This is a genomic window from Flavobacterium branchiarum, from assembly GCF_030409845.1.
Classification (GTDB): Bacteria; Bacteroidota; Bacteroidia; order Flavobacteriales; family Flavobacteriaceae; genus Flavobacterium; species Flavobacterium branchiarum.
The window spans coordinates 978,309-1,093,651 of the sequence record NZ_JAUFQQ010000003.1; the positions used below are offsets into that span (position 1 = coordinate 978,309).

A 115,343-nucleotide genomic window follows, 5' to 3' on the forward strand; every position below is an offset into this window, starting at 1 on the left:
CGGAGCGTCTACAACACGTTCAGAATCTAGTTTTTCAGACATTGACGGAGACGGTAATTTAGATTATATACTATCTACAAACGAAGACAATCTAACCGTTCGCCTTTCTAACATAAAAAGAACCAACAAACTTAAAGGCGTTACAAACGGAGCAGGAAACAGTTATGTGGTCGATTATGAGTTAGTAAAACCTACTTATGAAAATCCTTCTGCCAAATGGGTTTTACAATCGGTTGATGTATTTGACGGACATATTGGCGACGGAATAGATCATTCTATTGCGAAATTCAGATACGAAGATGGATTTTATGACCGCCGTGAAAGAGAATTTTATGGTTTCGGAAAAATAATTCAGGAACAAATTGACGCAACCGATAATTCTGTTTTCATGACTTCGGTACAGGAGTTTTATAATCAGGATTATTTCCGTAAAAATTTATTGAAACGCAGTTACGCACTAGATAAAAATGGTAAAATACGTCAGGAATCTGAAAACAAATACAGTTTTACAGATGTAGCAACGCAGGCAAGTGTTCCAGTATCGCAACTGAATTTACCTACATGGGATGCTAAACGTATTTTTGTTGGACTCGTTCAAGCCAACCAAAAAATGTATGAAGGAGGAAGTGATTATTTAGAGACTAATACTTTTAATACGTATGATGCCAACGGTAATATTACGCAATATGAGAATTTAGGTAATGGGACTGCAGCCGATAAAATAACTGCAAAAATAAGTTATTACGAGAGTTCAACTCCTTATTACGGAGGAATTCATAAACAGTTAGAAGTTTTTACAACCGAAGGATTGCGTCGTAAAAGAACCACGACTATTAATACTACAACGGCCGAAGTAACGCAGATTAAAAACTATGTAGCTGCAGATAAAATTGCGGTTACCGATCTTGCGTATGATACATATGGAAACTTACAGAAACTTACGGGACCAGCCAATGATAAAGCGCAACGCATGACAATGGAGTATGTTTTTGATGCCGAAAATCATCAATTCATGACCGAAATAAAAGATGCGTTTGGTTATCAGAGCAAAATGGAATTTGATTATCGTTTTGGAACTCCATTAAAAACCACTGATAGAAATGGGCAAAGTATAGAATATACTATTGATGCTGTTGGTCGTCCTGTAACAATAAGAGCACCGCATGAGATCGCATCAGGCAAACCCTATACGATCGCTTACGAATATTTTCCAGAAGCGAAAGTTCCGTATGCGAAAACTAGAAATTACGATCCAGAATTGGACAAAGACATTGAAACCTTTACCTATACCGATGGATTAGGACGTGCTTTGCAGGTTAAAAAAACCGCCAGCTTATTTACGCAAGCAGGAAGCCCAGACCAAGAAGCGCAGATTATTTCGGGGAAAGTAATTTATGATGGATTAGGTAGACCAACGACTAGTTATTATCCGACGACAACCACTACAGTCGATAATAATTTTAGCACAGCATTAGCAACAGTTACTCCAACTAAAACTGAATATGATGAAGTAGGACGTGCTATAAAAGTAACTTTGCCTGATGGAAGTACCAATTCGACTACTTTCAAAATAGATAATTTTGAAGGAGTCCCAACAATGTTGACTACGCAAACAGATGCTTTAAATAAAACCGTTCAATCGCAAACGGATGTAAGGGGCAAGAATCTGGCGAGTATCCAGAATGATTTGGTAACTAAATTTGAAATTAATGCCTTGGGCGAAACCATTAAGGTTACCGATGCTATGGACCATATAACCAAAAGCAGTTATGACTGGCTAGGCAGACGTATTGAATTTACTCATCCTGATGCAGGAACATCCACAATGGAATACGATATGGCAGGAAACCTTATCAAGCGTATTACCCAAGATATTAAAAACACCGTTCCTAATGAGGGGGCAATCGAATACGTTTACAATTTCAACCGTTTAGAGAGCATTAAATACCCTAAAAATCCGCAAAACAATGTGCAATACAATTACGGTAAAGCCGATGGAACCGCATCGCGCCGTGGTAGAGTATGGTTTGTACAAGATGCGAGTGGAGGACAAGAGTTTTTCTACGGAAAACTTGGCGAGATCGAAAAAGAAATTCGTACGCTTCGTATAACTCCAACAGATGTACAAACGTATATTTCGCAATACGAATACGATACTTGGAACCGTATTCAGAAAATGACGTATCCAGATGGAGAAGTGCTTGATTATACCTATAACCGAGCAGGAAATCTGCAAAGTATACAAGGTAAAAAAGAGACGCATACCTACGATTATATCAAGCAATTGAGCTATGATGAATTTGAGCAACGCAAATATTTGAAATACGGAAACAATACCGAAACCAATTATTCTTATGATGCTGTCATGCGAAGATTGCAGCAATTGCAAGTAAAAAGCGGCGCAAGGCAAGTTATGGACAATAGCTATAGTTATGATTTGGTAGGAAACGTTTTGGGCATAAAAAACACGGCACCAATTGTAAACAATACGCTAGGCGGAACATCAAATCATGAATACCAGTATGATGATTTTTATCGATTAAAATCGGCAAAAGGGACCTATCAAGGGGAGTTTACCAAAGCCAATTATGAGCTCAATATGAGTTATAATAAAATGCATAATATCACTAAGAAAGATTTATTGCATACGGTAAACAATGAACAAAAAGGATATGTTCTAGATTATGATTACGGTAACGAAATGCATCCCAATGCACCCAACAAAATTGTAGAAGCTGGAAAAGTGATTCCGAGAGAATACACCTACGATGGAAACGGAAACCCAACGGGTTATACTGAGGATAAAAACTTCAGAAAAATGACTTGGGACGAAGAGAATCGTTTGTCTGGCATTAACGATAACGGGCGCATTCATCAATATACGTATGATGCAGGAGGCGAGAGAGTCATTAAAAGTTCAGGAGATTCTCAAAATGTTGCCATTAACGGACAAACTGCTGCAACGATTGTACATTCTGATGATTATACAGGATATGTAAGTCCGTATTTTGTAATTAATAAAGGAAAATTTACCAAACATTATTTTGAAGGCGCTGGGCGTATTGTGAGTAAGTTAGGTAACGGAACATTTGCACAACCTTTGGGTATCACTGCTGGTGGTGTGAATTATACCAAACTAACCGCTGAGCAACAAAAAGCAATGGATGCTTATGTAAAAGGCTTAGGAGTACCTCCGGGACCACCAACCCAACAAGGTATTTATGCTACGCCAGAATTTACAGGAGATCCCTATCCAAGTGAAGTATTAAAACCAGTAGAAGAAAACCAAGAACCACCGGAAGGCTGGCCAAGGAATCCTATTTTTAATGCACCTGGCGATGTACCGGGACCACCTGTACAATATGGCCCACCAATAGAACCTGAAAAAGTAAAAGCAGGCGAAGGATTTACAGGAATTGGCCTGCCGGAAAATGATATTTTTTATTTTCACCCCGATCATTTAGGTAGTACTTCGTATATTACAACGCGTAACGGAAGTATTAGCCAATTCGTGGCTTACATTGCCTATGGTGAAGTTCTGTTTGAGGAGCATAGTTCCTCGTTTTCTAGTCCTAATCTTTTCAACGGCAAGGAACTCGACAGAGAAACGAATATGACCTATTTTGGGGCTAGATACTTAGATATGAAAACGAGTCTGTGGTTGAATGTGGATCCGTTGGCAGATCACCCTAATCAAATTGATAAGTCTTCATATAGCGCATTTTGGGGAAATCCTATTACTTATACAGATCCTGATGGTAGATGCCCCAAATGCGAGGATGAAATTTATTTAGAATTAGCAAATCATGCTTATGATGCAAAGAGAGGAGATATATCTCCAAATGGATGGCAAGCTATTAGAATTGATGAAAATAAAAAAACGGGATATAAAGGTGTTCTTTATCGAGGATTTAACGAAACAAATGAAAAACAATATATTTATGCTACTCAGGGTACAAATCCTGGTTCTGGAGATGATTGGGAGAATAATATTCAGCAAGCTGTTAGTGGTAACTCACAGCAGTATGCACAATCTGTTGGTATTGCAAGAGAATTAGAATCTAATTATAAAGGTATTTCTTTTACAGGTCATTCTTTAGGTGGAGGTTTAGCAAGTGCAAATGCTTTGGCAATTGAGGGAAAAGCAGTAACATTTAATGCTGCTGGATTATCTAAAGCAACTAAATCTAATAATAATCTTTTAGGAAATGTAGCTAAGATTACTGCTTATGTGGTACAAGGTGAAATTGTTAGTCATCTACAAGGAAAGATTGGATTAAAGGCAGAAGGTAGAATTATAGTACTTCCCGCATCATATATTATACAGGTTCCATACATCACTGCAGATGATAAAATAAGGACAATGCAACGAATTAGTAATCATTTGATGGGACCAGTAAAAGATAAATTTAAAGAAAATAAAAGATAAAAATATGAAAACTACATTAAAATTATTAGTTATTATTTTATTTTTAGTTAGTTGTAAACAAGAGGATAGAAATGTCACTTTTTTTAAACTCACAGATGCTTATGATTTAGCTCTAGCTGTTGAAAAAGAAGATTTAGTTAAAATTGAAAATTTAGTTAATCAAGATAAAAAAATGTTAGAAATAGTTGATCCTATTTCATTTTCCAACGTTTTAAGTTTGGCATTAACACTTGAGAATTTTGACTCATTCAAGAAGTTGTTAGAATTAGGAGCAAATCCTAATTTTATAAATCCTCTAACTAAGCGAAGTGTTTTAATTGATGCATGTAAATTTTATAATAAGCCAAAACCTTATGCTATTGATTTAAGATATATAAAGCTATTGTTAAAAAAAGGAGCAAATCCAAATTATACAATAGATAATGATTTTACAGATAAAGAAGGAAATTATCATACAGCAACTTCTCCACTACATGAAGCAAGTTCATTAGATTTATCTATGGTTAAAATTTTGATAAAAGCGGGAGCGGATCCGTACAAAAAGTTAAATCAGAATAAAAAATCTCCTTTTTCATATTCGTTACAAGGTGATTCTAGTAATAAATTCGAAGTCGCAAATTATTTTATAGATAGTTTAAACGTTAATTTAAAAGAGCCAATTTCAATAAATACGCAACAACCTTTTAATCAAGAGGTTGTTGTTTTTGTTCAGGATGAAGTAATAAATAGGTTCTTATTAGCAAAAATAAAAGGGAATATTAAAGAGTTGGATAGTTTAAAAAAAGAAAACAAAGATATTGAATCAGCTAATTTTGAGAGATGGAAGTTTATTAAAAAGCTTGAAAGCAAAGGAGTAAATTTCAAAGATTATAACTACAAGATGTAATAGTGAAAGGTTGAGTTATTACCTCCCGATCATTTAGGATGTACTTAGTATATTACAACCCGAAACGGAAGTATTAGCCAATTCGTGGCGTACCTTCCCTTTGGTGAAGTTCTGTTTGAAGAGCATAGTTCATCTTTTTCGAGTCCCAATCTTTTTAACGGAAAAGAACTCGACAGAGAAACCAATATGACCTATTACAGTGCTAGGTATTTGGATATGAAAACGAGTCTGTGGTTGAGTGTTGATCCGTTGGCTGAGAAGTTTTTTAATCAATCTCCGTATAATTATGTGCTTAATAATCCTGTGAGATTTATAGATCCTGACGGACGATCTCCTAAAGATCCTATTCAAGGATTTGCTGTTAATGTAATACAAGTTAAGTCTTATATACCGGGTACCAAGACCCCTTCTACATATCAATTTACTCCGTCAGCTACTCATTTACTTTCTTTAGTTTCTGGGGTAAGTGAAAAGTCTATACAAAGTACAACTTTATCATTTAAGAAATTTGGAGGAGGAGCAATGACAACTGGAGATGATTCTAAAAATGGAAACATTACTTACTATAATGCTAGAGCAAATTCCTTAGGTTTTATGGAGTTAAGTTCTCACGAAGTTGGGCATTTACCCCAATTAGATGACTATGGTGGAGTAAAGCATATTGCTAGATCAATTGGAGCATATATAGTTGAAGCTATTATTAATATAAATGCAATAAATGATAATGATTATGGAGATATAATACATAATAATTCTCCTTTAGAACAACAAGCAGAAGTTGGCTCTGGAATTTTTAGAGATTTTTCAAAATTTGTAGACGAAAATTATGGTAATGGAAAAAAGAATATGATACAAAAAACATTTAATAATAAAGCAAACAAAGAAAGTGATATAAATAGTAGAATTGATAAATGGTGGAAAGCCTATAAAACAGAAAGATATGAAAAAATTGATTACTCAGATGTTCCCGACAATTAAAGTGTCATTGCTATTTTTATTATTTTCATCTTGTCAATCAACAGACATTTATTTTGATATTAAAACTCAATCTATTGTAAGTTGTAATGGAAGACCTTTGAAAAGAATAATGATAGAGTGCGATAGCCTAAATGATAAAGACAAAGATTGTTTTTTTGATTTATTTATAAATAGAAGTATAAAAGCACCTAATAGCATTAATATAAAAAATTTAATTCAAGTTTATGATGTGAAAAAAACGGATACTATATTATATCCTAATAATTGTTATAAAATAACATTTGTTGGTGGAGGGGATGATGGATATACTGACTTGAAAATTTGGATTGATAAGTATGGAAAAGTATATAAAACTAATAAGCCAACATGTGATTAAATCCTTGATGATTTGTGAAATACCAGAAAGAATTGTTAAAACATTTAAAGAATGATAAAGTTATCTAGACAAGCTAATCGATCAGCTTTATATTGTATTGTATTAGTATTTATTGTGATATTTATATTAGGCTCATTAGATTCATGGGGAATTAAGAATAACGAAGAAGTAATTAAAAATATTAAGACGATATTTCTATTTTCTTTGCCGTTTCTTGGATATTGGGCAGCGATAAAATTGCCTAATCCAAAAGATGTAAAAAATGTGAAGCTATTGCCGAATACAAAAAACATAAGAATTAGATTTTATGTAGCTAAAGGTTTTATAGATAGGAACAATCAAATATCTTTTGTTCGTTTTTTCTTTGATAAATCTGTTATATACATGTATTTTAGTAACTACATTAGGATTTATGAAGGCCCTTTTTATATTAAGAATAGGGAAGAAGTAGAGGCAGGAATGTTTTATATAAAGTCAATAAGTAATTATGTAAATGGTGAATTAACATTAGAAATTAATTCTAAAGACATTTTAGATCCACATTACAAAATAACATTAAGGAATTTAAGTAAGGAAGATTATAATTTAATGGAATCATTTATAAATAAAATAAAATAAAATGAAAAATATATTTATAGTAATTGCAATTTTGATAAGCCAGTTGTCATATACTCAAGTGCAATCAGATGAAATGATAAAAAACTTTTTTATCGAATATTCCAAAAATCCAGCAAAAGCCGTGGAAAATATTTATAAGTCCAGTATTTGGACTTCTAGATTAAAAGATGGTATTGAAGATATGAAAAATGAAGTTCAGAAGTATAATATTGATTATATGGGGAAATATTATGGAAGCGAATTGATTGTCAAAAAGCAACTTTCTAATAGTTTTATATTATATTCTTATTTAGTCAAGTATGATAGACAACCAATTAGATTTATTTTTAAATTATATAAGCCAAACGATAAATGGGTTTTATTCTCATTAAAAATTGATGGTGCATTGGACGAAGAAATTGAAGAAGCTGCAAAAATATATAATTTAAACTTAGATAATTAGTAGAAATAAACCCAGTTTTACGAATTTTTTACTCATTGCGAACCATCCTGTCATTTAGGTAGTACTTCGTATATTACAACTCGAAACGGAAGTATTAGCCAATTCGTGGCTTACATGCCCTTTGGTGAAGTTTTGTTTGAGGAGCATTCTAGTTCGTTTTCTAGTCCTAATCTTTTCAATGGAAAAGAACTCGACAGAGAAACGAATATGACCTATTATAGTGCTCGGTATTTGGATATGAAAACGAGTCTGTGGTTAAATGTTGACCCATTGGCGGAGAAGATGCCTAATTATGGAGCGTATGCTTTTTGTTTTAATAATCCAATACGATTTGTAGACCCTGATGGTAGAGAAGGTGATGATTGGGTTGCAAGAGCAGATAATAGTGTATATTGGGATGATAATGCTACTTCACAAAGAACAACTAAAGACGGAGAGACTTACTTAGGTAAAGAAGTAAGCTATACATCGGAACGTGGTACTACTGTAAATTTACATTCAAATAAAACATGGAGTGAACAACTTGTATTTGCAAATATCAATACTGATAACAATATCAATTCTGATAATAATGCAGTACAAAATGAAACCACAAGTTCAAGCGCAATTGATTTAGGAGGAGTAGCGAATGCAGTTTTAGTAACAAATATTTACACAGAAGCATTAGCAAGCCTTTCTAATAGTAATGCTAAATTAGTTATGAAATACGGTTCGGGTGAATTTAGTGCAGCGCAATTGACTATTCAAAATAGCACTAGGATGACTAAAATAGCTGGAGCAGCAGGTCTGTCTGGTAAAGTTTTAGGAGGATTAAGTTTAGGTATAACGGCTTATCAGTATGGTTCTGGACAAATTAGTGGAAGAGAAGCTTCTATTGATGGAGTTATGGGCGTTGTTGGATTTTTAGGTCCAATTGGAGCGGCAACAAGTTTAACCTATTTTACAGGAAAAGCTATATATGAATATTCTTCTGGAGAAACAGTATTTGAAAAACCCAAAAATTAATTATGAAAGCATATCAGTATTTATTATTTAGGATATATATGTTCTATAAAGACACAATAAAAGAAAAAAGTAATTTTACTCTTTCCGCTTCTTTTGTAACAACAGTTTTAATTTTTGTAAATCTAATGACTTTATATTTTTTATTGGATTATTTAAATCTAGCTATCGAAATTACAAATAAATTTTACATTGTAATTTTTATGGTATTAGTTTGGTTTTTAAATTATTTTTATATCATTAAGAAGGAAGATTTTTTAAAATATGATTTTCAAAAAGATAAAAGAGGTGGGTTTATTATTGTTGTCTTTATAGCTTTAACAGTTCTTTTATTTGTTTTAGTTGCAAACCTTAATAGGGATAAAATTTTTAATGAAAGAAAAAAGGAAGCTTCAGAAGTGACCTTACAAACGAGGTCTAGCTCTTTGAAGTTTATATCTCTCGAATAAATTAGGTAGTACTTCGTATATTACAACCCGAAACGGAAGTATTAGCCAATTCGTGGCTTACCTTCCCTTTGGTGAAGTTCTCTTTGAGGAGCATAGTTCCTCGTTTTCTAGTCCTAATCTTTTTAACGGAAAAGAACTCGACAGAGAAACGAATATGACCTATTATAGTGCTCGGTATTTGGATATGAAAACGAGTCTTTGGTTGAATGTTGATCCGTTGGCGGAGAAGATGTCAAATTATGGTGCTTATGTTTTTAGTTTTAATAATCCTATTGGGTTTATTGATCCAGATGGCAATGAGCCAAAACCAGTATTTAATGGCTTGTCGAATGTTTTAAACGTTCTATCAGGGAAAAAATGGATACCATATATGTCTAAGACAATCAAAGAAAGCGAATGGAATTTTAGCTGGGGTAGAGGATTTTATAAACAAACGTCTTGTAGAACTGGAGAATGTGCTGATTACAGTCGATTACAAGTAAACGAAGGCTCATCAGGAAAATACACTGCTGTTGGATCTAAGAATAGAATGGACATGTATGTGAAAAAAGGTGGAGATACATCGAAATTAAATCTACAAAAAGGTATTAATACAATTATTGAAAATCTTAAAGAAGGAAAAGCAGTAATGGGCGGAGTGATGTATGATTCTAATAAAAATACTGGAAATCCAAATAGTGCCACCAATCACTACATTACAATTGTTGGAATGGGTAGAGATAAAGATGGCGCATATTTTTCTTATTATGATAATTATGCAGGAGAAGGACATAAAGAACAGACAAAAGAAAATGTTGGTACAGATATAGTGCTTAATAAATTTAGATTAAGTCAAACAAAAGATGGAACATATTATTTTTCTGACGGCGCAGATGGAACTATTCCCTATAATCAAAATAAGAAAGTTGAAATAGGTAATCAAAATAAACAACCTGCTAGATATATTTTAACAGAAATAAGAGACAATAAATAATGGAAAATAAAATTAAAATTTTAATTATACTAGTAATGATTTCATCTTTTTTAGGATGTAATAATATTTCAAAAAGTGAGATATTAGGTGTATATGTTGTAGATAAGCAACCAATAGAATTGGTTAATAACAATATGTATTATTATCTTATTTTAGATAAGAATAATAAGTACTATCTTAAATCTAATGATGACAATAAAGAAAATATTGTTAGTTCTTGGAAAACACTAAATTTTAAAAATGATACTTTAAATATTGAATTTAAGTACATGAATAAAATTGTTATAGGAAAACTAAAAGGAAATACTTTTTTGTTTGAAAAAACAAATGTTTTTGATCAACGTCTTCCCGCTTCATTGTATGTAAAAACAAATTTAGAAAGTGGAAAAATTATAAGCTCCAAGTAAATTTGATGGTCAATATAATGGAGGGGTTTATTGGAGAATTACACCTTTAAATAACATGAGTGTCCAAGAATTTAATAATAAAATAGAATCAACAGCTCCACTATGGAAGCCAGTAAAAGAAATGTGGAACCCTTTCAAATAGAAGAAATAAAAGAAAAATTAGTTTTTAAATTATCTTATGAAAATTTAAAATTGATGAATAGCGAACAATTTAAATTATTTGGAATTGAACTTTTTAAATGGTTAGATGAATTGCGTACAAATGGATTGAGGAAAAATGACTTAGAACAATGTGTAAATGAAATATATTATATTCAGTCTGATTACTTTGATAAAGATCCTTTATTTGAAGAAAGGATTTATGTAATTACGAATGAAATTATTTCTTTTTGTGCTTCCCCTTTTTTCTGGGATATTAGTTTGGAAGAATATTTGGGGAAATGGAATAGTTTTTTTGAATTTAATAAGGAATTATAAGGCTTTCCTAGTTTTTCTAAGTTTGTGCACTGTACGAAGGTCTCTGACTTCGTACCCGCAACGAGAATTTGATAAAACTGAGAAACCCGAGCAATTTTAATTTACTCGAAACGGTTCTATTTCACAACACGTGGCTTACCTTCCATTTGGGAGCGTACTCTTTGAGGAGCATAGTTCATCTTTTTCTAGTCCGTATTTGTTTAATGGAAAAGAATTGGACAGAGAAACTGGGCTAAGTTACTACGGTGCTAGGTATTATGACAATAAATATGATATTTGGTTAAATGTTGATCCGTTGGCGGAGAAGATGCCTAATTATGGAGCATATGTTTACACGGCTAATAATCCTATAAATCTGATTGATCCAGATGGTAGAGATATAATTGGAGCTTTTAACAAAACTACTGGTAGATTGACACTTATAGATCGAGATCAATATAAATCTGGACTTCCAATTTTATATGTTAGTGCAAAAAATTATAAACTTAAAGGTGTAAGAGATAAAAAAGGAAATTTGACTCATAATCAAGTTCTTGTTGTTGAAAATGTCTTCACTGGTGGACATTCAGATCAAGGAAAAATTATACTTAATGATCCTGAAAGGCCCAACGAAAAACCTATTTCAAAAGGAGAGTACAATATTTTAGAAAACAAGGGAAATACTAATCCAGATCATGATTCTTTTTTTGTGTTAGATCCGAAAGACAGTAGCCCATATGATAAAAAAGATGATAGACCAGGAGAAATTAATGTACAAGGGAAAAAGCGAAATGGATATAATTTACATCCAGGGAGAGTAAGTTGGGGTTGTGTTACAATTAATAAAGATGATTCTAAAATGACAGTAGAACAAAGGTCAGAAGAATGGAGTATTATTAATACTATGATTAAGAATACCTCTTCGGAGGAAGTTAAGGACAATAGAGGTAAACAAAAATACGTACCATTTACTACACAAACAAAATATGGAACAATAACGGTTACTGAATAAATATATTATAAAATAATTTATAGTTACGAATGAGAAAAATTATACTATTAATAATTTGTTTTTCCTTTTATGGTTGTAAAGAACAATCTCGAATACCAATTTCAAATACACTAGAATTGGCTTTAGGAAAAAATTATAACGATTATGTGAGAATCCTGAATGAGGCTTATGAAAAAGATAATAATGCTATGTTAAAAATGTTGAAAATTAATTGTATATATGATTCAGCAGGGTATGATCATGGACATATACTATATCAATTAACAATACGATATAATGACAAAGAATTTTCAAATGTTTTGCATAAGTTATCGAAAAAAGATTTATCTAACGTTGTTCAATATTTAGAAGTTGGGCTTGATGCAAATGATATGGAACGATTACAGTTTAAACGAAATTATCCTATTTGTTCGAATATTTTAAAAATAAGATAGATAGTATTATGAATAAATAAAAGGATTCGTTCTAAAGTGGCAATTCTAGATGTGTTTAGTTAAATGTGAATTTCTTATATTTTAACTATTTGATTGCTCTGATATAAAGACAGCACTAGTGTGGAAATTGTTTACGTTCCCATAAGGCGAATTCACAAATAAAAATTGAAGACTGAGAAACGTGTTTCATGTTAGGTTTTTTGTTATTAAGAAATCCCAAGTCTATAGATATTTAATCATTTAGGAAGTACTTCGTATATTACAACCCGAAACGGAAGTATTAGTCAACATGTCGAGTACCTTCCATTTGGAAATGTACTCTTTGAGGAGCATAGTTCATCTTTTTCTAATCCGTATTTGTTTAATGGAAAAGAATTGGACAGAGAAACAGATATGTCCTATTACGGTGCTAGGTTTTTGGATATGAAGACGAGTCTGTGGTTGAGTGTTGATCCGTTGGCTGAGAAGATGCCAAATCATGGTGCTTATGTTTTTAGTTTTAATAATCCTATTGGGTTTATTGATCCAGATGGTAAAGAGCCAATAGATCCTCCAAACATTAAAGGAATTTCTTCCGTATTTAATGTCATGAGTAATCGGAAATGGATTAATTATAATAATAATATTACAAGAACAAGAACGTTCTTAGGTTTTGAAATAAGTAGAACTTCAAAACATGAGCAATGTGCAGATTATAGCAGATTACAAGTAGAACAAGGAGCAAATGGGAATTACACAGCAGAAGGTTCAAAAAACAGAATCGATATGTACTTGAAGAATGGTGGAGATAATTCTAAACTTGATTTGCAGAAAGGTATAAATGTTATTGTTAAAAATCTTAAAGAAGGTAAAGCTGTTATGGCTGGAATTATGTATGACTCTAAAAAAGAAACAGGAAATCCAAATACGGCAACAAATCATTACGTCACAATAGTAGGTATGGGGACAGATGATAAAGGAGTATATTTTTCTTATTATGATAATTACAGTAGTGGAAAAGGAGAGAGAGTAGGTACAGATTTAACAAAAAATAAGTTCAGACTAGTGAAAGGTAGTAACAATAGTTATTATTTTGGAGATATTGATAACAATATTCCGTTAAATGGAAATGAAAATAGACCGGTAGATAATAAAGAAGGTAAACCTGCGAGATATATATTAACAGAAGTTAGAGATAACAATTAAAATAGATGAAAAATTTATATAACATTATTGCATTATCAATTACAGCTATTATAATAAGCTGTTCTTCTAAAATTGATGAAAGTCAAATTGTAGGGAAATATGAAATTGATAAATTTGTTTTAAGAGATTCATTAATTAAAGTAGAAGAATTTCGCTTACTATTATTGAATTCAGATAAAACTTTTGAGTTAAATAATTATCATAATAAATTGAATTCTAAAGGAATATGGAGAGTTAAAAAGACTAGAAATAATGATGAAATTATTATAGAGTTTAGTTTTTCAGGGCGAAAAATAGAAGGATTGTTAAACGGTAATATTATCAGCTTTGTCTATCCAAACGATTTTTATTTTGGAAAATATAATAATTTACTTTATGTAAAGTTGAGAAAGTGATGATAATGATCTGGCTGTCTCAAATTCGTGTTCTGTGTGAAGGTGTCTGACTTCACACCTGCAATGAGTATTTGATAAAACACAAAAAAACTAGCAATTTTGATTTATTCTAAAGGGTTCTATTTCACAACACGTGGCTTACCTGCCCTTTGGTGAAGTTCTGTTTGAGGAGCGTAGTTCCTCGTTTTCGAGTCCTAATCTTTTCAATGGAAAAGAACTCGACAGAGAAACCAATATGACCTATTATAGTGCTAGGTATTTGGATATGAAGACGAGTCTTTGGTTAAATGTCGATCCATTGGCACTTTATAATCCTGTTTTTGAACATGAATTTTATTTTGATGGACAACATAATGGTGGAGTTTATAATTCTGGGAAAAATTTAAACGTTTATGGATATTGTTATCAAAATCCAGTTCTATTTGTTGATCCAAATGGGAAACAGAATGTTGCAGGTGCTTTAACTGGTGCTTTAATTGGAGGTGTCATCGGCGGAGGTCTTGATTATGGAAAACAAGTTTATAATAACTATCAAAAAGGTTTAAGTTTTAAGGCTTCTTTAACGACAAATATTAATACGAGAAGTATTGTTGCTTCTGCTACCGAAGGAGCTATCAATGGAGCCGTAGCAGGATTTACTTCTGGAGGTTCATTGCTTCTCTCAACCGGAAAAGTTGCAGTTTCTCAAGCCGTAGGAGGTGTCGTAGGAGGTGTGGCTAAAAGAAAAATTAATAAGGAAGAGGTTTTTAATACAGAGAAAATGTTAACTGATGGTATAGCTGGATTAGTTAGTGGCGGTATTTCAAATCAATTAGAAAAGAAGGTAGCGTCTAGGGTTGTTGCTGAAAACATTGGTAATAAGGTGGTTCGAGAAGTTGTTGTAAAAGCAGTAAAATCTACTGTTGTATCAGGTAGTAGGGCATTATCTAAAATTGCAGTAAAAAATGCTGAACAAAAAATAGTTCATCCAAGTAATTAAAATAATAAATCAGAATCGTGGAAAATTTCAAACAGATAGTAGTTTTGCAGTTTAGTCAAAAACATAAAATTATTAATTTTACATTAGGATTATTACTCTTTTGTTTTTTTGTTTTTTGCTATATTAATCTTGAAAAGGAGAGCAGTATTGTTTATAAAACAATAGATATATTCTTAATTATATATACTGTCTATTTTTTGATTAATTCATTTGTTAAAAAAATCATCATCACTGAAGTATGCATAAAAGAGAAGAATTTGTTTTATAGTAAGAGTATTTTTTTTGATAAAATTGTAGGTTTAACTAAATATAATAATTACGGGTTAATAGTTAAAAAGAGATTTAATAATATCAAAATTTCTCATGAATATGATTTTGATAAAAGAGTCATTGCTATTGATTACGTTTTATCTAAAACAAGTGTAGAGCATTCTTAAAGAATCATAATGCCAGTCACTTAGGTAATTATAATCCGAAATGGAAGTATTAGCCAATTCGTGGCGTACCTTCCATTTGGAAATGTACTCTTTGAGGAGCATAGTTCATCTTTTTCTAGTCCGTATTTGTTTAATGGCAAAGAATTGGACAGAGAAACTGGGCTAAGCTATTTTCATGCAAGATACTATGATAATAAATATAATATTTGGTTAAATGTTGATAAAAAAGCAGAGAGATTCCAGAATTATGGAAGTTATATATATGCTTTTAATAATCCTGTTCGTTTTGTTGACCCTGATGGTAATGCGCCAATAGATCCTCCAGGGACGTGGGGTAAAATCAAAGCTTATGCGGATTATCAATGGAATACAAAAATCCCTAATGATTTAAAAAATATAAGAAATGAACTTGATAATGGATGGCGTTTTGAAAAAGGTTTGAAAGGCGGAAAAGCAGGCGGTTATGATTTTAGAAGCAGTTTTAGAAATACTGATGATTCAAGAGGGAAAGTTCAGAAAAGAAGAGGGAATAACAATACGCAAGTTGTTGATATATCAGGTATTGATGCCTTGTCCACTTTTTTAAGTTTTAGTGCGGGAACAAAAACAATATCAAAAAGCGGAAAGATTGTTGGTGTTCTTACTGATTATGCAAAAGCCGTTCAGGCGACACCTAATGCTTGGTTTATTAGTCAGAATACAGGTGATGCGGTTAATCAAGAAATAATTGAGATTACCAATAAGTTCTACACTGATAATGTAAATCACAATTCAGGTGAGAAAAAGGTTGTAGAAAGAGTTAGTGTGACAAAGGATACAATGATCAATACAAAAGATAAAGCTAAAGTGATATTAAATCAAAGAAGAAAAAATGAAGCAAGAAGACAAGAAGAGCAAAGAAAATTGGATTAAAGTAATTAATTGTAAATACTATTTAGGTTTAATTGTTTTATTATTTATTTCATGTAAAAATGAGATAAAAGATATTCCTGAAAATATTCCTAAAAATAATACTGTCCTCTTTGGTAAAATAGAAATTAATTTTCCAGATACTATAATTATTAACAAGGAATATAAAGGGTCTGTTATATATAGCTCTTTATTTGATACTTTAAATTTAGAAAAAGGGAAATATCGTTTTGTTAGTTTATACTTAAAAGATTCTGAAAAAAAAACAAAATATTCTGATGTGAAAAAAGTTGCATATGATACTTTTGGGATGTATGAAGATAAAATACGATTTAAGGTTGATTTTAAACAAATTGGTAATAACTATTTAAATGGATTTATTGAAGATGAAGTTTTTATTGAAGATGGAAAACCAAACGGTAAAACAAGAATTATAAATAAAGTGAGTGAATTTCATAAACTAGTTTTTGTTAAAGAAAGGTAAGTTATAAAAGAAAATTTCTCAAGTGGTGTAGCAGTTTTAAGTAAACCTGTTCTATGAATTTTGTTTTCAGTGCGAAGTTCTCTGACTTCGCACCTGAAAGGAGCATTTGATTAAAAAAAACCGAGCAATTTAAATTTTCCCGAAACGGAAGTATTAGTCAACATGTCGAGTATCTGCCCTTTGGTGAAGTTTTGTTTGAGGAGCATTCTAGCTCGTTTTCTAGTCCTAATCTCTTCAACGGAAAAGAACTCGACAGAGAAACCAATATGACCTATTATAGTGCTCGGTATTTGGATATGAAAACAAATAATAAATGAACTGTAAATGAATAATTTTAATTTTTTTATTGGTGTAATACTTTTTTCTTTTTTTTCTTGTAGAGAAAACGAAAAAAATAATAACAACCAAATGGATTTAACTCCTACTTTAATGGACTCCACTTTAATTGTTAAAAAGAATTTGAGCACGAAAATAGCTAAAGTAGAAAAACAAATTTTTCCTGATACAACAGTGAATAGTAAAATAATGCTATCTAATGATAAAAGCCTTAAAGAGTTTTATTCTAATGAAGTTAGTACATTAGAACGAATTAGAGAAAGTCCTGTTGTTGTTTTTACAAATAAAGATAATAGTGAATACTTAATTGCCTATCAATATGAAGGTGGTATAAAAAACTCATTTGATTGTTTTGAATTCGGCTACCTTAAAGACGATGAAAGTTTAGTTGAAATTTCTAAATTTGAAACTCCTGAAATTAAATTTACAACAGAGTCTAAAATTAGCTTAGGGCTAAATCTTCAAGAGATAGTTAATACAAAAGGTTTAAATTTTAAAACGGAAATAAATGAAAATTTAAAAACCGTTATTTATAGAGATAACGATTATGATAATTCTTTGTTTTTGAAAAAATATAATATGCCAGGTTATTTTATGGAATTTACATTAAAGGATGACAAACTTATCAAGGTTAAATATGGATTTGATTATCCTTAGATAGGGGGTAGGTTAAGACTTTAACCGTTCCTAAATCAATAAAATTTTAAAATTATGAAAGAAAAAATATTATGTTTAATACTTGTGTTAGCAATTCCTCTGTTTGTAAGTTGCGATAGTAAAAATAAAATAAAAAGTGTAAAAATAAAAAATTGTGATGATTGTCTGGTTACACAAGAAGAAACTGCAATAAAGATTGCTGAAGCAATTTTATTTGAAAGGTTTAGTGAAAAAAAAATTAAAGAACAAAAACCATACATTGTGACTGTAAAAAACGATAGTATATGGGTACTAGATGGGACTTTTAATAAAATTGGATACGGAGGAACTTTTCATATTGAAATTTCATCAAAAAACGGTAAAATTATTGATGTATTTCATTATAAATAGTCCATGTTGGTGTGAGGATTCTGCTCGCGAAAACAAATAAAATCCATGAATGTTAATATATCTAGGAATTTAAAACAGGGTTATAAAACAAGAATCTAAAATGTTAAAAACCTTTGTACCTAAAGTAAATTATCAATTTCAAAAAGTACTTTCAGTGCTGATGCCAAAACAAAAAACAAAAAATTTAAGGAAGATACAAATGAATAAAAATAAAGTTTACAATTATATATCTAGATTTTTTATTATTTCCATCGTTGTTTATTTATTTGCGTCAATTTTTAAATGGTTTTTTATTGATTTTGTTTTGCAAAAACAAGCTTCTATAAAAAAAGGAGTAATTATAAATGAAGAAAATATTTATCCAAACCAAAATATTAGCCCTAGAAATTTTTCTTACTCATATAGTTTTCATGTAAATAATAAAGAATATAAAGGAGATTCTCAAAGTAGCAAATTTTCAGTAGGAGATTCAATAGAAGTTTTTTATTTAGAATATTGTCCTTCTATAAACAGGCCTGCATATTATTTAAGAGATGATGAAGAGAGTCTGAAATTGAGAAACTAAACCCAATTTTACGAATTTTTTGCGCTTTGCGAACACCCCTATCATTTAGGTAGTACTTCGTATATTACAATCCAAGAGGTCAATAGGCAAAGGATTGTCACAGTTATAAAAATGCAATATTACAAGATGCTGATTTACATAAACTAGAATATAAACATAGTGGATACAAATAAAAAAATAGAAAATATACTTAAGCTATCTAAAAAAGATAAATATGATTACTTTATTAGAAAGGTTGTTGATTTTCAATTAATATGGGGGCTTAATAATGATGGATGGGCATTATTGGGAGATGATCTTGATAACCAAATATTCCCATTTTGGCCAGAAAAAGAATTAGCAGAATTATGTGCCGTTGATAAATGGTCTGGATATAATGCGGAATCAATTGATTTAAATTTGTTTTTAGAAAAATGGATTCCTGGAATGGAGAAGGATAATATATTTGTAAGTATTTTTTATACACCTCAATCTAAAGGTTTAACAGTCTCTTCTGAAAAATTGGGGAATGATATAAACGAAGAATTAGAAGAGTATGAATAAATTTTTAACCTTATATTTGGTTGGTTCTGTAATTATGTTTTTGATATCTTTTTTATCTGGTTTTGAGGATGATATTTATTTAAACAAACATCATGAAGGAACATGGTATAAAGATGTATTAAATTACTTTGAATATTATACTTTATGGGTACTTCCATACTGGTGGTTGATAATAATTTTGGGAGGTTTAATCTTAGCACTTATTATATTTTTATCAAATTTATTTTTACGAGCTGCTTATCGCTATATAAAAAAGGACTAGTATTTCTTTCAGTCGGATACACAACTATAGGGCTTCTTCTTCTATTCTTTTGAATCTGATATCTTAGCAGGAGCAGTATATTGAATTTAAAAAAAATAATAATAAAAAGAAGTAATGAAATATAATATTAAACTTTAAATTATGCTTATAAATTTTTTTTACACAATTTTTGTATTATGCCTTAATTATATAATTTATAAAAAAATAAATGATGGTAAACTCAATAAAAAACATTTATTGGCTCTAATTACATATGGGTTGTCTGTAGTTATTTTTAATTACGTATTTGGTGTTTTATCTAATAAGCTGATATTATTTTTATTACTTTTTTCTTTTTCAATTATACTTTTTTCTTTTTTAAAATCTTTCATTAATGTATATGAAAAAAGCAATTTAATAGATGAGAAAAAAGTAGCTAAAGTTAAGTTTATTATGCTTAATGTAATTATGCCTATAATGATAACAGTTTATCAGATTTTGATTATTTGGTCAGAAGGCTTATTTGATAAAATGATTAATAAATAATTTTTATCAGCTAGTCTAAGTCTTAAATAATATTGTGTTAGTGTAATGTTTCAATCTCGCATCAAGGAAGTTGTACAATTTCTGCTTTTGCAATTTTTTTTAAATGTACATTCCCTAATAGCGCGGATATGAAGACGATGCTAGCGCAGAAATTCTTTTCCGTGGTCATAAGCTAATAAAAGAATTAAACATAAAAAACCTCGCCAAGTGTGAGGTTTTTTGTCATTAAGAAATTACAAGGTCATAGAGATCTAATCATTTAGGTAGTACTTCGTATATTACAACCCGAAACGGGAGTATTAGTCAATTCGTGGCGTACATTGCCTTTGGTGAAGTTCTCTTTGAAGAGCATAGTTCCTCGTTTTCTAGTCCTAATCTTTTCAACGGAAAAGAGTTAGACAGAGAAACGAATATGATCTATTACAACGCTAGGTATCTGGATGTAAGGGTATTAAATTAGGTGTAGATTCAGATAGACATGTTCGACATCCAATCCAAGATATGTTTGCTCACAACTTGCCTGGTACTCAATAACCTGGGTTTACCACTTTAAGTAATTCAATAAAACCATTTGTACAATACGGTAATAGTTCTAATAAATTCACACATTATTAATCATGAAAAAAATATTATTTTATAGTTGCATTATATGTTCATTTATTTCTTGTAGAATGAATACATATGAATTAAAAAACAACTTAACAAAAGTTCCTTACGACAAAAGTGTTTATAAAAATAAGATCAATTTTGATAAAGAGTTACTTAAAGTAGTTGATACGTCAGTAGTTTATGAAGAGTTTAGTGTTAAATATAATATTTTGAAAAGGTTGGATAGTCATATTGAAAATAGATTTTATGGAGTTTATAGATTTTATTCAAATGGATATTTAAATTTATTTTATCTAGATAGACAATTAAGCCAAAGTGTTAATGATTTTAATCCTGACTATAATGGTTATCGAGGGGTTTATTACAAAGAAGAAGGTAAAATTAAATCAGATTTATTTTCAATTATAAATGATTGGGGTTGGGCTGGGAGAATAAAAGAAACTTATAGTTTTGTTGGAGATACTTTAATTGTAAAGAATGATAAGCCTAGAAGTAATACATATAAATATGTGAAGCGTAAATTACCGATTGAATATCTAAAATATAAAGCAGATTGGTAATCAGGAAAATAAAGTTGAATCTCATTGGTCGGATTTCATCCCGATCATTTAGGTAGTACTTAGTATATTACAACCCGAAACGGAAGTATTAGCCAATTCGTGGCATACCTTCCCTTTGTTGAAGTTTTGTTTGAAGAGTATAGTTTATTATTTCTAGTTCTAATTCATTTAAGAGAAAGGAGTTATATGGAAAAACGAATATGTTATATTCTAATAAAGCTACTATTTATTAAAGTGAGGGCGATGTTGTAAAAGTAGTATAGGAAATAGAATAACAGATAAAATTAAATATTTTTTTGGAATAGGAAAAGATTAAAATATGAACAAAAGATATATTGGTAAGACAAATATTGATTTAAAAAAAGAGAAAGAAGTTAAAAGTATCAAAGAAATTAAAATAAGCGAATGGTTTAAATTATTTCTTATTATAGCTGGGATTGTGTTAGTTTTTGCTTTATTTATTGATAGAATGGATAAAAAACGTGAATACGAACATCATTTAATAAAAGAAAATAATGAAATTACTCGTGGAATAATTACAAAGATTAGTTTATATAAAGGTCATTCTGTTAGAGTTAAGTTTAAAGTAAATAATATTTTTTATTATGGGAGTGATGGATTTGATAGTATGCAAGGTAAAGTTGTTGGAGATTCATTATTTGTAAAATATTATATAAAAAATCCTGATATTTTTATAACTGAATTAAGCGATGACTTTTAGCTAGCTTTCGAAACGTTTCGATGTTACAACACACTTCTTACAGCATTTCTGGAGAAGCTTTGCCTCAGAAAAACAGAATAAATTGCTTTGTAAAGTTAGAAAGTGATGATAATATATAGCCGATTTATCGGATATTTTGAATACTATAAAAAGTGCTAAAGTAAATAATACAAAACAGTTATGAATTGGTTATCTTTTTTAAAAAGCTTGCTATGTTTTATTGGAGTTTTTGGACTTTATAGATATGATATATGGTGGAAAAAAAATAAAATGGAAAAGAGAAAAGAACTTTTAAGTGATTATGATAAAACAATACGACTAGTTAAGAATTTTGGATTAAAAATTACGCTATTGATATTAGGATTACTTTTCTTAGCCGGATCGCTCGGAATGTAGTAATTGTTAACACCCAAATTCTTTCCGTTCCCTAAACAACTAATCGGAAAATAGCTAAAAGACAAAAACCACGCATCGCCGTGGTTTTGAGTGTTAAGCCGCTATTAGTTTGTTTTTTTACAGATTATTTTTCATTATAATTTCTTTTACGCCTCCTTTTGTTAAAATTATAGAATTGTACATTCCCGATTTATTCAGTACAAATTCTACAGTTCTGTCATTATTATCTGCTCTAAAAAATTTTGTTTTAGATTCAGGTAAAAGTTCAATTTCGGAGTTGTTATAATATAATTTTTCTCCGTTTTTGATTATTTCAATTTCGCCATATTTACCCGTATACTTGTCATATTGGGTAATGTCTGCTTTTATTTGATGGTGTTTGTACGGAAGTTCTACTTCTTTTTGAAAAGCAATTGCAGCAAGACTATACGCAATGATATGCGAAGGAGATTCGTTATTAGATAGCACCGCAATAAAAATTCCATCATCGGTAAATCGGTTAAAAGAGGTCATTGTACCAAAGAAACCGCCATCATGTGCAATCAGTTGATGCCCCTGATTGTAAAATGGATTAATCATAAGTCCGTAACCATATGTTTGATTGTTATAAGAAGTAAACATTTTCTTTTTCATTTCTGCAGATAAGATAGTTGTACCATAAAGCGCTTTATCCCACAAAGCCAAATCGTCTAGGGTAGAATAAACTCCATCATGCCCGATGTTAAACGTCCAATTGATGTATGGATTCTGAACATATCCTTTTTCGGTTTTATGATAAACCCTTGCTTTTTTTGAAATTATCGAATCATTATTACTGACTCCTGTATTCTTCATTCCTACTTTATCAAAGATGTTTTTCTTTAAATAAACGGCGTATTTTTCACCAGATACTTTTTCAATAATCTTACCTAACAAATAATATCCAATATTACTGTATTCGCTTTTAGTTCCTGGCTCAAACTCATAAGGCATTTTTTTTATTTCATTATATGCTTCATCTGCCGAAACAGTACTTATTGCCAATTCTTTAAAACCCATACCCAGTCCAGAAGAATGACATAAAAGCATGTGAATAGTAACTTTATCGGCTTTTGGGTAATCAGGAAAAAATTTGCTTAGCTTATCGTCAAGAGATAATTTTCCGTTTTCTACCAATAGCAGAATAGCTGTTGCAGTAAATTGTTTGGTTACCGAAGCCAATTGAAATTTGGTATCTACTGTGTTTTTAATATCCCATTCGTAGTCCGCTAATCCGTAAGCTTTTTTTAGTAAAACTGAACCGTTTTTTGTGACAATAACAGTACCGCTAAAATTGTTAATATCGACTTGAGCTTGCATATACTTAGCCAGATTAGTAGCTATGTCTTTTTGTCCAAAAAATAGTGTTGGAAAAAGAATGAAAATTAAAAGCAATCTCGATTTGGTTATTTGGTGCGTCTTTTTCATTTTATTTTTTGCAGTTTAAAATTATCTTGGTTAGTATTTTGTCTAGTAATTCAATTTCATCTTCCGACAATCCTTCAAGGGCAGTTTGTCTGTTTTTAAGAATAGCTGGATTTAATAATTCAATTGTTTTTTTGCCTTTTTCGGTGATTTCTAGGTTGAATTTTCTTCTGTCAGATTCGTTTGTTTTTCGTGTTAGATAATCTTTTTTAACCATTAACTCAATAATTCTAGTAATCGAAGCATTGTCTTTAAAAATTAATTCGGCTATTTCTTTCTGAGAATAATTGGAGTTTTTATCAATAATGATAAGTACTAAAGCTTGGTCAACTGTAATATCATTTACGATTTGGCTAATGTTTTTCTGTGAAATTTTTCGATACTCTTTTATTGTTTGCTCAATTGTATAAAGGACAGTTCCTGTTGGATTATTTTTTTTCATACGAAATTATTTAGAAGCTAATAGTTGATACAAATATAATTGATATATCAATTATATAAAAATGTTTTTTTGATTTTTTAAATTAAGTGTTTCTTTCAAGCTTTTTTATATGATTTAAAGGAAATTATGTATGAGAGAGATTAAACAACGATTTTTAAATTATTTGGTTGTATTCTCATCTTTTTAATAAAACAGGTGTAAATACCTAGTGCCTCATTTTTATTTAGTAGTATTCTTGTAAGAAATAAATTTTATTTGATTGTGGTTTTCCGTAATGTAGCTAATTCTTAAAGGGGCAACTTTGGCTAGTGTTAAATATTATTCTTACTTAAAGATTAAATGTTCGTTAATTAAGATAAATTAGGTATAGTTGGTAATGTTATTTACTTAAAAAAAAATAATTAATTTAGAGAATAGCATAAGAAGCCACATGATTTGAGTATTAGAGATATTAGATGCGGTTAATAGGTAATCTTTTTATAATTTTACATAAAAATTAAATAGCTTGAAAACTTCATATAAAATTAATCAACTACGAGATTATTCGACTTTATTTTCTAGGTCAGAGGTGAATAGGTGGATGAAAAATGATTTCGACTCAATAAATTTAAAAATTCAGAGATACGACTCAAATATTTTAAATAAAAAAGTTAATTATTTAAAATATTTGAAGGATGTATACAAGATTTTACGAAAATTTTATGCAAATGAATATATTTATAAAAATGAGTTCTTAAATAAATGGTTGATAAAGGAGCTTGGTACCTCAGAATCTATAATTTATAATGAATTTAGATTAGGGAAAGCAATTGCAGATTTAGTAATGTTTAATGGTTGTTCAAAAGTGTTTGAAATTAAAACATTGTTAGATAAAGAATCTAGATTAAACTCGCAGCTGCAAGAGTATAAAAAAATATTTAATGAGGTTTATGTTATTGTTCCTATTTCAAAAATAGAAAAGTACAGCTTATACGATGATAGTGTTGGAATTATTTCTTATGACCAAGAGAATAGTCGATTTGATTTAATAAGGAATTCAGTTAAAAACTTGACTATTGATTCGAATTCAATTATGGAAATACTCCATACAAAAGAATATAAGAGTATTGTTGGAGATTATCATGGTGAATTTCCTGATTGTAACGATTTTGATCAATATGAGATTGGAAAACAGCTTATTAATGAAATTCCAGCAGAAGAATTAAATAAATTATTTATTAAAACTATGAAAAAAAGAAAAATAAATAATAATTTATGCAATAAAGAAAATAAGGAATTTAATCAGATTTTCTTGTCCCAAAACCTAAGTGAAATGCAAAAAATAAAATTGTTTAATAATTTAAATTCATTAATTTCTTATTAATATGTACTATCCTTATTTACGCGCAAGACAATTTGAACTAATTTCTTTACGAGAACTTATAATAGAAAATATCATTCAAAATTATGTTACTCCGATATTAGAACCAGTTAAAGACACATTTAATAATTTAAATTTAGCTCATAAATTATTTAAAGAAAATAATTTTAGTGCATTTTTAATAGTTAATCCTTTGGTTGGAGAATTAAATGGAGATGTTAATACTGTTTTGGATTATTTAGATACAATAGATGATTGTTGTTTTTTGCCAGCATTTCATTACACACAAAATTCAGATTATATAAGTCGAAGTATAACTGATTATAATTTAAGTGATTGTATGTTGATTTGTTATGATAATTTTACAGATGATGATGATTTTAGAGAATTATGTAGGCAAGATTTTATTACGCACATCACATTGTATGAGCCTCATAAGTACAGAAATCTTGATCGTTTTTTAAAAGGTTTGGGAAAAAATTATATCCGTTTGGATAACGTATTTGAAAGACAACTTAAGAATGCTGATTTTTTAGATATTCAAGCACATAAATTTTCGGAAGAACATCTTTTTTACCAAAATGAAAATTTCGACGGATTTTCTGATTTTACTGTTTTACCTAGTGAATTTATTGATGGAGGAAGTACTCCGCGTGCTGTGGTGATTCATTTAACATATTTAAATATAGAAGAAGAAAATCAAATTTGGATTAGGCATTTTACTTCTAATACAAATGATTCTATTGCTAACGTACAGGGGAAATTTGCAGAAGCAGCTTTGAAGGCGACTAATTTTTGTGAGGTAAATGGATTAGAGAATTCTGCGATAGCCGAATTACGTAATTATTATTTAAATGGTAGATACCCAGGTCTTGGAACTGTAAAGAAAATATCAATAAAAAATCATCTTAATGTTGTTAGGAATTATTTAGAGAGTAGAAATAATGAATAACGTTTGTACAAATTGTTTTTCAGATAGAGAACTAAAAGCATATATAGACATTCAATCTAATAAAGGAGAATGTACTTTTTGTGGTACTAGTGGAATTGAAATTATTGATGTTTGTGAATTATATGATTTTTTTAAAGAGCTACTGGATAATTTTCAAAAAAAAGAAAATGGACAACCGTTAAAAAATTTAATACAAGGTAATTGGAGTCTTTTTTCTTCTGCGGAACTTTCTTATAGTATTTTGAATTTTGTAATTCATAATATTGATACTGATATCCTTAGTTCTGATGATTTCGTTGATTTTAATGAAGATATCTTTGAGAATGTGAATTATTGGGATAAATTAAAAGAGCAACTTATTTGGGAAAGGAGATATTTGACGGATATAAATTATTTGACAGATGAATTAGGATGGGATGGGTTTTTTAATAGTCAAATAGCTTTAACAAAAGAGACAGTGCTATATAGGGCTAGATTACATAATAAAAGTGAAGAGAATTCATATACTCATTCTGAAATGTTCTGTCCTCCAAAAAAGATTTCATCAGCGGGTAGAGCAAATTCAAGAGGTATTCCTTTTTTGTATCTAAGTGATAATAGGGAAACTATACTTTATGAAATTAGGGCATCTTATTTGGATGAAATATCTATTGGAACTTTTGCTTTAAAAGACGATTTAAAAGAGCTAATTTATATATCTGACTTTACTGAATCTCCAACCATTTTTCATCCATCAAGAGTAAATGAAAGAATTAAATCGACTTTATTAAAACAAAAAATAAGTGTTGATTTATCAAAGCCAATGAGAAGATATGATTCTGAACTAGATTATATCCCTACTCAATTTATTTGTGAATTTATTAAGATTTATACTGGGGTAAAAGGAATAAAATTTAGAAGTTCTTTGCATACAATGGGAAATAATCTTGTTCTTTTTGACCAAGAAATTGTTCAATGTAACCATGTAGAAAAGGTTAGAGTTAAAAAGGTTCAGATATCTATTTGAAATTTTATAGTAATTCTTTTTGCGATTAGCTATTTGTTATTTTACTAAATTGGTAATCTTATTTGTTTTTTACGTAAGAAAATTACTCAACAATAATAATGATTAATGAAAAATGATTATGTTTGTAATGCCTTCTTAAAAATTTAAAAAGAGTATTAGAAATGAATATCAAGATAACAGATAAAGAAAAAATTAGTGTAACTACGGCTTCTGATTTATACGAAATCATGCAACGCATTTTATTACGAGAAAATAAGATTGATAGTGAGAAGGAACACTTCTGGATGATTGGGCTCAATATGGCAAATGTTATTCTTTATATAGAATTAGTAAGCATGGGTAGCGTGAAAGCAACAGTTGTAGAACCAATGAATGTATATAGAGTTGCCGTGTTAAAAGGAGCAACAAGTGTTATCGCTGTTCATAATCATCCTAGCGGAAATATGACTGCATCTGCATCTGATAAAGATGAAACGGACCGATTAATACAAGTAGGAAAGATTCTTAATATTAACCTTTTAGATCACCTGATTATTAGCACTGAAAAATATATGAGTTTTGCTAATATTGGACTAATGGCCGAATTAGAGCAAAGTGTAAAATACGTTCCAACGTATCAAATACAAGAAAGAATTCGCGATCGAGAACTTGAATTAAAAAAAGAAAAGGCTAAAACGGATAAACTTAAAGAAACAGTTATTACTAATCTTCTAAAGCAGAATATGACAATAGAAGAAATAGCTTCTGTATTAAATCTTACTCCAAAAGAAGTTAAGGATATTAGTAAAAAGTAAGGCGCTAATTTCAATATTGGTTTTTAGCCCTGATAGTAGGGACATCCTTTTATGGTGGTCCCGATTTTTTTCGGGATGGCATAAAAGATATAGCGGATAGCAGGAAATGGCTCCTTATATTTAGTCTTATTCCAAAAATAAGTAACGCTAATTAGTAAAGAATATGATAGTCTAAAAGGTATTTACAATTACAGACTTCACTTTTTAATAGAACGAGTTTAATTAAAGCATAGAATTAATCAATATTTCTGAAACATTCTTTTATTGTAAGTATTATCCTTATATTGGGTGATATTTAAAAATGAGTGTATTATGATTGATTTTTTGAAAAAAAACAAAAATTTTAGAAATGCATTATTTGTTTTTATAATTGCTTTTTCGTCTTTTCTTGCTTTTGAACCTTTATTCGAAAATTTAGGACAAAAGGCATCTCAGGAGTTTGCGGCGGCCATTTTCGGAACCATTTTCGCGGCTGTTATTACAATGGTTTTGTTGAGTAAACAATCTGAAACTGAGCAGGAGCGAAGTCGTAATGAAAAGGTCTTTGAACAAAAAATAGTGCTATTCAATCAGGTATTAGATTATTTGCAAACTATTTATGAAAATCTTGATGATGCAAACAAAATAAAAATTAGCCGTGCTAAGATTACTCAAATAGAATTTTTATTGGCAAAAATGGTTATGATTGGTAATGATAAAACGATAAAAGAGTTTAAATCATTATATCAGAATATAACCAATAACTATGTTCCCGAAACGCAAATACTTACCCTAAACATAAGTCATAAACATACTATTTTTCGCTTTGCAGATTATTGCAGGGAAGAGTTAGGATTATCGGACAAAAACTTAGAAAAAGAAATATTAGAGGATATCGTATTACAAGGAGAATTGTTTTATAATCTGGAGCAAAAAGAACCTCTAGATTTTGAGATACAGGAAACAATTAAGGATATCTATGGTTTTTTAGCCTTTGATTTAAATGTACCTATCGAAAATATTAAGTTTCTCCCAAACGGATTTGAAGCCTACATAAATAAAACTCAAGATAAAAAAAGGCGTTTTATCGAGTGTTTAATTGATAATCAGGAAATATATGTCAATATTCCAGTTTCTGATATGATAAAAGATTTTCAGCTAAATGGTAATACGTTTAAGATAAAACCATCAGATAGAAATAAATTTATAGCACAACAAGTTACTATAGAAAAAGCAATTGAGGAGAGTTACGAGTTTGTTAAAAAGCAGAAGATTGAATAAGGTTCTTCTTTTTATTTGTTGCACAATTCAAAAGATTCAAAAGTTATTTATAGTTAAATCGTCAATAATTAGTTTTAAAGCAAAAAGGATAAAGAAGTTTGTGGTACTCTTTATCCTTTTTTGTTTATCAATTTAGATTGCTTACAATTCGTTCGGCATCTTCTTTTATACCAAAGACAATTCCTGATTTTCGCTTACTCAACCACGGAAAGCCAATATAGTAAAGACCCGAAAGTGGAGCTATTCCGTTTTCATGAATTGGTTTTCCTAAATTGTCTAAAATTGGAATTTTAATCCAGCTAAAATCTGCTTCAAAACCAGTTGTCCATATAATGGAACTGATTTTAGATTCTAAAAGCGGTAATGTCCTTAAATGGCTTGCCGAAATACAATCTTGATCGGGTAGATCTGCAGGATCTAATTCGCTTTCGGTTGGTATACTATTGTTTTTTAAAATATAACCATCTATCATTTCTTTAATCTTCTCTGATGATTTGTCTGCAAAACGAATGTTTTCTGTCGCATCGTTATTAAACATAAAAGTTTCATTTTCAAAACCATTGAATCTTCCTAAAATAGAAACTCCTTGTCGCTGTAGCGATTGCAAACTAATGGTATGTCCTAATACGCCAACACCCGAAACTTGTGGTTGTGGATTGCGAATGACATCAGAATCTACTGCTGCCGTTGCTACATCCATAAACCCCATTAAAACCAGCCACTCCATCAGGTCTTTTCCTTTGTAACGTCTTGGCGTGCGTCCTACTTTACTACTAGCTAGGTGTACCTCTCGTCCGGATAGAATGAGCTCTTCTGCTATTTGGCATCCTGATTGTCCGCTACCAACAACAATAACTCCTCCTGCAGGCAATTGAGAAGGATTTTTATATTCTGAAGCATGCAATTGTGTAATTTGATTTGGAATAGTTTTACTAAACTCAGGTAATGAACCTTTATTCATTGCACCTGAAGCTATAATGACGTTGATAGATCTCCATTCGGACAATACTCCTTGATGCAAAGTAACAATGCAAAAACAATTTTTGCTTTTATCCTGAGTTAGCGAAATGACTTCGTAGTTTGCTTTTACTGGCAATTGAAATGTATCAACATAGGAATTCAGATAAGCAACAAACTCATTTCTATTCATGAACGCCTCTTTTTTATTGTCGATTTCTAATCCCGGTAGCGTATTCATCCAATTTGGGGTGTTAAAAGTAAAAGAATCCCATCGCTGTGCAATCCATGAATTTCCAATTTCCCCTTTTTCTAAAACTACATGTTCACGACCTTCTTGTTTTAGATAGAAACTGGTTGCTAATCCTGCTTGTCCACCGCCTATAACGATGGTGTTATATATTTTGATTTCCATTTATCTGCTATTTTTATATGTTTATCTTTGTACAAAGATGTTGGGAAAGAATAAATATCTGTTAACGTCCTTCGGATTATAATTGACGTAATCGGGTTTTAATTTATAATTTTAAGGATATGCTAACCATTGATCGTACTAGTTTAAAAAGAAAAGATTTCTTGAATTTTCGAGAAAAAGAGATTAGAATCGAACAAACGGAGAATGAAGGTTTTTTTCATTTCAACGAAGTTTCATTTGATGCTTTGCAATTTATTAGATGCCAATATCAAATTGCCAATCCTAAAACGATTCAGCTTAATATTGAAGATGCGGTACTTGAAATGCATTTTAGACTTGGTGGAGAAAGTGTAATGGTACATCCTCAAACTATAAATGTGAATGGCGGAAATCATACTTTGTTCTACCAACAAGATAATAATCCTGAAATTATTATGTCGCCAACCACAAAAGGTAATTTTTTAGAAATTCGGATAGGTGCAAAACATTTTGAACGTTTGCTATCAAGTGAAATTCCTGTAGTAAATAATCTAATAGAATCTGGTAGAAATAAGGTGTGGCCAGGTCATCAATTATCGATTACGCCCAAGATATACAACTTGATAAATGAAATAAGTAATTCACCTTATTCGGGAAAACTTAATATGTTGTTCTTAGAAGCTAAAATGACAGAACTTTTGTTGCTACAAACGACTTTATTTAATGAAGCAGATTTTTCAAAGCCGTTTTCATTTAAAAATTCCGATAGAATTAAATTTTATGAAGCGCAAGAATTTATGAATGCCCATTATATGGAAAGTTACACGATTAGACAAATTGCCTCTTCTATCGGTATTAACGAACGAAAACTAACTCAAGGTTTTAAAGAACTCTTTGGATTAACTGTATTTGAGTATATAAACGATTTAAGGATGAATAAGGCAAAACAGTTATTATTGGATGATAAAAAATATGTGGGAGAAGTTGCAGAAACGGTAGGATATAAAAATCAGCAACATTTTACAGTAGCATTTAAAAAGAAATTCGGAATGTTACCAAGTAAGCTCAAGTAGTGCGATTATACTTATTTTTTTTAGGTTTCGTCTTTATGAATTTTTTTATAAAATGTTTAGCAATCTATGTTTTTGGTTTTGTGTGTTTTATAATTTTAAAGAGTAGGGCTTAATCGTTTGAATTAAATTTAAATTTCATGTAAAACAACCATTTATTTTGAATTAATCGAATGGTAATGTGTTTTTAGGAGCTTTTTTTATGTTTTTTTGTTTATTTTAGAATTTATTTAAATTTTAAAAAAGGAAAACTATGGAGTCTAAATTTCTTAAAGTTTTAGGATGGGTAGCTACTTTTACAGCCATGGCAATGTATGTGTCTTATATACCTCAAATTCAACAAAACCTTAATGGACATAAAGGAGATTGGTTACAACCCTTAGTTGCTGGTGTTAACTGTACTTTATGGGTTTTATATGGTTTACTGAAAAAACCACGTAAAGATTGGCCTTTAGCAATTGCGAATATGCCAGGGATTATTTTTGGTTTTTTAACTTCTATTACAGCACTATTTTAAACAAAAAGAGAGGTGCATTTTAAATAATTCGGAAGTGGGTATTTTTAATCTAACTCGCATAGTTATAAATCTTAGTTTTTGTTATTTTTAGTTGTTGGTTCTTGGATTATAAATTAGTCTTACTAATTGCAATGGTTGCTTTAATTCTTTTTTTCTTGAGTTTTCCAATAACTCAAAAGCAAATCATACAATTCTTGCGCATCGATATCTATTTCAGAGACTGAGTACATTAAGTTCAATTCAGAATTTTGTTCATCATGAGCCATTTCCCAGACTATTTTTGAAATGTGGTTACGGAACTTTTCTGCGTTACCAAGTGTAGCAACAACCAAAGTGTCTTCTCTTACATTCTTCAATTTAATATTGGTAACATCAGACCATTCTATTCTTCCAAAAGCCTTGGACAATGGAGTTGTGCTTCCAGAAAAACCTATAGTGTCTATTTCAATTAATGGAGTTTTGTCTATAATTTTTACAAGAATTTTTAGCGATATGAAAAACATAATTAAAAGTAAACTACCTGATATAACAACAGGTTTAATTTTAAGTTCATCATCTAATAATCCTGTAGAGTATAAAAATAGTATGGCTAATAAAATTGCAATTGACCCAGTAAATAAAAGTATGTTTTTGGCTTTTCTTGTATCTCGATACAACTTAGTTTCTTTTTTCATAAAATGTGGTATTTGATATTTGTGAATTAACTACATAAAAATGTAATTTACTACAAATAAAATTAACTACAGTTTATATAAGAGAGTTATTGCTTACATTTGTATTTGATTAGAAATTCTTTAATTATTATTGTATGCTATTTTTAAAAGAGAAGTATATTCTTAAAAAAGAGTAAACAGATGAATTTATTAGATTGAAATAGATGTCTTTTTTTTGTTTTAAACTATAAAAAAAGCAAGGACTAAAATGATCTAATATAAAAGAACAAAAAGATGTAAAAGTCTCATTTTGTAAAACTTGAGATTAGATTTTTGTGGTCTCATTTTTTTTGCTTAATATTAGATCTTGATAAAAAGTTAATCGAGAGTGCTACATAACAAAATCGTTTTATATATTTGATTTCAGGATAATTTTCGCATTATTTGCAAAATAAAAGGAAAAATCCCGAAATAAATTAATTATTAATAGCAAATACACCTATGTCGTTTTCAAGTCTATTTCGAAAAAAAACTGTACAAGATATTTTAAGTCAAGTTGAAAAAAATAATGCCAACGGGAGTGATTCATTAGGTAAACATTTAACAGCACGTGATTTAACAGCTTTTGGTATTGCAGCAATTGTAGGTGCAGGTATTTTTAGTACTATTGGTAAAGCTAGTGCCGATGGAGGACCAGCAGTTATCTTTTTATTCCTTTTTACAGCGATTGCCTGTAGTTTTGCTGCTTTTGCTTACGCAGAATTTGCTTCAATGGTTCCCGTTTCTGGAAGTGCTTATACGTATTCGTATGTAGCTTTTGGAGAAATTATAGCCTGGGTCATTGGTTGGGCATTGATAATGGAATATTCAGTAGGTAATATAACCGTAGCCATATCGTGGAGTGATTATTTTACAGGATTGCTCGCCAGCGGGGGGATACACTTGCCCCAGTGGGTTCAAATGGACTATTTAACTGCTTCTAACGGATTTAATGATGCTACTGCTTTAATGCATGGCGGAAAAGCATTCGAGAATTTAGAGCCAGCCTTACAAGCAGCCTACACAGCATGGACAACATCACCGATGATAGGTTCCTTTCATTTTGTTGCCGATTTACCCGCTTTATTAATCATTATCTTGATTACTGCTCTGATTTATCGTGGTATGAAAGAATCTCGTAATGCGAGTAATATAATGGTTGTTGTAAAAGTATGTGTGGTACTTTTGGTAATTGCAGTTGGTGTTTTTTATGTAGATACCGCCAATTGGGACCCTTTTGCACCAAATGGTGTTACAGGAGTTTTAAAAGGTGTTTCTGCTGTATTCTTTGCTTATATTGGTTTTGACGCTATTTCAACAACTGCCGAAGAATGCAAGGATCCGCAACGTGATTTACCACGAGGAATGATGTGGGCAATTATAATTTGTACCATTTTATACATAGCAATCGCATTGGTACTTACGGGAATGGTAAGTTACAATCAACTTAACGTGGGAGATCCACTTGCTTTTGTATTCGAAAAATTAGATTTAAAATGGATGTCAGGAATTATTGCCGTAAGTGCTGTAGTTGCAATGGCAAGTGTTTTATTGGTTTTTCAAATGGGACAACCTCGTATTTGGATGAGTATGAGTCGTGATGGATTGTTGCCAAAACGTTTCTCTAAAGTGCATCCTAAATACAAAACACCATCATACGCAACCATCGTTACAGGTTTTGTTGTTGCCGTTCCTGCTTTATTCCTAAATCTTACAATGGTTACAGATTTATGTAGTATTGGAACTTTGTTTGCTTTTGTATTAGTTTGTGCAGGAGTTTTAGTATTACAGAACAAACCAGATATTCCAAGGGGGAAATTTAGAACACCTTATGTAAATTCAAAATTTATAATGCCAATTTTATTGATTATTGGATTGGTCTTTTCTTTTGGATACAACAAAAAAGCAACAATGAGTTTTATTATGAATGAAACTCAAATTAATCAACCAGCAGATATTATTACTTCTCTTGATAAAAGCCATACTAAAATAGTATATGATTATTTAGTAACTGTTGATCCTGCTAATGCTACAACAGAAAAACCAGATTTAGAATTAATATTAAAGCAATATCAAAAAGACGAGGCTAAATATGCAAGCGTAATTGCAGGTTTACCAGTTGCTGATTCGATTAAATACGAAAGCGGATTAAGCTTGTTCAAACACAAAATACCAATGTGGATTTTCTTAATCGTTTTGGTTGGATTAACTGTTTGGGCTTTTAGACAAAATTTATCTTTAATTCCATTATTAGGCTTGATTTGTTGTCTTTATATGATGGCCGAATTAAGTGTTTGGAACTGGATTTATTTTACAGTTTGGTTAATTATAGGTCTTTGTATTTACTTTAGCTTTAGCCAAAAAAATAGTAAGCTAAATTTTATAAAGCAGTAATATATAGTTTTTAGTTAAAGACGCTATTCAAATTTAAAATCCGTTCTGATTATTTTCAGAACGGATTTTTTTTGTTTTTAAAAAAGAGGCACTCTAGCTAGTCGGAAAGTTAGAAGAAAGATGCTAGAAGAAAGATGCTAGAAGAAAGATGTTAGAAGAAAGATGTTAGAAGAAAGATGCTAGAAGAAAGATGCTAGAAGAAAGATGTTAGAAGAAAGATGATAGAAAAAAGATGCTAGAAAAAAGATGCTAGAAAAAAGATGCTAGAAAAAAGATGATAGAAAAAAGATGCTAGAAGAAAGAAAATAGAAGAAAGATATTAGAAAAGAAGTCTAATCTCGGTCAATCTAAAAATCTAAGCCAGTCTAAAAATCTAAGAAGTCTAACAAGAAAGAGGGTAGAGAAAAGAGAATAGAGTAAAGAATAGAGAAAAGAGTAGAGAAAAAAGAAAAAATCTAAGTCAGTCTAACAATCTAAGTAGTCTAACAATCTAACTATCTAAGAAGTCTAGCAATCAAACAATCTAAGTAGTCTAACAATCCAAAAATCTAAGTGAGTCTAATCAAAAAATCCGCACAGAGAAAACTCCAGCGGATTCAAACAAACCAATTAAAAATTAAGCAAATTTATTTATAAAGAATTGTTTCGTGTTTACAAAATCCCAAGCTCGACCATGCAGGCCTTCATCATTTGATAGGTTCTTTCGATGTCATTATCCAATCCAATTGAGAATCGGATTAAGCCATCAGTCAAGCCCATTTCGGCTTGTTCCTCTAGTGGGATTTCGCTAGAAGTTGAGGTTCCGGGAGCGCTAAATAAAGTTTTGTAGAAACCTAAACTAACCGCCAAATATCCGAGATTTCGAGCTTGCATCAATTCCATTAATTCATTTGCTTTTGCCAAAGAACCAACATCAATTGTAAGCATACCACCGAAACCATATTCAGGATTAATCATTGTTTTGTACAACGCATGGCTAGGATGACTTTTTAAACCTGGATAAACCGTTTTAAGTCCGTCTTTTTCAAATTTATCAGCGAGAACATGCGCATTATGACTGTGTTGTTTGATACGGATGTGTAGCGTGCGAAGGTTTTTCATCACACTAGCAGAACGTAAACTATCCATAGTAGGTCCTAAAAGCATACTTGCACCACTATTTACATTTTTTAAGCTATTTATGAATTCTTTAGAAGCACAAGTTACACCGCCAACAGTATCACTACTACCGTTTATATATTTTGTTAAACTATGAATCACAATATCAGCACCTAACTTTGCAGGCGAAACCGACAAAGGAGAGAATGTATTATCAACAACTAATTTTAAATTGTGTTTTTTTGCAAGACGAGATAAGCCTGCAATATCAGCAACTTCTAATAAAGGGTTACTCACAGTTTCGCAATACAAAACTTTAGTTTCTGGAGTAATTGCAGCTTCTACAACATCAAGTTTTGTAATGTCTACAAAAGTTGTTTTTATGCCAAATCTCGGAGTGAAATTTTTAAGGAAAGCATACGTTCCACCATATATAGTTCTACTCGAAACAATATGATCCCCATTACTACATAATTGCATTAGCGTAGGTGTAATTGCTCCCATTCCAGAAGCAGAAACATTTGCAGTTTCAGTTCCTTCCATTGCGGCAAGTGCCTGATCTAAGTATAAATTACTTGGCGATGAATGGCGAGAATACAAATAACAGCCCTCCATGTTTCCTTCAAAAGTATCAAACATTGTCTTTGCTGAAAGGAAAGTATAGGTAGAAGAATCCGAAATGGATGGGTTTACACCACCAAATTCCCCAAAATACTGTAAATCCTGAATTTTATCAGCCGGATTAAAATTTTCCATTGTTATGTTATTATGAGAAACGAATTAATTTCTTCCTCTTGTTACTATTTATTTTCACTTAAATCTATGTCAAATAGTAAAGGATTAACTACTTCGTCTGTTTACTATTTGTTGTTGTTTCTTGATATACCTTTTCGCCAATCTAAGATGAAAAAGGATGTCGTAACGATCAATTTACATTGTTTACAAATCTTAATCAAAATAATAACATATTAGAATAATAATCAACTGTAGGCTTTGTATTTAGATAATAAATCTGTGTAAAACTATTGGAGTAGATTTATTGTCTATTTTTGTTTTTGAAATAAGAATTAAATAGATTATTTTTCAGTCTAATCCCCCTACAAATTATGACACTAGATTCAATAGATAAAAAATTACTATTACTACTTCAAACGGATAGTAAAAAAACAACCAAAGAACTATCCTTAAAATTAGACCTTTCGGTTACGGCAGTTTATGAACGAATAAAAAAGTTAGAGCGAGAAGGGATAATACATAAATATGTAGCATTACTAGACAAATCTAAAATAGAAAAAGGATTTGTCGTTTTTTGCCACCTTAAACTTATTCAACATACGAAAGAGTTTTTAACGAAATTCGAAAGTGAAGTAACACAACTAAAAGAAGTTCTCGAATGTCATCACGTTAGTGGTGATTACGATTATATTCTTAAAGTACTTGTAAAAGACATGGAAGCGTATCGTGAGTTTTTAGTAACCAAACTAACAACACTGCAGCACATTGGTAGCACGCAAAGTACTTTCATGATTAGTGAAGTGAAAAATACAACCGTGATTTCTTTTTAGGGGTTCTTAAGGGACAAAGGTTCAGAGTTGCAAAGGCACAAAGGATTTAAAAAAGAGGTTCTGAGGTGCTGAGTTTTTAGGAACAAAGGTTCAGAGTAACAAAGGTTCAGAGTAACAAAGGTTCAGAGTAACAAAGGTTCAAAGGTTTTGAGGAAGAGGTACTGAGCTTCTAAGGCTCTAAGCTTTTTAGGAGCAAAGGCTCAGAGTAAAAAAGGAGCAAAGGGTTTATCCGAATGAATCCCATTCTTTGCGTCTTCGCGTCTTTGCGAGAGAATATTAGCTCAATCAATGCGTTAAAGGTTTTTTTTAAAGGTGCTGAGGTACTGAGTTTCTAAGGTTCTAAGTTTTTTAGGAACAAAGTCTCAGAGTAACAAAGGAGCAAAGTGTTTATCCGAATGAATCTCATTCTTTGCGTCTTCGCGTCTTTGCGAGAAAAACTGCTCAAGCAATATGATAAAGGTACTGAGGTACTGAGTTTCTAAGGCTCTAAGATTTTTAGGAGCAAAGGCTCAGAGTAACAAAGGAGCAAAGGGTTTATCCGAATGAATCTCATTCTTTGCGTCTTCGCGTCTTTGCGAGAGAATATTAGCTCAATCAACATGATAAAGGTTTTTGATAAAGATGCTAAGGTTCTGAGTTTTTTAGTTGCAAAGGTTTTTTTTAAGGCGCTGATTTGCTGATAGTTCTTAATTATTAGCTTTCAGCTTTATCCTAATTGTTTTAATTCTTTGCGTCTTCGCGTCTTTGCGAGAGAAAGTTAGCTCAATCAATGTGTTAAAGGTTCAGAGTTACAAAGGTTTCAAAGGTTTTGAGGAAGAGGTACTGAGGTACTGAGTTTCTAAGGCTCTAAGCTTTTTAGGAGCAAAGGCTCAGAGTAACAAAGGAGCAAAGGGTTTATCCGAATGAATCCCATTCTTTGCGTCTTCGCGTCTTTGCGAGAGAACATTAGCTCAATCAATGCGTTAAAGGCTCAGAGTTGCAAAGGTTCAAATGATTTTTTTTTAGGTGCTGAGATACTGAGTTTCTAGGGTTCTAAGTTTTTTAGGTATAAAAGGAGCAAAGGTTCAAAGGTTTTGAGGAAAAGGTTCTGAGAGTTCTTACTCAACAGCTTTCAGCTTTAGCTGGAAGAATCAATAACCATAGAGTAAAGGCTTTAGTCGAATTATTTTAACTCTTTGCGTCTTCGCGTTTTTGCGAGGGAAAAAATCGGCTGAATCAGCATAAGTAATTCTATATTTTTTTAATTTCCACATAATACCTCAAAGTGGAAAAAACAAGAAACTTCATTTTATGCAAAATCTCAAATAAAATTTAACATTTTTATGTAATCATTACCATAAGTTTTCCATACTTCGAGAAATCCTGAGAAAAAACTCTAGTTTTAAAGTTCAAACAAAACTTAATTCCTTAATTTTGTATCGCTAAAAAAATAAAAAATCAATACTATGAGTTCATTTGACGTAGTCATTATAGGTTCAGGTCCCGGCGGATATGTTTCGGCAATTCGTTGCGCACAATTAGGTTTCAAAACTGCTATAATCGAAAAGTACAATTCTCTTGGAGGAACTTGCTTAAATGTGGGTTGTATTCCTTCAAAAGCATTATTGTCTTCTTCGCATCATTATGCAGAGATTAAACATTTTGCTGATCACGGAATTGAAGTTTCTGGTGAAGTAAAAGTAAATTTAGAGAAAATGATTGCTCGCAAGCAAGCTGTTGTAGATCAGACTGCTGGTGGGGTTAATTATTTAATGGATAAAAATAAAATTACTGTTTTAAAAGGATTAGGTTCGTTTGTAGATGCAACACATATTGCAGTTACTAAAGAAGATGGAACATCTGAAACTATTGAAGCAAAACATACAATTATTGCTACAGGTTCTAAGCCTTCATCATTGCCTTTTATCAAAATTGACAAAGAAAGAATCATTACTTCTACAGAGGCATTAGCTTTGAAAGAAGTTCCTAAGCACCTAGTTATTATTGGTGGAGGAGTAATTGGTATCGAATTAGGTCAAGTATATTTACGTTTAGGATCACAAGTTTCTGTGGTTGAATTTATGGACAGAATTATTCCAGGAATGGATGGTGCTTTGTCTAAAGAATTAACTAAAGTATTGAAGAAACAAGGAATGAAATTCTACGTTTCTCACAAAGTAAAATCGGTAGAAAGAAACGGAGATGCTGTTGTAGTTCAAGCTGAAAATGCAAAAGGAGAAACAATTACTTTAGAAGGAGATTATTCATTAGTTTCTGTAGGGCGTCGTCCATACACAGACGGATTAAATGCTGATAAAGCAGGAGTAAAAATTTCTGATAGAGGACAAGTAGAGGTAAACGACCATTTACAAACTAGTGTTCCAAATATCTATGCAATTGGTGATGTTGTTCGTGGAGCAATGTTGGCACACAAAGCAGAAGAAGAAGGAGCAATGGTTGCTGAAATCTTAGCAGGTCAAAAACCACATATTGATTATAACTTAATTCCTGGTGTAGTTTACACTTGGCCAGAAGTTGCAGCTGTTGGACAAACAGAAGAGCAAGTAAAAGCTTCGGGAGCTGAATATAAAGTTGGAAGTTTCCCATTTAAAGCGTTAGGACGTGCAAGAGCAAGTGGAGATTTAGATGGATTTGTAAAAATCATTGCAGATGCTAAAACGGATGAAGTTTTAGGAGTACATATGATTGGAGCTCGTACTGCTGATTTAATTGCAGAGGCTGTTACAGCAATGGAATTCAAAGCATCTGCTGAAGATATTTCAAGAATGAGTCATGCGCATCCAACATTTGCAGAAGCAATAAAAGAAGCTGCTTTGGCTGCTACAGATAACAGAGCATTACACGTATAGTAATACATCTTTGTATAAAAACAGAAACCCGACAATTAATTTAGTCGGGTTTTTTTTTATGTGGGATAGTAAAGTTTATTAAGCAGTAAATACGCTTTTGTAATTATTCCAATATCTGTAAATTAAAAATAGATTTCCTAAAAATAACAAAGCTGCAACAGGTAAATTCTCAGGAGTCATAAAGTAATTAATAAATAAAATATTTATGGTAATAGGGAGAATTAAAATATTGGCTAGCGTTACATAACGGCCAATTACAAAGGCAATACCGCAAATTAGTTCTATTGATTTTGCTAATGGCATTATGTAAGTTGATGCGATCAAACCGATATTAAATGCTTTGAAATTTCCAGTTACTACTGGTTCTGGCATTAAATTTAGAAAGTAACTTATAGAAGCAAAAAGCAGTAAAAGGCCAATTAAAGTTCTGATAATAATAGTAGCGATTTTCATGATATTGATGATTTTTATAGATTAAAAAATACAATTTTTGATATGAAATTACCTGATTCTAATAATTAAGAAAACGTGTTTAATTATTAAAATATTATGAATTATGTAAACTATTTAGTTGTGTTTTAGGATTTGTTTAATGCTATATCAAATATAGTGATTTTTACGCTATAAATAAATGCGTGATTTATTATATTTATGACTCTTTTTTAACATATTTTCTATAAATAAAATAGCCACCAGTTCCGATTAAAATAAAAGGCCAAATATTTATGAAAAACACAATTATTCCTTGGAGTATGTACCAACCATTTTTTAGAGCATCAATAATTTCAATTCCAATATTAGGTTTGTAGGTATTACTGTCCTTGATACTGGCAATTACTTCTTCTTTTAGAGATTGATTTTGATACAGTTGTAACGTAATGGTGCTAAAATTAATTTGATCTTTTAGAGAAAGTTTTTCGATTTTACTAGCGTCATTTTGTTCTTTTTGAGCTGCAAGCGTATTTTCGGCCTGCATTACATCATTTATCTTTTTGCCTTTGTTATCAATTGCTTTTTCAATTCTTTTATGATTTTCAGCACTTCTGTTTTGGGCTAATTGGTTTGCAAGTAGTTTTAAAGAAACATCATCGGCTTTGATAACACGGTAATCCAAAAAATCTATTTGTTTGGCAATTAATTTTATAACAGTATCGAGTTGCGTGTTAGGGACACGAATTGTTACGTTGTTTATTACAGAGTATTTTGTAGTTTGCAACGTACTATCTTGGCTTAATTTTGTTTGTATCTCATCGTGAATTGTGCTTTGTAAGTTGGTATAAGTGACAAAACCTCCAAATTTCACCGTTGCATTTTCAATTGCATAAGTAGATTTTGCTACATTTTTGACTTTAAATTTTATGTCAGCGGTTCGAATAAACTGATGGCTACTGTCTTTTTTCTCAACAGCCGCCGCCGATGAAATAATATCAGTTGTTGCATTTGATGGATCTGAAATAGAATCTTCAGCTAATGAATCTGCTTTTTTACAGGAAAATAATACAGCGAGGAGTACTAATGTAGTCAAGCTAAATTTTGCAATTGTTTTCATAGGTGATTGATATAAGTATTGATTAATAAATAGGTTTCTCGTAATAGTTTTTTTTAAAATAGGGTGTAAGTAGTTTTGTCTCAATAATCGTATCAATTTTAGAAATGGGTTATTATGTGGAGTAATAAAAAGCGTGCCAATATTTTTTGAGATAACATTATCGAAGGAATTTTTTTGTCGTAATTTTGAGGCATTAAAAAAAAACAATTTTTGAGAGTTTCAATTTACAAGGATATTCCAAATCCTACAGGCTTTAAACAGCAACTTTTAGTTTGGGCACAACAATACCGAGAAGTTGTTTTTATGGATAGTAATTTATATCCACAAGAATATTCAAGCTTCGATTGTTTGCTGGCTGTAGATGCTTTTACGTCAATAAAAACCGATTTTCATAACGCATTCGAAGATTTAAAACAATACCAGCAGACCACTAAAGATTGGCTTTTTGGTTATCTTACTTATGACTTAAAAAATGATATTGAAGCGTTGCAATCTGCTAATTTTGATGGATTAGAATTTCCAGATTTATTTTTCTTTCAGCCTAAAAAAATATTTTTACTGAAAGGGAATCAGCTAGAGATTCAATATTTATCAATGTGTGATGATGAAGTAGAAGATGATTATAACGAGATTGCAACGCTTGAGACGCAATCCTATGTTTCATTGAATGAATTGGAGATAAAGCAACGAATTTCAAAAGAAGATTACATTGCTAAAGTAAATTCAGTTTTAGAACATATTCATCGTGGAGATCTTTACGAAGCTAATTTTTGTATGGAATTTTATGCAGATGATGCGATAATCAATCCGTTAGAGAAATTCGAGAAACTAAATGAAATATCGCAAGCGCCATTAACTGTTTTCTTTAAAAACCATAAACAGTTTCTATTATCAGCTTCACCAGAAAGATACATTCGTAAAATAGGAGATCAGATAATTTCGCAGCCTATCAAAGGAACTTCAAAACGTTTTGAAGATAATGCAGCCGATGCCGCTTCTAAAAAACAATTGGAGGCCGATCCAAAAGAACGTGCCGAAAATATTATGATTACCGATTTGGTTCGGAATGATTTATCGCATACAGCCCAAAAAGGGTCAGTTGAAGTGGTTGAATTATGCAAAATTTATTCGTTTTTGCAGGTGCATCAAATGATTACTACGATTACATCAAAATTAGATTCGCAATATTCGGCAATCGATGTTTTAAAAACTACATTTCCGATGGGAAGTATGACAGGAGCACCAAAGATTTCGGCAATGAACATTATCGAAAAACTAGAAGAAACTAAACGTGGTCTGTATAGTGGGGCAGTAGGTTATTTTACTCCCTATGGAGATTTTGATTTTAATGTTGTTATTCGAAGTATTTTATATAATCAAGAAAATAAATACATTTCATTTTCGGTTGGGAGTGCAATAACAGCACAATCGGTTCCCGAAAAAGAATATGCAGAGTGTTTACTCAAGGCAAAAGCCATGCAACAAGTATTACAGTAGTTAATGAAACTATTTTGTATTTTTAACGGCCTATTTGTAAAAACAAATTATAATAAAAGATTCAAATTTAAATATGCTTCAGAAATTTAAAAATCATGTTGCTCAAACGTTTCCTTTTTTAGAAAAAAAGAAATTACTACTAGCTACAAGTGGCGGTTTGGATAGTATGGTTATGGTGCATTTATTGGCTCAATTAGATTATGATTTTGCGATTGCCCATTGTAATTTTCAGTTGCGAGGAATAGAAAGTTTTGGAGATCAAGACTTTGTAAGTTCGACTGCGACTAGTTTAAAACGACCTTTTTTTGTTACCCAGTTTGATACAGAGGCTTTTGCAAAAGATTATAAGCTTTCTACTCAGGTTGCGGCGAGAGAGTTGCGATACAATTGGTTTTATGAACTTTTGGAGACTAAAGGCTATGATTATATTTTAACGGCACATCATGCCGATGATAACCTCGAAACGTTTATAATTAATTTAAGCCGTGGAACTGGATTAGATGGGCTACTAGGAATTCCGGAGCAAAATGATTCGCTTATTCGTCCGCTTTTGCCATTTTCAAGAGAAGAAATAAAACAATACGCCGAAGAGAATACTATCGAATGGCGTGAGGACAGTAGTAATGCTTCAAATAAATACTTACGAAATAAAATCCGTCATGATTTAGTTCCGACTTTAAAAGAAATAAATCCTAATTTTTTGACCGCTTTCCAGAAAACACAAAACTATTTGCAAGAAGCACAAATTATGGTCGAAGACGCTTCGATTATGGTATATCAGCAAGTTGCAAAAGAAATTGATGATGAAATTCATTTTGATTTAACTCAGTTAAAGCGATTAACAAATTATAAATCCTATTTGTATCAATGGCTTAACGAATATGATTTTACGGCTTGGGATGATATTTATGAGTTGGTTGAAAGTCAGTCGGGTAAGCAGGTTTTTTCGCCAGAATTCCGATTGATAAAAGATAGAAATACATTGATTTTAAGTCCGATTCGAGAAGATAAACAAGAAGAGTTTTATATTGAGAGTAGCGATCAAGAAGTTAATTTTCCCTTAAAATTAAAACTCTGTAACGTAGGTCACATAACTATAGAATCAAATAAAGCTATATTTGTTGATTCTGAAAAAATCCAGTTCCCTTTACTTTTACGTAAATGGAAAGAAGGAGATGTTTTTTATCCGTTTGGAATGAATGGAAAATCTAAAAAAGTAAGCAAGCTTTTTAAAGATGAAAAATTATCCTTGATTGAAAAAGAAAATACATGGATATTGTGCTCGGAAAATCAAATTGTTTGGGTTGTAGGAATCAGACAAGATGAGCGTTTTAAAATAGAAAATACTACAAACCAGATATTAAAAATAGAATTACAATAATGAAATCAACCTATCTACTATCAAAGCAATTTTGGAATAATTCGATATTGTTTTTATTGCTTTTCTTTTTTGCTTTTGCAAAAGGGAATGCGCAAATGTTAGAACCAGTAAAATGGACTTCTAAAATCGAGAAAAAATCAGGAAATAATTTTGTGTTAATTTTTGATGGAGTTATCGAGAAAGATTGGCATATTTATTCTCAATTTACCCCAGATGGTGGGCCATTAGCATTAGAAATTTCGTTTAAAAATCAAAAAGGGAATTATAATTTAGTTGGCAAAGCCAAAGAGGGAAAAACCAGAACAGCATTTAATGATATATTTGGTGTTAATGAAACTTTCTTTGAAGGGAAGGCTCATATAGAACAAGAAATAACTATTATAAACCCTGATGTAAAAACAATCGAAGTCGAATTTGACTTTCAGATTTGTAAAGAGGTTTGTATTAATTTGAATAAGAAATTCTCTATTGCGGTTCCGGCCTCATTCAAGATGGATGCAACAGTTCCAGTTGCTAAAATAGAGGAAGTGAAAGAGGCGGTAACTCCAAAAGATGGAGTTGTTGTTGATACCGCAAAAACAGTTGTAGATACTGCAATTGTTGATGTAGAGCATGACAATGCAACTGTAACGGAGCATAATCAGGAAATGCCTGAGTCAGGTACACCAAGAAGTTTATGGTCTATTTTCTTTATTGCATTTTTATCAGGTTTTGCAGCGTTGCTTACTCCGTGTGTGTTTCCTATGATTCCTATGACGGTTAGTTTTTTTACAAAACAAAGTAAAAGCAGAGCAAAAGGAATTAGAAATGCTATTATTTATGGATTTTCAATTATTGCAATCTATGTAATATTGGGGCTTATTGTAACTAAAGTATTTGGCGCAGATGCATTAAATGCTTTGTCTACAGATGTTTGGTTTAACTTAATCTTCTTTGTTATATTGATCATTTTTGCAACCTCATTTTTGGGAGCTTTTGAAATTATGTTGCCAAATTCATGGGCAAATAAAGCCGATAAACAAGCAGATAGAGGTGGATTAATTGGGATATTGTTTATGGCTTTGGCTTTAGCAATTGTATCGTTTTCATGTACAGGTCCAATTGTAGGAACCTTATTAGTTGAAGCAGCTTCAAATGGAGGAATTGCTCCAGTTATTGGAATGCTTGGTTTCTCGATGGCATTAGCTTTACCTTTTATGTTATTTGCAATGTTTCCAGGATGGTTAAATTCATTGCCTAAATCGGGTGGATGGTTGAATACTGTAAAAGTTGTTTTAGGATTCCTTGAATTGGCTTTGGCATTCAAATTTTTATCAAATGCCGATTTGGTTTTACAATTGCATTTACTAGAAAGAGAAGTTTTTATAGCGATTTGGGTTGCAATTTTCGCGGCTCTAACATTATATTTATTCGGTAAGATTACATTGCCACACGATAGTCCTTTACAACATATTTCAGTTGGTCGATTGTATTTAGGATTACTTACGCTAGTTTTTACAGTGTATTTAATTCCGGGACTTTGGGGAGCACCGTTAAAATTAATTAGCGCTTTCCCACCACCACCACAATATAGCGAAAGTCCATTTGGAGTAGGAGGATCAAGTAATTCGAATGCTGTTTTAGATAAAGGAATGCCTGATGGAGCAGAATTAGGCCCACACGGAATTTTGGTTTTCCATGATTATGAAGATGGAGTCGCTTTTGCTAAATCAATCAACAAGCCTATTATGTTAGATTTTACAGGTTATGCTTGTGTGAACTGTAGAAAGATGGAAAACAATGTTTGGTCAGATGAAAGAATTCTACCAATATTAAAAAATGACATTGTCCTTATTTCTTTATATGTAGATGATAAAAGAGAGTTGCCTGCAGATAAGCAATACGTAACAGATTCAGGCGATAAAATTATTACTGTAGGTGATAAATGGACTGACTTTATGATTTCTAAATATAAAACAAACACACAGCCATTGTATATTATGACCGATTTAGAAGGTAATAATTTAAACAAAACGAAACCGACAATTAGTTATGTTGGAGCAGATGAATATTTGAAATGGTTGAAAGAAGGTATCTCAAATTTTAAATAAAAATATAAGGTTGAAGTTAATTCAAACAAAAAGCACTCTGAGTTTATACTTAGAGTGCTTTTTTATTTATGTTAGATTTGGAATGTTTTACTACAAGAATTCTCCATGTTGAGAAATATCGAGTCCTAATTCTTCTCTCTCTTCAGTTACTCTCAGAGGGGTGATTTTATTTACAATAAAGAAAAGAATGTACGATCCTACAAAAGTAAAAATGGATACGATAATCATAGCAATTAGATGATTTGTGAATAATGTTGTAGTTCCAAAAATTAGCCCTTGATTGTCTCCAACGGCTGGATTAATTGCTTTAGAAGCAAAAACTCCAGTTAATACCATTCCTACCATTCCGCCCACACCGTGACAAGCAAAAACATCTAGAGCATCATCAATTTTTCCTTTAGGGAATTTACTAACTACAATGTTACTTACAATAGCAGCAAAAGCTCCAATAAAGATGGCGTGAGGAATGCTTACGAAACCTGCCGCAGGAGTTATAGCAACAAGACCAACAACAGCACCAATACAAGCACCAAGTGCTGATAATTTGTGACCTAAAATTTTATCAAGAAATACCCAAGTCATTGCTGCTGCCGCTGCCGCAACTGTTGTTGTTCCTAATGCTTGAACAGCTAAGCCATTTGCACCTAATGCAGAACCAGCATTAAATCCAAACCATCCGAACCATAGTAAAGCAGTACCCAGTAATACATACGTAATACGAGCAGGGTTTACTTTTTGAACTTTTCTTTTTCCTAGAAAAATAGCTCCTGCTAGTGCAGCCCAACCAGCACTCATATGAACAACTGTTCCACCAGCAAAATCAAGAACTCCCATTTTAAAGAAAATACCCTCTGGATTCCATGTCATGTGCGCTAGAGGAGTGTATATGACTAATATAAATAAAACCATGAATAATAAATAGGCCCAAAAACGAACACGCTCTGCAAATGCACCTGTTATTAGAGCAGGAGTTATTATGGCAAATTTTGCTTGAAATAAAGCAAATAACATAAAGGGAATAGTAGGAGCGAGACTCCATGCAGTATTTGTTCCTACGCCTTGAAAAAATAAATTTGAAGTTGGATTTCCTATAATACCTTTTATAGATGGGCCAAATGCCAATCCGAAAGCTATAACTACCCACAAAAGTGTTACAATTACCATTGCCATAAAGCTTTGAAGCATTGTGCTAATTACATTTTTCTTACCAACCATTCCTCCATAAAAGAAACCTAATCCAGGGGTCATTAGTAATACAAGTGCTGTTGCAACGATCATCCAAGCAGTATCTCCTGTGTCAAATTTCACAGCTTCTGCAGGAACAGGATTGTCGGTTAAGATAAAATTGGATAGAAAGGTTACTACTAAAATTGTGATTAGAATCACACTTAAAATAATTTTTCGCATGGTTTAGTTGGTTTTAAATTTCGATAAAAGTATAAAATGATTTAATACCCCTATTAAAAATGATGTCAACTGTTTTATTTTTATTGAATTTTTATTTTGACCCCTATTATTTTGCGGGTACTTATTAAAAATGTATTCAAATTTGATTTTATTGTTGTGGCTTGTGTTTAAGATGGAGTTCCTTATCTGAGTTTTATATTAAATAAGCGACTTTGTTATCATTGAATACTATTCTTTATGACTAGTAAATGAAAAGGTCCTAAACGAATTACTCATTTAGGACCTTTTGCTTTATATTAATTTATCAGAAGTGTTTTTATTTCTGATTGTATTTTTCTTTATACTTTTTATAAAGTTTAGTTTGATGCGTTTCTAGACTAATCATTCTTCCTTGTATGAAAGCGTTGGTTAGTTTGTTGGTTTTCATGTCCAAAGCGTCACCTTCGGAAATGAATAAAGTAGCATCTTTTCCAGTTTCTAATGTTCCGCAAAGAGCATCTATACTTAATAATTTAGCGGTATTAGAAGTAATTAATTGTAAGGCTTGTTCTTTATCTAGACCATATGCAGCACAAGTACCTGCTAAGAAAGCTAAGTTTCGCGTATTCATACGCTCATTGTCGCCACTATTTTCTAAACCTACTAAAATACCCTTGTCAGTTAATATTTTAGCCATTTTATAGGGTAGGTTAACGTCTTGATCATCACTCTGTGGCATATCATGAACGCGTTTTAGTAACACGCCAATATTATTTTTTTGCAATAAATCAGCAGATTTGTAAGCCTCAAAACCGCCTACAATAACCATTTTTTTAATTCCATTGTCATTCGTTAATTTTATAGCATCAATGATTTGTTTTTCTCCATCGGCATGAATAAACAAAGTTTGCGTTCCATCAAAAAGACCTTTCATAGATTCAAAAATCAAGTTTCTTTCTTTTGAAGTGTCCGCCAGATAGGCTTTAGAATTTACTAAAAAAGCATTGATTTCTTCAATTTGAGGAACATAGTCTTTATTTGCTTCAATTGGCCCCGGTTCAAACCAAGAACCACTTTTCTTAAAGCTTGGAGGAAAATTAAGATGAATCCCATCATTTTCTTTTAGAACAGCATCTTGCCAGCTCCATGCATCTAGTTGTACGATAGATGAAGTTCCAGAAATTCTTCCGCCACGAGGCGTAACCTGAGCGATTAGAATTCCGTTAGGGCGAACCGTTTCTATTACTTTAGATTCAGAGTTATAAGCAATAATACTTCTCACGTTAGGATTGTAACTTCCAATTTCTTCATCATCATTAGATGATTTTACAGCATCGATTTCTACAAGTCCCAAGGTAGAATTTGGAGCAATAAAACCAGGGTAAACGTGTTTTCCACTAGCGTCAATTGTGGTGTCGTATGCATTAGCTGCCAATCTAATCGTTTTAGAATCGGCTACTAATGTTATTTTTCCATCTTTAAACCCAATAGCACTATTTTCGATAATAGTCCCGTTGCCTAAATGTGCCGTAGCATTTAATATTAAAACTGATTTTGTTTGTTTAGGGGCAGGTGTTTGCTGTGCTATTATAGCTATAGGCATGCAAATTGCCAATAGTAAAATATATATCTTTTTACGTATCATAGTTCTGTATTTTTCTATTTGTGAATCTTCTTTTTATTGTTCTAAAGTATCACAGTGATATTCTTTTTTCTCTTTCTTTTTCGGTTGTTGTGTTACCGCACCTTTATTCTTTTCTTGAAGCAATTGACCTATTAGTTCGCTTCTTTCTTTTGTGATAGCGACCTCTTGTTCTGTTTCTTTTTGAATATCATAATATACAACCCCTTCTATAATTGTTTTTTCGGCTTTAGCATAAATAGATAACGGATTGGTACTCCATAATACAACATCTGCATCCTTTCCTATTTTTAAACTTCCAACTTTATCATCTATGTGAAGTAATTTTGCTGGATTTAGAGTAACAAATTTCCAAGCCTCTTCTTCTGATACATCGCCATATTTTACTGCTTTGGCAGCTTCTTGATTTAATCTTCTAGACATTTCGGCATCATCAGAGTTATAGGCAACTACGATTCCTTCATTGTGCATAATTGGTCCATTGAATGGGATAGCGTCATTTACTTCAAATTTATAAGCCCACCAATCAGAAAAAGTTGAAGCACCAACTCCGTGTTCTTTCATTTTATCTGCTACTTTATATCCTTCAAGAATATGTGTAAAAGTGTTTACTTTAAAATTGAATTTTTCGGTAACATTCATTAACATCAATATCTCTGATTCAATATAAGAGTGACAAGTAATAAAGCGTTCTTTATTTATGATTTCGGCAATAGTTTGTAATTCTAAATCAACTCTAGGTGCTTTTCCTTTTTTAGAACCTGAGTTGTATTTTTTCCAAGAAGCATCATATTCTTTTGCACGTTGGAAATAGTCAATAAAAACCTGTTCAACTCCCATTCTGGTTTGTGGAAAACGAGTAGGATTAGTGATTCCCCAGTTGGCTTGTTTGACGTTTTCACCCAAAGCAAATTTGATAAACTTAGGTTGGTTCTTGTATAACATTTCTTCTGCTGGTTGTCCCCATTTCCATTTTACAATAGCAGAACGTCCTCCAATTGGATTGGCTGATCCGTGTAGTAATTGTGAGATCGTAACTCCACCAGCTAAATCTCTATAAATATTGATGTCTTCAGAGTTTACAACATCTTCGATAGTAACTTCGGCAGTTGAGTTGTGCCCCATTTCATTTACACCATTTGATATAGCAATATGCGAGTGCTCATCAATAATACCACTTGTAAGGTGTTTGCCTTTTGCGTCAACAACAGTTGCAGATGCATCAGATAAGTTTTTACCAATAGCAGCGATTTTTCCGTTTTTGATTAAGACATCCGTTTCTTCAAGAATTCCTTCTTTTTCATTAGTCCAAACCGTAGCATTTTTAAATAATAAAGTTTGAGCCGTTAATTTTTTTGAATTACCAAAAGCAATGTTTGGGAAAGTAACTGGCATTATTGGATTTAGATTTTCTGTTTTAGCAGAATCTTTCACTGTTACAAAAGGAGCCGTTTTTATGGCAGTCCATTGTACTTCATTTCCATTTGGTAAAACTGCTTTTCCAGAAAGTTTTTGAGTGTTTTCTACTAGTCCAGTTAATCGAGTATATTCAGCTTTAGTAGAATCCTTTGATCTTATTAATAAGGTAATCCAATTGTTTGCAGTAGAGAACGTACTCGTTACTTTTTTAGTATCGGCAGTTGTTATCTCCGATTTTTGAGCTGTAGCTGTACCATCAATTTTCCATTTGTAAGTTGTTGAATCAAAAGTTAAATCATAATTACCACGAATATCTTTTGCATTAGCATCATTAACAACATATTTGCTTCCTTGAACCCAGTTTTCATATAAAACTGTTTTCTCATCGAATATTTCTCCAGAAGTAATTACAAAATTAGCATAGCTACCATTTTTTAGGCTTCCTATTTCGTTGCTTTTACCTAATATAGCAGCAGGTACAGTCGTTAAAGCTTCTAATGCTTTTGTTTTATCAAAACCGTACTTAATCGCTTTTATTAAATTAGTTCTAAAGTCTTCCGTTTTCTTCAATTTGTCTGTTGTCAAAGCAAAAACGACTCCGTTGTCTGATAGCACTTTTAGGTTTGTTGGCGCTTGATTCCAAAAACGCATATCGGCTAATTCAATTTGACTCGATTGATATGGATTTGAAACATCATAGGCTTCAGGGAAGTTTATTGGAATAATGAATTGTGAATTCGTTTTTTTGATTTCTTCAATTCTTTCAAACTCATTTCCGGATCCTTTTAAAACATAATTTAATCCAAATTCTTTTGCTATTTTGGCAGCTCTTAAACTGTTTAATTTATCTTCGGTTGCAAAAATTTGAGTTAATTTATCATTACTAGCCAAGGCTTCTAATGAAATATCTTTGGTAGTCGAATTTCCTTTTTTATACCAATCTAAATCTAAATACATTTGGCGAAGCAATGCCATCATTCCCATTAGCGAGCTTGGATATGCTTGATTCGTTGTTGCACTTCTAGTAAAACCAAAATGGTTTGTTGCTTTATTAGATAGTATTCGAGTACTGTTTTCGGTATTGTTTAGTGCTATTAAAACACCAGTTCCGCGTGCAACTCCATCAGGAATATGAGTTCCCACTACTCCAAAACCAGCTTTTAATAATTCTTCGGCTTTGGGTTGGTCGTATTTAAAGCTTTCGTATGCATTTACTTCAGAGCGAATACTTTCATTCCAGTAATACCCAGCTCTTTTAGTATCGTATAAAGGGTTGCGTCCTCCGGAGGTTCCTTTTGGTTTTTCTACTCCAAACGTGGTATAGATATCGATAAAAGAAGGATAAATTGTTTTTCCTTCTAGATTAATCGTCACGCTATTTTTAGGGATAGCAATATTGTTTCCCGCACCAACTACTTTTCCATCTTGAATAAGTAAGGTACCTTTTTCTATTTTTTGTGTTGGTGTTACATAAATAGTCGCATTAGTAAAAACGGTGTAATTATTGTTTTTACTGTGGATACTCTCATTATTGGGGAAATAATCTTGAGCATGTGTTTTTGTTAAAATAGTGCTCAAAAAGAGTAGTAATATGGCTTTTTTCATAGAGATATTGGTTATTTTTTCATAAAAATAGTAAATATTAATACTTGAACAAGTTTTAGGAGAGTAATAAATCGATATACATTATTAATTTTTAATGTAACAGGTTGTTACGTAGGTATTAGTTATTTTTTATGATGCTTTCATAACGTGCTTTTAATCCTTCTATGTAAGGAGCTTTAATTACTGTGGCAATTTCTATAGCTTTTTTTAAAGCGGCTGCTGCATCACTTTTTTTGTTGTTTTCTTCAAGAACATCTCCATATTTTAAAAATGCGATAGGAGAGTTGGGATGCAATTCGGTATTGCTTTTTAAGATAGACTCCGTGATAAATGATTTTGTTTTACTGAATTCGGTAGCTAAAAAAACAATGTCTTCCTCTTTGTATAAGTCAGATTCAGTTAGTTTTTTTATAACATCAAATAGTTGTTTATCCATCTTAGCTGTATCAGTTTCGTTAAGAGGCTTTATTTGTTGGGCAATAGTTGCTTGTAGTTCTTGATACAATTTTGTGGATTCGGTAGCTTTTTTTTCTCTATAATCTTGAGCTGCTTTCTGCGCTAATTCTATTGCTTTATTATAAGCATTAGCAGCAGTTGTTTTATATTCTGGAACTACACCAATGCCCTCCCAGTTTGTTTTAGTTATGGGATTAATACCAGTTCCTGTTGCAATGAATATTTCTAATAGGTTATTAACTTCAAAAACGTCACCAGGATTAGCACCACCACCAGTAGTTTCACCTACTAATGTTGCTCTTTTTTGCGTTTGCATGTTATAACTGAATTCTTCAGCACCCGAAAAAGTTTTTGAGCCCGTAAGAACGAACAAAGGAACATCAAGCCTTTTTTTTCCATTTACATCTTTTACCCAAAACTCCTCAGTATAATTATCTTTCCTAAAATATAAAGTATTTAATAATAAAGGAGCTTTAAAAAAATAACTACATAAATACTGTACCGTTTTTGGACTACCACCACCATTTGTTCTTAAGTCAATAATTATGGCATCTGTAGTAGCTAATAGGTACATATAAGAATCAATTGTTTTTTCGGTTTCGTGTATAAAAAAATTAAAATTAACGTATCCAATATTTCCATCTATAATTTTAGCTTCTCTAAAACCATTAGCTAGTTTGCGATTATCGGTTAAATTATGGAGATAAAGTTCATAGTAATTTTTACTTAAAACTTTCTTTTCTTCTGCTGGAATAAATTTAGGTACAACTCTTAGGTGTTTGTCATTATTAATAAAACGGACTTCTTTTGTCAATGCCACTGCAAAAGAATCTAATAAATCATATTTTTTAAAGGTGCCTACTTTGTAAGCATTTTTTAAATGATCCCCAATTAATTTGGCTTTGTCTGGGAACACATAATTTGTTTTAATAAGTGAATCGATTTTTAAAACGGTTTCTTTTTTAAAATTCTCTGTTATTTTCTTTTGCTGACTGTTTGCATTTATTACAAAAACAAAAGATAGCATTAGAAGAAAAATAGATTTGAAATTAAAGAATACAATCTTGTTTTTCTGGGGACGCAATGTATTTTTCATAATTACTCAGATTTGATTGATTGATTTTTTTTGAAGATTTTTGATTGCATTAATTTTGCTAAACGAATGTAGGAATTTAAACGGATATAACAATAAAGTACTGTTTGTTAAATAGATATAATTATTTTTTTTATTTCTTATATAGATATGCCATAAAAATTTACTGAGCAGGTAGGAAACTCTTAAAAGCAGTTTTGGAATGCCAAGAGTTGGAAGCAGATGGTATTATTTAGCATACTGTATTTAAATAAAAAACGAGATGATATCATCTCGTTTTTGTATAATTTACTCTATTGTTTTTTCGATATAATCGGAGTTTAAGAGATAAAGAGCACCCATGTATTTGATGTTAAAAGATACTAAATCTCCAATTTTATATTCTTTTTTAGACTTAGAGATATCAATCACCAACATATCCGAACTAGCATCGACAATACTAATTTCGGTATCATCAGGCTCTAAGTACTGCGGTTGCATATCAAGCAAACCAATATCAAGTATTGCACGCAAAGAAGTTCCACCGAAATCTTCCGTGTCATTCATAGAGAAGGTATTTCCAGCGACATTCTCTCCTAATTCACCCGTTGGAACATCTGGTTTTTCGGTAATTTCAATAATCTCAGTATACAGTTTGAATACATCATTGTGCATGCCTTCGATTGTTTCTCCAGTAAATAAATCCTTTCCGAAGAACAATGCTTCACCAATCCTAAAATGATTTACTTCCATTGGTCTTGCATTCTTTATGATTAAAGGCAATGCAACCGAAGTTCCACCAGAAACCCACGGAATACTAATATTAAATTTTGCTTCGATAAGTTGTTTGTACAAACTCAATTGAATTAGTTTGTCTTGTGTTGGCATTACACCACTCAAGCAATTAAGATTTGTACCAATACCACGAATTTCGATATTGGGTAAAGTCAATATTTGACCATAAAATTCAATTAAATCTTCGCCCATAACACCTTCACGCAAATCACCCATTTCTATCATAATAATAATTTTATGGATTTTATTTTGTTTAACGGCTTCACTGGAAAGCATTTGTATGGTGTAAATTTCAGTATTAAAACTAACATCGGCATATTTTACAATGCTTGCAATGCTTCGTTTTGCAGGAGGTTTAATGTAAACAGTCTGAATATTTGGATCTAAGGATTTAATTTTGCGAAGGTTACTAACTCGTGAATCATGAATTTCTGTAACTCCCAAAGCGATTATTTCCTTAAGGTATATTTTGTTTCCACATAAAAGTTTAGATACAACTCCCCATTTTATATTTTTTGAAATGAAAATATTGTTGAGAAAGGTATAATTCTCTTCTAATTTTTTGCGGTATAATTTGATGAATGCCATTGCGTTCCTTTTCTTTTTTTTTAATTAACCTTATGGTTATAATTGTTTTAACACATAGTGACATAGTTTAACAAAGTCCAAAAAAGGCGTTTCACTTAAAATAAATCACATAAGCTATGCGAAAAAAATAATTTTTTCTTAAATCACCTTTGCTAATCAATTCTATTCCGAGCTATCGGAACTATGTGTCTATGTGTTAGATACTATTTTTACATATATCCAACGAATTTTAATTAATAGTTGGGGTTTATCTATTCAAGCGCATTTCGAGGTATTTATTTGTAAAGCCTAGTTTCTCGTATAAAATTTTAGCAGGATTATCAGGTTCAACATGCAGAGCAATATTTCCTTTAGCAGTAGCAATAACTTTTTCCATTAATTTTTTTCCGTAGCCTTTGCCTCTATAAGATTTATCCACTGCGATATATACCAAAATGTTTTCAGGTATATAATCTTTCATTCCGGTATTATTTAAGACACAGGCACCTACGATTTTTCCCTCTTCTAAGCCAAGAACAATTGTTCCGCCTTTGGATGGATTCATTGCGTATGCAATACATTTTAGAATATCTTCGATTGAGTCGCCATATTGTTCCAAATGAGTATGAAGAAATTTAGCAATAATTTCAGAATTATATGTGCTGTCCTCTCCCTTTTCAGGAGTAATTATTTTGAATTCCATTATGTTATTCTTTTTCGATTATTTAAGCCCGATTATGAAATTTTTTCAATGGGCAAAAGATGCAATTTAACTTGCAAATTGACACGTTTTTTAGTCAGTTTCCAGATTTTGAAAAAAAGGGCATTTTATAACTGGAAAACGAATATTTTGACTAAAAAGTGATAGATATTTTGCAATTTAGGGAATAATAACGGTAAAAGGACTGAGTTTACCTGTTTATTTTACTTTAGGTAAATTTCAAAAAGGGGTGTTTTTGTGCTGTTTTGAGCGTATAATGAGTGCTTTCTGTGATTAAATAAGGAAGATTATTTAAATTTGATCGAACAGGATTTGTAGCTAAAATCGCTAGTGTAAAAAGTGATTTTTACAGGTTTTTGACTTTATTTTTAGAGTGAAGTTTTAATAATTTCGATTGTTTCTTTGGACAGTTTCGTTCGAATATTAATTTTTTTGTATTCCCATTCGGTGCCATTTTTGATTGCAGAAATATCCATTTTTCCTTTTCCTTTATTTCCTTTAACCCTTATGGTCAAATCAACACAATTTCCGTTATTAGAATATTTTGCATCTCCTTCTAGAATGGCTAAATTATCTATTGGTTCTAAATCTCCAAGAACATCTTTTACTCTATCATTAATTTTAGCTTTTTCTATTGCTTTTTCATAAAGAGAAGTATCAGAATAGGCTTGGGCATAATCATCGATATTTCCATTTATTAACAAAGATAGCGCCAACCCAATTCCGACGAAAAAGAACACTATACTACTAGGTAAAAACCATTTCCAGTTTCTTTTCCACCAGCTATTTTTAGTAATTAATTTATTATTCATATTTTAATTCAATTGGATTAGTATTCTTTTTTTACTGTAAAATATATCCTAAATAGGCATTGGTAAACAATTCATAAAATAAGGCTGTCAAACTTTTTGTTATGATTTAGAGGAGTATATATTCGATTATGTCTTTACAAATTAAACCTTTTTGGGTTGTCTATTTATTTTTATTGAACTATAATTCTTATATTTTTATCCGACAATCTCACAACTCATGCGAATAATTTATTTGACTTTTTAAGCATTAATATGTTTTTTTAAAAAACTAAAATACAACATTTTAACCTTATAATGTTAAAATTATGCATCACTGTAATTTACTTTTGGAAAATAATATTAATTTAAATCAGTCTAAATAAAAATAATTTTTTCTTTTGTTATTTAAAAAATAATCTAATTTCGCTTTCAATTTAGAACGATTCTTAATTAATTGTTATATGCTATTTTCTATTAAAAGACTATTAATGGTCTTGTGTTTTTTATTTATTGGAGTAACTCACGCTCAAAAAAATGTATTCAAGGGTAAAATATTGGATGCTACTACAAAAAAAGGAATTGATGCAGCATTCATTACAGTACTTGTCTCTGGCGATTCGTATTTTACAAATGAAAAAGGAGAATTTGAGATTCCTAATTTATTTCATTCCTCTGTAATTATAACACAGCAAGGCTACGAAAGTCTAGAAGTTAAATTGCTAAAAGATGTCCAAACATTATATTTAAAACCTTCACTTATTCAATTAGAAGAAATAGTTATTCGCCGTTCTAAGAATATTAATGACATTGATGTCCGAAACTTAACAGGATCTGTTGTTACAGTAGATATGGCTAAATTATCTGAACGTTCTGAGTTAGATATGGCAAAACTGTTACAAGGTCAAGTGCCCGGATTAACTGTAACCTACAGTGGAGAACTAGGTAAAAAACCCGAAATACGTTTAAGAGGAAATTCATCATTCTCCTATAAGGGAGCGGCTAATGAACCGCTATTTGTTATGGATGGTATTATTATTTCTACAGAGACATTTTTAACGTTAAATCCTAATGATTTTTCTTCTATCAAAGTGCTAAAAGATGCGCCTGCAACGGCCCTTTATGGAATTAAAGCAGCCAACGGTGTAATTGAATTAACCTCAAAACGAGGATTTAATGGTAAAGCAACTATTAGTTATTCGATGAAACAAGGTATCACGATGAGGGGCGAAAGGCCTGTGGAAATGATGGACACAGATGAAAAATTAGCGTTTGAAGAAAAAATTGGAATAGTAGGGCGACCAGGATTTGATTATTCTGAAGCAAACATCAGAAAGTCATTTGCAAATTCACCATTACTCCAACAGAAATTAGAACAAGGAGCCTTTAAATTAGATTCCTTAAGACAATATAATACAGATTGGTTCAAAGAATTAATCAAACCCAATCACTTTCAATCACATAATCTAAGTATACGCGGTGGGACGGAAAAAAGCGCTTATTTCTATTCTGTAAACTACAGTAAACAGGGAGGACGTATTCCTGGAAATGATATCAACCACATTACAGCAAGAGCAAACTTAGATTATACCATTGCACCTACATTCCAATTATCATTTAATAACAGTTTTGGTGTATCTACTACAAATACAGAGAATGGAATGACTAATGATCCTACAGAATTAGTATATAGTCTAAATCCTTATGAAACAAAAGAAACAAAACAATTAATTAGTTATCCAAACCGATCTTACAATGATTTGATTAATCAATTCAAAGATAAAACGACAAATAAACGTTTTAGTAGTTCTGTCGTTATGCATTGGGATATTTTGCCAGAGTTAAATATTGCAGGAGTTGTTGGAGCAGATTATAGTATAAATGAAATTTATCAACGAATCTATAGTTCTGCTTATAGCCAGATAAATAAAAAAGAAAATGAAAAAGGTTTTCTAAGTGAATCTGATACAAAGAACTTTAATTATTCGACTAATATCCGTGCTAATTATCAAAAGAAAATTGGAGATCACGATTTATTTCTTGGTTTTAATGTTGATTATTACCTAACAGATATTAAATCAATTAGTGGGTCAGGTCATGGTATATCAGATGATGTAAGTAGCTTATCAGGAATTAATTCATCGTTTACAAATCAATTTAAGCCATCTGCTTCAGGAAGTAAAATGAAAAACAACCAATTGGGTTTTGGTGTGGCTGGAGGATACACTTATCAAGGCATATATGATTTTTATGCTAGTTTAAAACGCGATGGATCGTCTCTTTTACCTAGTGATAAAAGATGGAATGATGCTTGGTCTGCTGGTTTAGGATGGTCACCCAGTGAATACGAGTTTTTTAAAAAACAAACCGTATTGACTTCTGTAAAGTTTAGAACTTCTATGGGATATACGGCAAGTATGACTGGTATTCTTCCTCGCGATATTGCAACTACATATTCAAATTCAAACACTTTTTATGGTGATTATAGAGTGTTGCAATTAGCCGCATTACCAAATAAAGAACTACAACCACAACAGACATATTCAAATAATTTCTCGGTTGATTTAGGGTTTATTAATCGCTTTAACCTGTTAGTGAGTTTGTACAAAGATGTTACAAAAGAAGCCATTCTAGCTATGCCTATTGCCACAAGTAATGGATTTGCAACTTATACTAAAAATATTGGTGAGCTAGAAAATAGAGGAGTTGAATTTACTGTTAACGGAGATCTTCTTGCTCTTAAAACTTTTAGATGGAATACTGGTATTTCTATTTCTTATAATGCAAATAAAGTAAAAAAGCTGTATGGAACAGATCGTATTTACACAGGTAATCAATCAGTTACTCCAGATTATGAAGTTGGAAAACCATTAGGAATTTTATACGGATTGCAAAGTAATGGTATTCATCCGTTAACTGGTTTACCAGAATTTATAGATAATAAAGGGAATGTAATTGATGTCAAAACAAATGTCACATCCGACTATATGAACAAATTAGGAAGTACAATTGCTCCTTATAATGGTTATTTTAATAACTATTTTACGTATAAAAATTGGTCATTAAACGTTAATATGAGTTACCAATTAGGAGGTAAAGCAAAATTTAGTGATACCTATGTTCGTGATGAAAGTTTCTCTTATAAAAATGCTGTAAAAGGACAACTTACCGATATGTGGTTTGAAGTGGGCGATGAAAATAAAATATATCCCATCCAGAAACTACCGTCTTATATGTACACTTATAATAGTTTTCCAAATTCTAAAACAGTTTATAGCACAGACTATCTTAAGCTAAATTATATTCAACTGGGTTACAGGTTTACCGAGAATTCATTTATTGATAGATACTTTAAGTCACTGCAAATTAATATACAGGCAGATAACCTATATACTTTTAGAATTGAAAAAAATAGGGGATCATTAAATGATGTAATTCAGCCCATTTTAACTCTTTCATTAAATGCTACTTTCTAAATCATGAAAAAAATAGTTCTTTATCTAATCGCACTAAGTTTATTTACTGCCTGTAGCTTAGATCAAAAAAATCAAGATGAAATATCAGGAGATAATATCATCAATACAACACAAAAAGCATACAGTGTACTGTCTCAGGCATATATAGATTTGCCAATGGAGCCTAGTCCTTACACTATGTTGTCAGAAGACATTCAGCCTTCCTATTTGATTAATAATAATGCGAGTACAAAAGAGTATTACAATTGGAGAGATGTAGAAATTGCTAAAACAGCTGATCGGATTTGGGCACAATATTATAGTTCAATAGCTCATCTAAATGCACTACTTGCTTCAGAAAAATATATTAGTAATGGTGCGGAATGGAATTTCATAAAAGGAAATGCGCTAACGCTTAAAGCTTACGTTTACTTTGATTTGTTGCAGTTGTTTAGTAAAAGATATGAACCTTCTGCATTAGGAATACTACCTAAAGAAGTATTAGAAATACAAAACAATGCAAGAGTAACGCAATTGGAATCTATTGTATTCATCAAAACACTTTTAGACCAAGGAATAGCCTTAATGGAAGGTACAGGAAGTCAAACAAATTATTTTATAACTATTCCTGCCGCAGAAAATTTAAAAGCACAAATAGCACTTTTTACCAAGGATTATGAGGAAGCAGAAAAAATAGCAAAGAAGTTAGTTGCCCGTTATCCAACCCTGCCAAATGCAGAGAAAGAGTACGCTTCTTTATGGCAAACGAGCTTAGAAAAAGGCGTGTCTGAGACATATTGGATATATAATTACCAACAAAATCCTAACGCTTATTTATTATTTGATAAAGTGAAAGGGGATCTTTTTTACATCAATCATTTTGTCTCTTTTGACAAACAGGATATTCGCTACGATGCATCTCAATATTTCTATACTATGAGTTCTCTTGATGGTGTAAATAAGGATAGAGCGTTACTGGGAAAATATAAAACAAGCATTGCAACTAATGAAGCTAGGAATATTGTCCTTTCTAGAAATACGGAGACTTATTTTATTTTGATTGAAAGTTTAATTGAACAAAATAAGCTAAATGAAGCAACTCAAATTTTTAATACGTTTTTAGGTTCGATTAATAATCCAATTTTAGAAGAAGGCAATTCACAAAATACCTTGCGTTTATTGATGCAGAGCGAAAAACAAAAAGAATTCATAGGAGAAAAAATAAACTTCTTTGATTTAAAGAGATGGAATGTGGCAGTCTCAAGATACCTACCAGATAGCAATAACCGGTTGTCAACAATTGCTAATACTGATTTTAGGTGGGTGTGGCCTATTCCAGACAGTGAAATGAGATACAATTCTAATGCTATTCAAAACGAAGGCTGGCTAATTATTAAATAATAAAAAAACTTAAAATCATGAAAAATACCTTTTTAAAAAAACTAGCAATACTAATCCTATTTGTCTTTGGAGGACTATCATTTTCAGCATGTTCTAGCGATGAGAACTCAGATAATAGTTTTACAGGAGAAAATATGATTGTCCTAAAAGCTTTAAATACAAGTACAATACAGGATAACGGTACTGATAAATTAGAAATAGAAGTGCTATTAATTACAGCCCTAAATGAGCCCTTGGATTTAGAGTTTGGGTTATCTGGAAATAAAGTAGATGGTCAAATAATTGCAGCCATTGAAAATCCAAAAATAACGATACAGCCAGGGCAAAAAAGAGCGATACTAACAATTATAAATAAGACTAAAAGAGTAGTGAAAGAAACTACTAAATTAAAATTAGACCTTGTAAAGAATAGTAGTAAACTAAAATTAGAAAAACCATTTGAAATTACAGTAACTCCATTGAATGCTATTAGTGCGTTAACTCCTGCGCAAATAGAATTGTTAGATGGTTATAAAAAGCAAGGATTGGATCTGTATCCTTTAATGGGAGAAATAGATGTTACGGGTGAAATATATTTTCCAGGTAGCGAATATTTGACTCCTTTAAATCAACCAAAACGCACAATTGTAAAAGGAAAAACGCTAATCACATTAAGCGAAAAAGCGACTGCTCAAAAACCTGTCTTAAAAATGGTATCTAATCCTATGGGAGCAGAGGCTTATTTATACGAGCTTTTCAAATCATTATCTATCAATGATAAAGAGTTTTGGGCAGAGGAATCAAATATTGCTCATACAACAATTATGCAACTAATCGGTTTGACTTCTACTTCTGAAGAAACTTTTCAAATGACGCTTGATGATATCGAAATAGACATAAAAACAAAAGCAATCAAATTCACAAAAGAAGCTACTGTTTATGATGAACCAATTACTATTGTTGGCTTTGATTATAATTATAGTGCTTGGAATAGATTGAAAAAATTACTAGATGAAAAAAATCCAATAGCCATTGAAAACTATGAAATGGGAGGTACAGTTAATCCAAGTGAAATAATCAACACAGGAACAATTACAACGGATCAATATGATACAAAAAACTGGGAAAAATCAGTAGCTAAATTAACAGATGATAAACTTTCATTCCATTTTTTAATGGATCACATTACTGCATCAGGATATGTTCAATTCAAAATAGAATATAAATTAAAATAGATAACCCTGCTACTTTAAGTGTTAAGCAAGAGGTAACAATTTTGTAAAAAAATATCATAAACCAAGTTTCTATTTGTATAATAGAAACTTGGTTTATTAATGAAAAGGGTTTACCTACTTTCATTTTCAAACTACCAATGATTCATACATTATTGAATAAAACTCTTATTCGAAATTTACAATGAGAAATACAACTTATTTATTTTTATTTTCTTTATCGCTTATCGCTAGTTTCTCTCACGGACAAAGCGCTACAACATCTTTGCCTGTATCAAAACAGGTCGTGATAGATAGTTTAGGCAATGGATTACACTACATTATTCATCCTACTTCACAAGCAAAAGTAGAATACAGAATGGTAATCAATGTAGGTTCTTTGCAAGAAAAACAAAACGAAAAAGGATACGCCCATTTTCTGGAACACATGGTTTTTAATGGTTCAGAAGATTTTCCAAAATGGCAAGCAATTGATACATTACAAGCATTAGGATATCGCTACGGAAGAGATATTAATGCTTATACAACATACGAACGCACCGTTTACCAATTATCGCTACAAAAAACGGCTAACCCGAAACTGGCGCTAACTATTTTTTCAAATTTTTTATCTAAAGCAGTACTAAACGATGAAGCAATTGAAAAAGAACGTAAAATAGTTATCCAAGAAATAAAAGATTTTGGACAAGAAACAGCAATCAATCAAAAAAAACTAGAAGGTACAAAACAGCAACAACACTTGCCTATAGCTACAGAACAAGACATTCTGAATCTTAACAACCAGCAGTTAAAAGATTTTTATAAGAAATGGTACGCTCCTAATCTTACTACTCTAATTGTAACAGGTAATATCGATCCAGTGCAAGTGCAAAAGGAAATTAAAGCTGCATTTGAAAAAACACTACCTACTAATCACGGACAAAGAAGTCAGAATATCTACTCATTCAACCCTTCGTTTGCAAACTCCTTATTACAAGAAAAGAGCACCACAAGCAAAAAAGCAAAGCTTGAATTAATACGCTTTACAAAATCACCATTAACTCAAACAAAAGAAGATTTTAAACAACTTTTAATTGCATCAATTTATACCAATTATATCAATCAAAAGAGTAAAGAAACGTCCCTAAAAACTAATTATCATGCTATTTGGTATCTATCTAATAGAACGGAAAATACCTTTGAATTAGAGGCAAAAACTAAAAAAGAATTACTTGGAAAAGTAGATACATTAGCAACAGTGATTAATACCATAAAGCAAGTAGGAATATCAGAATCAGAACTAGCGACGATCAAATTAACTACGTTAGCAAGATTAAATACAAGTTCAAATGATGATGCTACCTTTTTGGCAGATGCCTATGTAGATCAAGCTGCAGCTTTTAGTAATTATATTGATGCACAAGAGAGGGAAATTCTGGCGAAAGAAATCATTGTATCGATCACTTCGAATGATATACTGCAACTGCATAACGACATGTGGTTGAAAGAAAACAACAACTTGTATTTATTGACCGATATTCCTCCAGCTTTTGGAAAAATCAATGAAAAAGACATAAAAAAGGCATGGAACAAAGGGCTGACAAAACAATTGTCTTTTAAACCAATTACTGAAAAGAAAGAAGAAGTGCTAGTAAAAGAAGTATTTGCGTGGCGTGATTTACCTACAAAATCATTTTCTAAAGCACCTGCTTATTTGAAGAATACAACCTATTATGAGAATATTGATGTAACCCAGCTTACCTTAAGTAATGGTTTACGCATTGCTATTAAACCCACAAAAAGTGACGATAACAGTGTTGTATTATCTTTAGCTACTAGAAATGGTTTTAATTTATTGTCTGATCAAGATTATCCCTATTATCAAGATACCTCATATTTTGTAGATAGTTCTTGGATAAAAGGAATGACAGAAGAGCAATATAATACACAAAGTGGCAACAAAGAAATATCTACATTAGTGAGTATTGCAGACAATGCTAGTACTGTAAACACAGTTATTCGCGCTACTAATTTAGAAGATTTGTTTGAATGGTCGTATCGAAAAATGTTTGATTATGAGATGCCAAAACAAGACTTTGATGAATACATTACGGAAGAAATTGGGAAAAGTTCTCAACAAAAGAAAGAACCCAGTTTTATGCGTATTCCAAGTATTCAGCTTGATCACAAGATAGCAAACTACAAAAAACTAGGACTTCGAGAACAGAAAGAATTAAGCACAATTAATGAATGGAAGCGCGTAAACCTAAACGATATGTTTTCATTCTATGATAAAATTGTAGCCCAAAGCCAAGATAATTTTCTTGTGATAAGCGGTAATGTAAATGTTGAAGAAGTAACAGAAATGGCAATAAAATATTTTGCTAATCTACCAGCTAATGAAACAAAGTTAACTACAACATCGAATGAAGTCTTCACAAATAACACATTACAAACAAATGGGATTGTACGTGAAAAAATAATAGATGCTACTATTGAAAGGCCTGCTACGACTATTATTTTTAAAGGAAAAATTAATGCAGTGTTAAAAGAATTTATTATTGCACAAATCGTACGTGAAGTGTTTAATGATGCATTTTTAAAACGTTCGAGAGAGAATGAAGGTTTAGTTTATTCTCCTTTTACGGATATTCAGATAGATTTATATCCCATTACACAAACGGCAATTTCTCTTAGTTTTTCAGCTTCTGAAAAAGATATTCCTACTTTAGAAGCTATTGCAAAGAATGTTATTCTGGAGCTACAATCAAACCGTATTGATAACATTTTGTTGAATCGAATGAAACGTACTATTCTCAATAATAAGATGATGCATCTTAACGATAATGCTACTTCACAATGGGTAGAAAAAATAAGAGAAGTATATCTTAATTACGCCAATCTAAACGATTTCAATCACTATGATGAGTTACTGAATTCAATTACAACAGACGAGATTAAAGCTGTAGCTAATACGCTATTTGATAGTACAAATTATGGGGTGTTTACGCTCTCACCTAAATAATCATATTTATCTAAGGAGGTTTTAATGCTTGCTTGTAAATATTGGAGCACTTATTTTAATTTGAGTATTATAAATAAGTGCTTTTTTTTTTTGAGTAAAATATGTTTAGAAATTTTGATTAATACTGAATGGATAATGGTTTTGTTCCCCTATGAGTTGGGAATAATGGTAAGACTTCTTCAGCTAGTTCTTGTATCGTTTCTAAAGCAGGACGTTTAGTAAACTGGATTCCAAGTGCCGCATGATTAACTCCGATTGATTGCCATTCTTCTAGAAGCTGAATTAACCCTTTTCTTCCTGTTTTAAGGATGAAACCTCCTCGAAGTGGCGTACGAGGATAATCAGGGTCATCTACTAAATCAATCCATTCATTTGTTACGTGAGGACGAAAGACTCCATTAGGAATTATTCTTGAACGCCAGTTTTCTATCTTTGATTTCAATTGCATCACACCTTCTGTCGTTGCAGTTGATGTAGGGTAACTTAACCACCCATCGGCATGCTCTCCAATCCAATCCATCGATTGTTTGCTAGATCCAGTAACCAATAATGGAATCGTATTGCTTACAGGTTTAGGTAATAATTGGGAACTTTGTTTAATTAGTCCAAGGGATGATTGTATAACCTGATTTTCTTTGGATGATACTAGCGAACGAAACATAGAAACAGTTTCTCTAAAACGTTCACCGCTAGTATTAATATCAATACCATAAGCAGGGTATTCTACTGGCCGATCGCCAGATGCTATGCCTAGAACTAAACGACCTCCTGATAATTGATCAATTGTTGTAGCGGCTTTTGCTAAGTCGACAGGATGCCTTAAAGGAAATACCAAACTTCCTGTAGCCAATGTGATTTGTTTTGTTTTAGCAGCAAGATAAGCCAAATAGCTGAAGGTATCAAAAACTTGACCTGCATCACCAAAACTAGGATCAAATAAAGGTACATCCCTAGTCCAAACAGTTGCGAAATTCTTTTGATCTATTAAGGAAACTAAATCAGATTGTCCTTCTAATGCTTTCATATTTCCTTCATAAAATCGCAATGGAAGGAAAATACCAATAGTCAATTTATTTTCAGCAAACATGCGATTGTATCCAATATGATTACTAAAGTCTCTATTTAATTCTTCTTTCATATGTAGCTATTTTTTTGTTGTTTCTTAATTTAGAAAAGACAAAATTATACATTAAAAACAGGTACATGTCCCTATATATCTGCATTAATTAGGTATATTTATAACATGAAAAAGAAAAATATTCATGCGCCTTATGAAATTCTTATTGAAAAAGTTGACGAATGTCCTTTAAGGGATGTTGAATTCAATTATTTCCAAATTGTTTATGTAGTTTCAGGAAATGGAAGACAATGGGTTGATAATCGAGTAACACCTTATGCAGCGGGAGATATGTTTTTACTCACACCAATGAGCAAATACTCTTTTGATGTGGATACAACTACAGAATTCTTATTAATAAAATTTAATAATATTTATATTCACGATAAAAAAATAGGGTTAGATAATATACAGAGACTTGAATTTATTTTAAATAATGCGGAGTTAAATATAGGATGCGTGCTTAATAGGCAGTCAGATAGACAAGTAGTTGGTACAATTGCTGAAATAATGAGAAATGAGATTGCAAATGAAACTATTTATGGTAAGGATTTAATCCAGCAATTAATGAATACACTAATAGTTCTTGTTGCCCGAAACATGGTTGTTGATTTGCCAGATGGAATTAAAGAAACTACAGATAAAAAAATCACCAAAATATTGCAATATATTCAAACCAATATCTATAGCCCCAATCAATTAAGAATAGCCATAATTAGTGAGAAATTTAATTTTTCAGAAACGTATTTAAGCCGTTATTTTAAAAAGCATACAGGTGAAACGCTTCAGCAATACATCACGAATTACCGAATACAATTGATTGAAAAAAGATTATTATATAGTGATATGCGTATTGGTGAGATTGCTTTTGAACTTGGATTTTCAGACGAAACACATTTAAGTAAATTTTTCAAAAAGTCTAAAATTATGAATCCTTCCCTTTTTAGAAAAAAAGGTAGAATAAAATAATTAAGATGAATACGTGAGTTTTGATATATTGTTTAATTAATTGAAATAAATTTAATAATGAATACTATAATTATACGCAGTGCTTGCCATAACGATATGGGCAAACTTCTATCTTTTGAGCAAGAATTAATTAATGCAGAAAGGCCATTTGATCCAACATTAAAATTGTCAGATATTAATTATTACGATATTGATAAAATGCTTACTTCAACTGATGTAGAATTGCTTGTTGCAGTATTAGATGGTGAAGTTATCGGTTGTGGTTATGCAAGAATTGAAAATGCTAAAGTTTATGTTAAGTATGCTCAATATGGGTATTTAGGATTTATGTATGTTGATCCCAAATATCGTGGAATGCGAGTAGTACATAAAATAATTGAAAGACTGACGGAATGGACTACTTCTAAAGGAATAACAGAACTTCGTTTAGAAGTGTACGAAGCAAATGAATCAGCAATAAAAGCATATGAAAAGGCAGGTTTCAAAAAGCATTTTGTACAAATGAGAAAGGAAATGTAGTTGTTAGTATTTCTTTTGTGACGCAATTTTAAAATGAATTAAATACTTGTATTTTATAACAAAAGCATTTATTTGTAATTTAAATATTACATATAAATGCTTTTTGCGTTATTATTTTAATACTTTTACTACTAAAAAATAAAACAAGCATGTTAGTAAAAGTATATGGAAGTGCAGTTTTTGGAGTCGAGGCGACGACAATTACTGTTGAATCTGTAATTATATACTAGTAGGTATTAGAATTATTTAAAAAAAATAGTTGTAAGTAATTGATTGAAATATCAATATACTGTAATAATATTACATTTATTTTAACTTTTTCAATTGTTAAAGCGTAAGAAGATTAGTAGATAATTAATAAAAAAAATAATGATAGGTTTAGGAGTGTTAAAATTAGACAACAAAGAATACAGATTATTAGACATTATCTATAATTCAAGCCAACGAGTGGATGTAACGGGTAAGCCGTCGGGAGTTCGAAGTGGTTTGGTTTTTGATTTAAAAATTGAATCTGACAGTGATACGTCTCTTTTGGAATGGGCACTTGGTGATGAGGCAAAAGACGGGATTATTACATTTTACAAACCAGATGGTATTAGTAAATTCAAAGAGATTCAGTTTAAAAAATCATATTGTATCTCTCATAATGAAAAATTTGAAGCGAATGGTACAATGCCAATGCATCAAATTTTGAGGATAGTAGAACCTAGGCAAGAAAACCTAAAAGAACAGATTGTACCGCCCAAAAGAATAGTTAAACAAGAAAAGGCTGAAACCAAAGTAAAAACTATAAAATGCATAACGAAACTGGACAATGGTTCTGCTAATGATGGCAGCGGGACAAAACTCCAAGTGGGAATGCTTTTTGGTAAGACTTACGAATTTAATGTGACTGATTATACCGAAGAAATCCCAGATAACAAATCGACAATAAACTGGATGGTGAGGTATCATAATTTGTCAGAGAATAAATGGATTGAAAAAAAACTTTCTCACGTTGGTGATTCATTAAAATTCACAGTTAATGATAAAGATATGTGTGGACGCTTTGTATTTATCCGAGCTTTTATAATAGACTCAGAAAATGAAGGTGAAATAAAAGTATGGAAACACAATAGATTCAGATGGTTTGATAGTGCAAAAATAAAAGAAGAGGTTCAAGAAAGAAAAGGAAAACCATATTTAGCAAATCAAAATGACACACCTACTTGTGGGATGGCAGCTGTTATTTATTTATTAGCTAAAAAAGATTTTGATAAATATGAAAATTTTGTATTGCAATTACATCAAAAAGGAGTTGCTAAATGTAATGATTATACTTTTGATTTGTCAGAAAAGAGTAATCATTTGTTAGAAATGAATCCTGCTACCAACAAGAAATATCCAACTCATTTAGTTAAGATGTCTTATTGTGATTGGATTACATTTTCGTGTATAAGAGATAAAGAAAATGGTGTTATAAATTATAGTGGTGAAAATGATGAATCATTTGCTGGGTCAACTGTTCCAAGAGAACTTATGAAATTGATGAAAGAAATTCTTGGTTTTAAATCTGTTATGGATAATACTAATGTTGTTTTTAATAAAGGTACATTGCCTTGGGATGGTGAAAATTCATCTTCACAAGAAATTGCTAAAATGCAAGAGCTTTATTTAAAAGGTTATACAGTTATTATGTTAATCAATACGAATATGTTGTATAAGGCAAAATCTAGTTTGATTAGTTCCATTGAACATTGGGTAGTATTTGAAGGTGTTATTGGCGGTACGATAACTTGGGATGAATATGGTTTTAAAGTATTTTCTTGGGGTGAAATTAGAAATGTAATTATTAATCCAGAAGTTTTTAGTAGTAATTTTTATGGTTATGTTTATGGTAAATAAAAAAGCAATTAATAAGTTTATTGGTTTTATTTTAGTAGTTCTTTTTAGTGTAATTTTATTCATTATTACTTATAACCTTATAATGTATTTTATTCCTCCAATCACTCCAGATGGACATCAAGTAATGCCTTTTAAACAATTTTTTTTTAGTGTTTTGATTTCAATTTTTTTATCAATTATTTTTTCAATATTTATTTATAAGAGATTATCAAAATGAATAAGCAATCAAAACTAATGTTTAAAGTACTCATTCAACTATTTTAGTAGTTATTATCTTTGGGTGTTATTGTTGTAATCAAATCGAATTCAATGAAATCTGTCATTGCTTCTTTGAATTCGATTTGATTATTTTTATACTTGTTTATTTCTTCAAGAATTATCTTCAACATTTCATATTATTTACTCTCTAACATATTTTATGAATCTTTCTCTATCTACCAGTCTAATCTCTTGCATAAATAATATAAAAATCGACTAAATTGTAATTTAAATATTACATATAAATGTTTTTTGCGTTATTATTTTAATACTTTTACTACTCAAAAATAAAACAAGCATGTTAGTAAAAGTTTATGGAAGTGCAGTTTTTGGAGTCGAGGCGACGACAATCACTGTTGAGGTTAATATGGATACGGGAATTGGATATCATTTAGTAGGTTTGCCAGATAGTGCTATTAAAGAAAGTTGTTTTAGGATAGCAGCGGCGTTAAAAAACAATGGCTATAAAATGCCGGGTAAAAAAATCATTATAAATATGGCACCCGCTGATTTGCGCAAAGAAGGCTCCGCTTATGATTTAACTTTAGCAATTGGGATATTAGTAGCTTCAGATCAAATAAAAACTACAGAAATAGACAACTACATTATTATGGGAGAACTTTCGCTTGACGGAAGTTTACAGCCTATTACAGGAGCATTACCAATAGCTATAAAAGCGAAGGAAGAAGGATATAAAGGATTTTTTCTGCCAAAGCAAAATGTAAAAGAAGCAGCTATTGTTGCTGGCTTAGATGTTTATGGTGTAGAGAATGTACAAGAAGTAATTGATTTTCTAGAAGGAAAAGGAAACTTAGAAGCAACAATAATCGACACTCGAGCAGAGTTTTATAAAACGTTAGACTTTCCAGAGTTTGATTTCTCGGATGTAAGAGGGCAGGAGAGTATCAAGCGTTGCATGGAGATTGCAGCAGCAGGAGGGCATAATATAATTTTGGTTGGTCCACCGGGAGCTGGAAAAACTATGCTTGCTAAACGTTTGCCAAGTATTTTACCTCCTATGACATTAAAAGAAGCACTTGAAACCACCAAAATCCATAGCGTAGCCGGAAAGCTGAAAGAAGTAGGTTTGATGAATCAAAGGCCTTTTAGATCGCCTCATCACACAATCTCTAATGTAGCCTTAGTCGGAGGAGGAAGTTATCCGCAACCCGGAGAAATATCGATGGCGCATAACGGCGTTTTGTTTTTAGATGAATTACCAGAATTTAAAAGAGATGTATTAGAAGTAATGCGTCAGCCACTGGAAGATAGAGAAGTGACAATTTCGAGAGCAAAGTTCACAGTTACCTATCCATCATCATTTATGCTTGTGGCAAGTATGAATCCTAGTCCAAGCGGTTTCTTTAATGATCCCGATGCACCACAAAAATCATCACCACACGAAATGCATCGGTATTTAAGTAAAATATCAGGGCCATTATTAGATAGAATTGATATTCATATCGAAGTTACGCCAGTTCCTTTTGAAAAATTAGCAGATGATAATAAAGCAGAAAGTAGCGTGCATATTCGAGAACGAGTGACAGCGGGAAGAGAAATTCAGGCAAAGCGATTTGAAGCGCTAGAGAGTATAAACTACAATGCACAAATGAATACAAAGCAAATTCGGGAATATTGTGCGCTCGATGAACAGTCGAAGTTGTTATTAAAAACAGCAATGGAACGACTGAATCTTTCTGCAAGAGCCTATGATAGAATTTTGAAAGTAGCGAGAACTATCGCTGATCTTGATGCAGCTCCAAGTATTATTTCGTCGCACATAGCCGAAGCAATCCAGTATCGTAGTTTAGATCGTGATGGTTGGTTAGGGTAAAATGAGTATAAGCCATAATTAATTTTAACACATAGAAACATAGATTTTGTATTGTGAAAAAGGCGTTTCACTTATTTAAAAAGCACAAAGGTAGCTATGTGAAAGAAATATATTTTTTTTGTATTCTTTCTCAAACATAAAATCTATGTTTCTATGTGTTAAACAAAAAAAGAGCAACTTGTAAAAGTTGCTCTTTAAATATAATTGGAAAAAGGAGTAATTATGCAACTACTTCTTTAGCTTTTTTAACCTCTTTAACTTCTTTAGCCTCTTTACGCTCTAATAAAGCCATATAAAAACCGTCAAATCCAGATTCAGAAGCCAATATTTTGTGGTCTTTTACAAAAGTGAATTCTTTACCGATTTCTGTTTTTAAGAATTTTTCAACTTGCTCTTGATTTTCAGAAGGTAAAATAGAACACGTAGCATAAACTAATTTACCACCTGGTTTTACAATCTTAGAGTAGCTTTCCAAAACTTCAGCTTGAACTTTACGAATGTTATCGATAAACTCAGGCTTCAATTTCCATTTAGCATCAGGGTTTCTTTTTAAAACACCCAAACCACTACAAGGAGCATCGATTAAAACTCTATCTGCTTTTTCATGTAATTTCTTAATTACCTTAGTAGAGTCAATAATACGGTATTCGATATTAAAAGCACCATTACGTTTTGCTCTTAATTTTAATTGCTTCAGTTTACTTTCGTATAAATCCATTGCAATTAACTGCCCTTTGTTTTCCATCAAAGAAGCAATATGCAACGTTTTTCCACCAGCACCAGCACAAGTATCAACTACACGCATTCCAGGTTTTACATCTAGAAAAGCGGCTACACGTTGTGAATTAGCATCCTGAACCTCAAAGAAACCTTGTTTAAAAGCATCCGTTAAGAATACATTCGCTCTTTCTTTAAGAACTAAAGCATCTGGTTGCTCTTTTAAAAATTCAGTTTCAATATTTAAGTCCATTAAGATCGCTCTTAATTTCTCTTTGGTAGTTTTTAGAGTATTTACTCTAAGTATAACTTTAGCAGGTTGGTTTTGAGCAGCAATTTCTGTAGCCCAAAGTTTCTCACCTAATTCTTTAACTCCTAATTCATCCATCCAATCAGGAATAGATTCTTTAATCGCTCTAATTTTAGAAAGCTCGTCAAAACGACCTTTTATTTTTCTTTCCGGAACACCTTCCAGTTGGCGCCAATCAGGAATAGGATATCCTCTTAGTACAGCCCATACCGAAAATATTCTCCAAAGGTTGTCTCTGTCAAAAGGTTCCTTAACTTCTGCAATTTCAGAATATAATCTTTTCCAACGAACTATTTCGTATATCGTTTCTGCGACAAATTTCCTGTCAGAACTTCCCCAACGCTTGTCTTTTTTTAATGCTCTTGCAACCACTTTATCAGCATATTCACCTTCATTGAATATAGCATTTAAAGAATCGATGGTCGTATAAACTAAATTTCTATGTAATCTCATTTTAAATAATTGAGCTGCAAAGGTACTATTAATTGGTTGAAAGTTAAATTTTTAATTTTGAATGTTCTTTTTATATTTTCAACCTAAAAAAAAACACTCTTTTAGGAATTAAAAGAGTGTTTTAAAAATGTATGTTTTGGCTTAATCTACTCTAGTTAAGCCTATGTTTTCTGGAGCATGAAGCACCATTGGGAATTTTTCAATTTTCACAGAACTGCTGTCTAGACCAAAAGCGCGTTCTTCAGAAAGACTTAACTTCTTGATAAAGAAGTACGAGTTCATGATAATATTTTCGTGCCATCTTAAGTCATTATCATTAGATAAGAACTTCTCAGATAGTACAAATTTGAAATCTCCAATGATATTATTTTTATTCAATGACTCGTAACGGCTCGTAATATCTACTTCTCCTTTTTTCACCATATCGCGAATAACCTCTCTAAACATCAAGTTAATTTTGGTAGGCTCTCTAAATCCTAAATTAAAATCAATTCTGTAGATATCGTCTTTAGCGATTTCGGTTACCTTATATTGTGTTTTGTATGGTTCTGTTAAAATATTTACGTGTACAAACCAATAGATGTCAGCTCTTTTTGGACGCTTTTGCAAGATAGAATAAATAACTTTTTCTTCCAGTTCATCAACACGACTAGCATTAGTCATATAAACCAAATGCGTAGCATATTTAGGAATTGATAAATCATCGCTTAATTCCATCAATACCTTTTTATAGTCTTCAATTTTGATAACCTTAGTGTAATTTTTATTGATTCTCTTAGCCAAGTACCAAATCGTCATGATAAGAATAAGAACAGAAGCAATAATTAATGTTACATAACCACCTTCTGCAAACTTAGTGACATTAGCAATTAAGAAACTTATCTCGATAGCCAAGTATATTGTAATTAAAGGAACCATGAAGTATAATTTTACTCGTTTCATAATCAAGTAAAAATTAAGTAAAATAGTAGTCATGATCATACATAAAACAATAGCTAAACCATAGGCATGTTCCATCTTACCAGATTCTTCAAAGTGCAGTACGATACCAACACAACCAAAGAATAATAACCAGTTGATAGAAGGAATGTATAATTGTCCCTTAACTTCAGTAGGGTATTTTATTTTCACTTTTGGCCAGAAGTTCAATCGCATCGCTTCATTTATCAATGTAAATGAACCACTAATAAGCGCTTGAGAAGCGATTACCGCAGCAAGCGTAGCAATCACAATTCCGATAGGCTGAAACCAATTGGGCATAATTAAATAAAATGGATTTCCATTTCCACCTAAGCCTTGTAAAGTTTGTCCTTCATGGTGAATAAGAAAAGCAGCTTGTCCAAAATAGTTTAGTACCAATGCCGATTTGACGAATATCCAGCTAATGCGAATGTTTTTTCTTCCACAGTGCCCCATGTCAGAGTATAAAGCCTCAGCACCTGTTGTACACAAGAATACAAAACCTAATACAAAGAAACCATCAGGATGTATAGAAAGTAAATGATAAGCATAATAAGGATTTATAGCTTTAAAAACTTCAGGGTGATGTACAATTTGAATTACTCCCAGAACACCAAGCATGGTAAACCAGATTAGCATCATTGGAGCAAAAAATTTACCCACAAGCTTCGTTCCGAATTGCTGTATCGTAAATAAAACAAATAAGATTGCTATAACAATAGGAACAGTATTTATACTAGGGTAGTAGGTCCTAATTCCTTCTATCGCCGAAGAAACAGAAATTGGAGGTGTAATAATACCATCCGCAAGTAGAGCACTACCTCCTATAATGGCGGGGACAATTAGCCATTTTATTTTTGTTTTCTTGACCAGAGCGTATAAAGCAAAAATACCGCCTTCGCCATGATTATCAGCGCTTAATGTAATGAGTACGTATTTTATAGTTGTTTGAAGTGTTAATGTCCAAAAAACACACGAAATACCACCTAAAACAATATCAGCATCGATTATATGTTTGCCAAGTATGGCTTTCATTACATATAAAGGGGAGGTTCCTATGTCACCATATATAATTCCCAAAGAGATTAACAAACCTCCTAAAGTTAACTTACTATGTAAGTTCTTGTGTGATGCGCTCATTTAATTTTTTAATTTTATAAAAGTCGCGTCAAATTTACTGTTTTAAAACAAATTAACACCAAATTATGAATAATAAAGATAAAAAAAACACGATGCTAGCATCGTGTTTTTATTTTAATGAGCGAACTATAATAAAATTAGCCTCTTCGATTACCACTTCTTTCAGAAGAGCTATTCTCTCTAGAATTTGAATCACCTCTAGAAGTTGAGTTTGATCTTTGATTGTCAGAACTTTGAGGACTGTATTGTCTAGCTGAACTAGTTCTGTTTTCAGAGTTACCTCTTGCGCTTTCTGTTCTCTGTGACGAGTAATCTCTTGAAGCGCTTCCTCTATTTTGGCTATAATCTCTCGAAGATTCAGTTCTTTGCGTTGGTGCAGTTACAGTTGAGCTAGGTCTATTTTGAGTGTAATCTCTTGTTGTCTCCGTTCTTTGTGATGGAGTATTTACTACACCCGAATTTGACCTGTTTTGATTATAATCTCTTGTAGACTCCGTTCTTTGAGTAGTAGCACGGTTGCTGTAATCCCTTGTCCCCTCAGTTCTTTGAGTAGTTGTACCTGCAGAATTTGTTCTGTTTTGAGAATAATCACGAGTAGTTGGTCTTACTGTAGTGTTGTTATCTCTTGAAGAATTTGTTCTGTTTTGAGAGTAATCTCTATTTGTTGACGCAGATCTATCATAAGTTCTCGTGTTAGTGTAAGAATTGTTTCTAGAGTTTGTTTCTCTATTGGCAATACGTCTTTGATCTAATTCATATCTGTTGTTTACATTGTTATTACGTTGACTGAATCCGTAGTTAGGATTGCGTCTTTCATATCCATAAGAACGATTTGAATTGTATATCACAACTGCAGCGCTACTTCTTCTATGGTTTACATAGTTGTAATGGTTGTTTACGTTAATACAAATATTAATATTGCTTCTGTATCTGTATATTGGGTAAGGTCTCCATGCAGTGTAATAAGTTGGATAGTAATTCCATCTCCAGCTTGAATAATAAGGACGGTAATTAGTTACCCAAAACGAGGTGTAAATTACAGGAGTAACAGTGTAAACAGGCTCATAGATGTAATTGTTACCATAAATAAAGTCGTTTCCAACAACCTGAATGTGGACTTTGTTAAAAGAGTCTCTCTCTAAATCAATTGTTGCTATATCTTGATAGATATCTTGGTCAAGAACAGCTTGAATTATTACAACGTGGGTTCTGTTTTCAACTTTCTCGATAACACGTAAATAATCGACTTGGTTATCATTGTTTAAGTCAAGGTTAGATATTTGATATTTTGGCTCGTTTAATCTTCTTTCAAAATCTTGAAGGTTAGAAGATTCGCCAAAAATAGAAGCTACAGCTCTTAAATCTAAATTATCACTAATATCAGAATTTTTAGCATATACAGTAGCTCCAGCTTGAGCTTGCATTGTAGCAAACCCTAAAGTTAGTAGGCCTATTAAAAGTAATTTAGTTTTCATGACGTATCGTATTATGTTTGTTATTTCGAATTATCCAATTACTGTGCCATAAAAAATAGTAAGCATTTTGATTTCATAGAAATAATTGTATTTTAGCATAAAATATTTAAAAATATGATGAAGAAATTGGCTCTCTTTTTAAGCTTTTATAGTTTGGTTATGCATTGTCAGACAGTTGATTATAAAGGAGTTGATAAAGGGTTTAGGTCGGTAGTTATCGATACGTTATTTAAAGATAAAATAAGTATTAGAGCGATCGCAATCGATAAAAATAAAGTTTGGTTTGGAGCTGATGATTCACGATTTGGATATTATGATTTAAAGGATAAAGAAAAATATGTAGAGCGTATTTATAGAGATACTTTAAAACTAGAGTTTAGAAGTATAGCGCAAACTTCAAAAAATATTTTTGTACTAAGTATAGCAAATCCTGCATTGCTTTATCAAGTGTCTAAAAAAACCAAAATAACTAAATTGGTTTATAAAGAAGTTAATGATAAAGTGTTCTACGATAGTATGCAATTTTGGAATGATAAAGAAGGAATAGCAGTAGGAGATCCTACCGAAGACAGTTTTTCGATATTAATAACGCGTGACGGAGGTAATACATGGACAAAATTATTAGCAGACCAATTGCCTACTACGGCCAAAGGAGAAGGTGCATTTGCAGCAAGTAATACGAATGTTATTATAAATGGGAAATATACTTGGTTGGTATCTGGAGGAAAAAAAGCAAGAGTTTTTTATTCAAGCGACAAAGGGAGAACCTGGAAAGTAGCAGAAACTCCTATTGTACAAGGAAAAACAATGACTGGGATTTTTACAGCCGATTTTTATGATTCAAAAAACGGATTTATTGCTGGGGGTGATTATGAAATTCCAGAGCAAAATTTTGATAATAAAGCAATTACTAAAGATGGAGGGAAAACATGGGAGTTAATTGCTCAGAATACAGGTTTTGGATATGCTTCTTGCGTGCAGTATGTACCAAAAAGTAAAGGAAAAGAACTTGTTGTAATTGGAGCTTTAGGTTTGCATTACTCTGCAGATGGAGGGAATACATGGAAGCAATTGTCTACAGATCCAAGTTTATTCACAATACGTTTTATAGATTCAAATACTGCGATCGCAGCGGGATATAATAAGATGGTGAAAATCAGCTTTAAAAAATGAAAACCCCAAATAATAAAGTAATTATTATAAGGGGTTCTCGGCTGTTGTTCTTTTTAAGGAGGATTTAATTTTTACCTGCTTTGTCTCGATATTGATGTAATAGTTTGCGATTAAAGTCATCTTCTGATTTTCGAAGGATTATGATTTTTTTCGCAGGAAGTATTCTCTTCAAGTTGCTTGCATATTTTTTACGTAAAAGGTATAGCTCTTCATCGGTATTTTCGATTTGTGAAAGAAGTGCCGCTGCTTCCTTTTCGGTCATGTTTTTTAAAGTCTCATCAGTTAGCTTTCTTGTATATGCTTTCATTTTTTGATGTCTCAACTCATATTGCTTGTCATCATATGCATTGTATATTGGCCAAAATTTTTCTGATTCAGCCGAAGTCAAGTCTAATTCGGTTGTAAGGAAAGAAACCTTATACGCTTTTATCTTTTCTTTCTTATCGTCCATTTTCTCATTCTGAGCATAAAAAGGAAGCGTCATTAAGAATATAAACAGTAAAAGTATTTTTTTTATTTTCATCTGTGTCATGTTTGATAATTGTATTTTTATTCTAAAATTAGATGTTCAAGATTAGGATTAGATGCCAGAATATCTTCTAATGTATCGTCACCTAATGCAATATTTTGATCTAAATTTTTAATGTCGTTGGTGTCTAGCTCATGAATTAAATCATATTGATTTAGATTAGATTGATAGGATAAATAAGTTTCTAAAGTCGCTTCGTCAAGTTCTTTAGATTTTGTTGCATATTTATACACGGCAGGAACAGTTAAAGCAATAACAAGAACTGCGGCAATTGCAATAAATGCTTTTTTATTCTTAGCAAATAGCGAAATTGTTTTAGGTTCATTTTGAAGTAATCTCTCCATTAAATTTAGAGAGAAATTTTCAAAATAATGCTCTGGAGTTTTAAATCCAGTTTCTATTTTAGGCTCGTTTTCTAATTTAAATTCTTTCATGATATAGGTAAGACTGTATTACTTGTAAAAGGTTTAATTGGATATGATATAAGCTTCTATTTTTTTTACTGCATGATGATAAGATGCTTTTAATGCTCCAACGGAAGTGCCTAGTATTTCGGCTATTTCCTCATATTTTAATTCTTCAAAATATTTCATTTTAAAAACTAATTGTTGCTTCTCAGGAAGTAAAACGATTGCTTTCTGTAGTTTTATTTGAATCTCATTTCCGTCAAAATAAGTATCAGCTTGAAGGTTGTCAATTGTTTTGTTTTGTAGTTCTTCAGAGGTTATGCCACTTAACTTGGCTTTTTGACTTAAAAAAGTCAAAGCTTCATTAGTAGCAATGCGATATATCCATGAAAATAGTTTGCTATCTCCTTTAAAATTATTCAGATGACGAAATACCTTCACAAACGTATTTTGTAAAACATCGTTCGCGTCATCATGATCCAAAACAATATTTCGGACATGACTGTATAATGGCTTTTGGTAATTAGATACAAGCTTTTGAAACGCTATGTTTTGCGTCTTCAAATTCAATAACTCTTGTATAAATGCCTTTTCGTCTGTCAACTTTATAAATTATATAAGTTAGAATAGAATTATTCGAAAAGGTTTAAATTCTCCGTTTCGGTTTTTTAAAATTCAGATTCCTCTTCCTTTTTTGCAGCAGGAGGAGTGTGAGTTGGAGCAACTTCTGTTCTTGGAGTATGAACTACTGGAGTAGCAACAGGAACTATCTTAGCTTTTACTGGGTAATAAATCTCAGTAACCCATTTAGAAGGGTTTGCAATTTCAAATTTACTTACCGAATAAACTTCAAGATGTGACCAATTAAAATCTGGAGATAATTTTTGGTTATTTATGTAGGCAGTTGCTTTTTCTATAGCTTTTTTGGTGTGCGAGTAGTCTCCTTTTAAAGTTGTTTTTACAGCTTCGAACGGCTCTAATTTACCTGTTGAAATATCACTTCCAGCGCTTGTAAAAATTTCTTTCTTAATAGGCAAACAAATAGAAATTTTAGCCAATCCATTTGTTGTATCATACGTGTGATATAATACAAAAGGTTTTCCGTTGATTTCAATACCATTAGCTTCGCAAAAAGAAACTAATTGAGGAGCAACAACTCTAACGTTTTTAGTGATTTTAGCAATTTCGCTCGTAAATGATTTACTGATATAGAAAAGTTCAGGTTTTTTTACAACTCCATCAACTTTAATATCAAAGGTATTGGTCTCGTAAACTAATATTTTGTCTAAGTTGGCTAAACTTTTTTCATACATAGTACCAATAACTTTATCGGCTCCACCATGTAGTGCAGCATATATTTTGAAAAGGAAACTCATCGTTCCTTTAGATTTCCATGTAACTTTTGTACCGCCAAGTGTATCTTTAAATACCCATGAAACGTCAGCTAAACTTCCATCGAAATTCATTTTTTGAGAAATGTTTTGAGTATCAGTAACTGCTGTTGTTTTAATGTCTCCACTGCCGTCGTTTCCTGTCCATGAAAATGAAGCGTTTAATCCAGAAGTGTTTTGTGGGTATGTCGTTTTTGTTGTTGGATCTTCAACAATCCAAGAGCTAAATTCTTCCCAGTTTCTATAATCATTTACAAAATTAAATAACGGAGTGCGTTGTGTTTTAATAACCTTACTTCTCTCAACAGTGAAATCGCCTTTTTGAGTAGCTACAAATACAGTTAATGAGACTAAACTTAATAGTAATAAAAGAAATATATATTTTAAAATTCTCATAGTATCTTGGTTATTTTCTGGTATAAAGTTATAAATTTTATAAATACCCTAAAGGAAATTATAAAAAGTCAAAACTAGGTCTTTTTTGTTAATCTTCACAGTTTCCGAATAGTTTTATAAAAAAAAGATTTGAAGGAAAAATTGTTGACTAATTTAAATAAAAATGGCTTTTAAAAATAGCATGAGGGGAATATTAACGTTGATTTTTATATTTTTTTTAAAGAAAATGTATCTTTGATGGATAATAAAAAATTTATAAACTAAATATCATTAATAATGAAATTACTTAAAACTGCAGGGATTTTTTTGACTGTTGGAGTTTCAGTTATGTGTAACGCACAGGTTGCTAGTACATCAACACTGAAAACAAACAATGATAAGCCTTTTGATTTTACAGTAGAGCAATTTGCCGACATTAAAGTATTACGTTATCAAATACCAGGTTGGGAGAATTTAACGCTCAAAGAACAGGAGTTAGTATATTATCTTACGCAAGCAGGAACTGCAGGACGTGATATAATGTGGGATCAGAACTACAAGAACAATCTGAAAATAAGAAAAGCACTTGAAAAAATTTATGTAAGTTATAAAGGTGATAAAAAAAGTTCTGATTGGAATAATTTTGAAATATACCTTAAACGTGTTTGGTTTTCTAATGGTATTCATCATCATTATTCTAACGAGAAAATTAAACCAGAGTTTTCTAAAGAATACTTTGAAGGTTTATTAAAAGCTACTAAAACTAAATTAGCAGCAGATGTTACAGCAATTTTGTTTAATGATGTAGATAGTAAAAAAGTAAACCTTGATGAGTCAAAAGGATTATTAGCAGGTTCTGCAATTAATTTTTACGAAAAAGGAATTACATTAGAAGAAGCAGAAGATTTTTATAAAAAACAAACAAGCCCAGATCCTAAGAAACCTGTTTCTTACGGATTGAACTCTAAATTGATTAAAAATTCAAAAGGACAATTAGAAGAAAAAGTTTGGAAAAGCGGTGGGATGTATGGAGCTGCAATTGATAAAATTATCTTTTGGTTAGAAAAAGCTAAAACAGTAGCTGAAAATAAAAAACAAGGAGATGCTATAGGTTTGTTAATCGAGTATTACAGAACTGGAAGCTTAAAAACTTGGGATGATTATAATATCGCTTGGTTGCACGCTACAGAAGGAAATATTGATTACATAAGTGGTTTTATTGAAGTGTACAATGATCCATTGGGATATAGAGGTTCTTATGAAGGAGTAGTGCAGATTAAAGATTTTGATATGTCGGCTAAAATGCAAGTAATATCAAAAAACGCGCAATGGTTCGAAGATAATTCTCCATTAATGGCAGATCATAAAAAGAAAAATGTTGTTGGGGTTTCCTATAAAACGGTAATCGTAGCAGGAGAATCTGGTGATGCTTCACCAAGTACGCCAATTGGTGTGAATCTTCCTAATGCTGATTGGATTCGTGCAGAACATGGTTCAAAATCGGTTTCATTAGGTAACATCATCGATGCTTACTCTCAGTCAGGCGGAAGTGGTAAATTACAAGAATTTGCTAATGATGAAGAAGAAATCGAATTGGCAAAAAAATACGGAGAACTAGGAGATAAATTACATACTGCATTGCATGAAGTTGTAGGTCATGCTTCAGGTCAAATAAATGAAGGTGTTGGAACTCCAAAAGAAACCTTGAAAAGTTATGCTTCGACTCTAGAAGAGGGTAGAGCTGATTTAGTTGGTTTGTATTATTTATACAATCCAAAATTACAAGAAATCGGATTAGTTGATGATTGGAAAAAAGTTGGAATGGAATCGTATGATAGTTATATCCGTAACGGATTAATGACACAACTGGTTCGTTTAGATTTAGGAGCCAACATCGAAGAAGCGCACATGAGAAACCGTCAGTGGGTAAGTGCTTGGGTTTTTGAAAAAGGAAAGAAAGATAACGTAATCGAAAAAATTACTCGTAACGGTAAAACGTATTTTAATATTACTGATTACGATAAATTACATGATTTATTCGGACAGTTATTACGTGAAGTACAACGTATAAAATCAGAAGGAGATTATAATGCTGGAAAAGCTTTAGTTGAAAATTATGGTGTAAAAGTAGACCAAAAAATACATGCCGAGGTTTTAGAGCGTAACAAGCAATTTCCATCTGCACCATACAGCGGATTTGTTAATCCTGTTTTGGAGCCTAAGTTAAATGCAAAAGGAAAGATTATTTCTATAGAAGTAAAACAACCTAAAACATTTGCGGAACAAATGTTGAACTATTCTAAAAACTTTGGTTTCTTGCCTTTAGAAAACTAATAAGTAGATCTAGGAAATAAAAATGCCCGCTAAGCGGGCATTTTTTATGAGATATGATTTATCGTTTGAAGTATATTTTTATCAGAAATAGAATAATGATAAATGCTATAAAAACGAGCAAAACTTTATAATTTCCTTTATAGAATATTTTGTGAAGACCTACATCTTTTCTGTAAGCAAATATCATTACGATAACAAAAGCGATAAAAAAACACAATGCAAATATTAATTGTCCTTGACTAAACATAAGTTCAAATTTTTTGTGGCAAATTTAGGTAATAGTTTAACAATAGTTGTTAATTTAGTATATCATTTAATTAAATATAATTATGCAAAAACAAATTGATGCAGTGAAGGAATTTCATACTGCTTTTAAAATAGGGCATAGCGAGTCTCCAATTGCCGATTTGGGAGAAACAAAAAAGATACTTCGTTACAATTTGATGAAAGAAGAAAATGAAGAATATCTTGAAGCTGTTAAAAATAATGATCTAATTGAAATTGCTGACGCTCTTGGAGATATGATGTATATTTTATGCGGAACAATCATTGAACATGGTTTACAAGGAAAAATTGAAGCAGTTTTTGATGAAATCCAACAAAGTAATATGAGTAAGTTAGGCGAGGATGGACAACCTATTTATCGTGAAGATGGTAAAGTGATGAAGGGGCCAAATTATTTTAAACCTGATTTCTCTAAGATTTTGAAATAGTATTCAGTCTTAGTGGCGATTGAATAATTAATAGATATAAAAAAGGCGATTTTCTAAATGAAAATCGCCTTTACTTATTATATAGAATAACGAATTATTTTACTTGTACAGTCCAGTTGAAAGTGTCTTCTGCCAGTTTGTTTTGTATTCCTGTTAATTTTTCTTTTAAAAGAGAAGCATAAGAATCAGCTGTTTTAGGCAACTCATAATATTCATCTTTATATGAGAATCCTTTAATAACGCTTACTACTGCAGCAGTACCCGCACCAAAAATTTCTTTTAGTGATCCGTCTTTTGCAGCTTCAACTAATTCTGAAGCTAATACAGAACGAACTTCTGTTTTTAATCCTTCTTTTTCTGCAATTGCAAGTAAACTTTTACGAGTAATTCCGTCTAGAATTCTTTCGCTTGTTGGAGCAGTTAATAAAGTATCGTTGATTCTGAAGAATACATTCATTGTACCCGCTTCTTCCAATTTAGTATGTGTTGCATCATCAGTCCAGATTACTTGTTGGAATCCGTCTTTGTTAGCCAAATTTGTTGGGTAAAACTGTGCTCCGTAGTTACCAGCAGCTTTTGCAGCTCCGATACCACCATTTGCAGCTCTACTGTAGTGCTCAGCAATAATAACCTTTACTTCTCCAGCATAGTATGATTTTGCAGGTGAAAGTAAAATCATAAATTTATATTCATCAGATGGGTTTGCAACAACTCCAGCGCCAGTTGCAATCATAAACGGACGGATATACATACTGCTTCCGTTTCCTCTTTTAACCCATTCAGCGTCTAATTTTAATAACTCATTTAATCCATCTAAAAAAATAGACTCAGGAATTTCTGGCATTGCCATTCTAACTGCAGAAGCATTAAAACGCTTGTGGTTTTCCTCAGGTCTAAAAAGCCAAATAGCATCTTTATCATCTTTGTAAGCTTTCATTCCTTCAAAAATTGCTTGTCCGTAATGGAAGACTTTTGAAGAAGGATCCATTAAAATAGGAGCGTAAGGCTTAATGACCGGTGTTTGCCATTCTCCATTTTTAAAATCACATTCAAATAAATGGTCTGTAAATACAGCACCAAAGCTTAAGTTTTCAAAGTCTACATCATTTATTTTAGATGAAGTTGCTTTAACTATTTCAATTTTGTTTGTTTGAGTTGTACTCATGATAAAGTGTGGTTTTTATGAACTTTACTCATTGCTTAAGATTATTATCGTAAACATTGAAAAGATGTGAAATAAATTTTATTAATTGCAAAAATAAGTAATATATATATAAATTGACTGCTAAAATGTTATTAATTATGGCATTTGATTGTGATTTATTTATTTTCTAAAAAAGTTAAAAAAACCACTTGATTTTATATGAAATTTATGAAAAAACAACAGTTTTTTAAGGCTTTACGCATTTGTTTTGATTAAATTTGACTTCTAAATAAGACAAAAACACCTAATAAACTGATTTATAAATAGTGAAAAGAGAAATAATTCAAACTCTAGATGGCTCAACGACAATTCATTTGGAAGAGTGGGATGAATGTTATCATTCTAAACATGGAGCAATTCAAGAAGCAAAACATGTCTTTATACAAAACGGTTTTTCTTTATTTGATAGCAGTCCAATTTCGATATTAGAGATTGGTTTCGGAACTGGATTGAACGCTTTTATTACCTTTTTAGAAGCAAACAAGAAAAAGCAACCTATTAATTATGTTGGAGTAGAAGCGTACCCAGTTGCAGCTAACGAAGTGCTTATGATGAACTATGTTGCCCAATTAGGAGCTGATGAATACAATGATGTATTTAAAAACATGCATGAAACGAATTGGGACGAAACTATCGCACTTACTGATTTGTTTACTTTAACAAAAAGAAAACAGTTTTTTCAGGAAATTGATGATGTTGCTGTCTTTGATTTAATTTATTTTGATGCCTTTGGTTACCCTGTTCAACCCGAACTTTGGAGTACCGATATATTTAGAAGGATGTATACTGCTTTAAAACCAAATGGAGTTCTTGTGACTTATGCAGCCCGAGGTGTTGTTAAAAGAAGCATGATCGAGGTAGGATTTACGGTTGAGAAATTAGCAGGGCCTCCTGGTAAAAGAGAGATGTTTAGAGCTCGTAAAGTGGTGTAAATCATGCTATTTAGATTTGTTTTAAATTGATATATTCTCATTTTTGCAAACGTATTCGTGAATAATAAATCAAAAAAATAAGTTAAAACGAGAATACTTGGCTGGAAAATGTTTATTTTTACTTCGAGTTATAAAATAAAAGATAACCCCATAATCTTAATTTATTATGTCAAAAATAATGTTTGATTACACGAAATCAATACTCGAAAGAGTAAGTTTCAACCCGGTACTTTTCTTAAAAGAATTAGAGAAAGCTATCAAAACACTATTACCATACGAAATGGAACAACTGGAAGAGTGGTTATTAAATTTTACAATCGGAAAGCCCGAATTAAAAGAATGTCTACTGATCGTTAAAGTATAGATAAACAAAAAAAGGAACCTAATTAGGTTCCTTTTTTTATTTCTTTTGGATAGGGCTTATTATCTGAACATTTTGAAAAACAATAGCTCCTTTTACAACGCCTGCGATAGTGTTTCGTAAGGCATCTATAATCTGAATTTTTAATTCGCTTTTTGGATATATTAAACTCACCTCTCTGGCTGGTTTAGGTTCCTTAAAGTGACGTAGCTTTGATTTGTCTGTTTCTTTTAAATCTAAAGTATGTAAATAAGGTAGCAATGTTGTGCCTAATCCTTCGTCTGCCAATTTTATTAGAGTTTCAAAACTACCACTTTGAATTTGAAAAGCATTTTGCTCTACATCTGTACCATTTTTGCAAAGATTTAAAATTCCATCTCTAAAACAATGTCCGTCTTGTAAAAGTAATATTTCGTTGATGTTTAAATCAGATACTTCGATTTCTTCTTTTTCAAAAATAGAATGTTGTTCTGGGATGTAAGCAACAAAAGGTTCAAAATAAAGAACGATCTCTTTTATTTTTTCATCTTCTAATGGAGTTACTGCAATTGCAGCATCAAGATGTCCATTTTTTAATTTGGTTATAATTTCATCTGTATTAAGCTCTTCGATTAATAATTTAACTTTTGGATATTTCTTGATAAAATTATTTAAGAACATCGGTAAAAGCGTTGGCATAACAGTTGGGATAATTCCTAATTTGAATTCGCCTCCAATAAAGCCTTTTTGTTGTTCGACTATATCTTTTATTCGATCAGCTTCATTAACAATGTTTTTAGCTTGATTAACGATTTTTTGCCCAATTTCTGTAAGTTGAATTGGTTTTTTGCTTCTGTCAAATATTAAGATGCTAAGTTCTTCTTCTATTTTTTGTATTTGCATACTAAGTGTAGGTTGAGTAACGAAGCATTTTTCGGCAGCGAGCGTAAAGTTTTTGTGTTCAGCAACGGCTAAAACATATTGTAGTTGAGTTATAGTCATTTTTAATAGTATTTTCTGATGCAAAAATAAGAAAATATAATTTTTTTTTATGGCATTTTAGGAAAAGTTATCTTAAATTTACAATAAACAGAAATATAAAATTAATATACTATGAAAACTAACATTTTAGGATTGCCAGTAAAAGAGTCAGAATTAATTGTTAAAGAATTAAACGTCTTACTATCAAATTTTCAAGTTTATTATCAAAACTTGCGAGGAATTCACTGGAATATTCGCGGAAAACGTTTTTTTGATTTACATGTAAAGTTTGAAGAATTATATACAGATGCTCAATTAAAAATTGACTTAATTGCTGAAAGAGTTCTTACATTAGGAGGAACACCATTACATACATTTGAGGATTATATTAAAAATAATAAAATAGTAGTTGGTAAAAACATCTCTAATGACGAAAAAGCGATTCATTTAATAGTCGATTCATTAACAGATTTGCTAAAGATTGAAAGAGATATTTTAGTTAAATCTGATGAAATTAATGATGAAGGAACCAATTCGATGATGAGTGATTTTATCTCTGAGCAAGAAAAAACGATTTGGATGATGAAAGCATGGTTAGAAGAGGATTTGTAAAATCCTGAAAAATAAATAATTATAAAACCAGAACAGCATTACTAAGCTGTTCTGGTTTTTTTGTTAATGTTAAATTTGTTTAAAATTTTCTACTTAGTGTTTTGATTTTATCAGTTTAGCTCTACTTTTGCACTAATGAAAAAACTTGCATACACATTATTAATCATCTTTATTGCTTTTTTATCGACGCCACCGATTGTGACGATGATAGAGAAGACATGTGATGTGTCTGCTTTTTTTAATGTTTCAGAAGAAGAACATTCACATAAAGAAGTCAAAGTTTATGTGTATCATCCATCATTTCATGGAGAGTTCAATTTACCTATGTTTGACAAAACAAATCTTATATTGTCAGAAAAATTATCTAAGCATGATAAGATTTCTGCATCCATTTTTGCGCCTCCACCTAATTTAGCATAATACATCCGGTTATATTTTTTTAAACATTTACTGTGTTCTAGTAGTACAGTAGGTATTTTATGAACATTTTTACTATTGTATTATGAAAAGAAAAGTAAATCTTTTTGCTAACCTTAAGTCTGATTTTGCGTCAGGTTTAGTGGTGTTTTTAGTGGCTCTACCGTTGTGTTTAGGTATCGCAATGGCCTCTGGAGCTCCCTTATTTTCAGGAATTATTTCAGGAATTATTGGAGGTATAGTTGTAGGTTATTTGAGTCAATCACATATTAGTGTATCTGGTCCCGCTGCTGGTTTAACAGCAATCATTCTTACGGCAATTACCGACTTAGGAGCTTTTGATGTGTTTTTAACAGCTGTTTTTATTGCAGGTCTAATTCAGTTAGGATTAGGTTTCTTAAAAGCGGGGAGTATATCTAATTATTTTCCAACCAACGTAATCGAAGGAATGTTGGCGGGTATCGGGGTTATTATTATCCTAAAACAATTGCCACATGCATTTGGGTATGATGCTGATTTTGAAGGAGATCAAGCGTTTGTTCAAAGTGATGGGAATAACTCAATCTCTTCTTTATTTGAGATTTTCAATCATATTCACATGGGAGCTGTAATTATTACATTGATCTCATTTGTAATATTAATTGCATGGGATAAAGTTCCTTTTTTACGCAAACTTAAATTAATCCCTGGTGCACTTGTTGCAGTTATCTTAGGTATAATTATAAATCAAATTTTTATTTCAACAGGAAGCCCTTTGGCTATTGGTAAAGATCATTTAGTTTCGCTACCAATTCCACATACATTTGATGAATTTAGATCAATTATCATAACTCCAAATTTTGCTGGGGTTACAAATCCACAAGTTTGGGTTGTTGCTATCACAATTGCAATCGTAGCTTCTATCGAAACATTATTATGTATCGAAGCATCTGATAGAATGGATGCTCAAAAGCGTTACACAAATACAAATGTGGAGCTTAAAGCCCAAGGTATTGGAAACATGGTAAGTTCTTTATTAGGAGGTTTACCAATGACATCAGTTGTTGTACGTTCTTCGGCAAATAATAATGCTGGAGCCAAATCAAAAATGTCTGCAATTATCCATGGTGTTTTATTATTGATAAGTGTATTGGCTATTCCAGCAATTTTAAATAAAATTCCATTAGCTACTTTAGCTACTATATTGATATTAGTAGGTTATAAATTGGCTAAACCTGCAACATTTGTACATTTCTGGGAAAAAGGGAAATACCAATTCATCCCTTTCGTTGCAACTTTAGTATTTGTTGTAGCAACAGATTTACTTAAAGGTGTTGCTTTAGGAATTGTAATTAGCGTTATTTTCGTCTTAAGAGGTAACTTAAAAAGAGCTTACAGTTTTAAAAAGGAAGAATATGCTGATGGAGATGTAATTCATATTGACCTTGCTCAAGAAGTTTCTTTCTTGAATAAAGCTGCAATTAAACTTACACTAAATTCAATTCCAGAAAATTCAAAAGTTATTATCAATGCGCAAGATACGGTTTATATTGCTCATGATATCCTGGACTTAATAAAAGAGTTTAAAGAAACAAGAGCTGTAGATCAGAATATTAAGGTAAAACTGAAAGGGTTTAAAAAAGCGTACGAGTTAGAAAACACTCCTGATTTACCGAACCATGTATCTATAGAACATTATTATGATGTTGCAAAAAGAGCAATGGTTAAAAAAGTATAAAAGAAAAATTTTTAGAATAATTAATTAAATAATGCTGTAGTGTTGTGTTAGTGGAGGATTTAAAATAAGTAACTTTACATATGACTTTATTAAAATCCTCTAAACACAAGAAATTAATAGTTAAAAAAAATAAACAAAATGAAAGAGTTTTATAAACAAATATTAGACAATAATAAAAAGTGGGTTGAGAAATCATTAGCAATAGATCCTAATTATTTTGCAGATTTAGCAAAAGGACAAACACCACCTTTATTGTGGATTGGTTGTTCTGATAGCCGTGTTCCTGCAAACGAAATTATTGGAGCAAAACCAGGTGAGGTTTTTGTACATAGAAATATTGCAAACATGGTTGTTCACTCTGATATGAACATGTTAAGTGTTTTAGATTATGCTGTAAATGTTTTAAAAGTTAAGCACGTTATTGTTTGTGGACATTACGGTTGTGGTGGTGTAAAAACTGCTATGGGTAATCAATCAGTTGGGATTATAGATAACTGGATCCGTCACATTAAAGACGAATATCGTTTACATGATAAGTACTTAAATTCTATCGAAGATGAAACGGAGCGTTTTAATGCTTTTGTAGAAGTAAATGCTAAAGAACAAGTTTACAACCTAGCAAAAACTTCAATTGTACAAGGGGCTTGGAAAAATGGTCAAGATTTAATGTTACATGGTTGGGTTTATGGTTTAAATTCAGGATTTGTAACCGATTTAAATGTAACTATTAGTTCGAATGATGAGCTTGATGAAGTTTACCAATTGAAATTGTAATAAGTAAATAAAAAAAATCGCCTTTAAAGGCGATTTTTTTGTTTCTATTCGTTTTCATCATTTAAGTTCTCATTAAATGCTGATGGCAGTAAGGTGGGAATGAACTTGATTAATATAGGTAATAATAAACTTCCACCTGGGAGTAAGAATATTGTTAATGATGGAATCGTTTTACAAATATCTAATAATTGTTTTTTTACTTTCTTTTTCTCGCTTGCATCCAGATCTCTAAGTGTCGAATTAGCAAGTAGAATCATCAATTCTTTACTTTGGATGATTTCCTTAATGAGTCGGTTTTTATTACGTTTTATAAGCGTTATAACTCCCATTGTCATTTGGTCATAAAAATGCTTAACTGGATTAGAGTAATTAAAATACGGTATTTCCTTTTTATGTTCAGTGATAAATTCGTTTGTACTTTTGATACTTTCTGACACAAAATCATCGGATACCTCTAAAATACCTGATAGGGTATGTAAAAAATAAGCTTCTTCATTTTCTATAACACCATCACTCCATAAAGCCATTCCAGCCATATCAATTAAGTAGTATTTCTCTAATTCGTTTGTAAAATGGTGTAATTGTAATGTTTCTAAAGTTTCAACAGTAACTTTAGAAAATTTGCTATAGCGAATTGAAGCTTCAAAAAGTTTAATTAATAAATCATCGTACTGTGATTTATTTGTTTTAGTTTTTAAAGCTAAGGCGACAATACTCATAACGGTTTCTTCAATCTTCTTGAGGTATTTTTCAGGGATTGCTCCGTGAATTAAATACTGGCGAAAAGCCAAAACATCTATGAATAGTAATGCATTTGTAACTAAATGAGAAAAGTTCTTGCTAATAATACTGTCGTTAGTCTGAACACGTTCATTGATAATGTTTTCCAAAGTCAATGAATTACTGCTTTTTGGGAGTAGTATTTTGAAGGGATTAAAACCTTCAGGATTCATTTGATTATAAAAAGTCAATGCCTCAGTAATAAAACGTTCTGAATTAGTGTCGTTTTTTGTTAAAGAGTAAATGCCAAATAAAGTATTTAATAAGGCTACTTTTGAAATTTCAGTCTTAAACCAACCTTTTGTTTTAATTGGGACTGGGGTTTCGATTGCAATTATATGACCGTAAATGAAACCAGTTGATCTAACTTTTTGATAAAATGAGGCATTAGTTTCTGTAACTATATGTTCTGCAAACTTTTGTTTACTAAAAAATTTATCTATCCAACCTGTTGCTGAAGGGTTAATCATTGCTTTAATTTGAAGCTACAAAGCTATCTCTTTTTTATGAGTTGCGTATTGATAAAAAATAAAAAAACCATCTTACTTTGTTAATAAAATGGTTTTTTTAATATGTTTTATTTGATGATTGCTGAACAAGCTACTCTTGCTCCTGCATTCCCCGCTGGTTGCGAAGTAAAATCATCTGGATCTTGGTGTACAATTAATCCTTTTCCTAAGATATCTTTAGCTGGATCACCACAACCAATACACCATTCGTCAGTTTTTAATGTAATAGTTCCGTTTCCTTTCTCGTCAGCAGTAAAGTTCCCTATATCCCCTTTATGATGTTCTCCAACACCCCATTTTCCATGTTTTTTAAATGTTGGATTCCAGTGTCCTCCAGCAGAACTTCCATCGGCTGCAGTACAATCTGATTTTTCATGAATGTGTATTGCGTGAACTCCAGGCTGTAAACCACTAATTTTTGCTACAAATGTTACTTCTCCTTTTTTCTCTACAAATGTTGCCGTACCAGATACCGAACTATTACTTTTTGGCTCTAGGGCGATAGTTAATTTTTTAGAATCATCTGACTTATTATTGGTTTTACATCCAGCAATAACCGCAGCAATTACTACAAGAGATAGAATTATTTTTTTCATAGTGTAAGTGTTTTTTTAATCAAAAGTAAAGTTAGTTTAAAATTATCAAACCAAAATCAATAGAATGATAAAAAAAACGTAAGTTCTAAAGTTAAAAAATAAGTATAAAATTACAAGTGACGATGAAATATTGCTTAAATTCGTAAGTGGATTTAATTGTAATAATGCTTAAAAACAGACTTTTAACAGTTATTTATAGAACTTAATACTTTAAATTATGATAAAAAAAATGGCAATCTTCGCTGTATTAGTAGTGGTTTTATTTTCTTGTGATGCTACAAAAAATAAAACTACAGTTGCTAAAGCAACAACTGAACTCAATGGAACTTGGGAGTTAAATTATATAACAGGTCCAAGAATTGCTTTTGAAGGTTTGTATCCTAATAAAAAACCAACGATAACTTTCGATATTAAAGAGAATAGAGTTTCTGGAAATAATAGTTGTAACTCTTTTACAGGGAAATTAAATGTAGATGGTCATAAGATTAATTTTAGAGACGGATTAGCATCCACTAAAATGATGTGTATGGATAATCAAGGGGAGCAAGTTTTTATGGATACTATGTTAAAAATAACTTCTTATGATATTACAGATAACGGAAAAACATTGAACTTTATTTCTGGTGATATAGCCATGATGCGATTTACAAAGAAATAGCTTTAGTTTAAAATTAATGTAACTAATATTCCTATTATGAAAACTAAATTATCTATTTTATTAGTACTGTCATGTCTTTTAAGTTTCTCTGTTTTTGCACAAAAAAAAACGGCTAAGGAGCTTAAGGCCGAAAGGGAATTGCAACAGCAAAAACAAATTGAAGCTCTAATTGATTCTAGAAATTTTGTATTTGATGCTCAGAAGCTTACTCCACGTGGGGGAAGGATTATCACATTAGATTATAATACTTATTTTTTAAATTTTACTCCTGAAAAAGTAACTTGTGATTTGCCCTTTTTTGGACGCGGTTACAATGCCGTTTATGGAGGTGAAGGAGGTATGAAATTTGAGGGTGCACCCGAAAATATAATAGTCGAAAAAAAGAAAAAGAGTTATAATCTTAGAGCTATTGTTAAAGGGAAAAAGGACGTCTATAATTTGATATTCTCTATTTTTTTTAATGGAAGTACCACGCTTTCAATAAACAGTAACAATTTATCTGCTATTACTTATTATGGAGAGATAAGTGCTCTGAAAGTAGATGTTGATAAAAAATAAATGGAGTTGCCTAGGGCTGAGTTAATACTTATAAAATAAAATTATATAATAAATTAAAAACTAAAATTATGAAAAAGTTCCTTATTGCATTTTTGCTTGTAGTATCTGCAAATTCTTTTGCTCAATCTTTGGAGAAAGAAGATTTAGATGTTATCCAGAGTATATATGGAAGATCAAAATCTGAATTGGTAAAACAGTATATGAATTTGTCAGATGAGCAGAGCACAGCTTTTAAGAAAGTATATGATAATTACGAGGCTGAACGTAAAGCATTAGGAATCACAAAATTAAAATTAGTAGATGATTATGCTGTTAATTATGCTACTCTTACAGATGCTAAAGCAGATGAATTAGCAAAAGGCTTATTGAAAAACAACCTTAGCTATGAAAAATTATATAGTAAAACGTATAACAAAGCAAAAAAGGCGATAGGAGCTATTAATGCTGCTAAATTTGTACAGTTAGAGTTTTATTTACAAACGGCAATTAGTAGTGAAATACAGGATTCTATTCCTTTTATAGGGGAAATCGAAAGATCTAAAGTGAATTAAAAAGGGTAATTTTAATTTGAAGAAAATGCGTTAACAATTCAAGAAAGTGTTAACGCATTTTTATTTAAAGGTATTTTATTTTTTTGTTTTTACCTCATATATAGCATCAACCATTCCGCCTTTAGGAGTGTCTAGAGGTAATTCCCAGAACATGATACCACCAAGTTTTTTAGAAATTGCATAAGCTGTTTTTTCTTTTATAGATAGAATGTCATCTCCTGTAGCAAACACCTTTTCTTTTTCATTGTACCAATAACTTGCTTTAGCGGTATTGTCCCAAAAATGTTTCCATCCATTAGCTTCAGTAAAAGCAGTTGCATAATTTTTAAATGGAACACCTTCAATATGTACTCCTGGTTGATATAAACCATTATTTACGTTAGGAACATCTTTCCAAATACGAGTATAAAATGCTCCTCCAATTACTAATTTACTAGCTGGTATTCCTAATTTTAATAAATATTCTACTGCTCTATCTGTAGATTGAGCATCTGGTGTTCCGCCATATAAAGGAGCATGATGTCCTGTTACAGTTGAGTATCCATTTACTAAGTCATAGCTCATTATATTTACACGGTCTATTAGTGGCATTACAATTTTCCATTCGATAGATTCGTCAAGGAATTTTTGAAAACCTCCAGCAGCAAAACTAAGTTCGTGTTTTTTTCCTAAAGATTTACGTAATGCTATTACAAGTTCAGTAAAGTTTGGTCTATCTGCAGCTTGATATAAATGTCCAGGTAGCCCTTCGATAGCAGGATACTCCCAATCTAAATCTATACCATCAGTTTTAAAATAATCATTAACTTCTTTTACCGATTTTGCAAAAACATTTCTTCCTTGTGCGGTAGAGAAAACATCAGAGCAAGGTTCGCAACCTCCCCATCCACCTAGCGAAAGCATGATTTTAAGCTTAGGATACGTTTTTTTTAATCCAACTAAGTGTTTGATTGTGATAGAGTCCTTTGGTGTGTCTACGCTTAATTTGCCATTTTTTAAATGACAGAAGCTAAAGATAATATGAGTAAGTTTACTTATGTCGTACTCGTTAATAAGTTTGTCATCTCCAGTGTAGTATGCAATGACATCAATTTTTTTTGCTGCTTGTGCAAATGTGTTTGTGGTAAAACAGCATAAGAGGAAAAAAACAATAGGTTTTAATCTTTTCATTTTTACAGTTTTTAGTTTTTAATACGTTTTTTTTGAATGTTAAATATAGAATATTTAAAATGAACTTTTTTTCTCAATATCAGTTTTAAAACATCGATTTTCATTTAGTTGTTTTTTTATTTCGATTGGGCAGACTTTTTGAATCAATTTCTATGTATATGTAATTGTTTTTTAAAAACCTGATAATTAAGTAGTTATAATTGTTTTTTTGGGTTTTTAATTAAAAGCCTTATCTTGCATTTAACCCTTTTATATATATATCTAATTATGAGTAAATTAACTAGTTCTAGTATCTTTAAAACAAATTTCACTAAATCTGTTGCATTTCCGAGTTTAACAATAATTATTGCAATTTCGTTATTCTGTGGATTTTTCTCAAGTGATGCTGAAGTTGCTTTTAATTTTATTAAAGAGATAGTTTTTAAAAATCTAAGTTGGATGTACGTATTAATAGTAACTGTTTTTGTGCTTTTTTTATTCGGGCTAGCAGTTAGTAAATTAGGAAAAATAAAACTTGGTAATGACGACTCGGTACCTGATTATTCTTTTTTTTCATGGGTAGCCATGCTTTTTGCTGCTGGAATGGGAATTGGGTTAATGTATTTTGGAGTAAGTGAAACAATGTCCCATTACGCAACTCCTGCTAATGCTAATTTGGCTGTAGATCTTCGGGCCAAAGAAGCGCAATTGTATACTTTCTTTCATTGGGGTTTTCATGCTTGGTCTATATATGGTGTTGTTGGATTGTCTTTGGGCTATTTTGCCTACAGACATAATTTACCACTTGCAATCAGAAGTGGTTTTTACCCAATGTTAAAGGATAAAATACATGGTAGATTTGGTGATATTATTGATGTTTTTGGTTTGTGTAGTACTTTTTTCGGAATCACAACTACTTTAGGATTTGGAGTTGTACAGGTATGTGCAGGATTAGTAAGTCTTAAGATTATTCCTGATTCGGATTTTAAGTATCAAATTGCTATTGTATTAATAGTTATGGTAATCGCTGTTCTTTCGGCAATTTCAGGTTTAGGAAAAGGAGTAAAGAAACTAAGTGAATTGAATATTATATTGGCTGTTTTATTAATGTTGTTTGTATTAATTTTTGGACCATCAATTTACATTTTAAGCACTTTTACAGAAGGTTTAGGATATTATATTAGTCATTTTATTTCTCTTACTTTTAATACGTATGCTTATGAGAAGGGGAGTCAAGAATGGTTTTCTAAGTGGACGATTTTATATTGGGCTTGGTGGATTTCTTGGGCGCCTTATGTGGGTTTATTTATTGCAAAAATTTCAAAAGGAAGAACCATTAGAGAATTTATTTTAGCCGTTTTATTTATTCCTGCTTTTTTCAATTTTTTATGGATGACTGTTTTTGGAAGTAGTGCTGTTTGGATTGATGAACATGTTGCGAATGGAGCTTTAAGCCAATTAGTAAGTAATCCGGATACTTTATTGTTTAATTTTTTCAATTATTTTCCTTTAACAACACTTTTAAATATCTTATCATTACTAATTATATGTGTCTTTTTTATTACTTCTGCAGATTCAGGTATTTTTATAATGAATGGAATTGCTTCGAAAGGAGCGACTAGTTTTCCTAAATGGCAAAGTGTTTTTTGGGGAGTTCTATTATCACTTTTAGCTTTAAGTTTATTAAGAACAGGTGGATTAGCTTCGTTGCAAACGATGACCCTTATAACTGCTTTGCCCTTTGGACTTATAATGATTTTATTGTGCTACAATTTATGGAAAGCACTTATTGCTGATAATGAATATAGTGCAAAGAAATATTCGCATGGTAGTTTAAACTGGAACAATAATAACTGGAAAGAGCATCTCGAAAAAATCCTTACGTTTTCTGAAAAGAAAGATGTCCATAAATTTATTGATACTACTGTAAAAAAAGCATTTAATGAGCTTAAAATTGAATTAGCGAATAATAATGTTGAGGCAAATATTAATCTCTTTACGACTCCTAAACATGCCATTGAATTAGAGATTAAACACGATGAATTGAGGAGTTTTAAATATGGTGTAATGGCACAGCCACTCACTATATCTGAGACGTTAATTAATGAAAAGAATACGGCTGATATTGATTCTGAAATTTCTTTTCACCCTTTTACTTATTTTGGAGATCATAGAATGGGATATGATATTCAATATTTAAGTAAAGATGGCATTATTTCAGATGTTTTAAGAGAATATGAGCGCTTTTTAAATCTGGGTTCTGACCGTGATAATGATTTAATTATGAAATCAAATTAATGAAAAAAATAAAACCGCAGTGTTTTCGGGACAGCTGCGGTTTTGAACAAATTAAATTGACTAAAAACTATTTTAATATTAGAAGCAGTATTCGTTTTCTGCAACTAATTTTGAAGTAATTGTTTCTCTTAATGCAACTACATTTGGCATGTTAGTGTATTTTGTAAAACGACGTAATCCCATTAACATCATACGTTGTTCATCACCTTCAGCAAAAGAAATAATTCCTTCTTTTCCTTTTTGATTTACAATATCTACTGCTTTGTACAAGTATAATTTTGCCATTGCAATTTGCTCTTCTACTTTAGCTTCACCTTCTTTTTTGGCTAATTTTTCAGTTCTAAGAATAGTACTTTCTGCCATGTAGATTTCGATTAAGATATCAGATGCAGCCATTAACAATTGTTGGTGAGCATCTAAGTCTGGACCATATTTTTGTACTGCACTTCCAGCAACCATTAAGAAAACTTTTTTCAAGTTAGTAATGATTCCTTTTTCTTCAGCAAATAACTCTGAGAAATCTGGAGTATCAAAAGATGGAATACCCATTAACTCTTCCGATACTTTCATAGCTGGACCTAATAAATCAACGTGCCCTTTCATGGCTTTTTTGATTAACATTCCAACAGAAAGCATTCTGTTAATTTCGTTTGTTCCCTCGTAGATACGAGCAATTCTAGCATCTCTCCAAGCACTTTCCATTGGAGTATCTTCTGAGAATCCCATTCCTCCAAAAATTTGGATTCCTTCGTCAGCACAATTCTGAACATCTTCAGAAACCGCTACTTTAAGGATAGAGCACTCAATAGCAAACTCTTCAACACCTTTTAATTCAGCTTCTTGGTGTGTAGCACCTTCAGCCTCACGAGCGATAATTCGATCTTCGATATTTTTTGCTGCACGGTAAGAAGCACTTTCTCCAGCGTAGCAGTTTGTTGCCATTTCGGCCAATTTAGAACGGATTGCTCCAAATTGAGAAATTGCAGTATTAAATTGAATTCTTTCGTTAGCGTATTTTACTGCACCAGAAGTAACTCTTCTTTGTGCATCAAGACAAGCAGCAGCTAGTTTAATACGACCAACGTTTAATGCGTTCATTGCAATTTTGAAACCATTTCCTCTTTCAGAAAGCATATTTTCAACAGGAACTTTGGTATCATTAAAGAAAACCTGACGTGTAGATGAAGCACGAATTCCTAATTTGTGCTCTTCTTCATTCATCGAGATTCCATTATCTGCAGTGTTTTCTACGATAAATCCAGTAATGTTCTTATCGTCTCCAATACGAGCAAAAACGATAAATACGCTACAGAACCCTGCGTTAGAAATCCACATTTTTTGTCCTGTAATTTTGTAATGTGTACCATCTTCAGACAAAACAGCTTTAGTTTTTCCTGAGTTTGCATCAGAACCAGCTCCTGGTTCAGTCAAGCAATAAGCTCCAAACCATTCACCTGAAGCTAATTTAGGAACGTATTTTTTCTTTTGTTCTTCGGTACCATACAAAGTGATTGGCATAGTTCCAATTCCTGTGTGTGCTCCAAAAGCTGTTGAGAAAGAACCTGTCGCTCCTGATATGTAATCACAAACCAACATAGTTGATACGAATCCCATTCCTAATCCACCGTATTCTTCTGGAACAGCAACTCCTAAAAGTCCTAGTTCACCAGCTTTACGCATACTTTCTTCAGTAAATGCGTAATCTTTTTTCTCGAAACGATTTTTATTAGGCCAAATTTCTTTGTCTACAAATTCTTTTACAGAGTCACGCATCATTAATTGCTCTTCCGAAAAATCTTCAGGTGTAAAGATATCTTCGCATTTAGTTTCTTTAACAAGGAATTGTCCTCCTCGTGTAACATCTTTTTGGATTGTATCAGCCATTTTATTCTTTTTTTGAGAAAAGAAAATAGAGAAAAGAAAATAGATTTTTAATTGAACTTATTTCAGTCCGTTTTGAAAACCCATTGTCATTCTTTGGAACTCTTCTATTTAAATTTCTAATTGGTTAAATTATTTTTCGTTTATATATTTTCTATGCTTGGCAATTAGTAATTGCGTGATTAGTTCAAATGAAGAACCTAGAGAAATGTCTAAAAAATGCCTGAAAGATTTATCGGTTCTTGAAGAACCTTCGGCAATATTACTAGGCATTGAAACAGAACATCTACTTATTTGAGAACTTAAATCATATCTTTCATGTTTCGGAAACTCTATTAATAAATCGGAAATTTCATTAGCAATTGAAATACCAAGTTGCCAAATTTTCAAGTTTTTATAATTGTGTCTCATTTTTTTGAGTCAAGATAAGAAAATCATCTCACAAAGTAAGATTATTACTATTTTTTTTAAAAAATAATTGTAAATCTCGTTTCAAGTTAAAATCTAGTATTCTTGTTTCTTTCTTCTCAAAAATCTATTTTCTCTTCTCTATTCTCTATTCTCTATTTTCTCTTCTCTATATTCTATATTCTCTCCTCTACACCACCTCGTAAATTCCAGCAGAACCCTGTCCAGTACCTACGCACATTGAAACGATTCCGTATTTACTACCTCTGCGTTTCATTTCGTCGAATAATTGTACAGATAGTTTAGCACCTGTACAACCTAGAGGGTGTCCTAATGCGATAGCTCCACCATTTACGTTTACGATATCAGGATTTATTCCTAATTCACGAACAACAGCTAATGATTGTGAAGCAAAAGCCTCGTTTAATTCAACTAAATCAATATCTTTTAATTGCAATCCTGCTTGTTTTAAGGCTTTCGGAATTGCTTTTACCGGACCAATACCCATGATTCTAGGTTCAACACCCGAAGAAGCAAAGTTTACTAATCTAGCAATTGGCTCAAGGTTTAATTCTTTTACCATATCCTCGCTCATGATTAAAACAAAAGCAGCACCGTCACTCATTTGAGATGAGTTACCAGCAGTAACACTTCCGTCAGCAGCAAAAACAGGTCTTAATCCCGCTAAAGCTTCTTTAGAAGTTCCTGCACGTGGCCCTTCGTCTTTGTTTACAACGTATGTTTTTGTTTCTTTTTTACCATTTTCATTGATAAAAGTTTGTTCAACAGTAATTGGAACAATTTGTTTATCAAATTTACCTTCAGCTTGTGCTTTTAAGGCTTTCATATGAGAGTGATAAGCAAATTCATCTTGATCTTCTCTCGAAATGTTATATTGTTTAGCAACCGCTTCGGCAGTTAATCCCATTCCCCAGTAGTAATCTTCATGTCCTTCAGAAGCAAGTTTATAATCAGGAGTTGGTTTGTAACCACCCATCGGAATAAAACTCATACTTTCGGCACCACCAGCAATGATACAATCTGCCATTCCAGATTGGATTTTAGCCGTTGCCATTCCGATAGTTTCTAATCCAGATGCACAGTAACGGTTTACAGTTACACCAGGAACATCTTCTACTTTTAATCCCATAAGAGAAATTAAACGCCCCACGTTTAAACCTTGTTCAGCTTCTGGCATGGCATTACCTACCATAACATCATCGATACGTTTTTTATCAAAATCAGGCAATTCATTCATCATATACTGAATGGTTTCTGCAGCTAATTCATCAGGTCTTTTAAATCTAAAAACTCCTTTTGGTGCCTTTCCTACTGCAGTACGGTAAGCTTTTACTATATATGCTGTTTTCATTTGTTTTTGTTTTTTTAAGATTATAGAAAATAGATCATAGAAAATAGACTGTTACTTTGTCTCAAAATCTATATTCTTTTCTCTTTATTCTATTTTTTAAAGATTTATTAGAAGAAAGGAGCAAAATCTCAAAACAGAGTTTTATCTTTTCTCTTGCTTCTTTCTTCTTTTATCTATTTTCTAATTACGAAGTGGTTTCCCTTTAGTTAACATGTACTGAATTCTTTCCAATGTTTTACGTTCTGTACATAAACTCAAGAAAGCTTCACGTTCGATATCTAATAAATATTGTTCAGAAACTAATGTTGCTTCAGATAAATCACCACCAGCCATAACGTAAGCTAATTTGTTAGCGATTTTTTTATCGTGTTCAGAGATGTATTTTCCAGCTTCCATTTGGTCCGTTCCAACTAAGAACATTCCAAGGGCTTGTTTTCCTAATACTTTCACGTCAGTTCTTCTAATTGGTTGTGTGTAACCCGCTTCGGCCATTAATAAAGCATGTTTCTTAGCTTCAGCAATCTGACGGTCTTTGTTTACAACAATAATATCTTTACCGTGTTGTAAAAGTCCAGTGTCAAACGCTTCATAACCAGAAGTAGATACTTTCGCCATAGCGATAGTTAAGAAATATTCTTGAAGTACATTTAATTCCACATCATTTTTGCGGAATAAATCAGAAGCTCTTAAAGCCATTTCTTTAGATCCACCACCACCAGGAAGTACACCAACACCAAATTCAACCAATCCCATATACGTTTCAGCTGCAGCTACTACCTTATCAGCATGTAAGCTCATTTCGCAACCACCACCAAAAGTCATTCCGTGAGGAGCAACTACAACAGGAATACCAGAGTAACGAACGCGCATCATAGTGTCTTGAAACATTTTGATAGCCATATTCAACTCATCATATTCTTGTTCTACTGCCATCATGAAAATCATTCCGATATTAGCACCTACAGAGAAATTCGCTGCTTGATTACCAATAACTAAACCTTGATATTCTTTTTCAGATAAGTCAATTGCTTTGTTAATTGCTTGAAGAACATCGCCTCCAATTGTATTCATTTTAGATTGGAATTCTAAGTTTAAAATTCCGTCTCCTAAATCTTGTATTATAGCACCACTATTGCTCCAAACTTTTTTGCTTTCGCGAATGTTGTTAAGGATGATAAAAGCATCTTGTCCCGGAACTTTAGTTTGTGATTTTGTTGGAATGTTATAAAAGTACGTTGCACCTTCTTTTACAGAATAAAAGCTTTTGCTACCAGAAGCGATCATGTCATTTACCCAAGCAGCAGGAGCTAAACCTTCGGCTTTCATGATTTCGATTCCGTTTTCGACACCAATTGCATCCCAAATTTCGAAAGGACCATTTTCCCATCCGAAACCAGCTTTCATAGCATCGTCAATTTTATATAATTCGTCTGCTATTTCAGGAATTCTGTTAGAAACGTAAGCAAACATACCAGTAAAACTTTTGCGGTAAAATTCACCAGCTTTGTCTTTTCCTTTTACCAAAACTTTAAAACGATTGATCGGTTTATCGATAGTTTTAGTTAGTTCAAGAGTAGCAAAATTTGCTTTTTTAGCAGCACGATATTCTAAAGTGTCTAAATCAAGAGTAAGGATATCTTTATCTACTTTTTTGTAGAAACCTTGACCTGTTTTACTTCCTAACCAATTGTTCTCCATCATTTTTGTGATGAAATCAGGAAGTTTAAATAATTCGTGTTGTTCATCGGTTGGGCAGTTTTCGTAAATACCGTTGGCAACGTGTACCAAAGTATCTAAACCTACCACATCGACAGTACGGAAAGTAGCTGATTTTGGGCGACCAATTACTGGACCAGTCAATTTATCAACTTCTTCAATCGTTAATCCCATTTCTTTAACCAAATGAAACAAACTTTGAATACCATAAATACCAATTCTGTTTCCGATAAAAGCAGGAGTGTCTTTAGCAACAACCGAAGTTTTTCCTAAAAACTTAGAGCCATATTCATTTAAGAAATCCAATACCTCAGTAGACGTTTTTGGACCAGGAATAATTTCAAATAATTTTAAGTAACGCGCAGGGTTAAAAAAGTGTGTCCCGCAGAAATGTTGTTGAAAGTCTTCGCTTCTTCCTTCGCTCATAAAATGAATCGGAATACCAGATGTGTTAGATGTTACTAAAGTTCCTGGTTTACGGAATTTCTCAATTTGTTCAAAAACAAGTTTTTTAATATCAAGACGTTCCACAACAACTTCAATAATCCAATCAACATTGGCAATTTTAGCCATATCATCGGTTGTATTTCCAGTCGTGATTCGGCTAGCAAATTTCTGACTGTAAATAGGAGATGGCTTAGATTTTAATGAGTTAGTAAGATGTTCATTTACAATTCTGTTTCTTACGGCTTTGCTTTCTAGAGTTAAGCCTTTTTTAGTTTCAGCCTCTGTTAACTCACGAGGAATGATGTCAAGGAGTAAAACTTCAACACCAATGTTAGCAAAATGACAAGCTATTCCTGAACCCATAATTCCGGATCCGATTACGGCAATTTTTTTAATTGTGCGTTTCATTTTCAATTTTTTCTGTTTGATTAAATATATTTTTATCTTGTATTAATTCATTTATGATTTCTGAGACCTCAATAAAATGTTTTAATTTTTCTTCCGAAACATGGTTTCTAACCGTTTCATTAAATTTCAAGACAGTATTTTTAGATAAATCTCTTTTTTCTTTTCCAAAATCAGTCAAGTAGATCAAAACACCTCGACCATCGGTTGGATTTTTCTTGCGAACAATCAATCCTTTTTCTTCCATAGATTTAAGCGTTCTGGTTAAGCTAGTAGCTTCCATTCCCATTCTAGGACCTAATGCCGTCGATGGGGTGCCTTCTTCTTTATCGATACTTAATAAGGCAAAACCAGTAGCCATTGTTGCATCATATTTTGCAGCCTCTTCATTGTACATCCTTGATACGGCTTGCCAGGTTGCTCGTAAAATATAATCTATAGTCTTTTCTTTCATTTTGTAGATTGTATTTGATTATTTAATTTTAATGAGAAATACATTTCAACAGTATCTTTTACATTAATTTAAATCGAATTCGGTTATTGGCAACTATATCGATTTCAAATATAATAAAAAAATATTATGCATGCATAGTATTTCAAAAAATATTTTTTGGTTAGTTAAAAAATCTCTCTGAAACAGAGTAGATTAAGTTCTTTATTTTTGAATGTAATATACATTTTTTTTTAAAACTCTGGTTATTAGAATATTTTAAAAATTACACCAAATCAGTAATTTAGGATTTCATATCGTAGTTTCTTGCTTTGTAAATCTCCTATTTGAATATAACAATAATTAATCCTTGTATTTATGGTAAGCGTTCTTGAGTTTATCTTTAATTCGGGTTCGCAATTTACTAGGGCTTAACACTTCCAATCCGTCACCAAAACCTAAAAGTACCCGTTCTATTTCGTAATTAATTTTAAGTTTTAATGAAATGATAATGCTACCGTCTTCATTCTCTTTTTCTATTTTTTGCGAATTGTGTAATGGCTTAGTTATAACATACGGAGCATTTTCTCGGTCAACCCAAAGTTTTATAGTTCGAGCCTCCATGCCTTCATTAACGGTAACGCCAACAACATCTTTATAAAAAGCTTCGGCATCAAAATTTTCATCTATATAAGGAAGGTTAAAATCATAATCGATTTTTATAATTCGATCAAGGGCTAAATTCGTAATCGGAGCCTTCGATTTCTTTTTCCCAACCAAAAACCAACGATTGTTGAACTCCTTCAGAATCAAAGGATGAAAATTAAACTGTTGTTCCTCTCTCGATTTAAAAGATTTATAGGTAATAACAAGCACAATTTTTTTTATAATGGCTTGATAAATTTCGTCTAGATAATGCAATCCTTTTAGATTCTCATTTTTATCCAGATAAATAACCGAATTGGTATGTGATTTCTCCGAATAGATTTTATCTTCCAAGCGCTGCAGAATATCCGAAACATCACTAAACAAAGAGAAATCCTTAAATTGTTTTAGCATAGAAACTGTTTCTGTTAAGACATTCATATCCGTTTCTGTTAGCGGAATATTGGTAATCGAAAAACCCTCCTCATCGTATTTGTAAAATTTCTTATCATAAACAACAATAGGAGCATTGTATCCGAGTTTTTCGCTACGCATCAGTTGAATATCCATTTGTATGGTGCGTTTGCTAACCGGATTTTCTCTGCCCTCAAATTCAAATAAAGCATCCGAACAAGCCTCAATTAAATCATCGAGCGTCCAAGTTCGATATTGGTTCTGCAAGCACTTATCGATTGTTTTATAGCGAATCAGTGCATTTTTATTTTGTGACATAGTTTTGTTTTTTGGGCGTGTCCCGCTGAAAAAGCGGGTCAGGCTGTACACTGTATCTTTTTTGTGAGATCCTTCCTCTGTCAGGATAACACAAAAAAGGATGCCGTTTCCATCCTTCACGCAAAATTGATAACGAATCAAAATCAGTTTTTTAAAAGCGAATAAAATTATTTTCTTTTACTTTAGATGTAGTATTTTAAGGTTTAACCAATTCTGCTGGACTTCTTTTTATTCAAAGCCTGTGTTAATAAGCTATTCGGTATATTTTTTTTAAAATACATTTAAGTAGTTTACTCAAAAATAATATTCTTTTTTTAGTGCGCAAAATTATTGCGTAGTAAGATTTGAATATTTGCTCAAGAAATAAAACAACACAAATTGTTTAATTTTAAAATAGGAATTATGAAAACACAAATCAACGGATTTGAATTAATAGAATTAGGATTTCCGCAAGGGGAAGCAATTGGAGTTGCTTTAAAAATAAACAGCAAAAGAAACGGATTTACAAGAGACGCAATGATTGCTAAATTTAAAAGCGTTTTAGAAACTCCAGATAATTATATTGAGGATGCTATTTTTAGTAAACTAGCTATTGCTTTAATCGAAAAAGCAAATGAAAAACCAGAAGATTTTATAGCTTTAAATCTAAACCCCGATACCTATTCGGCTTACGGATTAGAACATATAGAGGATGGAGCCAGAAAACAAATGGAAGTTGCAATGCAATTACCTGTTACAGTTGCGGGAGCTTTAATGCCCGATGCGCATCAAGGTTATGGTTTGCCAATTGGAGGTGTTTTAGCAACCAAAAACGCAGTTATTCCCTATGGAGTTGGTGTTGATATTGGTTGCAGAATGGCGTTATCAGTTTATGATATTCCAGAAGGCTATTACTTTGAAAATGAGGATAAATTTAAAAGAGAATTAATCGCGCATTCTAAATTTGGAGCAGGACACGGTTTCCACGGGCAGTATAAAGCAGATCATGCTGTTTTAAGTAATGAAGCTTTTAATATGAGTCCATTTGTGAAAAATCTTAAAGATAAAGCGTGGTCACAATTAGGATCTTCGGGAGGAGGAAACCACTTTGTAGAATTCGGAATTATGGAATTTGCACAAGACGATGCTATTTTGAATATCCCGAAAGGTAAATATGTGGCTCTTTTAACGCATTCAGGATCCAGAGGAATGGGAGCAACACTAGCAGGGCATTATACAAAGATGGCTAAAGACGTTTGTAAACTTCCAGATGTTGCCAAAAACTTAGCGTATTTAGATATGAATTCGCAATTGGGACAAGAATATTGGATTGCAATGAATCTTGCAGGAGATTACGCTTCGGCTTGTCATGAGATTATTCACAGCAAAATGGAAAAAGCTTTGGGAGCAGTTGTTCTAGCTAAAGTTGAAAACCACCATAATTTTGCTTGGAAAGAAATCTGGAATGGCGAAGAAGTAATTGTGCATAGAAAAGGGGCAACACCAGCAGGAAAAGGAGTTATGGGAATAATTCCAGGAAGTATGACAGCACCAGGATTTTTGGTGAGAGGAAAAGGAGAAGAGAATGCAATAAACTCAGCCTCGCATGGTGCAGGAAGACAAATGAGCCGAACACAAGCTATTAAAAAAATCACCAAAAGCGAGATGCAACAAATTCTAACAGATCACGGTGTAACTCTTATTGGTGCAGGTTTAGATGAAGCGCCAATGGCTTATAAAGATATCAACCAAGTAATGGCAGCACAACAAGATTTAGTAGATGTCGTAGCGAAGTTCACACCAAAAATGGTCAGAATGGCTGATGATGGAAGTAGAGAAGATTAAGCAAACCTAACAGATTTTTTAGTTGCAAAGGTTCAAAGCTTCAGAGGAGCAAAGGCTCATAGGTTCAGAGTTACAGAGGTTCAAAGGTAGGAAATGTAGAAAAACTTTGCGTCTCAGCGTCTTTGCGAAAAACAGTCTCAATAAATGAAGCTTCAGAGACACAAAGCTTCAAAGGAGCAAAGGCTCAAAGACACAAAGTTTCAAAGGTACAAAGACATATAAGTTGGGAAAACTTTGCGTTTCTGTATCTTTGCGAGAAACAGTCTCAATAATGAAGCTTCAGAGTTTCAAAGGCATGCAAGCTAAAAAAACTTAGCGTCACAGCGTCTTTGCGAGAAACAGTCTCAATAAATGAAGCTTCAGAGACACAAAGCTTCAAAGACACAAAGGAGGAAAGGTTTAAAGGTACAAAAGCTAAAAAAACTTTGCGCCTCAGTGTCTTTGCGAGAAACAGTCTCAATAATGAAGCTTCAGAGATGTAAAGACACAAAGTAGGAAAGTTTCAAAGATATACAAGCAAAAAAACTTTGCGCCTCAGCGTCTTTGCGAGAAACAGTCTCAATAAATGAAGCTTCAGAGATGTAAAGACACAAAGTAGGAAAGTTTCAAAGATATACAAGCAAAAAAACTTTGCGTTTTAGCACCTTTGTGAAAAGCAGTATCAATAACTAATCATTCTACAGAGCTTGCTTAAACCTTTTTTAAATCTGCGTGAAAGAAAATATATCAACGGAAAACTAAGATTTAAAACTTCAAATGTTGTTTTACTGTTCGTTTTCTATATTTTTATCAGAACATTTTCACGAATGATTAAATAACCAAAGATGAAGTACTTTTTTTCGAGCATTGTATTGTTGTTTCTTATTAATAGTTCTTTTGCTAAAAACGTTGTAAATGATACAATTCCGTTTATAATCAATAATCAGAATACAATTTATGTCAAAGCAGTTTTTAATAAAAAAGACACTTTAAATTTAAATTTTGATACAGGAACATCCGAATTGATTTTGACTAATGATGTTTTAAAAAACAGATTAAATTCTGAAATAAAACTCTATAGTACTTTCTATAACTTAAAAATTGGAAAAACAAATTACCAAACAAAAGTTTATGATGCTCAATTATCAGGGCACGATACAGACGGAAGATTTGGTTGGGATTTTTTTAAGGACAAAGTAGTTGAACTTAATTATGATAAGAACATCATCATCGTTCATTCAGAAATACCAAAATATGTATTGAAAGACGATGCATATACAAAACTCGCCATCAAATTTTTTGATAATGTTTTTTCGGTAGAAAGTATTATTTCGCAAAGCGGAATCGAAATTAAAGATAGGTTTCTTTTTGATACAGGCTACCAGAGAACCGCAATGCTTGACAATGATTTGTTGAATGCAGAAAAGTTTCCCATAGAAAAAATGAAAGAGATTAAACGAGTTATTATGAAAGGAGCTCAAGGAAACGAAATTCCTGTTATTACCTCTAACTTAGAAAAGCTTATAATTGGAGATTATGAACTCAAAAATGTTCCAATTCAAAAGTTGACATCGTACAAACCATTAAAAGGTGTAAATATTCATATTTTAGGAAATGAAGTTCTGAAAAGGTTTAACACAATTTTTGATTTCCAAAATAACATTGTTTATTTAAAAAAGAACAAACTTTATAATGTAGAATATATTGATATGAAGAAAAGTGGAATATAACATTGTATTTTATAAACGCTAGAGGAAAGTTTAATTTTCATCTAACTTTGCTAATCTCCATAATTATTCTATTTTTGAAAAATATCAATAATTTAGTTCAAATTTAGTATCGAAATAATTATTAAGTAAGAATTTGCATTAATTTTTATAGGTTTTTTTAAGATTTAGTTGTAAGTTTGCTAAGCAAAAACATTATACCAAGGAGAAAATCTTAAAAATTTTTAACTTAACATAAACGAACCCACGTTACGTTGACGGTGCTAGTGATAGCCCTAATCTCATTCCTTGGAATGTTTTTGCACAACCGATCGTGGGTTTCGTGTACCTAATATTTTCAGAGATGCAAAAAGAAAATCATGAAGTATCAAATCAGGATGTAATTCCATCCATGGTTAATTTCCTATCTAATGTATGGTTAGAAGGAGATTTTAGGGAACAGCCTTTTTATTTACAGGAAATTTTCGAAATATTACTCGATACAGAGTATGGAAATGACCTCGATTTAAGGCGAAAAATGTTTAGCTGCTTAAGAACCAGCAGAAATTTAGCAACAGCTTTATCTCCATTTTCAGATAATGAAATTCATAAAGCTTTTATGGAAAGTGCTTTAAAAGCATCCTAAATTTCACTATTTCAATCTACATTAAAGCGTCCCGATATCAGGGCGCTTTTTTTGTTTTAGATGTTTTTTATTACCGTTTTAACTCCTTTCAATAGGATAATATGAGGCTAGTATAACTATTGAATGTAATTCATCGTCTTTATTATACTTAAATTAAAATGTTGAATATATCCAATCTACATCATATTTAAGAAAAACATTTCCCTCCGTTTTTTCTATTACATATACTTTAAAGTATTTGTGACTTCTAGATATTGGCATTGCATTAGACAAAGGAGTTTTTGTTTTAGTTCCTTTTTGAAACTCACTTATTTTTTTTTTGAAATATGAATATTCATTATCAGCTAGATTCTTGGGATCTTCTAAATGATATTTTTTGAAATTTTCATGACTTAGGGGCTTAGTTTTATTTGTTTTAGAATCAAAAAGAAAAGACTCTCCCTCCATATGGAAATATATTTTAGTACCCTCTTTTATTTTTTTGTCTCCCTTTAATTCATCAAAAAAGACATGTTTAATTGGTTTATTATAATTTTCATCACCACTATAAAACATATCATAAGAAGTTTTATTTGTTTGTGCTGTTATTACACCAAACACTAAAATCATGAGTATGCTAATTTTATTTTTCATTTAATTACAATTTTTGAACCATTATAAAAATCATTCCTAATTAAAATATTTATAGCTAGTTTTTTTAATTTTCAAAATATCAAGATTTATAATCTTTTCTGAATCTTTTTTTTTATCAATATAGAAACACCAATCCTAAGTAAAATATTGTTCCTTTATTATTCAATCGAAAAAAATGGTTCAACCTGAATATATTCTGTGTTTTTACCTTTTTTGCGTACTAGAAAAATGACGTATTGATCAAAATATCCTGTAAGTTTATAATCCTGTAGTTTTTCTTTTTTATCATAAAAGTTAGACGCTCTGATAAACTTTTTTAAACATAATGTATTTTTGTTTTTTAAATTATTAGTAACGTTTACTTCTTTAAAGAAAAAAGTTCCTTTACTGCCACCACTACTATCTTTTAAATAGTAATCCTTAGGTGCTTCAACAAAGTTCAGAATATAGTTACTGTCATATTCGAAAAAAAGAGAGTCTTTTTTTATTTGTTGTGCTTTACAACAATAATTTAAAAGCAAGAATAGAACTGCGAATGTTTTTATTGTATTTCTCATAATCTTTAATCTTTACCAATAACTTTGATACGAATTACAGTAAGATTTCCATATTTTTCAACATCTTCTTTTGTCCATTGATATTCTTTTCCTTTTGGCCTTTTATCAAAATTCCAGTCTAAAGGTTCTTTCACATATACATACAGTCCTAATGTTTTTTCGTCTATTGATTTTCGACTCAATTCTTCACGGGTTATGAATCTAAAAGAAAAATAAGATGGGTAATCAACTGTACCTAAGATAAATTTTATTTCAGGCTTTATTTGTGCTAACAAATTTTTCAATGGTTTATTAAGGAATTGCTGCTCATTTTCCTTTAATTTATATGCCTCGTTAGGAGTTTGAACCATTTGTTGTGCTTTACAACCATAACTTAGAAGTAAGAATAGAATTGCGAATGTTTCTATTGTGTTTTTCATTTGTAAACAAAAGTTTTTTTAAATACATTTAGACTCCCCAAATCTATAGAACTTGAGGATTTTAAATATTTAAAGCGCTAGTTATTTATTCTTTACCACCGACCCTAATTCGAGTTACAGTTAAATTACCATACTTTTCTAGATCTTCTTCTGTCCATTGGTATTCTTTTCCTTTAGGTCTTTTATCGAAATTCCAGTCTAAAGGCTCTTTTACATATACGTATAATCTTAAAGTACTTCCATCTGGTTTTTTATTTAATTCTTCACGACTTATAAAGTAGAAAGAAAAATAAGAAGGATAATCTACGGTGCCTATAACAAGTTTTATTTCTGGTTTTATTTCTTTCAACAAGTCTTTTAAAGGTTTGTTGAGAAACAGCTGTTCATTTATCTTTAATTTATATATGTCGTTAGGTATTTGTACCATTTGTTGTGCTTTACAACCATAACTTAGAAGTAAGAATAGAATTGCGAATGTTTTTATTGTGTTTTTCATTTATAAATAAAGTTTTTTAATCTTCTATCCTTTCAATAACTTTGATTCTAACTACAGTAAAGTTGCCATATTTTTCGAGGTCTTCTTTTGTCCATATAAATTCTTTTTCTTTTGGTCTTGTACCATTATTCCATTCTTTAATATCTTCCTTTACATATACATATAAACCAATAAGCTTTCTTCCTTTTGCTTTTTGTTTTAGTTCTTCTGAGCTTATAAACCTAAAAGAAAAATAGGAAGGTATTTCTAGTGTGCCAAAAGCCATTTTTATTTCAGGCTTTATTTGTGCTAACAAATTTTTCAATGGTTTATTAAGAAATTGTTTTTCATTTATTTTCAATTTAATTGCATCGTTAGGTGTTTGTACCATTTGCTGCGCTTTGCAACTGTAGGTTATAAGTAAAAATAAAATTGCAAATGTTTTTATTGTGTTTTTCATGATTTTTAAATTTATTTATTAATTACAAGGAATGGCAGTATAACTTGAAGTGCCATTTGATAGTTTCGTTTCTTTGTTTTTTATTGGGTTAAATTGCCCATTAGAATCTTGTTTCATTAAGATTATGCCTGAATTTAATTGGTCTAAAATGTAAGCTATCGCATTAGTCTTCCCTAGGGTACTTGATCCCATATCATTTACTAATTCTTGTAATTTATCAAAAATTACATTAGGAAATTCAGGGGGATAAATAGGGGATATATCTGCAGGATAAGCTACTGTAAATGCTTTAGCAGCATCTAAATCTGTAACGACAATCGCATAAGTTTCTCCACCCGTTATAATATACGAAGTTTTAAAGTTACTATTATTTGTATTTAATGTTACAGCAGCATATATATCTCCTGTAGATAATGGTGAGCTATTGGGATGATTATGAATAGCTGCAAAAGCGCCTGACCAATTTGTGTTTACTTTTACAGCACTGTTTCCTCCGTTATTCATAGGTGCTTGGGTTATATTACCCTGGGCATCTTTACCTAGAGTAATACTATGTTCAAGTCCATCTGTACTAGCCTCAACAATGTTGCTTTTAGCAGATAGATAAGCAGGGCTTTTTGCATTCGTTGTTGTAGTTTTGGCTGTATTGCAAGGGTTTTCAGTATTCCCGATTGAACTTGAACCACCACCACCGCCACCACGAGGAGGATTTGTATATTCAGACGGA

The 115,343-nt window shown here is 31.6% G+C and carries 104 protein-coding genes and 1 pseudogene (2 of these 105 cut by a window edge); 65 read left to right on the top strand and 40 right to left on the bottom strand.

Annotation, left to right across the window (positions count from 1 at the left end):
• The 28 genes from QWY99_RS04955 to QWY99_RS05090 all read left to right on the top strand — a co-directional run.
• On the top strand, positions 1-4,429 hold the end of the coding sequence (locus QWY99_RS04955; RefSeq protein WP_290262250.1) for a Tle-like phospholipase domain-containing protein. 5,384 nt of this gene lie to the left of the window's left edge; only the last 4,429 of its 9,813 coding nucleotides appear in the window; its start codon lies off the left edge, out of view; it ends in the stop codon at positions 4,427-4,429.
• A 4-nt stretch (positions 4,430-4,433) separates the two neighbouring features.
• Positions 4,434-5,315 carry an ankyrin repeat domain-containing protein gene (locus QWY99_RS04960; RefSeq protein WP_290262251.1) on the top strand — a complete coding sequence of 294 codons (882 nt, stop codon included), beginning with the start codon at positions 4,434-4,436 and terminating at the stop codon, positions 5,313-5,315.
• A gap of 84 nt (positions 5,316-5,399) precedes the next feature.
• A complete protein-coding gene (locus tag QWY99_RS04965; protein ID WP_290262253.1) occupies positions 5,400-6,293 on the top strand; it encodes an RHS repeat domain-containing protein in 894 nt (297 codons plus the stop codon).
• Positions 6,256-6,669 (top strand): hypothetical protein, encoded by a 414-nt coding sequence (locus tag QWY99_RS04970; protein ID WP_290262255.1) that lies wholly within the window; start codon positions 6,256-6,258, stop codon positions 6,667-6,669. Before QWY99_RS04965 ends, QWY99_RS04970 begins: the two co-directional genes overlap by 38 nt.
• 51 nt (positions 6,670-6,720) lie before the next feature.
• Positions 6,721-7,287, top strand: a complete 567-nt coding sequence (locus QWY99_RS04975) for a hypothetical protein (protein ID WP_290262258.1) — start codon at positions 6,721-6,723, stop codon at positions 7,285-7,287.
• Position 7,288: 1 nt separating this feature from the next.
• Positions 7,289-7,729, top strand: coding sequence for a hypothetical protein (locus tag QWY99_RS04980; RefSeq protein ID WP_290262260.1), 441 nt, complete (start codon positions 7,289-7,291; stop codon positions 7,727-7,729).
• A 114-nt stretch (positions 7,730-7,843) separates the two neighbouring features.
• A complete protein-coding gene (locus QWY99_RS04985; protein ID WP_290262262.1) occupies positions 7,844-8,734 on the top strand; it encodes an RHS repeat-associated core domain-containing protein in 891 nt (296 codons plus the stop codon).
• Between the two features lie 125 nt (positions 8,735-8,859).
• Positions 8,860-9,180, top strand: a complete 321-nt coding sequence (locus tag QWY99_RS04990) for a hypothetical protein (RefSeq protein ID WP_290262264.1) — start codon at positions 8,860-8,862, stop codon at positions 9,178-9,180.
• Between the two features lie 52 nt (positions 9,181-9,232).
• Positions 9,233-10,153: an RHS repeat domain-containing protein gene (locus QWY99_RS04995; protein WP_290262265.1), complete on the top strand. Its 921-nt coding sequence runs from the start codon at positions 9,233-9,235 to the stop codon at positions 10,151-10,153.
• 35 nt (positions 10,154-10,188) lie between these two features.
• On the top strand, positions 10,189-10,560 hold the full coding sequence (locus tag QWY99_RS05000; RefSeq protein WP_290262267.1) for a hypothetical protein: 372 nt from the start codon (positions 10,189-10,191) through the stop codon (positions 10,558-10,560).
• A gap of 102 nt (positions 10,561-10,662) precedes the next feature.
• Complete coding sequence (locus QWY99_RS05005; protein ID WP_290262269.1) at positions 10,663-11,037, top strand: hypothetical protein; 375 nt, start codon at positions 10,663-10,665, stop codon at positions 11,035-11,037.
• Between the two features lie 130 nt (positions 11,038-11,167).
• Positions 11,168-12,028, top strand: coding sequence for an RHS repeat-associated core domain-containing protein (locus QWY99_RS05010; protein ID WP_290262271.1), 861 nt, complete (start codon positions 11,168-11,170; stop codon positions 12,026-12,028).
• 116 nt (positions 12,029-12,144) lie between these two features.
• A complete protein-coding gene (locus QWY99_RS05015; protein ID WP_290262274.1) occupies positions 12,145-12,462 on the top strand; it encodes a hypothetical protein in 318 nt (105 codons plus the stop codon).
• 279 nt (positions 12,463-12,741) lie between these two features.
• Positions 12,742-13,647: an RHS repeat domain-containing protein gene (locus QWY99_RS05020; RefSeq protein ID WP_290265337.1), complete on the top strand. Its 906-nt coding sequence runs from the start codon at positions 12,742-12,744 to the stop codon at positions 13,645-13,647.
• 5 nt (positions 13,648-13,652) lie between these two features.
• Positions 13,653-14,042, top strand: coding sequence for a hypothetical protein (locus QWY99_RS05025; RefSeq protein ID WP_290262276.1), 390 nt, complete (start codon positions 13,653-13,655; stop codon positions 14,040-14,042).
• Positions 14,043-14,175: 133 nt separating this feature from the next.
• Entirely contained in the window at positions 14,176-15,021 is an 846-nt protein-coding gene (locus tag QWY99_RS05030) for an RHS repeat domain-containing protein (RefSeq protein WP_290262278.1), read from the top strand.
• Positions 15,022-15,038: 17 nt separating this feature from the next.
• Complete coding sequence (locus tag QWY99_RS05035; protein ID WP_290262280.1) at positions 15,039-15,458, top strand: hypothetical protein; 420 nt, start codon at positions 15,039-15,041, stop codon at positions 15,456-15,458.
• A gap of 60 nt (positions 15,459-15,518) precedes the next feature.
• Positions 15,519-16,370, top strand: a complete 852-nt coding sequence (locus QWY99_RS05040; RefSeq protein ID WP_290262283.1) for an RHS repeat-associated core domain-containing protein — start codon at positions 15,519-15,521, stop codon at positions 16,368-16,370.
• Positions 16,330-16,851 (top strand): hypothetical protein, encoded by a 522-nt coding sequence (locus tag QWY99_RS05045; protein ID WP_290262285.1) that lies wholly within the window; start codon positions 16,330-16,332, stop codon positions 16,849-16,851. The genes QWY99_RS05040 and QWY99_RS05045 overlap by 41 nt, the downstream gene beginning before the upstream one ends.
• A gap of 324 nt (positions 16,852-17,175) precedes the next feature.
• The gene (locus QWY99_RS05050) at positions 17,176-17,844 is read left to right on the top strand and encodes a hypothetical protein (protein ID WP_290262287.1); all 669 of its coding nucleotides are present in this window, start codon (positions 17,176-17,178) and stop codon (positions 17,842-17,844) included.
• Positions 17,845-17,898: 54 nt separating this feature from the next.
• Entirely contained in the window at positions 17,899-18,234 is a 336-nt protein-coding gene (locus QWY99_RS05055) for a YbbC/YhhH family protein (RefSeq protein WP_290262289.1), read from the top strand.
• A gap of 100 nt (positions 18,235-18,334) precedes the next feature.
• The gene (locus QWY99_RS05060) at positions 18,335-18,799 is read left to right on the top strand and encodes a hypothetical protein (protein WP_290262291.1); all 465 of its coding nucleotides are present in this window, start codon (positions 18,335-18,337) and stop codon (positions 18,797-18,799) included.
• Between the two features lie 159 nt (positions 18,800-18,958).
• Positions 18,959-19,342, top strand: coding sequence for a DUF2750 domain-containing protein (locus QWY99_RS05065; RefSeq protein ID WP_290262293.1), 384 nt, complete (start codon positions 18,959-18,961; stop codon positions 19,340-19,342).
• On the top strand, positions 19,335-19,604 hold the full coding sequence (locus QWY99_RS05070) for a hypothetical protein (protein ID WP_290262296.1): 270 nt from the start codon (positions 19,335-19,337) through the stop codon (positions 19,602-19,604). Before QWY99_RS05065 ends, QWY99_RS05070 begins: the two co-directional genes overlap by 8 nt.
• 141 nt (positions 19,605-19,745) lie before the next feature.
• Entirely contained in the window at positions 19,746-20,129 is a 384-nt protein-coding gene (locus tag QWY99_RS05075) for a hypothetical protein (protein ID WP_290262298.1), read from the top strand.
• 671 nt (positions 20,130-20,800) lie between these two features.
• Positions 20,801-21,298: a protein kinase family protein gene (locus tag QWY99_RS05080; protein WP_290262299.1), complete on the top strand. Its 498-nt coding sequence runs from the start codon at positions 20,801-20,803 to the stop codon at positions 21,296-21,298.
• Between the two features lie 319 nt (positions 21,299-21,617).
• Positions 21,618-22,019, top strand: a complete 402-nt coding sequence (locus QWY99_RS05085) for a hypothetical protein (RefSeq protein WP_290262301.1) — start codon at positions 21,618-21,620, stop codon at positions 22,017-22,019.
• A gap of 270 nt (positions 22,020-22,289) precedes the next feature.
• Positions 22,290-22,415 carry a hypothetical protein gene (locus QWY99_RS05090; RefSeq protein ID WP_290262303.1) on the top strand — a complete coding sequence of 42 codons (126 nt, stop codon included), beginning with the start codon at positions 22,290-22,292 and terminating at the stop codon, positions 22,413-22,415.
• Between the two features lie 117 nt (positions 22,416-22,532).
• Here QWY99_RS05090 and QWY99_RS05095 read toward each other — a convergent pair whose 3' ends face one another.
• Entirely contained in the window at positions 22,533-23,861 is a 1,329-nt protein-coding gene (locus QWY99_RS05095) for a serine hydrolase (RefSeq protein ID WP_290262305.1), read from the bottom strand.
• Position 23,862: 1 nt separating this feature from the next.
• Positions 23,863-24,300 (bottom strand): MarR family winged helix-turn-helix transcriptional regulator, encoded by a 438-nt coding sequence (locus QWY99_RS05100; protein ID WP_290262307.1) that lies wholly within the window; start codon positions 24,298-24,300, stop codon positions 23,863-23,865.
• Positions 24,301-24,805: 505 nt separating this feature from the next.
• On the opposite strand from QWY99_RS05100, the gene QWY99_RS05105 reads away from it, so the two are divergent.
• The 5 genes from QWY99_RS05105 to QWY99_RS05125 all read left to right on the top strand — a co-directional run bounded on the left by QWY99_RS05105 (position 24,806) and on the right by QWY99_RS05125 (position 29,672).
• Entirely contained in the window at positions 24,806-25,663 is an 858-nt protein-coding gene (locus tag QWY99_RS05105) for a sce7726 family protein (protein WP_290262310.1), read from the top strand.
• Position 25,664: 1 nt separating this feature from the next.
• Positions 25,665-26,612: a sce7725 family protein gene (locus tag QWY99_RS05110; protein ID WP_290262314.1), complete on the top strand. Its 948-nt coding sequence runs from the start codon at positions 25,665-25,667 to the stop codon at positions 26,610-26,612.
• The gene (locus QWY99_RS05115; protein WP_290262317.1) at positions 26,605-27,618 is read left to right on the top strand and encodes an RES family NAD+ phosphorylase; all 1,014 of its coding nucleotides are present in this window, start codon (positions 26,605-26,607) and stop codon (positions 27,616-27,618) included. The genes QWY99_RS05110 and QWY99_RS05115 overlap by 8 nt, the downstream gene beginning before the upstream one ends.
• 161 nt (positions 27,619-27,779) lie before the next feature.
• Positions 27,780-28,412, top strand: coding sequence for a JAB domain-containing protein (locus QWY99_RS05120; protein ID WP_290262319.1), 633 nt, complete (start codon positions 27,780-27,782; stop codon positions 28,410-28,412).
• A gap of 312 nt (positions 28,413-28,724) precedes the next feature.
• Complete coding sequence (locus QWY99_RS05125) at positions 28,725-29,672, top strand: hypothetical protein (protein WP_290262321.1); 948 nt, start codon at positions 28,725-28,727, stop codon at positions 29,670-29,672.
• A gap of 127 nt (positions 29,673-29,799) precedes the next feature.
• Here QWY99_RS05125 and QWY99_RS05130 read toward each other — a convergent pair whose 3' ends face one another.
• The gene (locus tag QWY99_RS05130) at positions 29,800-31,044 is read right to left on the bottom strand and encodes an NAD(P)-binding domain-containing protein (RefSeq protein WP_290262323.1); all 1,245 of its coding nucleotides are present in this window, start codon (positions 31,042-31,044) and stop codon (positions 29,800-29,802) included.
• Between the two features lie 119 nt (positions 31,045-31,163).
• Between QWY99_RS05130 and QWY99_RS05135 the strand changes: the two genes are divergently transcribed.
• Positions 31,164-32,096 (top strand): AraC family transcriptional regulator, encoded by a 933-nt coding sequence (locus tag QWY99_RS05135; protein WP_290262325.1) that lies wholly within the window; start codon positions 31,164-31,166, stop codon positions 32,094-32,096.
• Positions 32,097-32,346: 250 nt separating this feature from the next.
• A complete protein-coding gene (locus tag QWY99_RS05140; RefSeq protein WP_290262327.1) occupies positions 32,347-32,610 on the top strand; it encodes a SemiSWEET family transporter in 264 nt (87 codons plus the stop codon).
• Positions 32,611-32,750: 140 nt separating this feature from the next.
• Here QWY99_RS05140 and QWY99_RS05145 read toward each other — a convergent pair whose 3' ends face one another.
• A complete protein-coding gene (locus QWY99_RS05145) occupies positions 32,751-33,284 on the bottom strand; it encodes an STM3941 family protein (protein WP_290262329.1) in 534 nt (177 codons plus the stop codon).
• A gap of 480 nt (positions 33,285-33,764) precedes the next feature.
• Between QWY99_RS05145 and QWY99_RS05150 the strand changes: the two genes are divergently transcribed.
• Positions 33,765-35,696 (top strand): amino acid permease, encoded by a 1,932-nt coding sequence (locus QWY99_RS05150; RefSeq protein ID WP_290262331.1) that lies wholly within the window; start codon positions 33,765-33,767, stop codon positions 35,694-35,696.
• A 651-nt stretch (positions 35,697-36,347) separates the two neighbouring features.
• Here QWY99_RS05150 and QWY99_RS05155 read toward each other — a convergent pair.
• The gene (locus tag QWY99_RS05155) at positions 36,348-37,550 is read right to left on the bottom strand and encodes an aminotransferase class I/II-fold pyridoxal phosphate-dependent enzyme (RefSeq protein WP_290262333.1); all 1,203 of its coding nucleotides are present in this window, start codon (positions 37,548-37,550) and stop codon (positions 36,348-36,350) included.
• 350 nt (positions 37,551-37,900) lie between these two features.
• Here QWY99_RS05155 and QWY99_RS05160 point away from each other — a divergent pair, with 350 nt between their 5' ends.
• Both QWY99_RS05160 and lpdA read left to right on the top strand, forming a co-directional pair.
• Positions 37,901-38,359 (top strand): Lrp/AsnC family transcriptional regulator, encoded by a 459-nt coding sequence (locus QWY99_RS05160; protein WP_290262335.1) that lies wholly within the window; start codon positions 37,901-37,903, stop codon positions 38,357-38,359.
• Between the two features lie 1,445 nt (positions 38,360-39,804).
• Positions 39,805-41,208, top strand: a complete 1,404-nt coding sequence (lpdA, locus tag QWY99_RS05165; protein ID WP_290262337.1) for a dihydrolipoyl dehydrogenase — start codon at positions 39,805-39,807, stop codon at positions 41,206-41,208.
• A gap of 78 nt (positions 41,209-41,286) precedes the next feature.
• Here lpdA and QWY99_RS05170 read toward each other — a convergent pair whose 3' ends face one another.
• The gene (locus QWY99_RS05170) at positions 41,287-41,661 is read right to left on the bottom strand and encodes a DoxX family protein (RefSeq protein WP_290262338.1); all 375 of its coding nucleotides are present in this window, start codon (positions 41,659-41,661) and stop codon (positions 41,287-41,289) included.
• 196 nt (positions 41,662-41,857) lie between these two features.
• Complete coding sequence (locus tag QWY99_RS05175) at positions 41,858-42,757, bottom strand: DUF4349 domain-containing protein (RefSeq protein ID WP_290262340.1); 900 nt, start codon at positions 42,755-42,757, stop codon at positions 41,858-41,860.
• Positions 42,758-42,967: 210 nt separating this feature from the next.
• Here QWY99_RS05175 and QWY99_RS05180 point away from each other — a divergent pair, with 210 nt between their 5' ends.
• The 3 genes from QWY99_RS05180 to QWY99_RS05190 all read left to right on the top strand — a co-directional run bounded on the left by QWY99_RS05180 (position 42,968) and on the right by QWY99_RS05190 (position 47,725).
• Entirely contained in the window at positions 42,968-44,254 is a 1,287-nt protein-coding gene (locus tag QWY99_RS05180) for an anthranilate synthase component I family protein (RefSeq protein WP_290262343.1), read from the top strand.
• Between the two features lie 73 nt (positions 44,255-44,327).
• Positions 44,328-45,635 (top strand): tRNA lysidine(34) synthetase TilS, encoded by a 1,308-nt coding sequence (tilS, locus tag QWY99_RS05185; protein WP_290262344.1) that lies wholly within the window; start codon positions 44,328-44,330, stop codon positions 45,633-45,635.
• Positions 45,635-47,725, top strand: a complete 2,091-nt coding sequence (locus tag QWY99_RS05190) for a protein-disulfide reductase DsbD family protein (RefSeq protein ID WP_290262346.1) — start codon at positions 45,635-45,637, stop codon at positions 47,723-47,725. The genes tilS and QWY99_RS05190 overlap by 1 nt, the downstream gene beginning before the upstream one ends.
• Positions 47,726-47,815: 90 nt before the next feature.
• Here QWY99_RS05190 and QWY99_RS05195 read toward each other — a convergent pair whose 3' ends face one another.
• The 7 genes from QWY99_RS05195 to QWY99_RS05225 form a co-directional block, all read right to left on the bottom strand.
• The gene (locus tag QWY99_RS05195; protein ID WP_290262348.1) at positions 47,816-49,132 is read right to left on the bottom strand and encodes an ammonium transporter; all 1,317 of its coding nucleotides are present in this window, start codon (positions 49,130-49,132) and stop codon (positions 47,816-47,818) included.
• A gap of 316 nt (positions 49,133-49,448) precedes the next feature.
• Positions 49,449-50,756: an amidohydrolase family protein gene (locus tag QWY99_RS05200; RefSeq protein WP_290262350.1), complete on the bottom strand. Its 1,308-nt coding sequence runs from the start codon at positions 50,754-50,756 to the stop codon at positions 49,449-49,451.
• A 33-nt stretch (positions 50,757-50,789) separates the two neighbouring features.
• A complete protein-coding gene (locus QWY99_RS05205) occupies positions 50,790-53,777 on the bottom strand; it encodes an amidohydrolase family protein (protein WP_290262352.1) in 2,988 nt (995 codons plus the stop codon).
• A gap of 118 nt (positions 53,778-53,895) precedes the next feature.
• Positions 53,896-55,329, bottom strand: coding sequence for a S41 family peptidase (locus QWY99_RS05210; RefSeq protein WP_290262355.1), 1,434 nt, complete (start codon positions 55,327-55,329; stop codon positions 53,896-53,898).
• A gap of 285 nt (positions 55,330-55,614) precedes the next feature.
• The gene (locus tag QWY99_RS05215; RefSeq protein ID WP_290262357.1) at positions 55,615-56,688 is read right to left on the bottom strand and encodes an alanine/ornithine racemase family PLP-dependent enzyme; all 1,074 of its coding nucleotides are present in this window, start codon (positions 56,686-56,688) and stop codon (positions 55,615-55,617) included.
• Between the two features lie 247 nt (positions 56,689-56,935).
• The gene (locus tag QWY99_RS05220; RefSeq protein ID WP_290262359.1) at positions 56,936-57,370 is read right to left on the bottom strand and encodes a GNAT family N-acetyltransferase; all 435 of its coding nucleotides are present in this window, start codon (positions 57,368-57,370) and stop codon (positions 56,936-56,938) included.
• A gap of 386 nt (positions 57,371-57,756) precedes the next feature.
• A complete protein-coding gene (locus QWY99_RS05225) occupies positions 57,757-58,200 on the bottom strand; it encodes a cytochrome c oxidase assembly factor Coa1 family protein (RefSeq protein WP_290262362.1) in 444 nt (147 codons plus the stop codon).
• 440 nt (positions 58,201-58,640) lie between these two features.
• On the opposite strand from QWY99_RS05225, the gene QWY99_RS05230 reads away from it, so the two are divergent.
• The 4 genes from QWY99_RS05230 (at position 58,641) to QWY99_RS05245 (ending at position 67,247) form a co-directional block, all read left to right on the top strand.
• Positions 58,641-61,652: a SusC/RagA family TonB-linked outer membrane protein gene (locus QWY99_RS05230; RefSeq protein WP_290262364.1), complete on the top strand. Its 3,012-nt coding sequence runs from the start codon at positions 58,641-58,643 to the stop codon at positions 61,650-61,652.
• Positions 61,653-61,655: 3 nt separating this feature from the next.
• Positions 61,656-63,032 carry a RagB/SusD family nutrient uptake outer membrane protein gene (locus QWY99_RS05235; protein ID WP_290262367.1) on the top strand — a complete coding sequence of 459 codons (1,377 nt, stop codon included), beginning with the start codon at positions 61,656-61,658 and terminating at the stop codon, positions 63,030-63,032.
• Between the two features lie 17 nt (positions 63,033-63,049).
• The gene (locus QWY99_RS05240) at positions 63,050-64,246 is read left to right on the top strand and encodes a DUF4929/DUF8472 family protein (protein ID WP_290262369.1); all 1,197 of its coding nucleotides are present in this window, start codon (positions 63,050-63,052) and stop codon (positions 64,244-64,246) included.
• 181 nt (positions 64,247-64,427) lie between these two features.
• The gene (locus QWY99_RS05245; RefSeq protein ID WP_290262371.1) at positions 64,428-67,247 is read left to right on the top strand and encodes a M16 family metallopeptidase; all 2,820 of its coding nucleotides are present in this window, start codon (positions 64,428-64,430) and stop codon (positions 67,245-67,247) included.
• Between the two features lie 118 nt (positions 67,248-67,365).
• On the opposite strand, the gene QWY99_RS05250 is transcribed toward QWY99_RS05245, so the two are convergent.
• A complete protein-coding gene (locus QWY99_RS05250) occupies positions 67,366-68,385 on the bottom strand; it encodes an LLM class oxidoreductase (protein ID WP_290262374.1) in 1,020 nt (339 codons plus the stop codon).
• A 105-nt stretch (positions 68,386-68,490) separates the two neighbouring features.
• Here QWY99_RS05250 and QWY99_RS05255 point away from each other — a divergent pair, with 105 nt between their 5' ends.
• The 3 genes from QWY99_RS05255 (at position 68,491) to tssD (ending at position 71,736) form a co-directional block, all read left to right on the top strand.
• A complete protein-coding gene (locus QWY99_RS05255) occupies positions 68,491-69,333 on the top strand; it encodes an AraC family transcriptional regulator (RefSeq protein ID WP_290262376.1) in 843 nt (280 codons plus the stop codon).
• Between the two features lie 96 nt (positions 69,334-69,429).
• Entirely contained in the window at positions 69,430-69,852 is a 423-nt protein-coding gene (locus QWY99_RS05260; protein WP_290262378.1) for a GNAT family N-acetyltransferase, read from the top strand.
• 369 nt (positions 69,853-70,221) lie between these two features.
• Positions 70,222-71,736 (top strand): type VI secretion system tube protein TssD, encoded by a 1,515-nt coding sequence (gene tssD, locus QWY99_RS05265; protein ID WP_290262380.1) that lies wholly within the window; start codon positions 70,222-70,224, stop codon positions 71,734-71,736.
• A 260-nt stretch (positions 71,737-71,996) separates the two neighbouring features.
• Here tssD and QWY99_RS05270 read toward each other — a convergent pair whose 3' ends face one another.
• The gene (locus QWY99_RS05270) at positions 71,997-72,125 is read right to left on the bottom strand and encodes a hypothetical protein (RefSeq protein WP_290262382.1); all 129 of its coding nucleotides are present in this window, start codon (positions 72,123-72,125) and stop codon (positions 71,997-71,999) included.
• Positions 72,126-72,292: 167 nt separating this feature from the next.
• Here QWY99_RS05270 and QWY99_RS05275 point away from each other — a divergent pair, with 167 nt between their 5' ends.
• On the top strand, positions 72,293-73,828 hold the full coding sequence (locus QWY99_RS05275; protein ID WP_290262384.1) for a YifB family Mg chelatase-like AAA ATPase: 1,536 nt from the start codon (positions 72,293-72,295) through the stop codon (positions 73,826-73,828).
• Positions 73,829-74,048: 220 nt separating this feature from the next.
• Here QWY99_RS05275 and QWY99_RS05280 read toward each other — a convergent pair whose 3' ends face one another.
• From QWY99_RS05280 to QWY99_RS05290, 3 genes are all read right to left on the bottom strand, one after another.
• Positions 74,049-75,308, bottom strand: coding sequence for an RsmB/NOP family class I SAM-dependent RNA methyltransferase (locus QWY99_RS05280; protein WP_290262386.1), 1,260 nt, complete (start codon positions 75,306-75,308; stop codon positions 74,049-74,051).
• A 141-nt stretch (positions 75,309-75,449) separates the two neighbouring features.
• The gene (locus QWY99_RS05285; RefSeq protein WP_290262389.1) at positions 75,450-77,408 is read right to left on the bottom strand and encodes a KUP/HAK/KT family potassium transporter; all 1,959 of its coding nucleotides are present in this window, start codon (positions 77,406-77,408) and stop codon (positions 75,450-75,452) included.
• Positions 77,409-77,545: 137 nt separating this feature from the next.
• The gene (locus QWY99_RS05290) at positions 77,546-78,883 is read right to left on the bottom strand and encodes a hypothetical protein (RefSeq protein ID WP_290262391.1); all 1,338 of its coding nucleotides are present in this window, start codon (positions 78,881-78,883) and stop codon (positions 77,546-77,548) included.
• Between the two features lie 117 nt (positions 78,884-79,000).
• On the opposite strand from QWY99_RS05290, the gene QWY99_RS05295 reads away from it, so the two are divergent.
• Positions 79,001-80,056: a beta propeller repeat protein gene (locus tag QWY99_RS05295; RefSeq protein ID WP_290265338.1), complete on the top strand. Its 1,056-nt coding sequence runs from the start codon at positions 79,001-79,003 to the stop codon at positions 80,054-80,056.
• A gap of 64 nt (positions 80,057-80,120) precedes the next feature.
• On the opposite strand, the gene QWY99_RS05300 is transcribed toward QWY99_RS05295, so the two are convergent.
• The 4 genes from QWY99_RS05300 to QWY99_RS05315 form a co-directional block, all read right to left on the bottom strand.
• Positions 80,121-80,579, bottom strand: a complete 459-nt coding sequence (locus tag QWY99_RS05300) for a sensor of ECF-type sigma factor (protein WP_290262394.1) — start codon at positions 80,577-80,579, stop codon at positions 80,121-80,123.
• 26 nt (positions 80,580-80,605) lie between these two features.
• Complete coding sequence (locus tag QWY99_RS05305; RefSeq protein ID WP_290262396.1) at positions 80,606-81,019, bottom strand: hypothetical protein; 414 nt, start codon at positions 81,017-81,019, stop codon at positions 80,606-80,608.
• Between the two features lie 33 nt (positions 81,020-81,052).
• On the bottom strand, positions 81,053-81,595 hold the full coding sequence (locus QWY99_RS05310) for an RNA polymerase sigma factor (RefSeq protein ID WP_290262398.1): 543 nt from the start codon (positions 81,593-81,595) through the stop codon (positions 81,053-81,055).
• A gap of 65 nt (positions 81,596-81,660) precedes the next feature.
• Positions 81,661-82,779, bottom strand: coding sequence for an SRPBCC family protein (locus QWY99_RS05315; RefSeq protein ID WP_290262401.1), 1,119 nt, complete (start codon positions 82,777-82,779; stop codon positions 81,661-81,663).
• Positions 82,780-83,055: 276 nt separating this feature from the next.
• On the opposite strand from QWY99_RS05315, the gene QWY99_RS05320 reads away from it, so the two are divergent.
• Positions 83,056-85,092, top strand: coding sequence for a dipeptidyl-peptidase 3 family protein (locus tag QWY99_RS05320; RefSeq protein WP_379690427.1), 2,037 nt, complete (start codon positions 83,056-83,058; stop codon positions 85,090-85,092).
• A gap of 329 nt (positions 85,093-85,421) precedes the next feature.
• Complete coding sequence (locus tag QWY99_RS05330; RefSeq protein ID WP_290262405.1) at positions 85,422-85,805, top strand: pyrophosphohydrolase domain-containing protein; 384 nt, start codon at positions 85,422-85,424, stop codon at positions 85,803-85,805.
• A 94-nt stretch (positions 85,806-85,899) separates the two neighbouring features.
• Here QWY99_RS05330 and QWY99_RS05335 read toward each other — a convergent pair whose 3' ends face one another.
• Positions 85,900-86,970, bottom strand: coding sequence for a branched-chain amino acid aminotransferase (locus tag QWY99_RS05335; protein WP_290262408.1), 1,071 nt, complete (start codon positions 86,968-86,970; stop codon positions 85,900-85,902).
• A 305-nt stretch (positions 86,971-87,275) separates the two neighbouring features.
• Between QWY99_RS05335 and mnmC2 the strand changes: the two genes are divergently transcribed.
• On the top strand, positions 87,276-87,941 hold the full coding sequence (mnmC2, locus tag QWY99_RS05340; RefSeq protein ID WP_290262410.1) for a tRNA (5-methylaminomethyl-2-thiouridine)(34)-methyltransferase MnmC2: 666 nt from the start codon (positions 87,276-87,278) through the stop codon (positions 87,939-87,941).
• Between the two features lie 166 nt (positions 87,942-88,107).
• Positions 88,108-88,305, top strand: a complete 198-nt coding sequence (locus QWY99_RS05345; RefSeq protein WP_290262412.1) for a hypothetical protein — start codon at positions 88,108-88,110, stop codon at positions 88,303-88,305.
• Positions 88,306-88,341: 36 nt separating this feature from the next.
• On the opposite strand, the gene QWY99_RS05350 is transcribed toward QWY99_RS05345, so the two are convergent.
• A complete protein-coding gene (locus QWY99_RS05350) occupies positions 88,342-89,283 on the bottom strand; it encodes a LysR substrate-binding domain-containing protein (protein WP_290262414.1) in 942 nt (313 codons plus the stop codon).
• A 111-nt stretch (positions 89,284-89,394) separates the two neighbouring features.
• On the opposite strand from QWY99_RS05350, the gene QWY99_RS05355 reads away from it, so the two are divergent.
• From QWY99_RS05355 to can, 4 genes are all read left to right on the top strand, one after another.
• Positions 89,395-89,874 (top strand): Dps family protein, encoded by a 480-nt coding sequence (locus tag QWY99_RS05355; protein ID WP_290262417.1) that lies wholly within the window; start codon positions 89,395-89,397, stop codon positions 89,872-89,874.
• 135 nt (positions 89,875-90,009) lie between these two features.
• A complete protein-coding gene (locus QWY99_RS05360; RefSeq protein WP_290262419.1) occupies positions 90,010-90,294 on the top strand; it encodes a hypothetical protein in 285 nt (94 codons plus the stop codon).
• Positions 90,295-90,376: 82 nt separating this feature from the next.
• Positions 90,377-92,008 carry a SulP family inorganic anion transporter gene (locus QWY99_RS05365; RefSeq protein WP_290262421.1) on the top strand — a complete coding sequence of 544 codons (1,632 nt, stop codon included), beginning with the start codon at positions 90,377-90,379 and terminating at the stop codon, positions 92,006-92,008.
• Between the two features lie 138 nt (positions 92,009-92,146).
• A complete protein-coding gene (gene can / locus QWY99_RS05370; RefSeq protein WP_290262423.1) occupies positions 92,147-92,782 on the top strand; it encodes a carbonate dehydratase in 636 nt (211 codons plus the stop codon).
• A 44-nt stretch (positions 92,783-92,826) separates the two neighbouring features.
• On the opposite strand, the gene QWY99_RS05375 is transcribed toward can, so the two are convergent.
• On the bottom strand, positions 92,827-94,032 hold the full coding sequence (locus tag QWY99_RS05375) for an LETM1-related biofilm-associated protein (protein WP_290262425.1): 1,206 nt from the start codon (positions 94,030-94,032) through the stop codon (positions 92,827-92,829).
• Positions 94,033-94,139: 107 nt separating this feature from the next.
• Positions 94,140-94,667 carry a superoxide dismutase family protein gene (locus QWY99_RS05380; protein WP_290262449.1) on the bottom strand — a complete coding sequence of 176 codons (528 nt, stop codon included), beginning with the start codon at positions 94,665-94,667 and terminating at the stop codon, positions 94,140-94,142.
• A gap of 217 nt (positions 94,668-94,884) precedes the next feature.
• On the opposite strand from QWY99_RS05380, the gene QWY99_RS05385 reads away from it, so the two are divergent.
• From QWY99_RS05385 to QWY99_RS05395, 3 genes are all read left to right on the top strand, one after another.
• The gene (locus tag QWY99_RS05385; protein WP_290262451.1) at positions 94,885-95,325 is read left to right on the top strand and encodes an META domain-containing protein; all 441 of its coding nucleotides are present in this window, start codon (positions 94,885-94,887) and stop codon (positions 95,323-95,325) included.
• A 36-nt stretch (positions 95,326-95,361) separates the two neighbouring features.
• The gene (locus QWY99_RS05390; protein ID WP_290262453.1) at positions 95,362-95,883 is read left to right on the top strand and encodes a DUF4251 domain-containing protein; all 522 of its coding nucleotides are present in this window, start codon (positions 95,362-95,364) and stop codon (positions 95,881-95,883) included.
• Positions 95,884-95,951: 68 nt separating this feature from the next.
• Positions 95,952-96,434 carry a hypothetical protein gene (locus tag QWY99_RS05395; protein ID WP_290262454.1) on the top strand — a complete coding sequence of 161 codons (483 nt, stop codon included), beginning with the start codon at positions 95,952-95,954 and terminating at the stop codon, positions 96,432-96,434.
• A 75-nt stretch (positions 96,435-96,509) separates the two neighbouring features.
• On the opposite strand, the gene QWY99_RS05400 is transcribed toward QWY99_RS05395, so the two are convergent.
• Positions 96,510-97,604: a glycoside hydrolase family 18 protein gene (locus QWY99_RS05400; RefSeq protein ID WP_290262456.1), complete on the bottom strand. Its 1,095-nt coding sequence runs from the start codon at positions 97,602-97,604 to the stop codon at positions 96,510-96,512.
• Positions 97,605-97,871: 267 nt separating this feature from the next.
• On the opposite strand from QWY99_RS05400, the gene QWY99_RS05405 reads away from it, so the two are divergent.
• Positions 97,872-99,881, top strand: a complete 2,010-nt coding sequence (locus QWY99_RS05405) for a BCCT family transporter (RefSeq protein ID WP_290262460.1) — start codon at positions 97,872-97,874, stop codon at positions 99,879-99,881.
• A 78-nt stretch (positions 99,882-99,959) separates the two neighbouring features.
• Here the strand turns inward: QWY99_RS05405 and QWY99_RS05410 are convergent, their stop codons facing one another.
• The 6 genes and pseudogenes from QWY99_RS05410 to QWY99_RS05435 all read right to left on the bottom strand — a co-directional run bounded on the left by QWY99_RS05410 (position 99,960) and on the right by QWY99_RS05435 (position 107,917).
• Complete coding sequence (locus tag QWY99_RS05410) at positions 99,960-101,765, bottom strand: acyl-CoA dehydrogenase FadE (protein WP_290262462.1); 1,806 nt, start codon at positions 101,763-101,765, stop codon at positions 99,960-99,962.
• A gap of 108 nt (positions 101,766-101,873) precedes the next feature.
• Positions 101,874-102,173: pseudogene (locus QWY99_RS05415) on the bottom strand (four helix bundle protein).
• 187 nt (positions 102,174-102,360) lie between these two features.
• Positions 102,361-103,542: a thiolase family protein gene (locus QWY99_RS05420; RefSeq protein ID WP_290262463.1), complete on the bottom strand. Its 1,182-nt coding sequence runs from the start codon at positions 103,540-103,542 to the stop codon at positions 102,361-102,363.
• A gap of 180 nt (positions 103,543-103,722) precedes the next feature.
• Positions 103,723-106,113: a 3-hydroxyacyl-CoA dehydrogenase/enoyl-CoA hydratase family protein gene (locus QWY99_RS05425; RefSeq protein WP_290262465.1), complete on the bottom strand. Its 2,391-nt coding sequence runs from the start codon at positions 106,111-106,113 to the stop codon at positions 103,723-103,725.
• Complete coding sequence (locus QWY99_RS05430) at positions 106,097-106,564, bottom strand: MarR family winged helix-turn-helix transcriptional regulator (RefSeq protein ID WP_290262468.1); 468 nt, start codon at positions 106,562-106,564, stop codon at positions 106,097-106,099. Before QWY99_RS05430 ends, QWY99_RS05425 begins: the two co-directional genes overlap by 17 nt.
• Positions 106,565-106,903: 339 nt before the next feature.
• Positions 106,904-107,917: a helix-turn-helix transcriptional regulator gene (locus QWY99_RS05435; RefSeq protein WP_290262470.1), complete on the bottom strand. Its 1,014-nt coding sequence runs from the start codon at positions 107,915-107,917 to the stop codon at positions 106,904-106,906.
• A 402-nt stretch (positions 107,918-108,319) separates the two neighbouring features.
• Here QWY99_RS05435 and QWY99_RS05440 point away from each other — a divergent pair, with 402 nt between their 5' ends.
• From QWY99_RS05440 to QWY99_RS05450, 3 genes are all read left to right on the top strand, one after another.
• Positions 108,320-109,741, top strand: coding sequence for an RtcB family protein (locus QWY99_RS05440; protein ID WP_290262473.1), 1,422 nt, complete (start codon positions 108,320-108,322; stop codon positions 109,739-109,741).
• 824 nt (positions 109,742-110,565) lie between these two features.
• Positions 110,566-111,450: a pepsin/retropepsin-like aspartic protease family protein gene (locus QWY99_RS05445; RefSeq protein WP_290262475.1), complete on the top strand. Its 885-nt coding sequence runs from the start codon at positions 110,566-110,568 to the stop codon at positions 111,448-111,450.
• 340 nt (positions 111,451-111,790) lie between these two features.
• Positions 111,791-112,072 carry a hypothetical protein gene (locus tag QWY99_RS05450; protein ID WP_290262478.1) on the top strand — a complete coding sequence of 94 codons (282 nt, stop codon included), beginning with the start codon at positions 111,791-111,793 and terminating at the stop codon, positions 112,070-112,072.
• Between the two features lie 153 nt (positions 112,073-112,225).
• Here the strand turns inward: QWY99_RS05450 and QWY99_RS05455 are convergent, their stop codons facing one another.
• The 6 genes from QWY99_RS05455 to QWY99_RS05480 form a co-directional block, all read right to left on the bottom strand.
• Positions 112,226-112,705 (bottom strand): hypothetical protein, encoded by a 480-nt coding sequence (locus QWY99_RS05455; protein WP_290262480.1) that lies wholly within the window; start codon positions 112,703-112,705, stop codon positions 112,226-112,228.
• A 158-nt stretch (positions 112,706-112,863) separates the two neighbouring features.
• The gene (locus tag QWY99_RS05460) at positions 112,864-113,262 is read right to left on the bottom strand and encodes a hypothetical protein (protein WP_290262481.1); all 399 of its coding nucleotides are present in this window, start codon (positions 113,260-113,262) and stop codon (positions 112,864-112,866) included.
• 5 nt (positions 113,263-113,267) lie between these two features.
• Positions 113,268-113,681, bottom strand: a complete 414-nt coding sequence (locus QWY99_RS05465; protein WP_290262483.1) for a hypothetical protein — start codon at positions 113,679-113,681, stop codon at positions 113,268-113,270.
• A gap of 85 nt (positions 113,682-113,766) precedes the next feature.
• Positions 113,767-114,177 carry a hypothetical protein gene (locus QWY99_RS05470; protein ID WP_290262486.1) on the bottom strand — a complete coding sequence of 137 codons (411 nt, stop codon included), beginning with the start codon at positions 114,175-114,177 and terminating at the stop codon, positions 113,767-113,769.
• 16 nt (positions 114,178-114,193) lie between these two features.
• The gene (locus QWY99_RS05475) at positions 114,194-114,616 is read right to left on the bottom strand and encodes a hypothetical protein (RefSeq protein ID WP_290262489.1); all 423 of its coding nucleotides are present in this window, start codon (positions 114,614-114,616) and stop codon (positions 114,194-114,196) included.
• Between the two features lie 18 nt (positions 114,617-114,634).
• Positions 114,635-115,343, bottom strand: the 3' portion of a protein-coding gene (locus QWY99_RS05480) for a hypothetical protein (RefSeq protein WP_290262490.1). It continues 701 nt past the right edge of the window; 709 of the gene's 1,410 nt are visible here — the last part of the coding sequence; its start codon lies off the right edge, out of view — the gene reads right to left on this strand; it ends in the stop codon at positions 114,635-114,637.

Bases quoted from the DNA above. Each gene is read 5' to 3' on its own strand.
- QWY99_RS04960 (WP_290262251.1), top strand. From the start codon at position 4,434: ATGAAAACTACATTAAAATTATTAGTTATTATTTTATTTTTAGTTAGT.
- QWY99_RS04970 (WP_290262255.1), top strand. From the start codon at position 6,256: ATGAAAAAATTGATTACTCAGATGTTCCCGACAATTAAAGTGTCATTG.
- QWY99_RS04975 (WP_290262258.1), top strand. From the start codon at position 6,721: ATGATAAAGTTATCTAGACAAGCTAATCGATCAGCTTTATATTGTATT.
- QWY99_RS04980 (WP_290262260.1), top strand. From the start codon at position 7,289: ATGAAAAATATATTTATAGTAATTGCAATTTTGATAAGCCAGTTGTCA.
- QWY99_RS04985 (WP_290262262.1), top strand. From the start codon at position 7,844: ATGCCCTTTGGTGAAGTTTTGTTTGAGGAGCATTCTAGTTCGTTTTCT.
- QWY99_RS04990 (WP_290262264.1), top strand. From the start codon at position 8,860: ATGACTTTATATTTTTTATTGGATTATTTAAATCTAGCTATCGAAATT.
- QWY99_RS05000 (WP_290262267.1), top strand. From the start codon at position 10,189: ATGATTTCATCTTTTTTAGGATGTAATAATATTTCAAAAAGTGAGATA.
- QWY99_RS05005 (WP_290262269.1), top strand. From the start codon at position 10,663: ATGGAAGCCAGTAAAAGAAATGTGGAACCCTTTCAAATAGAAGAAATA.
- QWY99_RS05025 (WP_290262276.1), top strand. From the start codon at position 13,653: ATGAAAAATTTATATAACATTATTGCATTATCAATTACAGCTATTATA.
- QWY99_RS05045 (WP_290262285.1), top strand. From the start codon at position 16,330: ATGAAGCAAGAAGACAAGAAGAGCAAAGAAAATTGGATTAAAGTAATT.
- QWY99_RS05050 (WP_290262287.1), top strand. From the start codon at position 17,176: ATGAATAATTTTAATTTTTTTATTGGTGTAATACTTTTTTCTTTTTTT.
- QWY99_RS05055 (WP_290262289.1), top strand. From the start codon at position 17,899: ATGAAAGAAAAAATATTATGTTTAATACTTGTGTTAGCAATTCCTCTG.
- QWY99_RS05060 (WP_290262291.1), top strand. From the start codon at position 18,335: ATGTTAAAAACCTTTGTACCTAAAGTAAATTATCAATTTCAAAAAGTA.
- QWY99_RS05070 (WP_290262296.1), top strand. From the start codon at position 19,335: ATGAATAAATTTTTAACCTTATATTTGGTTGGTTCTGTAATTATGTTT.
- QWY99_RS05075 (WP_290262298.1), top strand. From the start codon at position 19,746: ATGCTTATAAATTTTTTTTACACAATTTTTGTATTATGCCTTAATTAT.
- QWY99_RS05080 (WP_290262299.1), top strand. From the start codon at position 20,801: ATGAATACATATGAATTAAAAAACAACTTAACAAAAGTTCCTTACGAC.
- QWY99_RS05085 (WP_290262301.1), top strand. From the start codon at position 21,618: ATGAACAAAAGATATATTGGTAAGACAAATATTGATTTAAAAAAAGAG.
- QWY99_RS05090 (WP_290262303.1), top strand. From the start codon at position 22,290: ATGGAAAAGAGAAAAGAACTTTTAAGTGATTATGATAAAACAATACGA.
- QWY99_RS05095 (WP_290262305.1), bottom strand. From the start codon at position 23,861: ATGAAAAAGACGCACCAAATAACCAAATCGAGATTGCTTTTAATTTTC.
- QWY99_RS05100 (WP_290262307.1), bottom strand. From the start codon at position 24,300: ATGAAAAAAAATAATCCAACAGGAACTGTCCTTTATACAATTGAGCAA.
- QWY99_RS05110 (WP_290262314.1), top strand. From the start codon at position 25,665: ATGTACTATCCTTATTTACGCGCAAGACAATTTGAACTAATTTCTTTA.
- QWY99_RS05115 (WP_290262317.1), top strand. From the start codon at position 26,605: ATGAATAACGTTTGTACAAATTGTTTTTCAGATAGAGAACTAAAAGCA.
- QWY99_RS05120 (WP_290262319.1), top strand. From the start codon at position 27,780: ATGAATATCAAGATAACAGATAAAGAAAAAATTAGTGTAACTACGGCT.
- QWY99_RS05125 (WP_290262321.1), top strand. From the start codon at position 28,725: ATGATTGATTTTTTGAAAAAAAACAAAAATTTTAGAAATGCATTATTT.
- QWY99_RS05130 (WP_290262323.1), bottom strand. From the start codon at position 31,044: ATGGAAATCAAAATATATAACACCATCGTTATAGGCGGTGGACAAGCA.
- QWY99_RS05135 (WP_290262325.1), top strand. From the start codon at position 31,164: ATGCTAACCATTGATCGTACTAGTTTAAAAAGAAAAGATTTCTTGAAT.
- QWY99_RS05140 (WP_290262327.1), top strand. From the start codon at position 32,347: ATGGAGTCTAAATTTCTTAAAGTTTTAGGATGGGTAGCTACTTTTACA.
- QWY99_RS05145 (WP_290262329.1), bottom strand. From the start codon at position 33,284: ATGAAAAAAGAAACTAAGTTGTATCGAGATACAAGAAAAGCCAAAAAC.
- QWY99_RS05150 (WP_290262331.1), top strand. From the start codon at position 33,765: ATGTCGTTTTCAAGTCTATTTCGAAAAAAAACTGTACAAGATATTTTA.
- QWY99_RS05155 (WP_290262333.1), bottom strand. From the start codon at position 37,550: ATGGAAAATTTTAATCCGGCTGATAAAATTCAGGATTTACAGTATTTT.
- QWY99_RS05160 (WP_290262335.1), top strand. From the start codon at position 37,901: ATGACACTAGATTCAATAGATAAAAAATTACTATTACTACTTCAAACG.
- lpdA (WP_290262337.1), top strand. From the start codon at position 39,805: ATGAGTTCATTTGACGTAGTCATTATAGGTTCAGGTCCCGGCGGATAT.
- QWY99_RS05170 (WP_290262338.1), bottom strand. From the start codon at position 41,661: ATGAAAATCGCTACTATTATTATCAGAACTTTAATTGGCCTTTTACTG.
- QWY99_RS05175 (WP_290262340.1), bottom strand. From the start codon at position 42,757: ATGAAAACAATTGCAAAATTTAGCTTGACTACATTAGTACTCCTCGCT.
- tilS (WP_290262344.1), top strand. From the start codon at position 44,328: ATGCTTCAGAAATTTAAAAATCATGTTGCTCAAACGTTTCCTTTTTTA.
- QWY99_RS05190 (WP_290262346.1), top strand. From the start codon at position 45,635: ATGAAATCAACCTATCTACTATCAAAGCAATTTTGGAATAATTCGATA.
- QWY99_RS05195 (WP_290262348.1), bottom strand. From the start codon at position 49,132: ATGCGAAAAATTATTTTAAGTGTGATTCTAATCACAATTTTAGTAGTA.
- QWY99_RS05200 (WP_290262350.1), bottom strand. From the start codon at position 50,756: ATGATACGTAAAAAGATATATATTTTACTATTGGCAATTTGCATGCCT.
- QWY99_RS05205 (WP_290262352.1), bottom strand. From the start codon at position 53,777: ATGAAAAAAGCCATATTACTACTCTTTTTGAGCACTATTTTAACAAAA.
- QWY99_RS05210 (WP_290262355.1), bottom strand. From the start codon at position 55,329: ATGAAAAATACATTGCGTCCCCAGAAAAACAAGATTGTATTCTTTAAT.
- QWY99_RS05215 (WP_290262357.1), bottom strand. From the start codon at position 56,688: ATGGCATTCATCAAATTATACCGCAAAAAATTAGAAGAGAATTATACC.
- QWY99_RS05220 (WP_290262359.1), bottom strand. From the start codon at position 57,370: ATGGAATTCAAAATAATTACTCCTGAAAAGGGAGAGGACAGCACATAT.
- QWY99_RS05225 (WP_290262362.1), bottom strand. From the start codon at position 58,200: ATGAATAATAAATTAATTACTAAAAATAGCTGGTGGAAAAGAAACTGG.
- QWY99_RS05230 (WP_290262364.1), top strand. From the start codon at position 58,641: ATGCTATTTTCTATTAAAAGACTATTAATGGTCTTGTGTTTTTTATTT.
- QWY99_RS05235 (WP_290262367.1), top strand. From the start codon at position 61,656: ATGAAAAAAATAGTTCTTTATCTAATCGCACTAAGTTTATTTACTGCC.
- QWY99_RS05240 (WP_290262369.1), top strand. From the start codon at position 63,050: ATGAAAAATACCTTTTTAAAAAAACTAGCAATACTAATCCTATTTGTC.
- QWY99_RS05245 (WP_290262371.1), top strand. From the start codon at position 64,428: ATGAGAAATACAACTTATTTATTTTTATTTTCTTTATCGCTTATCGCT.
- QWY99_RS05250 (WP_290262374.1), bottom strand. From the start codon at position 68,385: ATGAAAGAAGAATTAAATAGAGACTTTAGTAATCATATTGGATACAAT.
- QWY99_RS05255 (WP_290262376.1), top strand. From the start codon at position 68,491: ATGAAAAAGAAAAATATTCATGCGCCTTATGAAATTCTTATTGAAAAA.
- QWY99_RS05260 (WP_290262378.1), top strand. From the start codon at position 69,430: ATGGGCAAACTTCTATCTTTTGAGCAAGAATTAATTAATGCAGAAAGG.
- tssD (WP_290262380.1), top strand. From the start codon at position 70,222: ATGATAGGTTTAGGAGTGTTAAAATTAGACAACAAAGAATACAGATTA.
- QWY99_RS05270 (WP_290262382.1), bottom strand. From the start codon at position 72,125: ATGTTGAAGATAATTCTTGAAGAAATAAACAAGTATAAAAATAATCAA.
- QWY99_RS05275 (WP_290262384.1), top strand. From the start codon at position 72,293: ATGTTAGTAAAAGTTTATGGAAGTGCAGTTTTTGGAGTCGAGGCGACG.
- QWY99_RS05280 (WP_290262386.1), bottom strand. From the start codon at position 75,308: ATGAGATTACATAGAAATTTAGTTTATACGACCATCGATTCTTTAAAT.
- QWY99_RS05285 (WP_290262389.1), bottom strand. From the start codon at position 77,408: ATGAGCGCATCACACAAGAACTTACATAGTAAGTTAACTTTAGGAGGT.
- QWY99_RS05290 (WP_290262391.1), bottom strand. From the start codon at position 78,883: ATGAAAACTAAATTACTTTTAATAGGCCTACTAACTTTAGGGTTTGCT.
- QWY99_RS05295 (WP_290265338.1), top strand. From the start codon at position 79,001: ATGAAGAAATTGGCTCTCTTTTTAAGCTTTTATAGTTTGGTTATGCAT.
- QWY99_RS05300 (WP_290262394.1), bottom strand. From the start codon at position 80,579: ATGAAAATAAAAAAAATACTTTTACTGTTTATATTCTTAATGACGCTT.
- QWY99_RS05305 (WP_290262396.1), bottom strand. From the start codon at position 81,019: ATGAAAGAATTTAAATTAGAAAACGAGCCTAAAATAGAAACTGGATTT.
- QWY99_RS05315 (WP_290262401.1), bottom strand. From the start codon at position 82,779: ATGAGAATTTTAAAATATATATTTCTTTTATTACTATTAAGTTTAGTC.
- QWY99_RS05320 (WP_379690427.1), top strand. From the start codon at position 83,056: ATGAAATTACTTAAAACTGCAGGGATTTTTTTGACTGTTGGAGTTTCA.
- QWY99_RS05330 (WP_290262405.1), top strand. From the start codon at position 85,422: ATGCAAAAACAAATTGATGCAGTGAAGGAATTTCATACTGCTTTTAAA.
- QWY99_RS05335 (WP_290262408.1), bottom strand. From the start codon at position 86,970: ATGAGTACAACTCAAACAAACAAAATTGAAATAGTTAAAGCAACTTCA.
- QWY99_RS05345 (WP_290262412.1), top strand. From the start codon at position 88,108: ATGTCAAAAATAATGTTTGATTACACGAAATCAATACTCGAAAGAGTA.
- QWY99_RS05350 (WP_290262414.1), bottom strand. From the start codon at position 89,283: ATGACTATAACTCAACTACAATATGTTTTAGCCGTTGCTGAACACAAA.
- QWY99_RS05355 (WP_290262417.1), top strand. From the start codon at position 89,395: ATGAAAACTAACATTTTAGGATTGCCAGTAAAAGAGTCAGAATTAATT.
- QWY99_RS05360 (WP_290262419.1), top strand. From the start codon at position 90,010: ATGAAAAAACTTGCATACACATTATTAATCATCTTTATTGCTTTTTTA.
- QWY99_RS05365 (WP_290262421.1), top strand. From the start codon at position 90,377: ATGAAAAGAAAAGTAAATCTTTTTGCTAACCTTAAGTCTGATTTTGCG.
- can (WP_290262423.1), top strand. From the start codon at position 92,147: ATGAAAGAGTTTTATAAACAAATATTAGACAATAATAAAAAGTGGGTT.
- QWY99_RS05375 (WP_290262425.1), bottom strand. From the start codon at position 94,032: ATGATTAACCCTTCAGCAACAGGTTGGATAGATAAATTTTTTAGTAAA.
- QWY99_RS05380 (WP_290262449.1), bottom strand. From the start codon at position 94,667: ATGAAAAAAATAATTCTATCTCTTGTAGTAATTGCTGCGGTTATTGCT.
- QWY99_RS05385 (WP_290262451.1), top strand. From the start codon at position 94,885: ATGATAAAAAAAATGGCAATCTTCGCTGTATTAGTAGTGGTTTTATTT.
- QWY99_RS05390 (WP_290262453.1), top strand. From the start codon at position 95,362: ATGAAAACTAAATTATCTATTTTATTAGTACTGTCATGTCTTTTAAGT.
- QWY99_RS05395 (WP_290262454.1), top strand. From the start codon at position 95,952: ATGAAAAAGTTCCTTATTGCATTTTTGCTTGTAGTATCTGCAAATTCT.
- QWY99_RS05400 (WP_290262456.1), bottom strand. From the start codon at position 97,604: ATGAAAAGATTAAAACCTATTGTTTTTTTCCTCTTATGCTGTTTTACC.
- QWY99_RS05405 (WP_290262460.1), top strand. From the start codon at position 97,872: ATGAGTAAATTAACTAGTTCTAGTATCTTTAAAACAAATTTCACTAAA.
- QWY99_RS05410 (WP_290262462.1), bottom strand. From the start codon at position 101,765: ATGGCTGATACAATCCAAAAAGATGTTACACGAGGAGGACAATTCCTT.
- QWY99_RS05420 (WP_290262463.1), bottom strand. From the start codon at position 103,542: ATGAAAACAGCATATATAGTAAAAGCTTACCGTACTGCAGTAGGAAAG.
- QWY99_RS05425 (WP_290262465.1), bottom strand. From the start codon at position 106,113: ATGAAACGCACAATTAAAAAAATTGCCGTAATCGGATCCGGAATTATG.
- QWY99_RS05430 (WP_290262468.1), bottom strand. From the start codon at position 106,564: ATGAAAGAAAAGACTATAGATTATATTTTACGAGCAACCTGGCAAGCC.
- QWY99_RS05435 (WP_290262470.1), bottom strand. From the start codon at position 107,917: ATGTCACAAAATAAAAATGCACTGATTCGCTATAAAACAATCGATAAG.
- QWY99_RS05440 (WP_290262473.1), top strand. From the start codon at position 108,320: ATGAAAACACAAATCAACGGATTTGAATTAATAGAATTAGGATTTCCG.
- QWY99_RS05445 (WP_290262475.1), top strand. From the start codon at position 110,566: ATGAAGTACTTTTTTTCGAGCATTGTATTGTTGTTTCTTATTAATAGT.
- QWY99_RS05450 (WP_290262478.1), top strand. From the start codon at position 111,791: ATGCAAAAAGAAAATCATGAAGTATCAAATCAGGATGTAATTCCATCC.
- QWY99_RS05455 (WP_290262480.1), bottom strand. From the start codon at position 112,705: ATGAAAAATAAAATTAGCATACTCATGATTTTAGTGTTTGGTGTAATA.
- QWY99_RS05460 (WP_290262481.1), bottom strand. From the start codon at position 113,262: ATGAGAAATACAATAAAAACATTCGCAGTTCTATTCTTGCTTTTAAAT.
- QWY99_RS05465 (WP_290262483.1), bottom strand. From the start codon at position 113,681: ATGAAAAACACAATAGAAACATTCGCAATTCTATTCTTACTTCTAAGT.
- QWY99_RS05470 (WP_290262486.1), bottom strand. From the start codon at position 114,177: ATGAAAAACACAATAAAAACATTCGCAATTCTATTCTTACTTCTAAGT.
- QWY99_RS05475 (WP_290262489.1), bottom strand. From the start codon at position 114,616: ATGAAAAACACAATAAAAACATTTGCAATTTTATTTTTACTTATAACC.